Origin of the sequence: Sphingomonas yunnanensis, from assembly GCF_019898765.1 — a bacterium.
Lineage (GTDB): Bacteria > Pseudomonadota > Alphaproteobacteria > Sphingomonadales > Sphingomonadaceae > Sphingomonas > Sphingomonas yunnanensis.
On the sequence record NZ_JAIOKB010000005.1, the window covers coordinates 168,483 to 278,847 of the forward strand.

The 110,365-nt window shown below is 71.4% G+C and carries 108 protein-coding genes, 2 tRNA genes and 1 pseudogene (2 of these 111 only partly in view); 46 read left to right on the plus strand and 65 right to left on the minus strand.

The annotated features are described in order from the left end of the window. Window positions 1-861: the 5' portion of an efflux RND transporter periplasmic adaptor subunit gene (locus K7957_RS14745; protein ID WP_246617124.1), read on the minus strand. 426 nt of this gene lie to the left of the window's left edge; only the first 861 of its 1,287 coding nucleotides appear in the window; the start codon lies at window positions 859-861; the stop codon falls past the left edge of the window. A gap of 128 nt (window positions 862-989) precedes the next feature. Here K7957_RS14745 and K7957_RS14750 point away from each other — a divergent pair, with 128 nt between their 5' ends. From K7957_RS14750 to K7957_RS14765, 4 genes are all read left to right on the plus strand, one after another. Continuing rightward, window positions 990-2,240, plus strand: a complete 1,251-nt coding sequence (locus tag K7957_RS14750) for a sigma-54-dependent transcriptional regulator (RefSeq protein ID WP_223012749.1) — start codon at window positions 990-992, stop codon at window positions 2,238-2,240. After that, window positions 2,230-3,411 (plus strand): sensor histidine kinase, encoded by a 1,182-nt coding sequence (locus K7957_RS14755; protein ID WP_223012750.1) that lies wholly within the window; start codon window positions 2,230-2,232, stop codon window positions 3,409-3,411. Before K7957_RS14750 ends, K7957_RS14755 begins: the two co-directional genes overlap by 11 nt. A gap of 250 nt (window positions 3,412-3,661) precedes the next feature. Then, a complete protein-coding gene (locus K7957_RS14760) occupies window positions 3,662-4,051 on the plus strand; it encodes a globin family protein (RefSeq protein ID WP_223012751.1) in 390 nt (129 codons plus the stop codon). Window positions 4,052-4,058: 7 nt separating this feature from the next. Beyond that, on the plus strand, window positions 4,059-4,808 hold the full coding sequence (locus K7957_RS14765; RefSeq protein WP_223012752.1) for a methyl-accepting chemotaxis protein: 750 nt from the start codon (window positions 4,059-4,061) through the stop codon (window positions 4,806-4,808). Between the two features lie 150 nt (window positions 4,809-4,958). Here K7957_RS14765 and K7957_RS14770 read toward each other — a convergent pair. The 5 genes from K7957_RS14770 to infA all read right to left on the minus strand — a co-directional run bounded on the left by K7957_RS14770 (window position 4,959) and on the right by infA (window position 7,038). After that, window positions 4,959-5,034, minus strand: a tRNA-Phe gene (locus K7957_RS14770). A 31-nt stretch (window positions 5,035-5,065) separates the two neighbouring features. Continuing rightward, a complete protein-coding gene (locus tag K7957_RS14775; protein WP_223012753.1) occupies window positions 5,066-5,245 on the minus strand; it encodes a DNA gyrase inhibitor YacG in 180 nt (59 codons plus the stop codon). Next, window positions 5,245-6,168: a ribonuclease E/G gene (locus K7957_RS14780; RefSeq protein WP_223012754.1), complete on the minus strand. Its 924-nt coding sequence runs from the start codon at window positions 6,166-6,168 to the stop codon at window positions 5,245-5,247. The genes K7957_RS14775 and K7957_RS14780 overlap by 1 nt, the downstream gene beginning before the upstream one ends. Continuing rightward, on the minus strand, window positions 6,161-6,748 hold the full coding sequence (locus K7957_RS14785) for a Maf family protein (protein ID WP_223012755.1): 588 nt from the start codon (window positions 6,746-6,748) through the stop codon (window positions 6,161-6,163). The genes K7957_RS14780 and K7957_RS14785 overlap by 8 nt, the downstream gene beginning before the upstream one ends. Before the next feature lie 44 nt (window positions 6,749-6,792). Beyond that, window positions 6,793-7,038 (minus strand): translation initiation factor IF-1, encoded by a 246-nt coding sequence (gene infA, locus K7957_RS14790; RefSeq protein ID WP_022685627.1) that lies wholly within the window; start codon window positions 7,036-7,038, stop codon window positions 6,793-6,795. 165 nt (window positions 7,039-7,203) lie between these two features. Between infA and K7957_RS14795 the strand changes: the two genes are divergently transcribed. Continuing rightward, complete coding sequence (locus K7957_RS14795; protein ID WP_223012756.1) at window positions 7,204-7,716, plus strand: hypothetical protein; 513 nt, start codon at window positions 7,204-7,206, stop codon at window positions 7,714-7,716. Between the two features lie 47 nt (window positions 7,717-7,763). Here the strand turns inward: K7957_RS14795 and K7957_RS14800 are convergent, their stop codons facing one another. From K7957_RS14800 to thiL, 3 genes are all read right to left on the minus strand, one after another. Beyond that, the gene (locus tag K7957_RS14800; protein ID WP_223012757.1) at window positions 7,764-9,203 is read right to left on the minus strand and encodes a DNA methyltransferase; all 1,440 of its coding nucleotides are present in this window, start codon (window positions 9,201-9,203) and stop codon (window positions 7,764-7,766) included. A 276-nt stretch (window positions 9,204-9,479) separates the two neighbouring features. Further along, window positions 9,480-11,660 carry a sodium-translocating pyrophosphatase gene (locus K7957_RS14805; RefSeq protein WP_223012758.1) on the minus strand — a complete coding sequence of 727 codons (2,181 nt, stop codon included), beginning with the start codon at window positions 11,658-11,660 and terminating at the stop codon, window positions 9,480-9,482. Window positions 11,661-11,740: 80 nt separating this feature from the next. After that, window positions 11,741-12,619, minus strand: coding sequence for a thiamine-phosphate kinase (gene thiL / locus K7957_RS14810; RefSeq protein ID WP_223012759.1), 879 nt, complete (start codon window positions 12,617-12,619; stop codon window positions 11,741-11,743). Window positions 12,620-12,715: 96 nt separating this feature from the next. On the opposite strand from thiL, the gene K7957_RS14815 reads away from it, so the two are divergent. Further along, on the plus strand, window positions 12,716-13,090 hold the full coding sequence (locus K7957_RS14815) for a hypothetical protein (protein ID WP_223012760.1): 375 nt from the start codon (window positions 12,716-12,718) through the stop codon (window positions 13,088-13,090). A gap of 242 nt (window positions 13,091-13,332) precedes the next feature. Here the strand turns inward: K7957_RS14815 and K7957_RS14820 are convergent, their stop codons facing one another. Beyond that, complete coding sequence (locus K7957_RS14820) at window positions 13,333-13,509, minus strand: DUF4169 family protein (RefSeq protein WP_223012761.1); 177 nt, start codon at window positions 13,507-13,509, stop codon at window positions 13,333-13,335. 1 nt (window position 13,510) lies between these two features. Continuing rightward, complete coding sequence (gene nusB / locus K7957_RS14825) at window positions 13,511-13,966, minus strand: transcription antitermination factor NusB (RefSeq protein WP_223012762.1); 456 nt, start codon at window positions 13,964-13,966, stop codon at window positions 13,511-13,513. Between the two features lie 163 nt (window positions 13,967-14,129). Here nusB and K7957_RS14830 point away from each other — a divergent pair, with 163 nt between their 5' ends. The 3 genes from K7957_RS14830 to K7957_RS14840 all read left to right on the plus strand — a co-directional run bounded on the left by K7957_RS14830 (window position 14,130) and on the right by K7957_RS14840 (window position 20,553). Next, window positions 14,130-14,645 carry a YciE/YciF ferroxidase family protein gene (locus K7957_RS14830; protein ID WP_223012763.1) on the plus strand — a complete coding sequence of 172 codons (516 nt, stop codon included), beginning with the start codon at window positions 14,130-14,132 and terminating at the stop codon, window positions 14,643-14,645. A gap of 340 nt (window positions 14,646-14,985) precedes the next feature. Further along, the gene (gene hrpB, locus K7957_RS14835) at window positions 14,986-17,415 is read left to right on the plus strand and encodes an ATP-dependent helicase HrpB (protein ID WP_223012764.1); all 2,430 of its coding nucleotides are present in this window, start codon (window positions 14,986-14,988) and stop codon (window positions 17,413-17,415) included. Between the two features lie 252 nt (window positions 17,416-17,667). Next, window positions 17,668-20,553 carry a TonB-dependent receptor gene (locus K7957_RS14840; protein ID WP_223012765.1) on the plus strand — a complete coding sequence of 962 codons (2,886 nt, stop codon included), beginning with the start codon at window positions 17,668-17,670 and terminating at the stop codon, window positions 20,551-20,553. 224 nt (window positions 20,554-20,777) lie between these two features. On the opposite strand, the gene K7957_RS14845 is transcribed toward K7957_RS14840, so the two are convergent. From K7957_RS14845 to K7957_RS14860, 4 genes are all read right to left on the minus strand, one after another. Beyond that, a complete protein-coding gene (locus tag K7957_RS14845; RefSeq protein ID WP_223012766.1) occupies window positions 20,778-22,379 on the minus strand; it encodes a cisplatin damage response ATP-dependent DNA ligase in 1,602 nt (533 codons plus the stop codon). Between the two features lie 32 nt (window positions 22,380-22,411). Beyond that, window positions 22,412-22,597, minus strand: coding sequence for a DUF1328 family protein (locus K7957_RS14850; protein ID WP_223012767.1), 186 nt, complete (start codon window positions 22,595-22,597; stop codon window positions 22,412-22,414). 28 nt (window positions 22,598-22,625) lie between these two features. Continuing rightward, window positions 22,626-23,123: a Dps family protein gene (locus K7957_RS14855; RefSeq protein WP_223012768.1), complete on the minus strand. Its 498-nt coding sequence runs from the start codon at window positions 23,121-23,123 to the stop codon at window positions 22,626-22,628. Window positions 23,124-23,242: 119 nt separating this feature from the next. After that, window positions 23,243-23,551 carry a hypothetical protein gene (locus K7957_RS14860; RefSeq protein WP_223012769.1) on the minus strand — a complete coding sequence of 103 codons (309 nt, stop codon included), beginning with the start codon at window positions 23,549-23,551 and terminating at the stop codon, window positions 23,243-23,245. Window positions 23,552-23,726: 175 nt separating this feature from the next. On the opposite strand from K7957_RS14860, the gene rpmG reads away from it, so the two are divergent. After that, window positions 23,727-23,894: a 50S ribosomal protein L33 gene (gene rpmG, locus K7957_RS14865; RefSeq protein ID WP_022687989.1), complete on the plus strand. Its 168-nt coding sequence runs from the start codon at window positions 23,727-23,729 to the stop codon at window positions 23,892-23,894. 203 nt (window positions 23,895-24,097) lie between these two features. Here the strand turns inward: rpmG and K7957_RS14870 are convergent, their stop codons facing one another. Further along, window positions 24,098-24,235, minus strand: a complete 138-nt coding sequence (locus tag K7957_RS14870; RefSeq protein ID WP_223012770.1) for a hypothetical protein — start codon at window positions 24,233-24,235, stop codon at window positions 24,098-24,100. 11 nt (window positions 24,236-24,246) lie between these two features. Further along, window positions 24,247-24,615 (minus strand): PRC-barrel domain-containing protein, encoded by a 369-nt coding sequence (locus K7957_RS14875; RefSeq protein ID WP_223012771.1) that lies wholly within the window; start codon window positions 24,613-24,615, stop codon window positions 24,247-24,249. Between the two features lie 104 nt (window positions 24,616-24,719). Between K7957_RS14875 and K7957_RS14880 the strand changes: the two genes are divergently transcribed. The 3 genes from K7957_RS14880 (at window position 24,720) to K7957_RS14890 (ending at window position 27,104) form a co-directional block, all read left to right on the plus strand. Continuing rightward, window positions 24,720-25,262 (plus strand): hypothetical protein, encoded by a 543-nt coding sequence (locus K7957_RS14880; RefSeq protein WP_343228425.1) that lies wholly within the window; start codon window positions 24,720-24,722, stop codon window positions 25,260-25,262. Between the two features lie 464 nt (window positions 25,263-25,726). Further along, on the plus strand, window positions 25,727-26,431 hold the full coding sequence (locus tag K7957_RS14885; RefSeq protein WP_223012772.1) for a class I SAM-dependent methyltransferase: 705 nt from the start codon (window positions 25,727-25,729) through the stop codon (window positions 26,429-26,431). Window positions 26,432-26,555: 124 nt separating this feature from the next. Continuing rightward, window positions 26,556-27,104: a hypothetical protein gene (locus K7957_RS14890; RefSeq protein WP_223012773.1), complete on the plus strand. Its 549-nt coding sequence runs from the start codon at window positions 26,556-26,558 to the stop codon at window positions 27,102-27,104. A gap of 58 nt (window positions 27,105-27,162) precedes the next feature. On the opposite strand, the gene K7957_RS14895 is transcribed toward K7957_RS14890, so the two are convergent. Then, the gene (locus tag K7957_RS14895; protein ID WP_223012774.1) at window positions 27,163-28,680 is read right to left on the minus strand and encodes a fumarate hydratase; all 1,518 of its coding nucleotides are present in this window, start codon (window positions 28,678-28,680) and stop codon (window positions 27,163-27,165) included. A gap of 176 nt (window positions 28,681-28,856) precedes the next feature. On the opposite strand from K7957_RS14895, the gene K7957_RS14900 reads away from it, so the two are divergent. Further along, window positions 28,857-31,493, plus strand: a complete 2,637-nt coding sequence (locus K7957_RS14900) for an EAL domain-containing protein (protein ID WP_223012775.1) — start codon at window positions 28,857-28,859, stop codon at window positions 31,491-31,493. Window positions 31,494-31,625: 132 nt separating this feature from the next. On the opposite strand, the gene K7957_RS14905 is transcribed toward K7957_RS14900, so the two are convergent. The 3 genes from K7957_RS14905 to recQ all read right to left on the minus strand — a co-directional run bounded on the left by K7957_RS14905 (window position 31,626) and on the right by recQ (window position 34,525). Continuing rightward, window positions 31,626-32,012 (minus strand): hypothetical protein, encoded by a 387-nt coding sequence (locus K7957_RS14905; protein WP_223012776.1) that lies wholly within the window; start codon window positions 32,010-32,012, stop codon window positions 31,626-31,628. A gap of 9 nt (window positions 32,013-32,021) precedes the next feature. After that, window positions 32,022-32,450, minus strand: coding sequence for a protein tyrosine phosphatase family protein (locus tag K7957_RS14910; RefSeq protein ID WP_223012777.1), 429 nt, complete (start codon window positions 32,448-32,450; stop codon window positions 32,022-32,024). A gap of 302 nt (window positions 32,451-32,752) precedes the next feature. Further along, window positions 32,753-34,525 carry a DNA helicase RecQ gene (recQ, locus tag K7957_RS14915; RefSeq protein WP_223012778.1) on the minus strand — a complete coding sequence of 591 codons (1,773 nt, stop codon included), beginning with the start codon at window positions 34,523-34,525 and terminating at the stop codon, window positions 32,753-32,755. A 156-nt stretch (window positions 34,526-34,681) separates the two neighbouring features. Here recQ and K7957_RS14920 point away from each other — a divergent pair, with 156 nt between their 5' ends. After that, window positions 34,682-34,852: a hypothetical protein gene (locus K7957_RS14920; protein ID WP_223012779.1), complete on the plus strand. Its 171-nt coding sequence runs from the start codon at window positions 34,682-34,684 to the stop codon at window positions 34,850-34,852. Then, window positions 34,849-35,127 (plus strand): GNAT family N-acetyltransferase, encoded by a 279-nt coding sequence (locus K7957_RS14925; RefSeq protein ID WP_223012780.1) that lies wholly within the window; start codon window positions 34,849-34,851, stop codon window positions 35,125-35,127. The genes K7957_RS14920 and K7957_RS14925 overlap by 4 nt, the downstream gene beginning before the upstream one ends. A gap of 133 nt (window positions 35,128-35,260) precedes the next feature. Here K7957_RS14925 and K7957_RS14930 read toward each other — a convergent pair whose 3' ends face one another. The 11 genes from K7957_RS14930 to K7957_RS14980 all read right to left on the minus strand — a co-directional run bounded on the left by K7957_RS14930 (window position 35,261) and on the right by K7957_RS14980 (window position 45,581). Further along, a complete protein-coding gene (locus tag K7957_RS14930) occupies window positions 35,261-35,659 on the minus strand; it encodes a flagellar export chaperone FliS (protein ID WP_219750848.1) in 399 nt (132 codons plus the stop codon). 17 nt (window positions 35,660-35,676) lie between these two features. Beyond that, window positions 35,677-37,209 carry a flagellar filament capping protein FliD gene (gene fliD / locus K7957_RS14935; RefSeq protein WP_223012781.1) on the minus strand — a complete coding sequence of 511 codons (1,533 nt, stop codon included), beginning with the start codon at window positions 37,207-37,209 and terminating at the stop codon, window positions 35,677-35,679. 34 nt (window positions 37,210-37,243) lie between these two features. Next, entirely contained in the window at window positions 37,244-38,368 is a 1,125-nt protein-coding gene (locus K7957_RS14940; protein ID WP_223012782.1) for an EscU/YscU/HrcU family type III secretion system export apparatus switch protein, read from the minus strand. Then, complete coding sequence (gene fliR, locus K7957_RS14945) at window positions 38,368-39,150, minus strand: flagellar biosynthetic protein FliR (protein ID WP_223012783.1); 783 nt, start codon at window positions 39,148-39,150, stop codon at window positions 38,368-38,370. The genes K7957_RS14940 and fliR overlap by 1 nt, the downstream gene beginning before the upstream one ends. A gap of 211 nt (window positions 39,151-39,361) precedes the next feature. Next, window positions 39,362-39,643 carry a flagellar biosynthesis protein FliQ gene (gene fliQ, locus K7957_RS14950; RefSeq protein ID WP_223012784.1) on the minus strand — a complete coding sequence of 94 codons (282 nt, stop codon included), beginning with the start codon at window positions 39,641-39,643 and terminating at the stop codon, window positions 39,362-39,364. Window positions 39,644-39,724: 81 nt separating this feature from the next. Beyond that, window positions 39,725-40,636 carry a flagellar type III secretion system pore protein FliP gene (gene fliP / locus K7957_RS14955; protein ID WP_246617126.1) on the minus strand — a complete coding sequence of 304 codons (912 nt, stop codon included), beginning with the start codon at window positions 40,634-40,636 and terminating at the stop codon, window positions 39,725-39,727. A gap of 149 nt (window positions 40,637-40,785) precedes the next feature. Continuing rightward, a complete protein-coding gene (locus K7957_RS14960) occupies window positions 40,786-41,112 on the minus strand; it encodes a flagellar biosynthetic protein FliO (protein WP_223012785.1) in 327 nt (108 codons plus the stop codon). Between the two features lie 14 nt (window positions 41,113-41,126). Then, entirely contained in the window at window positions 41,127-41,417 is a 291-nt protein-coding gene (fliN, locus tag K7957_RS14965; RefSeq protein ID WP_132908390.1) for a flagellar motor switch protein FliN, read from the minus strand. Next, window positions 41,414-42,382, minus strand: coding sequence for a flagellar motor switch protein FliM (locus K7957_RS14970; RefSeq protein ID WP_223012786.1), 969 nt, complete (start codon window positions 42,380-42,382; stop codon window positions 41,414-41,416). The genes fliN and K7957_RS14970 overlap by 4 nt, the downstream gene beginning before the upstream one ends. A gap of 6 nt (window positions 42,383-42,388) precedes the next feature. After that, on the minus strand, window positions 42,389-43,057 hold the full coding sequence (locus tag K7957_RS14975; RefSeq protein WP_223012787.1) for a flagellar basal body-associated FliL family protein: 669 nt from the start codon (window positions 43,055-43,057) through the stop codon (window positions 42,389-42,391). Between the two features lie 16 nt (window positions 43,058-43,073). After that, window positions 43,074-45,581, minus strand: coding sequence for a flagellar hook-length control protein FliK (locus tag K7957_RS14980; protein WP_223012788.1), 2,508 nt, complete (start codon window positions 45,579-45,581; stop codon window positions 43,074-43,076). 131 nt (window positions 45,582-45,712) lie between these two features. Here K7957_RS14980 and K7957_RS14985 point away from each other — a divergent pair, with 131 nt between their 5' ends. The 3 genes from K7957_RS14985 (at window position 45,713) to K7957_RS14995 (ending at window position 47,821) form a co-directional block, all read left to right on the plus strand. Continuing rightward, window positions 45,713-45,958: a PDDEXK family nuclease gene (locus tag K7957_RS14985; RefSeq protein ID WP_246617127.1), complete on the plus strand. Its 246-nt coding sequence runs from the start codon at window positions 45,713-45,715 to the stop codon at window positions 45,956-45,958. 141 nt (window positions 45,959-46,099) lie between these two features. Then, the gene (locus tag K7957_RS14990) at window positions 46,100-46,570 is read left to right on the plus strand and encodes a DUF3429 domain-containing protein (RefSeq protein WP_223012789.1); all 471 of its coding nucleotides are present in this window, start codon (window positions 46,100-46,102) and stop codon (window positions 46,568-46,570) included. Window positions 46,571-46,780: 210 nt separating this feature from the next. Further along, window positions 46,781-47,821, plus strand: coding sequence for a mannose-1-phosphate guanylyltransferase/mannose-6-phosphate isomerase (locus K7957_RS14995; RefSeq protein ID WP_281422871.1), 1,041 nt, complete (start codon window positions 46,781-46,783; stop codon window positions 47,819-47,821). A gap of 209 nt (window positions 47,822-48,030) precedes the next feature. Here K7957_RS14995 and K7957_RS15000 read toward each other — a convergent pair whose 3' ends face one another. After that, window positions 48,031-49,380, minus strand: a complete 1,350-nt coding sequence (locus K7957_RS15000) for a NupC/NupG family nucleoside CNT transporter (RefSeq protein ID WP_223012791.1) — start codon at window positions 49,378-49,380, stop codon at window positions 48,031-48,033. Window positions 49,381-49,663: 283 nt separating this feature from the next. Here K7957_RS15000 and K7957_RS15005 point away from each other — a divergent pair, with 283 nt between their 5' ends. The 5 genes from K7957_RS15005 (at window position 49,664) to K7957_RS15025 (ending at window position 57,790) form a co-directional block, all read left to right on the plus strand. After that, a complete protein-coding gene (locus tag K7957_RS15005) occupies window positions 49,664-50,614 on the plus strand; it encodes an ArsR/SmtB family transcription factor (RefSeq protein ID WP_183921964.1) in 951 nt (316 codons plus the stop codon). Next, the gene (gene metF / locus K7957_RS15010; RefSeq protein ID WP_223012792.1) at window positions 50,611-51,552 is read left to right on the plus strand and encodes a methylenetetrahydrofolate reductase [NAD(P)H]; all 942 of its coding nucleotides are present in this window, start codon (window positions 50,611-50,613) and stop codon (window positions 51,550-51,552) included. The genes K7957_RS15005 and metF overlap by 4 nt, the downstream gene beginning before the upstream one ends. Window positions 51,553-51,705: 153 nt before the next feature. Next, the gene (locus K7957_RS15015; RefSeq protein WP_223012793.1) at window positions 51,706-52,752 is read left to right on the plus strand and encodes a homocysteine S-methyltransferase family protein; all 1,047 of its coding nucleotides are present in this window, start codon (window positions 51,706-51,708) and stop codon (window positions 52,750-52,752) included. A gap of 127 nt (window positions 52,753-52,879) precedes the next feature. Beyond that, the gene (metH, locus tag K7957_RS15020) at window positions 52,880-55,573 is read left to right on the plus strand and encodes a methionine synthase (RefSeq protein WP_223012794.1); all 2,694 of its coding nucleotides are present in this window, start codon (window positions 52,880-52,882) and stop codon (window positions 55,571-55,573) included. 129 nt (window positions 55,574-55,702) lie between these two features. After that, window positions 55,703-57,790, plus strand: a complete 2,088-nt coding sequence (locus K7957_RS15025; protein WP_223012795.1) for a catalase — start codon at window positions 55,703-55,705, stop codon at window positions 57,788-57,790. 348 nt (window positions 57,791-58,138) lie between these two features. Here the strand turns inward: K7957_RS15025 and K7957_RS15030 are convergent, their stop codons facing one another. Continuing rightward, complete coding sequence (locus K7957_RS15030) at window positions 58,139-58,303, minus strand: DUF2256 domain-containing protein (protein ID WP_223012796.1); 165 nt, start codon at window positions 58,301-58,303, stop codon at window positions 58,139-58,141. A gap of 111 nt (window positions 58,304-58,414) precedes the next feature. On the opposite strand from K7957_RS15030, the gene K7957_RS15035 reads away from it, so the two are divergent. Together K7957_RS15035 and K7957_RS15040 are read left to right on the plus strand one after the other, a co-directional pair. Next, window positions 58,415-59,467 (plus strand): glycosyl hydrolase, encoded by a 1,053-nt coding sequence (locus tag K7957_RS15035; RefSeq protein ID WP_223012797.1) that lies wholly within the window; start codon window positions 58,415-58,417, stop codon window positions 59,465-59,467. Window positions 59,468-59,626: 159 nt separating this feature from the next. Next, window positions 59,627-60,142, plus strand: coding sequence for a glycine zipper 2TM domain-containing protein (locus K7957_RS15040; protein ID WP_223012798.1), 516 nt, complete (start codon window positions 59,627-59,629; stop codon window positions 60,140-60,142). Window positions 60,143-60,377: 235 nt separating this feature from the next. Here K7957_RS15040 and K7957_RS15045 read toward each other — a convergent pair whose 3' ends face one another. Both K7957_RS15045 and K7957_RS15050 read right to left on the minus strand, forming a co-directional pair. Further along, on the minus strand, window positions 60,378-61,274 hold the full coding sequence (locus K7957_RS15045) for a Gfo/Idh/MocA family protein (protein ID WP_223012799.1): 897 nt from the start codon (window positions 61,272-61,274) through the stop codon (window positions 60,378-60,380). Between the two features lie 238 nt (window positions 61,275-61,512). Then, the gene (locus K7957_RS15050; RefSeq protein ID WP_223012800.1) at window positions 61,513-61,893 is read right to left on the minus strand and encodes a hypothetical protein; all 381 of its coding nucleotides are present in this window, start codon (window positions 61,891-61,893) and stop codon (window positions 61,513-61,515) included. 234 nt (window positions 61,894-62,127) lie between these two features. On the opposite strand from K7957_RS15050, the gene K7957_RS15055 reads away from it, so the two are divergent. The 4 genes from K7957_RS15055 (at window position 62,128) to K7957_RS15070 (ending at window position 66,479) form a co-directional block, all read left to right on the plus strand. Then, complete coding sequence (locus K7957_RS15055; protein WP_425517210.1) at window positions 62,128-63,111, plus strand: SdiA-regulated domain-containing protein; 984 nt, start codon at window positions 62,128-62,130, stop codon at window positions 63,109-63,111. 107 nt (window positions 63,112-63,218) lie between these two features. Then, window positions 63,219-65,000 (plus strand): YbhB/YbcL family Raf kinase inhibitor-like protein, encoded by a 1,782-nt coding sequence (locus K7957_RS15060; protein WP_223012802.1) that lies wholly within the window; start codon window positions 63,219-63,221, stop codon window positions 64,998-65,000. Beyond that, window positions 64,997-65,296 (plus strand): hypothetical protein, encoded by a 300-nt coding sequence (locus K7957_RS15065; RefSeq protein WP_223012803.1) that lies wholly within the window; start codon window positions 64,997-64,999, stop codon window positions 65,294-65,296. The genes K7957_RS15060 and K7957_RS15065 overlap by 4 nt, the downstream gene beginning before the upstream one ends. Window positions 65,297-65,465: 169 nt before the next feature. After that, on the plus strand, window positions 65,466-66,479 hold the full coding sequence (locus K7957_RS15070) for an alpha/beta fold hydrolase (protein ID WP_223012804.1): 1,014 nt from the start codon (window positions 65,466-65,468) through the stop codon (window positions 66,477-66,479). Window positions 66,480-66,491: 12 nt separating this feature from the next. Here K7957_RS15070 and K7957_RS15075 read toward each other — a convergent pair whose 3' ends face one another. Together K7957_RS15075 and K7957_RS15080 are read right to left on the minus strand one after the other, a co-directional pair. Beyond that, window positions 66,492-67,922: a M20/M25/M40 family metallo-hydrolase gene (locus K7957_RS15075; RefSeq protein ID WP_223012805.1), complete on the minus strand. Its 1,431-nt coding sequence runs from the start codon at window positions 67,920-67,922 to the stop codon at window positions 66,492-66,494. A gap of 32 nt (window positions 67,923-67,954) precedes the next feature. Further along, entirely contained in the window at window positions 67,955-70,273 is a 2,319-nt protein-coding gene (locus K7957_RS15080) for a TonB-dependent receptor (protein WP_223012806.1), read from the minus strand. 296 nt (window positions 70,274-70,569) lie between these two features. On the opposite strand from K7957_RS15080, the gene K7957_RS15085 reads away from it, so the two are divergent. Further along, window positions 70,570-70,875 (plus strand): DUF4174 domain-containing protein, encoded by a 306-nt coding sequence (locus K7957_RS15085; protein ID WP_343228426.1) that lies wholly within the window; start codon window positions 70,570-70,572, stop codon window positions 70,873-70,875. An 88-nt stretch (window positions 70,876-70,963) separates the two neighbouring features. On the opposite strand, the gene K7957_RS15090 is transcribed toward K7957_RS15085, so the two are convergent. The 7 genes from K7957_RS15090 to folK all read right to left on the minus strand — a co-directional run bounded on the left by K7957_RS15090 (window position 70,964) and on the right by folK (window position 77,160). After that, window positions 70,964-71,290 (minus strand): hypothetical protein, encoded by a 327-nt coding sequence (locus K7957_RS15090; protein WP_223012807.1) that lies wholly within the window; start codon window positions 71,288-71,290, stop codon window positions 70,964-70,966. Then, window positions 71,290-72,687 (minus strand): chromate efflux transporter, encoded by a 1,398-nt coding sequence (chrA, locus tag K7957_RS15095; RefSeq protein ID WP_223012808.1) that lies wholly within the window; start codon window positions 72,685-72,687, stop codon window positions 71,290-71,292. Before chrA ends, K7957_RS15090 begins: the two co-directional genes overlap by 1 nt. Continuing rightward, a complete protein-coding gene (locus K7957_RS15100; protein WP_223012809.1) occupies window positions 72,684-73,493 on the minus strand; it encodes a chromate resistance protein ChrB domain-containing protein in 810 nt (269 codons plus the stop codon). The genes chrA and K7957_RS15100 overlap by 4 nt, the downstream gene beginning before the upstream one ends. 154 nt (window positions 73,494-73,647) lie before the next feature. Further along, complete coding sequence (locus K7957_RS15105; protein ID WP_223012810.1) at window positions 73,648-74,895, minus strand: surface lipoprotein assembly modifier; 1,248 nt, start codon at window positions 74,893-74,895, stop codon at window positions 73,648-73,650. A gap of 124 nt (window positions 74,896-75,019) precedes the next feature. Further along, window positions 75,020-76,138: a transferrin-binding protein-like solute binding protein gene (locus K7957_RS15110; RefSeq protein WP_223012811.1), complete on the minus strand. Its 1,119-nt coding sequence runs from the start codon at window positions 76,136-76,138 to the stop codon at window positions 75,020-75,022. A 445-nt stretch (window positions 76,139-76,583) separates the two neighbouring features. Further along, a tRNA-Lys gene (locus tag K7957_RS15115) sits at window positions 76,584-76,659 on the minus strand. Beyond that, window positions 76,660-77,160 (minus strand): 2-amino-4-hydroxy-6-hydroxymethyldihydropteridine diphosphokinase, encoded by a 501-nt coding sequence (gene folK / locus K7957_RS15120; RefSeq protein ID WP_223012812.1) that lies wholly within the window; start codon window positions 77,158-77,160, stop codon window positions 76,660-76,662. Between the two features lie 23 nt (window positions 77,161-77,183). Between folK and K7957_RS15125 the strand changes: the two genes are divergently transcribed. Beyond that, window positions 77,184-77,834 (plus strand): uracil-DNA glycosylase, encoded by a 651-nt coding sequence (locus tag K7957_RS15125; RefSeq protein WP_223012957.1) that lies wholly within the window; start codon window positions 77,184-77,186, stop codon window positions 77,832-77,834. Window positions 77,835-78,000: 166 nt separating this feature from the next. Here K7957_RS15125 and K7957_RS15130 read toward each other — a convergent pair whose 3' ends face one another. Beyond that, window positions 78,001-78,624 carry a phosphatase PAP2 family protein gene (locus K7957_RS15130; protein ID WP_223012813.1) on the minus strand — a complete coding sequence of 208 codons (624 nt, stop codon included), beginning with the start codon at window positions 78,622-78,624 and terminating at the stop codon, window positions 78,001-78,003. Window positions 78,625-78,833: 209 nt separating this feature from the next. Then, entirely contained in the window at window positions 78,834-79,601 is a 768-nt protein-coding gene (locus K7957_RS15135) for a hypothetical protein (RefSeq protein WP_223012814.1), read from the minus strand. A 57-nt stretch (window positions 79,602-79,658) separates the two neighbouring features. Between K7957_RS15135 and trmB the strand changes: the two genes are divergently transcribed. Continuing rightward, window positions 79,659-80,339, plus strand: coding sequence for a tRNA (guanine(46)-N(7))-methyltransferase TrmB (gene trmB / locus K7957_RS15140; protein WP_223012815.1), 681 nt, complete (start codon window positions 79,659-79,661; stop codon window positions 80,337-80,339). Between the two features lie 38 nt (window positions 80,340-80,377). Here trmB and K7957_RS15145 read toward each other — a convergent pair whose 3' ends face one another. From K7957_RS15145 to K7957_RS15160, 4 genes are all read right to left on the minus strand, one after another. Then, window positions 80,378-80,647 (minus strand): hypothetical protein, encoded by a 270-nt coding sequence (locus K7957_RS15145; protein WP_223012816.1) that lies wholly within the window; start codon window positions 80,645-80,647, stop codon window positions 80,378-80,380. Next, window positions 80,626-81,114 carry a TrbG/VirB9 family P-type conjugative transfer protein gene (locus K7957_RS15150; RefSeq protein ID WP_223012817.1) on the minus strand — a complete coding sequence of 163 codons (489 nt, stop codon included), beginning with the start codon at window positions 81,112-81,114 and terminating at the stop codon, window positions 80,626-80,628. Before K7957_RS15150 ends, K7957_RS15145 begins: the two co-directional genes overlap by 22 nt. A 54-nt stretch (window positions 81,115-81,168) precedes the next feature. Next, the gene (locus tag K7957_RS15155) at window positions 81,169-81,636 is read right to left on the minus strand and encodes a PilZ domain-containing protein (RefSeq protein WP_223012818.1); all 468 of its coding nucleotides are present in this window, start codon (window positions 81,634-81,636) and stop codon (window positions 81,169-81,171) included. Window positions 81,637-81,750: 114 nt separating this feature from the next. Then, the gene (locus K7957_RS15160) at window positions 81,751-81,945 is read right to left on the minus strand and encodes a hypothetical protein (protein ID WP_223012819.1); all 195 of its coding nucleotides are present in this window, start codon (window positions 81,943-81,945) and stop codon (window positions 81,751-81,753) included. A 237-nt stretch (window positions 81,946-82,182) separates the two neighbouring features. Between K7957_RS15160 and pcaF the strand changes: the two are divergent. Beyond that, window positions 82,183-83,385, plus strand: a pseudogene (pcaF, locus tag K7957_RS15165) (3-oxoadipyl-CoA thiolase). A gap of 21 nt (window positions 83,386-83,406) precedes the next feature. Here pcaF and K7957_RS15170 read toward each other — a convergent pair. The 4 genes from K7957_RS15170 to K7957_RS15185 all read right to left on the minus strand — a co-directional run bounded on the left by K7957_RS15170 (window position 83,407) and on the right by K7957_RS15185 (window position 85,535). Then, window positions 83,407-83,688, minus strand: coding sequence for a DUF427 domain-containing protein (locus tag K7957_RS15170; protein WP_223012820.1), 282 nt, complete (start codon window positions 83,686-83,688; stop codon window positions 83,407-83,409). Between the two features lie 46 nt (window positions 83,689-83,734). After that, a complete protein-coding gene (locus K7957_RS15175; protein ID WP_223012821.1) occupies window positions 83,735-84,178 on the minus strand; it encodes a globin domain-containing protein in 444 nt (147 codons plus the stop codon). Window positions 84,179-84,407: 229 nt separating this feature from the next. Further along, the gene (locus tag K7957_RS15180; protein ID WP_223012959.1) at window positions 84,408-84,983 is read right to left on the minus strand and encodes a YkgJ family cysteine cluster protein; all 576 of its coding nucleotides are present in this window, start codon (window positions 84,981-84,983) and stop codon (window positions 84,408-84,410) included. Window positions 84,984-85,043: 60 nt separating this feature from the next. After that, window positions 85,044-85,535: a cupin domain-containing protein gene (locus K7957_RS15185; RefSeq protein WP_223012822.1), complete on the minus strand. Its 492-nt coding sequence runs from the start codon at window positions 85,533-85,535 to the stop codon at window positions 85,044-85,046. A gap of 99 nt (window positions 85,536-85,634) precedes the next feature. On the opposite strand from K7957_RS15185, the gene K7957_RS15190 reads away from it, so the two are divergent. Beyond that, window positions 85,635-86,864: an SAM-dependent methyltransferase gene (locus tag K7957_RS15190; protein WP_223012823.1), complete on the plus strand. Its 1,230-nt coding sequence runs from the start codon at window positions 85,635-85,637 to the stop codon at window positions 86,862-86,864. On the opposite strand, the gene K7957_RS15195 is transcribed toward K7957_RS15190, so the two are convergent. The 3 genes from K7957_RS15195 to K7957_RS15205 all read right to left on the minus strand — a co-directional run bounded on the left by K7957_RS15195 (window position 86,834) and on the right by K7957_RS15205 (window position 90,495). After that, on the minus strand, window positions 86,834-87,394 hold the full coding sequence (locus K7957_RS15195; protein ID WP_223012824.1) for a hypothetical protein: 561 nt from the start codon (window positions 87,392-87,394) through the stop codon (window positions 86,834-86,836). The two genes, K7957_RS15190 and K7957_RS15195, sit on opposite strands and share 31 nt — an antisense overlap. A 145-nt stretch (window positions 87,395-87,539) precedes the next feature. Next, window positions 87,540-88,568: a PEPxxWA-CTERM sorting domain-containing protein gene (locus K7957_RS15200; protein WP_223012825.1), complete on the minus strand. Its 1,029-nt coding sequence runs from the start codon at window positions 88,566-88,568 to the stop codon at window positions 87,540-87,542. 82 nt (window positions 88,569-88,650) lie between these two features. After that, window positions 88,651-90,495 (minus strand): toll/interleukin-1 receptor domain-containing protein, encoded by a 1,845-nt coding sequence (locus K7957_RS15205; RefSeq protein ID WP_223012826.1) that lies wholly within the window; start codon window positions 90,493-90,495, stop codon window positions 88,651-88,653. Between the two features lie 232 nt (window positions 90,496-90,727). Here K7957_RS15205 and K7957_RS15210 point away from each other — a divergent pair, with 232 nt between their 5' ends. The 4 genes from K7957_RS15210 to K7957_RS15225 all read left to right on the plus strand — a co-directional run bounded on the left by K7957_RS15210 (window position 90,728) and on the right by K7957_RS15225 (window position 95,339). Beyond that, window positions 90,728-92,512, plus strand: coding sequence for a DUF4231 domain-containing protein (locus K7957_RS15210; RefSeq protein WP_223012827.1), 1,785 nt, complete (start codon window positions 90,728-90,730; stop codon window positions 92,510-92,512). A 93-nt stretch (window positions 92,513-92,605) separates the two neighbouring features. Beyond that, on the plus strand, window positions 92,606-92,827 hold the full coding sequence (locus tag K7957_RS15215; RefSeq protein ID WP_223012828.1) for a hypothetical protein: 222 nt from the start codon (window positions 92,606-92,608) through the stop codon (window positions 92,825-92,827). A 380-nt stretch (window positions 92,828-93,207) separates the two neighbouring features. Next, window positions 93,208-94,581 carry a glycoside hydrolase family 27 protein gene (locus tag K7957_RS15220; protein WP_223012830.1) on the plus strand — a complete coding sequence of 458 codons (1,374 nt, stop codon included), beginning with the start codon at window positions 93,208-93,210 and terminating at the stop codon, window positions 94,579-94,581. Between the two features lie 86 nt (window positions 94,582-94,667). Continuing rightward, window positions 94,668-95,339, plus strand: a complete 672-nt coding sequence (locus K7957_RS15225) for a FadR/GntR family transcriptional regulator (RefSeq protein ID WP_223012961.1) — start codon at window positions 94,668-94,670, stop codon at window positions 95,337-95,339. 288 nt (window positions 95,340-95,627) lie between these two features. Here K7957_RS15225 and K7957_RS15230 read toward each other — a convergent pair whose 3' ends face one another. The 3 genes from K7957_RS15230 to K7957_RS15240 all read right to left on the minus strand — a co-directional run bounded on the left by K7957_RS15230 (window position 95,628) and on the right by K7957_RS15240 (window position 96,898). Continuing rightward, window positions 95,628-96,062, minus strand: a complete 435-nt coding sequence (locus tag K7957_RS15230) for a response regulator transcription factor (RefSeq protein WP_223012832.1) — start codon at window positions 96,060-96,062, stop codon at window positions 95,628-95,630. A gap of 90 nt (window positions 96,063-96,152) precedes the next feature. Then, the gene (locus tag K7957_RS15235) at window positions 96,153-96,455 is read right to left on the minus strand and encodes a polyhydroxyalkanoic acid system family protein (RefSeq protein WP_223012834.1); all 303 of its coding nucleotides are present in this window, start codon (window positions 96,453-96,455) and stop codon (window positions 96,153-96,155) included. Continuing rightward, window positions 96,452-96,898 carry a VOC family protein gene (locus K7957_RS15240; protein WP_223012836.1) on the minus strand — a complete coding sequence of 149 codons (447 nt, stop codon included), beginning with the start codon at window positions 96,896-96,898 and terminating at the stop codon, window positions 96,452-96,454. Before K7957_RS15240 ends, K7957_RS15235 begins: the two co-directional genes overlap by 4 nt. A gap of 349 nt (window positions 96,899-97,247) precedes the next feature. Between K7957_RS15240 and lnt the strand changes: the two genes are divergently transcribed. Together lnt and metK are read left to right on the plus strand one after the other, a co-directional pair. Further along, window positions 97,248-98,783, plus strand: coding sequence for an apolipoprotein N-acyltransferase (lnt, locus tag K7957_RS15245; RefSeq protein ID WP_223012838.1), 1,536 nt, complete (start codon window positions 97,248-97,250; stop codon window positions 98,781-98,783). 42 nt (window positions 98,784-98,825) lie between these two features. Beyond that, window positions 98,826-100,025: a methionine adenosyltransferase gene (gene metK / locus K7957_RS15250; RefSeq protein WP_223012840.1), complete on the plus strand. Its 1,200-nt coding sequence runs from the start codon at window positions 98,826-98,828 to the stop codon at window positions 100,023-100,025. A gap of 236 nt (window positions 100,026-100,261) precedes the next feature. Here the strand turns inward: metK and aguB are convergent, their stop codons facing one another. Both aguB and K7957_RS15260 read right to left on the minus strand, forming a co-directional pair. After that, window positions 100,262-101,125 (minus strand): N-carbamoylputrescine amidase, encoded by an 864-nt coding sequence (gene aguB / locus K7957_RS15255; protein ID WP_223012842.1) that lies wholly within the window; start codon window positions 101,123-101,125, stop codon window positions 100,262-100,264. 74 nt (window positions 101,126-101,199) lie between these two features. Continuing rightward, window positions 101,200-101,862 carry a hypothetical protein gene (locus K7957_RS15260; protein WP_223012844.1) on the minus strand — a complete coding sequence of 221 codons (663 nt, stop codon included), beginning with the start codon at window positions 101,860-101,862 and terminating at the stop codon, window positions 101,200-101,202. A 294-nt stretch (window positions 101,863-102,156) separates the two neighbouring features. Between K7957_RS15260 and K7957_RS15265 the strand changes: the two genes are divergently transcribed. The 3 genes from K7957_RS15265 (at window position 102,157) to K7957_RS15275 (ending at window position 108,144) form a co-directional block, all read left to right on the plus strand. Continuing rightward, window positions 102,157-102,963, plus strand: a complete 807-nt coding sequence (locus K7957_RS15265; protein WP_223012962.1) for a DUF815 domain-containing protein — start codon at window positions 102,157-102,159, stop codon at window positions 102,961-102,963. A 197-nt stretch (window positions 102,964-103,160) separates the two neighbouring features. Then, a complete protein-coding gene (locus K7957_RS15270) occupies window positions 103,161-106,286 on the plus strand; it encodes a TonB-dependent receptor domain-containing protein (RefSeq protein WP_343228427.1) in 3,126 nt (1,041 codons plus the stop codon). Window positions 106,287-106,521: 235 nt separating this feature from the next. After that, on the plus strand, window positions 106,522-108,144 hold the full coding sequence (locus K7957_RS15275) for an alkaline phosphatase D family protein (RefSeq protein ID WP_223012846.1): 1,623 nt from the start codon (window positions 106,522-106,524) through the stop codon (window positions 108,142-108,144). 56 nt (window positions 108,145-108,200) lie between these two features. On the opposite strand, the gene K7957_RS15280 is transcribed toward K7957_RS15275, so the two are convergent. After that, complete coding sequence (locus K7957_RS15280) at window positions 108,201-108,584, minus strand: winged helix-turn-helix transcriptional regulator (protein ID WP_223012848.1); 384 nt, start codon at window positions 108,582-108,584, stop codon at window positions 108,201-108,203. Window positions 108,585-108,685: 101 nt separating this feature from the next. Here K7957_RS15280 and K7957_RS15285 point away from each other — a divergent pair, with 101 nt between their 5' ends. Together K7957_RS15285 and K7957_RS15290 are read left to right on the plus strand one after the other, a co-directional pair. Then, the gene (locus tag K7957_RS15285) at window positions 108,686-109,798 is read left to right on the plus strand and encodes an NADH:flavin oxidoreductase (protein ID WP_223012850.1); all 1,113 of its coding nucleotides are present in this window, start codon (window positions 108,686-108,688) and stop codon (window positions 109,796-109,798) included. Between the two features lie 287 nt (window positions 109,799-110,085). Next, window positions 110,086-110,274, plus strand: coding sequence for a hypothetical protein (locus K7957_RS15290; RefSeq protein ID WP_223012852.1), 189 nt, complete (start codon window positions 110,086-110,088; stop codon window positions 110,272-110,274). A 7-nt stretch (window positions 110,275-110,281) separates the two neighbouring features. Here K7957_RS15290 and K7957_RS15295 read toward each other — a convergent pair whose 3' ends face one another. Continuing rightward, window positions 110,282-110,365, minus strand: partial view of a methyl-accepting chemotaxis protein gene (locus K7957_RS15295; RefSeq protein WP_223012854.1) — the end only. The gene runs 666 nt beyond the window's last position; 84 of the gene's 750 nt are visible here — the last part of the coding sequence; the start codon falls outside the window, past its right edge; its stop codon occupies window positions 110,282-110,284.

Consider the following 110,365-nt stretch of genomic DNA (forward strand, 5'->3'; position numbering starts at 1 on the left):
GTCGGCGACCAATTTCCACTGGCCCTCCGAGTCGATCTGGCCGACCGGATCGCCCGGCTTGATCATCTGCCCCGGCTGGATGGTGAAAGCGGTGAGCCGCCCGCTGACCGGCGCGCGCAGCGTCAAGGCGGCGAGGCTTTCGCGGACCATCCCCAGGCTGTCGCGCAGCTCGCGCCCGGTGGCGCTGATCCCGGCCGACTGGTCGGCGAGCGTGCCGTTCGCCTGCGCCTGCCCGGCGGCGAGCGCGGCGACGCGGCTCTTCTGATACGCCGCTTCCTCGCGCAGCGGGTCGATCGCGGCGGCGGTGACGAAGCCGCGGTCGAACAGCACCTGCTTCTGGCGCAGCGCGGTCTCCGCCTTGGAGAGGGCGTTGCGCGCGTCGGCGAGGTCGCGCGCCGCGTCCTGCCGCGTGCGCTGCACCGACAGTTCGGCGCCGCTGTTGGCGCTGAGCTGGCCGACGATGCTCGCGGAGCGACTGGCGACGTCCAGTTCGAGGCTGGGATTGGACAGCCGCGCCAGCGGCGCCCCGGCGGCGACCATCGTGCCGTCGGTCGCGATCAGCGCCGCGACCGAGCCGCCCTGCACCGCGCCGACGTAGACGGTGCGCAGCGGCGCGACCTCGGCCCGCAGCGGCACGAAGTCGCGGAACGCCTCGCGCGCGACGGTGCCGGTGCGGATCGCCTGCGCGTCGACCACCAGGCTGTTGCTCCCCGGCGTCAGCCACCACAGCGCCAGCGCGGCGAGCAGCGCCGCCGCGCCGATCGCGCCGCGGACGACCAGCCTGCGCCGCGCGCGGCCGGGCCGCTCGACCCGCCGGTCCATGCCCGCGCCGCTGATCGTGAGAGACGGTGTATCGATCATGCGGACACCGTAACCCGGACATGGGCCGCCGACCTAAGTTCCTGCCTTACCAAGCCTTTTCACAAAGGACTGGCCAGTGTCCGGTCAGGCCTTGCGCCGACTGTCCGTTTCCGGACAGGTCCTGACCCATGTCAACCGAATCACCGCGCATCCTGGTCGTCGACGACGACGCCGACATCGCCCGCGCCGCGCAGCTGCTGCTCGAGCGCCAGGGCATGATCGTGGCGCACGCGCCCGATCCCGCCGCGGCCTGGGTGCGCCTCGCGGAGCGCCCCGCCGACGTCATCCTGCTCGACCTTAATTTCGCGCGCGGCCACACCAGCGGCGAGGAGGGGTTCGCCCTGCTCGACCGGCTCGTCGCCGCGGACCGTCACGCGGTGGTGATCGTCGTCACCGGGCATAGCGGGATCCAGGTCGCGGTGCAGGCGATGCGCGGCGGCGCCGCCGACTTCATCATCAAGCCGTGGAACAACGCGCGGCTCACCGCCACCGTCGAGCGCGGGCTCGCGCTGCGCCGCGCCAAGCTCGACACCGCGCCGCTGCCGCCCGCTGGCGAGGCGCCGCTGCTGCTCGGCGACAGCGCCGCGATCGCCACCGTACGCGACCTGATCGCGCGGATCGCGCCGACCGACGCGGCGCTGCTGCTGCGCGGCCCGGCGGGGAGCGGCAAGTCGCTGGCCGCGACGCTGACGCACCGCGGCTCCGCGCGCGCCGACCGCCCGCTGGTGACGCTCGACGCCGCGACCGAGGCGGGCGCGATCGGCGCGACGCTGGCGGAGGCCGTGGGCGGGACCCTGCTGCTCGACCAGGTCGACCGGCTGCCCGCGCCCGTCCAGGCGGCGCTCGCGCGCGACCTGGACGCGGCACGCGACCTGCGCCTGATCGCCACCACGCGGCTCGATCGGACGGCGCTGCGCGCGGGCCTGCACGAGGATCTGCTCTACCGGATCAGCACGATCGAGTGCGACCTGCCGCCGCTCGCCGCGCGCGACGGGGACGCGGTGCTGCTCGCCCGCCATTTCGCCGCGCTGTTCGCCGGCCGCCACGCCAAGCCGCTGCGGCCGCTGACGATCGAGGCGGAGCGCAGCATCGCCGCCGACGCCTGGCCCGACCATGTCCGCGGCCTGCGCCAGGCGACCGAGCGCGCGGTGCTGCTCGCCACCGGCGAGCGGCTCGACGTCGCCGATCTCGCGCTCGCGCTGGTGCCCGATCCGGCGCAACCGCGCGCGCTCGCCGCCGACCTCAACCTCGCGCGCAGCGAGGGGACGCTCGTCGCCGCCGCGCTCCAGCGCCACGGCTTCAACGTCAGCCGCGCCGCCGCCGAGCTCGGCCTCACCCGCGCCGCGCTGTACCGGCGGATGGCACGCTATGGCCTCTGACCGGGTCACCGCCGCGGCACGGGTGCTGGTCGTCGCCGCGGCCGGTGCGGCGGCGGCATCGAGCATCGGCCGTGGGCTCTACGCCACCGCCTCGGTCGCCATGCTCGTCGCCGTCTGGACCGGCGTCACCGCGGTGATCGCCGCGCAGGCGAGCGCGCCGCCGCCGCCGCCGCCGCCGCCCGCGCCCGACGCGGCGGAGCGGCAGCGGCTGGTCGCCTATCTCGACCTGTCGCCCGCGCCCCTCGTCGCCTACCGCGCCGGCGCGCTCCACGCGGTCAACCGCGCCGCCCGCCGCCTCTTCGCCAGCGACGACATGATCGCCGCGCCGCCGCCGTCCTTGGTCGAGGCGATCACCCGCACCCCGCCGGGCCGCACCGCGACGGTGATGATCGACGACGCACCGTATGCGCTCGCCGTCGGCGCGCTGACCTTGGCCGGCGACGTCGCACAGGTGGGCGCGCTGATCGACATCGGTGCCGAGCTCAAGGCGGCCGAGGCGGCGGCGCTGCGCGAGCTCGTCCAGATCCTCAGCCACGAGATCGTCAACGCGCTGACCCCGATCGCCTCGCTGGCCGAGACCGCGGCCGAGATGCTCGACGACGTGCAGCCGGATCACGCGGCGGTGCGCGAGGCGGTGACCACGGTCGCGCGCCGCGCCGCCGGGCTGCAACGTTTCGGCGACGCCTATCGCAGCCTTGCCCGCCTGCCCGCGCCGGAGCGACGCCGGCTCGCTACCGCCGACTTCATCGCCGATGTCACGCGCCTGTTCGCGGCGCGCTGGCCGACGCTGCCGCTGCACGTCGAGGCGGCGCACGCGCCGGTGCAGCTGCTCGCCGACATCGACCAGCTGTCCGCGGCATTGTGGGCGATCCTGCAGAACGCGGTGGAGGCGGCTGACGACGCCGCGGCGCTGCGCGTCACCCTGAACGTGGAGACCCTGGCCGACACGATCACCTTCACCGTCGACAACACCGGCCCGCCGATCCCGTCGGCGCAGGCGGAAGCGATCTTTCACCCGTTCATGACCACCAAGCCGGCGGGCAGCGGCGTCGGTCTCGCGCTGGCGCGCCAGATCCTGCGCGGCCATGGCGGCGACGTGGTCCTCGCGTCTTCCACGCCGGGTCACACCCGCTTCGTCGCGACGCTGCCGCGTGTGGGCAGCGAGGGCTGAGCGACTGCCGCTCTCCGCGCTACCCCGGCGTGCCCGACGTCGACGTATCGCTCGGGGCGCCACCGATCTTCCTCCGGATCGGTCGCCGGGCACGCCCGGAAGCCACATCGCCAAGAACAAGACGCCGAGGGGATCGGCGTCGGCTGGCGCACGCCTGCTTATCCGCGCGGGATCGTGCGCTCTCTTAACGGTTCGAGAGGACCTGTAACCTACATTAGGATGGATGCTCTCAGCTCGCCAGATCGACCTCGTGCAAGACAGCTTCGCCAGCGTCGTCCCCATCACGGACGTCGCCGCAGCGGAGTTCTATCGTCGGCTGTTCGAGCTGGCACCTGACACGCGCGGCCTCTTCACGACAGACATGGCGGAGCAAGGGCGCAAATTGTTCCTCACGTTGGCGACGGTGGTGGACGCGCTCGATCGTCTCGACACGATCGTACCGGTGGCGCGTGAACTTGCCATCCGCCATGTCGCTTACGGCGCGCGTGAGCGGCACTATGCGGCGGTCGGAACAGCGCTGATGGAGACGCTGCGGCTCGGGCTTGGAAAGGCGTTCGACCGGGACACCGAACAGGCCTGGTTGGCAGCCTATACCATCCTGTCAGACACCATGTTGACGGCCGTGCGCGAGCGGGCGTGACTGACTGATGAGCGCCTGCCAGGCCCCAGAGACTGCACGGCTTCATGCTCAACTCGGGTCGATAGCGGAGCGCCTCACCGACATCGCGGGCGTCGTTGCGTCCGAAGCCGAGACGGCCACGGCAGTGGTCCGCGGCACGACCGAACAGGCGCACCGCGTCGCACATCTCGCCGCCATGCTCGTCGAGGCAGCGGCGATCGTCGAGGCGAACGCTCGACGGCATGCTGACACGATCGCCGATCTCGGTGCCAGCTTGGCGATCAACAAGCCGGTCATCGATTCGCTGATCGAGTCCGCCGACGGCGTCGCATCGATCAGCGCGAGCGTGTCGGCGATCGCGCGGGAAAGTCAGCTGCTGAGCCTCAATGCGCGGATCGAGGCGGCGCGGGCCGGCGAGGCCGGGAGATCATTCTCCGTGGTCGCGGCCGAGATGTCGGCGCTCACCGGCCGGACCAAGCAGGCGACCGACGACATCGGCAAGCGCGCTCTCGCCATCTCACAGGACGTCGGGGCGGCCGAGATGGTCGTGGCTGCGCATGAGGCATTGGTCATCAAGCAGGATGAGCTATTGAGCGCCTCGCTGGAACAGGCGCAGCGGCAGCGAGAGACGGCCGCCGCACTGGCTTCGATCACCGAAGGTACGGCAGAGGCCGCGGATCGCACCGCGGCCGCGATCGGGCGGGTGGGTGCAAACGCCGTCGCGGTGAAGCTCCTGGCACGCCAGCTCGCCAAGCTCGCCAAGCCGACACCCGCGTGAGGAACCACCGCCCTCGACCAATCTGGGGTGCGGGTACGCACCTGCCGGACGTCAGCGGCTCAGCGCGGTTGGTAGCGGTGAGCCCCGGAAGACCCCTGCGCTAGACCCTGCCATCGGTCCGGGTGGATATGGGAACGCTAAGCCTAGGAATGGTGCCCAAGGGCGGGATCGAACCACCGACACTACGATTTTCAGTCGTATGCTCTACCAACTGAGCTACTTGGGCGCACCGCTCGCTGAGCGGTGAGGCGCGGTCCCTAGGCGGTGTCGCGAGACTTGTCCAGCCCCCCCTGTATCTCGTCGTCGATCGGCTGGCCGGGGAGGCGGTAGCCGTCGCCCAGCCAGCGCAGCAGGTCGCGATCCTTGCAGCCGCGGCCGCAGAAGGGGGCATAGTCGCGGTGCGCCGGGGCGGCGCAGATGGGGCAGCGCTGGGTCATCACTCGAAGATAAGCAGCCGGCCGGTGCGGCGCAGCAGCGCGTCCTGCCACTCGGGGCTGGCCAGCACGCGCGCGCGCACCGGCTCGGGCAGGCGGTGGCGCGGCGAGGCGCTCGGCGGCTCGCGCTCGATCCGGCGCAGCGCGGCGCGCGACTCGGCGCCGACGGGATCCTCGCGCAGCCGCTCGGGCAGTGAGGCGCGCGGGCGCGGGCGCACCAGCTGCAGGAAGCCGAAGCCGTTGACCGCGGTGCGCTCGAACGGCGGCGGCAGCGCGGCGTCGAGCGCCGCGGCGACCGCCTGGCGCGCCGCCCTGCCGGTGACGCTGGGAAAGTCGATCCCGATCGAGCCGCCGATGCCGTGGCGCCGGATGGCATGCGCCACCGCGGTCGCGGCGCGCAGCGCGAGCATGTCGGGCGCGTCGTCGCCGTCGACGTCGAACAGCGTCATCGCCGGGGTCGGCGACATTCGCAAAGCGCCGCCGGCGAAGGCGATCTCGCCGGTGCGCGCCTCCTCCAGCACCTCGGACCAGCCCGCCGCCTCGAGCACGTCGGCCTCGTGCGCGCGCGGCTCGATCACCGGTAGCCCGGTCGCGGCGATCCGCTCGCGCAGCGTCGCGCCGGGCGCGGGGGCGGCGTCGGTGACGCGGCCGCGCGCGCGCTTGGCGCGGCCGGGCTCGGGGATCGCCTCGCGCGTCACCTCCACCGTCAGCCGCGCGCCGAGCGTCACGCCCGGCGGCGCGCGGTCGAGCAGCAGCTCGCGCGCGTCCTCCAGTACCGCGACCTGGCGCTCGCGCAGCCGCGCCGGCGCGACGGTCCCGACGCGCAGACCGTCGGGCAGCTCGATCCGCGCGGCGAGTATCCGCTCGCCCTCGACCAGTGCGGCGCGCGCCTCGCCGATCCCCTCCTCGTACAGCCACTCAGCCAAGCACGACTCCCGCGGTGGCGAGCAGCGCGCGCGTCTCGAACAAGGGCAGGCCGATCACCCCGGAGTGGCTGCCGGCGAGGAAGCGCACGAACGCCTCGGCGCGGCCCTGGATGGCGTAGCCGCCCGCCTTGCCGAGCCCCTCGCCGCACGCGACGTACGAATCGATCTCCGCCTCGCTCAGCGGCTTGAACGCGACCACCGTGTCCGCCAGACGGGTGCGCGCGCGGCCGTCGGGGGCGATCACGCACACCGCCGAGAGCGCGTGGTGGCGCCGCCCCGCGAGCAGCCGCAGCAGCGTGCGCTGCACGTCATGGTCGGTCGCCGGGGGCAGGATCCGGCGACCGAGCGCGATCGTGGTGTCGCCCGCGAGCACCGCCTCGCCCGCGCCGCGCGCCACGGCGCGCGCTTTCTCCTCGGCGAGGCGCAGCGCATAGGCGCGCGGTAGCTCGCGCGGGCGCGGGGCCTCGTCGATGTCGGGGTACTCGGTCCGCAAGGGGGCCACGCCGAGCCGCGCGAGCAGGTCGCGGCGGCGCGGCGAGGAGGAGGCGAGCACCAGCGGCGCGGCGCCGGGGGGCGTCACGCTCTCACCGTCGGCGTCATGGGCAGGCTCGTCCGGCGCGCGGCTCAGGACGGGCCGGGGCCGCCGCGGCCGGGCATGAAGCGGTAGGTGATGCGACCCTTGGTGAGGTCGTACGGGGTCAGCTCGACCAGCACCTCGTCGCCGACGAGGACTCGGATGCGGTTCTTGCGCATCTTGCCCGCGGTGTGGCCGAGGATCTCATGGTCGTTCTCGAGCCGGACGCGGAACATCGCGTTGGGCAGCAGCTCCACCACCTGCCCGCGCATCTCGAGGAGTTCTTCTTTCGCCAAACGGTGTCTCTTTCGCGCTGAATGCGCGCGCCCTTAGCCGAGACGGCGGAGAAAGGAAAGGCGAGCGCGTGGATCGCGCGGCGACCCGTGAGGCGCGGCGCGGCTCGTATATGGACAATGTCGGGGGTTTCGGCAAGCGGCGCGGCGCGGCGTCTATACTGGGGCATGGGAGCTACCACGTTCACGCTGCGCTACGGGGACCTGTTGGCGGCGACGCGCGCGGGCGCCGCGACGCGCGGAAGGTGGCGCCGCGGCGCGCTGATCGCGCTGCCCTGGGCGACGCTCGCGGTCGCGCTCGGCACGGGCGATCTCGCCGGGAGCGAGCCGCTCAGCGTGGAGGTGGCGCTGGTGCTCGCCGCGCTGGGCTGGAGCGCGGCGATGCTGCTGGTCGCGCCCATCGCGGCGCGCCAGCGGCTGGTGCGGCGCGTGCGGCGTCGCTTCGCGCGCGAGCCCGAGACGGCGCTGCTCACCACCTTGGCGTGGCGAGAGAGCGGGCTGGTGCTGGCCTCGCCGCGCGGCACGGTGCGGCTCGGCTGGGACGAAGTGTCGGCGGTAGAGCAGGGCGCGCTGCTGCTGTTCCGCCGTCACGACGGCGGGGTGCCGCCGTTCGTGCCGCTGGCGCTACTGACGCCGGCGCAGCGCGCCGAGCTGCTCGCGCTGGCGGATGGGGTGGAGTAGCGGCGGCAGGGAGGTGAGTTGTGCCAGCCGCCTACGATGCTCGCGCCTCACAGCAGCGAGCCCTGGCCGCCGCGATCGTCGCGCGCCGCCTGGCGGAAGGCGGCGTGCGGGTCGAGGTGCGGCAGATCGGGGCGCTTGCCCGCCATCAGCTCGGCCAGGGTCAGGATCTGCAGCCGCGCGTAGCTGCGCCCGGTGGCGCTGCTGGCGAACCGCCCCCCCGCGGCGGCCTCGCGGATCATCGGCTCGGTCGGCGCGGCGCGGGTGACGAACACGCCCGCGATCGCGCGGTCGCGCACCATCGCCGCGTGGAGCTCGCGCACCATCGCGACGCCGACCTGCTCGCCGCTCTTCACCGACACCAGCGCGCGCTCGATCGTGCGCCCGTCGGGCCGGCAGTAGAGCAGCCCGTCGACCCCGCCGTCGGCTCCCTTGCGTCGCCCGCCGTGCGGCATCGCGCCGATCAGGAAGACGACCCACCATTGGAACTGGTAGCGGTCGCGCCGCGCCAGGTCCTCGGCCGAGGCGAGATCGCGCGGTGTTCCCTCGACGGTGAAGCGCGCCTCGGGAAAGGCGGCGTGCAGGCGTTTCTCGATCAGCGCGATGGCGAGGTGAGTCACGTCGATCCCGACCCAGCGCCGCTCGAGCTTCTGCGCGGCGTGCACCGCGGTGCCGCAGCCGCAGAAGGGATCGAGCACGAGGTCGCCCGGCCGCGACGAGGCGGCGATGATCCGCTCCAGCAGCGCGACCGGTTTCTGTGTCGGATAGCCCAGTTTCTCGACCGAGAAGGACTTGATGTTGGGCGAGTAGAGCGCGGGATCGTCCCACACGTCGTCGATCGGCTTGCCGAGCGGGTTGGCGCCGCCGCCGCGGCGCTCGTAGCCCGCGGCGTGCGCGACATATTGCTTGTTGAAGGTCCAATCGGCGGCGGGGTCGCGGACGTAGTAGAAGATCGTGTCGTGGTTGCGCACCCAGTTGCCGGTGCGAGTCTTGAAGCCGCTCACCCAGCCCGAGCGCCACACGATCTCGCGGCGGAAGGCGCGCGGCGCGAACACGCCGTCGAGCAGCAGCTTGAGGTAATGGCCCGCGGTCGGGTCGCAGTGGAGATAGAGGCTGCCGCTGGGCTTGAGCACGCGGCGCAGCTCGATCAGCCGGATCGTCATCATGGCGAGATAGGCGAGCATGTCGTTCTCGCCGAGGAAGCGACGGAGCGAGTCGAGCAGCTGGAAAGCATCCGCATGGCCGCTGCGCGCGACCTGGTCGAAGGCGTCGGCGGCGGCGTCGTTCCAGTGCCAGCTGTCGTGGAAGGCCTCCACCTGCGCCGCGGTGCCCGCGCCGTCGGGCGCGCGGAAGAGGATGTTGTAGCTGGCGTTCGAGTTGAACGGCGGGTCGAGGTAGATCAGGTCGACGCTGGAATCCGCGACCTCGCGCCGCAGCACGTCGAGATTGTCGCCGTAGTAGAGGTGGTTCGTCGGTCGGTTCGTGCCCATGCGCGCGACCGGAGCGTGGTTGTCACGCTGGCGTCACGAGCTGGTTCGTCCGGAACGGAGGTGAGCGGCGCGGCGTGAGGGGCGGGCGATCCGAAGTGGATCATTCTGGCGTGAGAGGAGGAAGATCCTCCCCGGCACGGGGAGGGACCGCTCGCCCTAGGCGAGTGGTGGAGGGGGCTCTCCGCGCGGCGCAGCGTTGGTGGCAGCCCCCCTCCACCACCGGCTACGCCGGCGCTCCCCCTCCCCGCGAGCGGGGAGGATCGACGAGTCGCCGCCTCAACCACCCCCCGCCAGCGCGGCGAGCAGCAGCAGCGCGACGATGTTGGTGATCTTGATCATCGGGTTGACCGCCGGCCCGGCGGTGTCCTTGTACGGGTCCCCGACGGTGTCGCCCGTCACCGCGGCCTTGTGCGCCTCGGAGCCCTTGCCGCCGTGGTTGCCGTCCTCGATGTACTTCTTGGCATTGTCCCAGGCGCCACCGCCCGAGGTCATCGAGAGCGCGACGAACAGCCCCGAGACGATCACGCCGAGCAGCATCGCCCCCAGCGCCGCGAAGCCGCTCGCCTGCCCGTCCACCGCGGTCACGATATAGTAGAGCGCGATCGGCGACAGCACCGGCAGCAGCGAGGGGATGATCATCTCGCGGATCGCGGCGCGCGTCACGAGATCGACCGTGCGGCCGTAATTCGGCCGGCTGGTCCCTTCCATGATGCCGGGATTGTCGCGGAACTGCTGGCGCACCTCCTCGACCACCGCGCCCGCCGCGCGCCCCACCGCGGTCATGCCGAAGGCGCCGAAGAGATAGGGCAGCAATGCGCCGAGCAGCAGCCCGACGATCACGTACGGGTTGCTGAGCGAGAAGTTGACCGACAGGTCGGGAAAATAGGTCTGCAAATCGGTGGTATAGGCGCCGAACAGCACCAGCGCGGCGAGCCCGGCCGAGCCGATCGCATAGCCCTTGGTCACCGCCTTGGTGGTGTTGCCGACCGCGTCGAGCGCGTCGGTCCGCTCGCGCACCTCGTCCTCCAGCCCCGCCATCTCGGCGATGCCGCCGGCATTGTCGGTCACCGGGCCATAAGCGTCGAGCGCCACCACCATGCCCGCCTGCGACAGCATCGCGGTCGCGGCGAAGGCGATGCCGATGATCCCGGCGAGCTTGTAGGCGGCGACCACCGCGACCACGATCACCAAGGTCGGCAGCGCGGTCGCCTCGAGGCTGATCGCGAGGCCCTGGATCACGTTGGTGCCGTGGCCGGTCTCGCTCGCCTTGGCGATCGACTTGACCGGGCGGTAGTTGGTGCCGGTGTAGTACTCAGTGATCCACACGATCAGCCCGGTCACCGCCAGCCCGATCAGCATCGAGAAGAACAGGTCGTAGCCGGTGAAGGCGCTCGCCGCGGGCACGCCCGCGACGCCGCTCGCCGCCTGCGAGGTCGCGCCCGCGTCGGGCACCGCGCCGCTGCCGGCGTCGAGGAAGCCCGCGCCGCCGATCACGCGGTGCAGGTCGCCGAGCGTCCACTGCGTCACCGCCCAGATCGCGGGGATCGACAGCAGCGCCGAGGTCCAGAAGCCCTTGTACAGCGCGCCCATGATCGAGCCGCCGCCGAGCCGCACCATATAGGTGCCGATGATCGAGGTGATGATGCACACGCCGCCGACCGCGAGCGGCAGGCTCATCAGCCGCATCAGCTCGGCCGCGTCGGCCTGGATCAGCAGCGCGATCGACACCATGGTGACGCCGAGCGTGACGACATAGGTCTCGAACAGGTCGGCGGCCATGCCGGCGCAGTCGCCGACGTTGTCGCCGACATTGTCCGCGATCACCGCGGGGTTGCGCGGATCGTCCTCGGGGATGCCGGCCTCGACCTTGCCGACCAGGTCGGCGCCGACGTCGGCCGCCTTGGTGAAGATGCCGCCGCCCAGCCGCGCGAAGATCGAGATCAGCGAGGCGCCGAACGCCAGCGCGGTGAGCGCCTCGACGATCGCGCGGTCGTTGGGCAACAGCCCCGCCGGTCCGGTCAGATACCAGAAGAACAAGGCGATGGAGAGCAGCCCCAGCCCGGCGACGAGCATCCCCGTCACCGCGCCCGAGCGGAACGCCATGGTCAGCCCGCGCTGGAGCGTGTGGCGTGCCGCCTCGGCGGTGCGGACGTTGGCGCGCACCGAGATCGTCATGCCGACGAACCCGGCCAGGCCGGAAAGCAAGGCGCCGATGACGAAGCCGATCGTCGACAGCAGCCCGAGCGTGACCGCGAGCACGACCGCGACGATCGCGCCGACCACGGCGATGGTGGTGTACTGGCGCCCGAGATAGGCCTTGGCCCCCTCCTGGATCGCGCCCGCGATATCCTGCATCCGCTCATTGCCCGGCGACGCGGCGAGCACCTGGCGGCTGGTGACGAAGCCATAGAGTACGGCGATGACGCCGCAGACGATGGCAAGGTAGACGATCGTCATGCCTCACATCCCTCCTGTTGCGCGCCCGGTCTGTCGCCGGGAGGTGTCGCGCGGGAAGCGGAGGCTAACATGCGGGAACGTCAGCGCAACCCGTGCTCATACCCGAGCCTTGGAGGGGGCGGCAGCGGCTCGCCGGCGCGGGTCAGCCGCAGCCCTGCGCCGGGTTCGAAGCGGCCGACCCGGGTCGCCGGCACGGGCGCGACGAAGCCGGGCGCGGCGGCGAACAGCAGCTCGTAATCGTCGCCCGCGGTCGCGGCCGCGAGCGCGTCGGTGACGCCCGCCGCCAGCGGCACGTCGGCGAGCTCGACCGTCACCGCGACGCCGCTCGCCGCCGCCATCCGCGCCGCGTCGATCAGTAGCCCGTCGGAGACGTCCATCATCGCGGCGACCAGCGGCGCCAGCGCGCGCCCCTCGGCGAGCCGCGGCACCGGGCGGCGGTAGCGCGCCAGCAGCTCAGGCTCGCCGTGGCCCGTGCGCGCGATCGCCAGCCCCGCGCCGGCGTCGCCGATCGTGCCGGTGACCCACAGCGTATCGCCCGCGCGCGCGCCGGACCGCGGCGGCGCGGCGGCGTCGCGCCCGATCGCGGTGAGCGTCAGCACGCGGGGTGCGCCGGCGGGCAGCGTCACCGTGTCGCCGCCGAGCAGGGCGCCGCCGAGGTCGCGCAGCGCGGCGTCGAGCCCGTCGATGAAGGCGGCGTCCCAGTCGGCGTCGCGCAGCGGGTAGCTGAGCAGCACGCCCTCGACCAGCGCGCCCTTGCCGGCCAGATCGGAGTAGTTGGTCGCGAGCAGCTTCCACGCGACGTCGGCGGCGGGGTCGTCGGGGAGGAAGTGGACGCCCTCGACCAGCGTGTCCGTGGTGAGCGTATAGTCGCCCAATGTCGCGGTATCGTCGGCGAGGCCGCGCGCGCCGGGGTGGAGCGGCAGCCGGCGCAGGCGCGCGAGGAGATCGGCCTCGGTCATGCGCGCGGCATAGCCGCGGCCGGCAGGGTTGTCGTGCGTGGCGAACCGCTCGTTAACGCCCGGCCCCTAAGGTCGCTCGCTCGATAGGAGCTGACGATGTCGGGCGTACCGGCCGAACACGATGACCTGCGCCGGCGGATGGCGCGTTTCCTCCCCCTGATGGACTCGACCGGCCATGCCAGCGGCGTGCTGCTGCGCGAGCGGCTCGAGTTCTCGCGCATCTTCCAGACACACAGCCAGGAGGAGCAGCGCGCGGTCGCCGCGCGTGCCGTGGCCGAGCCGAGCTTCGCCCCCACCGCGGCGGCGTATCGCGAGCAGCTCGACGGGCTTCGCACCGACTACAGCGCGCATATCGCGCACTGGCCGCCTTCGGCGATCCGCGACGACGCCGGCGGCTATCGCGCCGCGGTGTTGACCTTGCAGCGCCGCTTCCACGACCTGCTCGCCTGGGAGGAGCGCCACCTGCTGTGATCGGCGCGCGCGCCCGCTATGATGGGAGTGGAAGGCGCGGGATGGCGCAGCGGCGGGCGGAACTGGAGGCGGCGATAGCGTGGGGGTGTCGCTCGCGCGCGCCCGTTTCTCGATCGTCATCCCGGCGAGCCGGGATTCATGTCGCCGCTTGAGCCGCGGCCGAGGCGCGCCCGGCGCCATGGATCGCGGCTCAAGGCCGGGAGACGGCGCGGTGAGACGATCCAGGCGCCTCTACGCTCCGCTCATTCCTCGCGCTTGGCCCCATCAAGCGCCGCCTCGCGCCGCTCGCGCTCCTGCCGCTCGGCCTGTTTCTCCGCCTTGGTGCGGCCGTGCGCGGCGCGATTGGCCGCCGCCTGCGCCGCGTCCTCCGCCCGCCGCTTCGCCTTTCGCGCGCGGCTCAGCGAGACCAGCTCGCCCATCTCAGGCGCGCACGTCCTTGGCGATATTGTCGAGCAGCCCGTTGACGAAGCCGGCCTCGCGCTTCTGGTAGAAAGCGTGCGCGACGTCGACATAGGAGCTGATCGCCGCGCCCACCGGCACGTCGTCGCGCGCGAGCAGCTCGTAGCAGCCGGCGCGCAGGATCGCCTTCATCGGCTTGTCGAGCCGCTCCAGCGTCCAGCCGGTGCTAAGCTTCGCCTCGATCAGCCGGTCGATCTCGCCCTGGCGCGCGTTCGTGCCGGTGACGAGGTCGTCGAAGAAGTCGATGTCGGCCTCGGCATATTGCGCCTCCTCGATCTCGGCGCCGAGCCGGTGGTGGTGGAACTCGTGGAGCAGCGCGGGCATGGCGGTGCCCTCCATCTCATGCTGGTACAGAGCCTGGACAGCGGCGAGGCGAGCGGCGGCGCGGGCCTTGGTGCGGGCAGCGGTGCGGGACATAAGCGGCGCCCTGTACGCTTGCGGCGCCGTTTCGTCACCCCCCGGCACTGGCAGCGTCCCGGTCCCTCGCGCCGCGGCCGTTGATCTCGATCAGCAACTTCGTCCGCAACGTCCGCCGCTCGGCCACGTTCGTGGCGCAGACCCCCAGCCAAGGAGCATCACCATGGGCCTGTTCACCAAGGACATCGCGACGCTGCACGACCTGTTCCTGCACACGCTGCAGGACATCTATTACGCCGAGAACCAGATCACCAAGGCGCTGCCCAAGATGATCGAGAAGGCGACCGCGCCCGAGCTCAAGCAGGGCTTCGAGACCCACCTGCGCGAGACCGAGGGCCAGATCGCACGGCTCGAGCAGGCGTTCGAGGTGCTGGGCGAGAAGGCCAAGGCGGTCACCTGCCCGGCGATCGACGGCATCATCAAGGAGACCAACGAGGTCGCCGGCGATATCGCCGACAAATCGGTGCTCGACGCCGCCCTGATCGCCTCGGCTCAGGCGGTCGAACATTATGAGATCACGCGTTACGGCACGCTGATCGCCTGGGCCAAGCAGATGGGTCACGACCAGGTCGTCACCCTGCTCCAGGCGACGCTCGACGAGGAGAAGTCGACCGACGAGAAGCTGACCACGCTGGCCGAGAGCAAGGCCAACGCGAAGGCGGACCTGGCGACCGCGTGAGGGGCGGGGAGCGGCTCGGCAAAGGGCGGCTCCCTTGACTTGGTAGGATAGGGCCTCTGGTCGGAGACACGTTGGGCACCCTTCCTCCTTGTTCCCCGGCGAAAGCCGGGGTCCAGTTGGGCGACGCTGCTGAGGCAGGTAAGGGGCGTCACGTTTACGTCTCCGCGTGAGCCGACGTTGGCATGTGACGACGGTCGCGCGTCGTATCGATGGCCTTCCCAACTGGGCCCCGGCCTGCGTCGGGGAGCGAGTGGTGGGTAGGCGGGGCGATTACGATCGACGCGCGACCAGCAACTCCACCCCCTTCATCCCGCCTGCGCGGCCCGCTAGGGCGAGTCCCGTGACCCCGACGCTGCCGATCCACGCCGTCCTCCCCGACCTGCTCGCCGCGCTGCGCGACGTCGGCGCGGCGGTGCTGGTCGCGCCGCCCGGCGCGGGCAAGACCACCGCGGTCGCCCCCGCGCTGCTCGCCGAGCCCTGGTGCGACGGCGAGATCATCGTCACCTCGCCGCGCCGCCTCGCCGCGCGCGCCGCGGCCGAGCGGATGGCGCAGCTCGCCGGCGAGCCGGTCGGCCGCACCTTCGGCTATGCCACGAGGCTCGACACCCAGCGCTCCGCCGCGACGCGGGTCACCGTCGTCACCGAGGGCATCCTCACCGCGCGGCTTCAGAGCGACCCCGAGCTGAACGGCGTCTCCGCGCTGCTGTTCGACGAGGTGCACGAGCGCAGCCTCGACGGCGACTTCGGTCTCGCGCTCGCGCTCGACGCGCGCGCCGCGCTGCGCCCCGGGCTGCGCATCATCGCCATGTCGGCGACGCTCGACGGTGCGCGCTTCGCCGCGCTGCTCGACGGCGCGCCGGTGGTGGAGAGCGAGGGGCGAAGCTACCCGCTGGACCTGCGCCACCTCGGCCGCGCCGCCGAGGCGCGGCTGGAGGATTCGATGGCGGCCGCGATCCGCCTGGCGCTGCGCGAGGAGGAGGGCGGGGTGCTCGCCTTCCTGCCCGGCGTCGCCGAGATCGAGCGCACCGCCGAGCGAGTCGGCGACGTGCCCGGGGTGCGGCTCCACCGCCTTCACGGTAGCCTCGATCCGGCCGCGCAGCGCGCCGCGATCCGCGCGGAGCCCGACGGTGCGCGCAAGCTGGTGCTCGCCACCAGCATCGCCGAGACCAGCCTGACGCTCGACGGCATCCGACTGGTGGTCGACAGCGGCGTGGCGCGGCGCCCGCGGTACGATCGTGCCGCGGGGATGACTCGTCTGGTCACCGAGCGCGCCAGTCAGGCCGCGGCGACGCAGCGCGCCGGCCGCGCCGCGCGCCAGGGACCGGGGGTGGCCTATCGATTGTGGGAGGCGGCGGCGACCGCGGGCATGTCGCGTTTCGACCCGCCCGAGATCCTCGAGGCGGACCTCTCCGCTCTGGTGCTCGCCTGCGCTTTGTGGGGCGTGAGCGACCCGCGCGAGCTGCGCTGGCTCGACGCGCCTCCGCAAGCCGCGGTGGCGGAGGCGCGCGCGCGACTCGCCGCGCTGGGCGCGCTCGACGCCGACTCGCGCCCGACCGCGCACGGCCGCGCCATCGCGGCGCTGCCGATGCCGCCGCGGCTCGCGCACATGCTGCTCGCCGCGCCCGACCCGCGCCGCGCCGCCGAGGTGGCGGTGCTGCTGCAGGAGCGCGGACTCGGCGGGCCGGACGCCGACCTCGAGCTGCGGTGGCGGCGCTGGCGCGGCGACCGCTCGCCCAAGGCGGAGAGCGCGCGCGGACTGGCGAAGCGCTGGGCCGGTCTGGTGAAGCGCGGGCAGAGCGAGGGCGCGCCCGCCTCGATCGGCGCCTGTGTCGCGCTCGGCTTCCCCGACCGCGTGGCGCGGCGGCGCGACGCGGGCGGCGAACGCTGGGTGTCCGCCGGCGGTCGCGGTTTCAAGCTCGACCCGACCTCGCCGCTCGCCGCCGCCGAGTGGCTCGCGGTGGCGGAGACGCAGGGCATGGCGGCGGGAGCGCGCATCCTCGCCGCCGCCCCGATCGCGGCGGAGGAGGTCGAGGCGCTGTTCGCCGACCGCATCGAGACGCGCCGCACCGCCGACTTCGACGCCGCGACCGGCGCGGTGCAGCCGCTGCGCGAGCGCCGGCTCGGCGCGATCCGGCTGTCGAGCGGGCCCGACAGCGCGGCCGACCCCGCGGTCATCGCGGCGGCGCTGGTCGAGGGCGCGCGCGCGCACGGTCTGGCGCCGCTGCCCTGGTCGCGCGCGGCCGAGGCGCTGCGCACGCGCGCGGCCTACGCGGGGGTGCCGCTCGACGACGCGACGCTGCTGGCGCGGCTCGACGACTGGCTGCCCGCGCTGGTCGAGGGCAAGCGCCGGCTCGACGCGATCGCGCCGGGGGCGCTGGTCGAGGCGCTGCGCGGGCTGCTCGGCTGGGACGCGCTGCGCGCGATCGACCGCGTCGCGCCGGCGGACTTCACCAGCCCGGCGGGCTCGACCCACGGGATCGACTATGGCGCCGAGGCGGGACCGACGGTGGAGCTGCGCGTCCAGGCTTTGTTCGGTCTCGACCATCACCCGGTGGTCGGGACGGAGCGCGTGCCGCTGGTGCTATCGCTGACCTCGCCCGCGGGCCGTCCGATCCAGACGACGCGCGACCTGCCGGGCTTCTGGCGCGGCAGCTGGCACGCGGTCGCCAAGGAGATGCGCGGCCGCTACCCGCGCCATCCCTGGCCCGACGAGCCCGCTGCCGCCGCGGCGACGCTGCGCACCAAGAACGCCGACGCGCGCCGGGGGTGAGGCGGCACGCGCGCTGGGTACCGCGCACACAGTACAAGCGAAGATACGCCATGGGATTGTGAACATTAACATCAGCAATCTCGTACAAGCCGGACATAATCACAAACGAGCAACAATCCAGCGATGTTAGCGCTCACGGCTAAACCGGTTACATTCTCGCCTTGATCTCTCCTGTTGTTTTTTCCATAGGCAAAAAAATCAGAACAATAGCCGTCGTTAAGCGGCAGTGCTTTCACGGGAGAGAGACGGGTCATGCAAACATCGATCAAGCTTTGCCTGCTGCTGGGCAGCATCCTGAGCGGCGCGCCCGCGCTGGCGCAGACCGGCTCGGCACCCGACGTGCCCGCGACGGTGCCGCAGGAGCAGACGCCGCCGGCTGCCGCGGTGGGCCAGGACAGTGCGATGGTCACCCCCGACGCCTCCGCTGCGGGTGACGAGATCGTCGTCACGGGCATCCGCGCCAGCCTCAGTTCCTCGGCGCAGACGAAGCGCGACGCCAACCAGATCGTCGATTCGATCAGCGCGGTCGATGTCGGCAAATTCCCCGACGCCAATATCGCGGAGTCGCTCCAGCGCATCACCGGCGTGGCGATTGACCGCTCGGGCGGCGAGGGCCAGTTCATCACCGTCCGCGGCCTCGGGCCCGAGTTCAACACCGTTCTCGTCAACGGCCGCGTCATGGCGACCGACAACGCGGGACGCGAATTCTCCTTCGACGTGCTCTCCTCGAACATGATCCAGCGCACCGACGTGTTCAAATCGCCGGTGCCCGAGCTGCAGGAAGGCGGCATCGGTGCGACGGTCAACATCGTCACCGCGCGTCCGTTGGAGGGCCGCAGCGGCTTCCGCGCCGCGGCGCAGATCGGCGGCATCTACGACCGCTCGCGCGAGCGGATCACCCCCGATCTCGCCGCCACCGTCTCCTATGCCAATCCCGACAAGACCTTCGGCGTGCTGCTGGCGGGCTCCTACACCAAGCGCAAGAGCCAGACCGACACGATCGCGATCGACGGCTGGATCAACGGCCGTCCCGACATCGTCGAGACGATCGGCGGCGTGCCGACGCTGATCACCGGATCGGATTCGCGCTACCCCGTCACGGGCAACGCCAACCTGCCGCAGAGCGTCTACTACCAGCGCGCGCAGGAGGAGCGCGAGCGGATCAACGTCTCGGGCGCGGTGCAGTTCAGGCCGGCGGACAATCTCGAGATCACCGTCGACGGCATCTACTCGCGCTTCAACATCTCGGGTGTGACGCGCCGGCTCGATAACTTCATGGCGGCGCCTTACTACCAGCCGACGTTCGACGACACCAACACCGCCACCGGCCTGACCATGCTGGGGCGTGACTTCATCGCCGCCAACCCACAGTTCCTCGCGGCCAACCCGACGCTGACCAACAACGGCGTCAACGCCAAGGTCGACCACGTCTACAACACGACCAACCGCAAGTCGGACAGCTATCAGTTCGGCGCCAATGTCAAGTGGAACCCGGCGGAGAACGTCGAGCTCCGCTTCGATGCATCCAAGACTGGTGCCAACCGTAACTCGCCCAACGCATATTACGTCTACGGCGCACTGCTGCCCTACAGCTACGACTTCTCGCTCGACGGCGGGAAAGGCATCCCGTCGATCTCCTACGACAACAGCATCATCAACAATCCCGACCTGATGCGGCTGCACTACATGGGGATCGACGCCAACCGCTCGCGCGACCGCGGCTCGGAATATCACTTCGACTCCAAATGGGAGATCGACGGCTCGATCCTGCGCAACGTCACGCTCGGCGGGTCGTACACCGAGCGGCGCAAGATCAACCGCCAGTTCAACAACAGCGACTCCAACTGCACCTACTGCGGCTATCAGGTGCCGATCGCCTCGGGCCTGCTCCAGCCCTATGAGTGGGGCGACCTGCTCGGCGGCGGCCAGAACATCCCGCCCTCGCTGTTCCAGGTCGATCCGCAGGCGTTCCTCGCCTATCTCAACGATCCCGCCACGCTCAACATCCCCTCGAACGGGCGCACGCCCGAGCAGCAGGCGGCCTATGCGGCGCAGGTGCAGGCACTGGAGGGCGGGCCGTTCGGCGTGCGCGAGCAGCTGCGCGGCACCGTCAACGTGCAGGAGCGGCTGACCGCGGGCTATATCAGCATGCAGTTCGGCAACGATCGCTGGACCGGCAACGCCGGCGTGCGCGTGATCCGCACCCAGGTGCTCTCCTCCGGCTTCGACACGCCCGTCACCGGCATCGCCAACACGCCGGGCGACGACACGCTGCAATATACCTACGGCCCCGCCACCGCGATCGCGGTGCGCAGCAGCTACGTCAACGCGCTGCCCTCGGCCAACGTCAAGTACAACCTGACCGACAAGCTGATCGCGCGCGCCGCCTTCTCGCAGACGATCACGCGGCCGACGCTGACCGACCTGGGCGTCAACAACGATTACGGCGGTCGTATCGCGGTGCCGCTGTCCTCGGGCGGCAACCCCAATCTGCTGCCGTTCCGCTCGACCAACTACGACCTGTCACTGGAATGGTACCTCTCGCGCGTCAGCTACATCAGCGTCGGCGGCTTCTATAAGGACCTGTCGGACTTCCTCGAGCTGCAGACGCTGCCGGTCGAGCGGTTCGGCCGGGTCTACCAGGACACGCGTACGCGCAACGGGCAGAGCGGCACGATCAAGGGCATCGAGGTCGGCGGGCAATATTCGTTCGACGCGCTCGGCGGCTTCGTGGGCGGCTTCGGCCTCACCGGCAACTACACCTATGTCGCCAGCAGCGCCGAGCGCGACCAGGTGCTGGCGGACTTCCAGTGCGGCTACAACGGCCTGTCGCCCCACTCGGCGAACGGCAGCGTGTTCTACGAGAAATACGGCATCTCGGCGCGCGTGTCGTACAACTGGCGCTCGGACTATCTGCGCAACTGCCGCGACAGCCAGTCGCGACCGCGCAACCGCTCCTCCTACGGCCAGCTCGACTTCAACGTGTCCTACGACCTCACGCCCAACTTCCAAGTCTACCTTCAGGGCGTGAACGTGACAAACGAGTTCATCGACGAATGGTCGGCGATCAAGGAGCGCTACCTGCTCCAGCAGGAGACCGGGGCGCGCTACAACGTCGGCCTGCGCGTCAAGCTGTGAAGTTGAGGGCGAGTGGTGAACGGCGTTGAGCTAGAGCAAGCAACAGCGTGAAGGCTTCGCCTCCCCTTCGAGGGCTCGGGGCCGGCCATGCTCCCAGCATGGCCTGAGCGGCGCGGGCGCTGTTCACCCTGAACTCGGCGGGGTGGGGCGCTTCCGCGAACGGCGCGCCCGGGGAAAGGCCCCACCCCCACCCCTCCCCTTAAGGGGAGGGGCTGTCCCCTCCCTCACGTCACCAGCTTGCGCAGCCCCGCGAGCGTGTCCGCCTCGGCGGCGGGCTTGTCGGTGCGGATCCGCGCGATCCGCGGGAAGCGCATCGCCAGCCCCGACTTGTGCCGCTTCGACTCGTGGATCGAGTCGAACGCCACTTCCAGCACCAACGACTTCTCCACCTCGCGGACGGGGCCGAAGCGGTTGAGCGTATGCTGGCGCACGAAGCGGTCGAGCTGCGCGATCTCCTGGTCGGTGATGCCCTGATAGGCCTTGCCCACCGGCAGCAGCTCGCCCTCGTCGGTCCAGCAGCCGAACGTATAGTCGCTGTACCAGCTCGAGCGGCGGCCATTGCCGCGCTGCGCGTACATCATCACGCAGTCGGCGGTGAGCGGGTCGCGCTTCCATTTGTACCACAGGCCGGCACGGCGCCCTGCCACGTAAGGCGAGTCGCGGCGCTTGAGCATCACCCCTTCGATCGCGGCGTCGCGCGCGCCGGCGCGGATCCCCTCCAGCGCGGTGAAGTCCTCCGCCGCGATCACGCTGCTGACGTCGAAGCGGGTCGGGTCGAGCCGTGCCGCGAACGCCCCCAACCGCGCGCGCCGCTCGGTCCAGGGCAGAGCGCGCACGTCCTCGGCGCCGTCGAACAGGATGTCGTAGAGCCGGACGAAGGCGGGCGCCTCTTCCAGCATCTTGGCCGACACCACCTTGCGCCCGAGCCGCTGCTGCAGCGCGTTGAAGCTGCCAGCGCCCTCTCCCTCGCTCTCGCCGAGCCGCGCGCCCTGCGCGTCGCCGCGCACCATCAGCTCGCCGTCGACCACGCCGTAGCTCGCGAAGGCCGCGGCGACGTCGGGAAAGGCGGCGGTGACGTCGTCGCCGGTACGGCTGTAGAGCCGCGTCGCGCCCGCGACATGGACGAGCTGGACGCGGATGCCGTCCCATTTCCACTCGGCGGCGTACTCGACGAGGTCGACGCGCAGGTCCTCGAGCGGGTGCGCCAGCATGAAAGGGCGGAACACCGGCACGTCCGCGGGGGTCGGCTGCTCGCCGGTCCCCTCGGCCCAGGCGAAGAGCGTGGGGTAGGGCGGGGCGAGCCCGTGCCACACTTCCTCCACCGCCTCGACGTCGAGGCCGAAGGCATCGGCCAGCGCCTGTTTCGCCAGCCGCGCCGACACGCCGACGCGCAGCGCGCCGGTGGCGAGCTTAAGCAACGCGAACCGCTCCTCAGCGTCGAGCCGGTCGAGCATGCCCGCGAGCGCGGCGGGCGCGTCCGAGCGCGACAGGTGCATCAACCGGTCGACCACCGCGCCGACAGTCAGCGGCGTCACGTCGGTGGGCGGCACGTCGGGCACGGGCCAGAGCAGCGCGACGGTCTCCGCAGTGTCGCCGACATAGTCGCGGCTCATCCGGAACAGCACCGGGTCGACGCGCGACTCGATCAGCGCGCGGATCAGCGCCGGCTTGACCGCGGGCAGGTCGAGGTCGCCCGTCAGCGCCGCCATCGCCCAGCCGCGATCGGGGTCGGGTGTGGCGCGCAGATAATCGCCGATCAGCTTGAGCTTGGCGTTGCGCCCGCGGGTATAGATCAGCGAGTCGAGGAGCGCGGCGAAGGCGTGCATGCGGCGCTAACGCTCCATCCCGGCGATGGGCCTCAGTCGAGTGTGTCCTTGACCTTCTTGCCCGCGGTGATGCCGAGCACGAGGAAGATCAGGAACAGCGCCAGCGCGATGAAGAACAGGATCTTGGCCAGCCCGACGAAGGCGCCGCCGATGCCGCCGAAGCCGAGCGCGCCGAGCAGCAGCCCGACGACGAGGAAGATCACAGCCAGTTTCAGCATCGGTCGGCTCCTTGTGCGGCAGGCTGGGTCAGCCCTTGCGGCTGGCCTCGAACAGGAACCATGCGCGCTCCTCGGCCTCGTCGGTCCAGTCGTCGACGATGCCGCTGGTGGCATTGTCCTTGGCCTCTTCGGCCGCCTCTTTCACGTCCCGGAAGCGCTGGACGAGCGTGAGGTTGTCGTCGCGCAGCTCGGCGAGCATCTGCTCGGGCGCGACGAAATCGGCGTCATTGTCGCGGATCGAGCTCCGACGCGCGATGTCACCGATCGAGCGCAAGGTGGTGTTGCCGGTCTTGCGCACGCGCTCGGCGATCGCGTCGGTGGCACCGAGGATCTGCGCCGCCTGATCGTCGAGCAGCAGGTGATAGTCGCGGAAGTGCGGCCCCGAGACGTGCCAGTGGAAGTTCTTGGTCTTGAGGTACAAAGCGTAGCTGTCGGCGAGCGCGGCGTTGAGCGCGTCGGCGACGCTGCGCGTGTCGTTGCGCTGCAGGTCGGTGGGGGTGTCGAGCGCGGGATTCGTATCGGCCACGAGCGGCTCCGTCGTTTCACTGGTCGAGGGCGAAACGATGTGGGGCGCGATTGGGTCCGGTCAAGGCGGGGGCAAGATCCTCCCCGTCCAGGGGAGGATTTATTTGACAGAACGCCGCCCTACGCCGCCAGCCGCACCGCGCAGGCGGCAGCGAAGGTGCGCGAGGTCGCCTCGTCCTGGACGCCGCTTGCCACAGCCTCGCCGAGCAGGCCGAGCCAGTCGTGCACCAGCACGCCGCGCTCGCCGCGGCCGATCGCGGTGCCGAGCGACTGCGCCACCGTCACCACCGGCAGCAGCTGGTGCTGCTCCGCGGCGAGGCGGATGCCATCGAGCTCGGGGGCGAGCCGCGTCGGGCCGGCACGCCAGTCGATCGCGGCGATGCGCCGCGCCAGATGCGCCTTGATCGCGAGGATATCCATGTCGTCCATGCGCGTGATCCTGCTCGGGTGAGTCCCGATCCGCGCACCCTGCGCCCGCGTCCCTTACCTTGTGCTTAATGCAGCCCTACGCTTGACTCCGCGCGCCACATGCGCCAAGCGCCCGCGTCTGACGCGGCGAGGCGAGCTTCGCCGCTTTCTTGTTTCATTCGCTTAGGAACCGGTCATGGCCAAGCCGACCACCGTCAAGATCAAGCTCGTCAGCTCGGCTGACACCGGCTTCTTCTACGTCACCAAGAAGAACCCGCGCACGAAGACCGAGAAGCTGAGCTTCAACAAGTACGACCCGGTCGTGCGCAAGCACGTCGCGTTCAAGGAAGCCAAGATCAAGTAAGCGTCACGGGCGGCGCGGCCGCCCGTCGCCGGCTGATCGCGGGAGCCGCGGGCATCGCGCCGGCGGCTCTTTTCGCGTGTGTGCGATCCGGGCGCTCTGCTCGTCGAGTGCCGTGCTCCTGCGCGAGCAGGAACCCAGAGCGGCGGGCACTCTCGATCGTCACCCTAGGGCTCCCGCGGGCGCGGGGGCTTCGCCAGCGTTGCTTAGCGCTCGTCCTCGCTCGGCTCGGCGTCGGTCGTCTGCGGCGGTCGCGGGTGCGTGCCGTGATCGGGCGCGTCCGGATCGGTCAGCAGCCCCTCGACGGTTTCCTCGACCGCATCGTCATGCTCGTGCTCGGCCATGGCTGCTCTCCTCACTCGGCGGCGAGGTTCTCGCCCCGCACCTGATAGTAACTGGCGACACGGTCGGCATAAGCCTGGTCGAATATCGGTGCGTTATTGGCCCAGCTCGGGCCGCCCTCCAGCAGGCGGCGGTCGATCGTCACCACGTAGCGGTCCCGCACCGAATCGAACTGCAGCAGCGCGAAGGGCAGCGGGTAGAAGCTCTTGCCCATGCCGAGAAAGCCGCCGAGGCTGAGCACCGCGTGGGTCGCGCGACCGGAGGCCTTGTGCACCATGAAGGCGTGGACGGCGCCGAGATGGTCGCCGTCGCGGCTGTCCACCTTCATCGTCTCTCCCAGGTTCGACTGGACGAGGATCTGGGTGGGCGCGTCGTCGGCCATCGGTGACTCCATCAACAAACAGTACCGGCCGAGAACCGTCCGCGCCGCGCCGCGGTTCCGCGCACGGTTGAGCGCGCCGCCGGCTTCCGGCATAGGCCCCGGTCGTGGCTCGATACTTTCCCTACGGCGCGCGCCTGACGCCGCTCATTGCCGCGCTGGTGCTGGCCGCCGGCTGCGTGCCACAGGTGACCCCGCCGCCGCCGCCCGCCCCCGCGCTGAGCCCCGCTCCCGCGCCGCCCGCGCCAGCACCCGCCCCGACTCCGCTCGCGGCGGACTGGCAGGACTGGCCGCGCACGCCGGGCACGTGGCGCTACGCGCGTGACGCCGCCGGCACGATGGCGAGCTTCGGCGTGGGCGGCGCGGCGGTCGCCACCGCGCGCTGTGACCGCGCCGCGCGCGCGATGACGCTGACCCGGATCGGCGGTGTCCGCGCGCCGCTCACGGTACGCACCAGCGCGACGACGCGGACACTACCTGCCGCGGCGGTGGTGAACGGCGCGGCGGCGACGCTCCCGGCAAGCGACCGGCTGCTCGACGCGATGGTGTTCAGCCGCGGCCGCTTCACGCTGGAGCAATCGGGCAGCGCGCCGCTGGTACTGCCGCCCTGGGCCGAGCTGGCGCGCGTGATCGAGGATTGCCGCGGGTGAGCGGCTGAGCCATCGCGCACCGGGCGGCGCGTATAGGGGTGATGCTGCTTCCAAACAGACCTGTGGGTCGCGTCGGCGATCCGGTGGCAGCCGAGACGAGCGTGCGAGGATCGTACATTCCGCCCCGCAACACAAGACTTGTATCCGAGTCGCGCGGGGCTCACATTGATCGTGCGGTTCGAGGGCCGCGCTCGTTATCAACCAGCGAAAGGAGGTGATCCGATGTCTCATGGTTCAGCAATGGGGTCGGTTCAGTTCGTTCGGGGGACGCGCTTCTGACGGTAGGGTCTGCCTCGGGGGGTATCCTCTCCCAGACAACGAGGTAGGTCATTCTGTCGGAGGCCTGCATGGTCTCCCGGGCTGGAGCTCTCCGGCCGCTGACCATGTTTAGGGGTTGTCGGGCGCCGCTTCGGCGGGGTCCGGCAACCTCTTCTCATATTTGGGGCAGGTGAGGAGAGGCGGGGGTGGGCAGACTGGCACAGGTGGCCCAGGCGGCGCGCCGGCTCGGCGCGATCGTCGCCGATGAGGGGCCGCTCGAGGCGGCGCGGCGGCTGCTGCGGCGGGCGCGCCCGGACCCCGGTCTCGGCCACTATCTCGCCGCCAAGGCGGCGCGCGACGCCGCCTATGATTCCACCCACGACAGCGACACCGGCGGCGTCCAGCGGCTCTACACGCTCGCGATCGACAGCCCCAACGCGCGCTACGGCATCGACCATGTCGCTTCCGATCCCGACGTGTTCGCGTCGGCGATGGCGCTGCTGGAGGGCGACCTCGCGCGCTTCCATTTCCTCGACCTCGGCTCGGGCAAGGGGCGCGCGCTGCTGCTCGCCTGCGACTATCCCTTCCGCGCCATCACCGGGGTGGAGTTCGCCGCCGAGCTGCACGCCACCGCGACGCGCAACCTCGCGCGCCGCGGCGACCCGCGCGCGACCGCGCTGCTGGGCGATGCCACCGCGGTCGCGCTCCCCGACGGCGACCTCCTCGTCTACCTCTTCAACCCCTTCGAGGAGGCGATCATCCGCGCGGTGGCGCGGCGGCTGGCGGCGCTGCCGCCCGGGCGCGACGTGCGGCTGCTGTACGTCACCCCGCGCCATCAGGCGGCGCTGGCGGCGGAAGGGTGGCGCGTCGCCGCGACCGCGGGCGACGCGGTGCTGTTCCGGCGCGACTGAGGCGCGACGGGAATAACGGGAGGCGACACGCCTACGATAACCACAGTTGCCCTTCCGTACTGGCTATGTCACTGTTCCGTTCAGTCCTGGGTCGTTTCTGTGCGATGGGATGGAGGAAGTCGCCATGATGCAGCGCATCTATCTGACGCTGGCCGCACTGGCCGCGGGGCGTGACGAAATACTTCGAGCTTATCCGAAGACGGTCGATCGAGTAGATCAATGCTGTGTGATCGTGTTTCTGGCGACGATGTTATATGGCTTCATCCTTCTGCCGCTTCAGTATGTACTCGTCATCATCCATTACGCGAGCCTCGGGTTACGTCAGACGGACGTGCTTTATCTAGATACTGGAGGGCGTCTTGCCTTATTGCTAGGAGGCGGCGCCGTGCTCATGGCGAGTGTACGAAGCGCTGGTGCGGCGCGCACCGCCATGAAGACCTTCGAGGGGCATCGGTGGGTTTTGCTGCTCTTGGCAACGCTGGCGCTCATCCTCCCGCTGATCATCGGCGGAATAGTGACGAAGAGCGTCGCGCTGCTGGGCATAACGCGTGGAGACCATCTCTGGATTGCCGTCTATCTCACGGCATGGAGCGCTGCGATTATACAGATCTGTGCGGCGATCGTCGCCCCGGCCGCTCCGGCGTGGGAGGGGGAGCCGTTCAAACGACGTTAGCACGAAAGCGGGAAGCAAGTGCGACGGTGTCGTTCCGCCGGGAGTACTGCCGCCCCGCTCACGCCGGCTGCAACAACCCCTCCCGCGCGATCTTCTCGCGCCACACCAGCGGCGCGAGCTGGTGGACGTTCTGCCCCTCGGCGTCGACCGCGACGGTGACCGGAAAGTCGCTCACCTCGAACTCGTAGATCGCTTCCATGCCGAGGTCCGCGAAGCCGACGACCTTGCTGCCCTTGATCGCGCGCGCGACCAGATAGGCCGCGCCGCCGACCGCCATCAGATAGGCGCTCTTGTGGTCGCGGATCGCCTCGGTCGCGGCCGGGCCGCGCTCGGCCTTGCCGACCATCGCGAGCAGGCCCTGCTCGAGCATCATGCGCGTGAACTTGTCCATCCGCGTCGCCGTGGTCGGCCCAGCCGGCCCGACCACTTCCTCGCCGACCGGGTCGACCGGCCCGACATAATAGATCACGCGGCCCTTGAACTCGACCGGCAGCTCCTCGCCGCGCGCGAGCATGTCGGCGATGCGCTTGTGCGCGGCGTCGCGCCCGGTGAGCATCTTGCCGTTGAGCAGCAGGCGGTCGCCGTGCTTCCACGTCTGCACCACCTCGGGAGTCAGCGTGTCGAGGTCGACCCGGATCGCGGCGCTGTCGGGCTGCCAATCGACCTGTGGCCAGTCGGCGAGCTTGGGCGGCTCGAGATAGACCGGCCCCGAGCCGTCGAGCGTGAAGTGGGCGTGGCGCGTCGCGGCGCAATTCGGGATCATCGCCACCGGCTTGGACGCGGCGTGGGTCGGCCAGTCGAGGATCTTGACGTCCAGGATGGTCGAGAGCCCGCCCAGCCCCTGCGCGCCGATGCCGAGCGCGTTGACCTTTTCGAACAGTTCGATGCGGAGCGCCTCCAGGTCGTTGCGCGGCCCGCGCGCCTTGAGCTGCGCCATGTCGATCTGCCCCATCAGCGATTCCTTGGCGAGCACCATCGCTTTCTCCGCCGTGCCGCCGATTCCGATGCCGAGCATCCCGGGCGGGCACCAGCCCGCGCCCATCTGCGGCAGCATCTCGAGCACCCAGTCGACGATCGAGTCGCTCGGATTCATCATCTTGAACTTGGACTTGTTCTCGCTGCCGCCGCCCTTGGCCGCGACGTCCACATGGACCTTGTCGCCCGGCACCATCTCGACGTGGAGCACCGAGGGCGTGTTGTCGCGCGTGTTGCGGCGCGTGAAGGCCGGGTCGGCGAGGATCGAGGCGCGCAGCTTGTTCTCGGGATGGAGATAGGCGCGGCGCACGCCCTCGTCGACGACCTCCTGGAGCGAGCGCTGGCTCTCCAGCCGGCAGTCCTGCCCCCATTTGACGAAGACGGTGACGATCCCGGTATCCTGGCAGATCGGGCGGTGTCCCTCGGCGCACATCCGGCTGTTGGTGAGGATCTGCGCCATCGCGTCCTTGGCGGCGGGGCTCTGCTCCGCGTCATAGGCTTCCCCCAGCGCGCGGATGTAATCCATCGGATGGTAGTAACTGATGAACTGGAGCGCGTCGGCCACGCTCTCGATCAGGTCGGCTTCACGGATCGTCGTCATGCGCGCGGCTGTACGACGGTGGTGATAGCGGGGCAACCGGCGGGGCCTGCGCGACACTCTGCTTCGTTCGCGGGAGAGCAGATGAGTGCCGAGCGACACGAGACCGTCGCGACGACGCCGCACTGGTCACGCGCGGCGCAAAGGAAAACGCAAGGATGTCCGGCTAGGACAGCGTCATGCGCCCGCCCGCCACCGATCGAGACGACTCGCCCAGCGGTGCGCGCGCGCTCGCCGAGGCGCTCGGGCTGGCGCCCGCGTCGGACGCGCTGGTGGAGGAGTCGCGCCGCGCCGCGCTCGCCGCCAGCGCCGCGCTATGGCCCGCCGCCGCGGCGGTGCTGCTGCTCGCGCCGCTCGCGCTGGTGCTGCTCGCGCTCGGATCGCCGGCCGCCAACGCGTTGGCGGCCTGCGCCACGCCGGCGGCGCTTCTCGGGTTCGGCTGTTGGGGCGTCGCCGCGCACCCGCGTGCCGCGGCGAGCCCGACTCATTGGCGGATCGCCACCGTCGCCGCGGGCGGCAGCGCGATCGCGCTGGCGCTCGCGCTCGGTGCGCATGCCGCCGCCGCCTTGCCGCCGACGCTGCTTCCCGCCGCGGCCGTCGCGGGGGGCGCCGCGACGCTGGCGCTCGCGCTCGCGCTCCAACCGCTGCGCGCCGCCGCGCTCGCCCTGACCGCGACACTCGCGCTCGCGGCGGTGGCGCTCACCGGCGCCGCGCCGCTCCCCGCGGCGCTCGCGCTCGGCGGCGCCGCGCTGGTGGCGCTCGCGATCCTGCGCGCCGCGTTCGCGCGCCAGCGCGCGCTGGGCGAGCGGCGGCAGCGCCGCGACGCCGAGCGGCGCGACAGCCGCCTCGTCGCCGAATATGAGTCGCACGGCGCGGGCTGGTTCTGGCAGAGCGACCGCCGCGGCCGGCTCACCTATCTGTCGGAAAAGGTCGCGCGCGAGCTGCGCGCGCTCGGCATGGAGCCGATCGGCGCGGCGCTCACCGACGTCTTCCGCGTCGACTCGGCCTGGGTCGAGACCGAGCGGACGCTGAGCTTCCACCTGTCGTCGCGCACCTCCTTCACCGATTACTCGGTCCGGCCCGCCACGGGGGGCAGCGGCGCGGAGCGCTGGTGGTCGATCTCGGGCCGCCCCGCGCGCGACGAGCTCGACCGCTTCCAGGGCTTCATCGGCGCCGGCTCGGACCTGACCGAGCAGCGCCGCGCCGAGGCCGAGATCAAGCGGCTCGCGCTGTTCGACGCGCTCACCGGCATCGCCAACCGCCAGCGCATGCGGCTCGCGCTCGAGCAGACGCTGGCGCAGGCGCAGGCGGGCGGCACCCACCCGACCGGCCTGTTCCTGCTCGACCTCGACCGCTTCAAGGCGGTCAACGACACGCTCGGCCACCAGGTCGGCGACGATCTGCTCAAGGAAGTGGCGCAGCGGCTGCAGCGCACCATCGGCGACGCCGGTTTGGTCGGCCGGCTCGGCGGCGACGAGTTCAAGGTGATCGTCCCCAACGAGGGTGACCGCGACCGGCTCGGCGCGCTGGCGCAGCGCGTGATCGCGGCGCTGTCGCTGCCCTATCACATCGACCGCTCGACCCTGTCGATCGGCTGCTCGGTCGGCGTCGCGATCGCTCCCGCGGACGGCGCGGCGCAGGAGGAGCTGGTGCGCAACGCCGACCTCGCGCTCTACGCCGCCAAGGCGGACGGGCGCGGGGTGCACCGCTTCTATCGCGAGGAGCTGCTCCACGGCGCGCAGAAGCGCAAGCGGCTGGAGGACGACCTGCGTCAGGCGCTCGCCGCCGGCCAGTTCTACCTCGCCTATCAGCCGGTGGTGTCGACCGCGGACGCGCGCATCATGGGCTATGAGGCGCTGGTGCGCTGGGACCATCCGCAGCGCGGGCCGGTGAGCCCGGCCGAGTTCATCCCGGTGGCGGAGGAGTGCGGGCTGATCGAGGCGATCGGTGCCTGGGTGCTCGACACCGCCTGCGCCGAGGCGGCGAGCTGGCCGGACCATGTCCGCGTCGCGGTCAACGTCTCGCCGATCCAGTTCGCCAACCCCAAGCTGCCCGCGCTGGTGGCGGGCGCGCTCGCCGCCGCGGGGCTGGCGCCGCACCGGCTCGAGCTGGAGATCACCGAGGGCGTTTTCCTCAACGAGGATGCCTCGTCGGAGCAGATGTTCCGCGCGCTCAAGGCGCTGGGCGTGCGGCTCGCGCTCGACGACTTCGGTACCGGCTATTCCAGCCTCGGCTATCTGCGCAAGGCGCCGTTCGACAAGATCAAGATCGACCAGAGCTTCGTGCGCGGCGCGATCCAGCCGGGCAACCGCAACGCCGCCATCATCCGCGCGATCGTCAGCCTGGCCGAGACGCTCGGCATGGAGACCACCGCCGAAGGAGTCGAGCAGCAGGACGAGATCGTGCTGATCCGCGGCCTGGGATGCAGCCATATCCAAGGCTTTGTCTACGGTCGCCCCGCCGACGCCGGCACGGTGCGCGCGCAGCTCGCCGCGGGAGAGGGCTATGCGGTGCCGATCGGGCACAAGACCAGCCGCGCGCCGCGCCACCGCGTCCTGCGCTCGGCGCGGCTCGAGCTGGCGGGCGAGCGCGCCGAGGTGCGCGTGCGCAACATCTCGCCGGCGGGGGCGATGATCGACGGCGTCGACCTGCCGGTGGCGGCGATCGGTTATCCGGTGGCGCTCGAGCTCGACGACGGGCTGGCGCTGGCGGCGACGGTGCGCTGGGTCGACGAGGAGGGCCGCGCTGGACTGGAATTCGCCGCGGCGTTCGACCTGGAGCGGTTCAACCAGCCGGTGCCGCGCCGCGCCGCATGAGCCTGGGGGGGCACGCCAAGCCGTAGCGACTCACAACGGCTGCAAGTGATCGCGCTCCTGCAACGATAATCTCAAGGTACTGCCCCTTGTGCTCCCGCGCACGCGGGGGTCTAGGCGTCCCTCGCGTCGCGGTCAGGCGGTCTCGAGCGACCCGACGATCGTGGCGGGCTCGCGCTGCGGCAGCGGCGGCATGCCGAGCCGGCGCACGTCGATCGCGGAGACCCCCGCCAGCAGTACGTCGCCGAAGCCGCGGTCACCGGTCTCGACCAGGATACCCGCGTGGGTCTGGCGCAGCATCGCCCACTCGACCGCGCGCGCCCGCACCCGTGCGCCGCGCACCAGCACCAGCGCGATCACTCCGGTCGTATCGATCACCAGCGCAGCGCGGCCATCCTCGGCGATCACCGCGTCGAACGCGGCGAAGCGCGGCAGCGCGACTCCGACCGCCTCGACCGCCTCCGCGACCGATCGCATCATCCGGTGCGCCCGGCCGAGGCCGAGCCATGCCGCCAGCCCCATCGCGCCGGCTCAGCCGCGCCGCGCCACCGCGTCGAGCAGGGGACGCAGGTTGGTGAGGTCGTAGCCCGCGGCGGCGGCCTTGGCGGTGAGCGAGTCGGCGTCGTCGCCGCGCGCCGCGCCGGCGAGTGCCCAGAGGTTGCACGAGCGCGTACCCGAGCGGCAATAGGCCAGCACGGGGCCGCCCGCCTCGGCCAGCGCCGCGGTCATCGCCTCGACCTGCGGCAGCGAGAAGCCGGCGTGGGTGATCGGGATGGCGGTGTAGCGCAGCCCCGCCGCCTCCGCCGCGGCGCGGATCGATTCGCCCTCGGGCTGGCCGGGTTCCTCGCCGTCGGGGCGGTTGTTGACCACGGCCCTGTAGCCGGCGGCGGCGATGGCGGGCAGGTCCTCGGGCCGGATCTGCGGCGCGACCGCGATCGTCTCGTCGATGATGCGCAACATAGGATGGTGCCCTTAGCGCGGACGGGTCGCCGCGTCACTGATCCCGTTCGTCCCGTCGCGGGAGAGCGCCTTAGCGCGAAGCGGGTGGGTCGGCGAGGGAGGAATAGCTTCCATGTCGATGAGCGCGAGATCCTCCCCGCTTGGCGGGAAGGGGGACCGCCGCGCGGCAGCGCGGTGGTGGAGGGGGCTTTCCACGCAGCGCAGCGCTTGAGGAAGCCCGCCGCCACCACGCCGCTTCTCGTCGCGGTCCCCCTCCCCGCGAGCGGGGAGGATCTTCTAGGATTCCCGCGCGACCCAGCCCCTCACCCCATCCCCTTCAACACGTCCAGGAACGCCTGCCCATAGGCGTCGAGCTTGCGCTGGCCCACCCCCGCGATCCGCCCCAGCGCGGCGAGCGAGGTCGGCCGCAGCGCCGCCATCTCGCGCAGCGCCGAATCGTGGAAGATCACGTAGGGCGGCACCCCCGCCTCCTTGGCCAGCTCGCGCCGGCACGCGCGCAGCGCCTCGAAAAGCGGATCGTCGACCGGATTGGGGGTCGCGCCCGCCCGCCCCCCGCGCCGGCGCTCGCGCTTGGGCGGCTCGACCAGCGGCAGCGTCGCCTCGCCCTTCAGCAGCGCGCGCGCCGCCGGACCGAACTCGAGCCCGCCGTGATGGTTGGTGCGCAGCGCGTCCTTGAGCAGCAGCGCGCGCCCGACCGGCTTGAGCAACGCCACCTCCTCGCCGTCGACGATGTTCCACACCGACAATTGCTCGTGTCCGTTCATCAGGCTGCGTTCGCTCGACTGGCCGGTGAGCACCTGCTCGATATAGGTCGCGCCGAACATCTGCCCGGTACGGAACACCGCCGACAGATACTTGCGCGCCGTCTCGGTCGCATCCAGCGCGGCGGGGGGCGACAGGCAGTTGTCGCAATTGCCGCACGTCTCGGGCGGGTGCTCGCCGAAGTGGCGCAGCAGGATGGCGCGGCGGCAGCCCGCGGTCTCCACCAAGGCGCCGAGCGCGGCGAGCCGCTGGCGCTCGCCCGGCTGGCGCTGCTGCTCGACCTCGCCGATGCGCTGCCGCGCGCGCGCGAAATCCTCCGCGCCCCAGAAAAGATGCGCCACCGCGGGATCGCCGTCGCGACCGGCGCGCCCGGTCTCCTGATAATAGGCCTCGATCGACTTGGGCAGGCCGGCATGCGCGACGAAGCGGACGTCGGGCTTGTCGATCCCCATGCCGAAGGCGACCGTGGCGCACATCACCATGTCCTCGGAGGCGACGAAATCGGCCTGGTTGCGCGCGCGCACCGCGGGATCGAGCCCGGCGTGATAGGCGCGCACCGGGCGGCCGGTGATCGCGGTGAGCTGCGCCGCCATCTTCTCGGTCGCGGCGCGGGTCTGGACATAGACGATGCCCGGCCCGGGCGTGTCGCGCACCACGTCGGCGATCTGGCGCGTGGTGTTGTCCTTGGGACGGATCGTGTAGCGGATGTTGGGCCGGTCGAACCCGGCGACGATCATCCCCTCGTGCGGGATGCCGAGCTGCTCGAGGATGTCGGCGCGGGTGTGCGCGTCGGCGGTGGCGGTCAGCGCCAGCCGCGGCACCTCGGGGAAGGCGTCGAGCAGCGGGCGCAGCAGGCGATAGTCGGGGCGGAAGTCGTGGCCCCACTCGCTCACGCAATGCGCCTCGTCGATCGCGAACAGCGCGGGCCGGCCGCGCTCGAGCAGGTCGCGGAAGTCGGCGGTGGAGGCGCGCTCGGGCGCGACGTACAGCAGGTCCAGCCCACCATCGAGGTAGCGCCCGCGCGTCTCGGCCTTGTTCTCGTCGACGCTGGTCAGCGTCGCGGCGCGCAGGCCCACCGCGGTGGCGGCGCGGAGCTGGTCGTGCATCAGCGCGATCAGCGGGCTGACGACCACGCACGTCCCCTCCAGCATCGCCGAGGGCAGCTGGTAGCAGAGCGACTTGCCCGCGCCGGTCGGCATCACCGCGAGCGTGCGCTCGCCCGCGAGCACGCGCGTGACGACCTGCTCCTGCACGCCGCGGAAGGCGGGGAAGCCGAATATGGTGTGGAGCTGGGGAAGCGGGTCGAGCGCCATGGGCGCGCCCGACCTAGGCGCGCGCGCGGCGCAGGGCAACCGGCGCGGCGACGCGGCCCGGTGGGAGGGTAACCGGCGCGGTGACGCGCCGGGGCGGGCGGGCGGGAACGCGCGACCGGGGCGGCGCGTAGTGCGCGCATGCTGTCAGGACGACCGATGACCCCGCGCCCCAACCTCGCCCTGTTCACCTTCGGTGCGGCGGCGCTGCTCGCGGCGTGCGAGCGCGAGCCCGCCGATGGCGCCGCGCCCGCGGTGGAGGCGCAGGCCACGCCCGCGGCGTCAGTGGGACGCGCGCCCGACGCGCCCGCGGCGGGGCCCGGTCAGTGAGCGTCGAGCGGGTCCGCGACAATCGCTCGGAGCAGGAGTTCGAGCTGACGGTCGCGGGCGAGCGCGCGGTCGCGGCCTATCAGCTGGAGGGCGACACGATCGTCTTCACGCACACGTTGGTGCCGCCCGCGATCGAGGGACGCGGGGTGGGCTCGCGGCTGATCCGCGCCGCGCTGGATTCAGCGCGCGACCAGGGCCTGCGCGTGGTGCCGCAATGCCCGTTCGTGCGCGCCTTCATCGAGCGCCATCCGGAATATCGCGACCTGGTGCGGTGAGGGTGACGATCGGCCAACTCACCCCTCCTCCTCAGGGGAGGGGCCGGGGGTGGGGCGCTTCCGCACACGCCGCATTCGTGGAGAGGCCCCAGCCCAACCTTTCCCCCGAAGGGGAGGGGCTAGATGCACCCCCTCACGCCGCGCGCGCCATCCGCCACGCCGCGGCGATCTCCTCCAGCTCCGACGCCACCGCGCGGAACGGCTCGCCGTCGGTGCCGATGCTGGCGTCCACCACCTGGCGGCGGCAGCCGGCGTAGAAGCGCGCGAGCGTGCGCGAGACGTCGCCGCCGCGATCGAAGTCGAGGTTCGCCTCCAGCGCGAACAGGATCGCGGTGGCGCGGGTCACGCGCTCGCTGCGCGTGGCGAACTGGCGGTTGTCCGCCGCCCAGGCGGCGACGCGCAGCGCCTGGGTGAGCTCCTCGTACAGCAACTGGACGAGCGCCGGCCCGTCGGCCGCGGCGGTGCGGCCGGCGAGGTCGATCTCGCGATAGGTACGCGCCGGATCGCGCAGCAGGGCGGAAGCATAGGCCATGGTCGTCTAACTCTCGCTCAACCCGTCGACTTGGTCCAATTGTCGATCTGCTGCTGCATGAACGACTGCGTGGCTTTGTAGGCGGAGACGCGCGCGTTCATGCTGGAGAACTGCTGCGTCAGCCGCGAGGTCATCTTCGTCGCCTGATCATCGACGTTGCTCTGCTGCTTGCCGAGATCCGACTGCGCCTGGCGGTAGCGCGTGCTCGAGGCGGCGAGGCCGTAGATCGTGCTGCCCGTGTTGAGGTCGAGCGACTTCATCGCGGCGTACAGCCCGGTGGCGCCGCTGCTGCTCTTGGCGAACATCGCCTCCACCGCCTCGGGCGTGTTCTTCATCGCGCTCGTCAGCGCATTGTCGTCGACCTCGAGCTCGCCGGTGCGCGTCGTGCGCACGCCGATCGCGGCGAGCGTCGACGGCGAGCCCGCCGCGGCGCCGGGCAGCAGCACGCGGCTGGTCAGCCCCTGCAACGTGCGCAGCAGCGTCTTGGCGGCGGGGTCGGCGCGAAGCTGGCCGTTGATCGCGTCGGTCTGCTCCTTCACCACGCCGAGCACCTGGTTGTAGGTGTCGACGAAGTCCTTCACCGCGCTCGACAGCGCGCTGTCGGGGCGGGTGGCGGTGAGGTTGGTGGTGCCGGTGCCGGTGAGGCTCAGCTTGACGCCCGCGATCAGGTCGCTGACCTCGTTGCTGCCGCGCTCGACCGAGACGCCGTCGACCACCAGCTTGGCGTTGCCCGCCTGGCTGGAGACAGTGGTCTTATCGGTGGTGCCGAAACCGGTGTCGAACTGCGCCAGCGCGCCGCCCGAGTCGCTCGCGGCCAGCGTGAAGGCCTGGGTCGCGCCGGTGGTGCCCTTGAGCGAGAGATAGGCGCCGCCGTCGGCGTCGTTGATCACCGTGGCGGTGACGCCCGCCTTCTTGGCGTTGATCGCCGCGGCGATGCCCGACAGCGAGTTGTTGCTCGAGTCGATCGATATCGCGAACGACTTGGCGCTGCCGTCGCTGTTCGTGCCCGCGGTGAAGCCGGTCATCGCGCCGCCGCTGGTGGTGGCGGTGCCGAGCGTCAGCGTCAGCGTGCCGGTGCCGAAGGTGGCGGTCGAGGGCGAGGCGATCTTGGCGCTGGTGGCGATCTGCGCGGTGGCGAGCGCGTTGACGGTGACGCTGCTGTTGAGCCCCGAGGCCGAGGCGCCCGAGATCGCGCTGGCGGTGGCGACGCCACTCATCGAGCTGTTGGGCTGGGTCGCGAGCGAGCCGCCCTCGACGAGGTTCTCCAGCGCCTTGGTGAAGTCCGCGATGGTGCTCTTGAGCGTCGCCACGCCCGAGATCTGCGCGGTGAGCGAGTCGCTCTTCGAGGTGAGCTGCGCGCGCTTCTGCGCGAACTGCGCGTCGACCAGCTGGGTGACGAGCGCGCCGGTATCGACCCCCGAACCCGAGCCGAGCGAGGTGAGGACCGAGTTGGCGGCGGATTGGTTGACCGACGAGGTCGACGACGTCTTGGTCGTCGACGTCGTGCCGGTCGTTGCCGTGCTGCTGGTGCTGCTGATCGTCGTCGCCATGATACCCCCTTAAACGACCGCTCGCCGCCGGAATTTACCCCTGTTTCTTGCCATGCTCGTCGAATCGCGCGGTGAGGGGTACGTCGACCGCCGGCATCCGCCCGCCGGCGCGCTCGTTGAGCCCGAAGACGAAGGCGAGCACGGTGGCGATCGCGACATAGAGGTCGTCGCGCACCTCCTGCCCCTCGCGGCTGGTGTAATAGACCGCGCGGGCGAGCGCGGGATATTCGAGGATCGGCAGCTGCATCTCGCCCGCCGCCTCGCGGATCGCCAGCGCGGTGGCGTTGCGGCCCTTGGCCATCACCACCGGCACCTGGTCGCGCCCGCGATCGTAGCGCAGCGCCACCGCGAAATGGGTCGGGTTGGTGAGCACGACATGCGCCTCGGTCAGCGCCTGGCGCATGCCGCCGGAGAGCATCGCGCGCTGCTTGGCGCGCATATGCCCCTTCATCTCGGGATTGCCCTCGCTCTCCTTGTGCTCGTCGCGCACCTCCTGCTTGGACATGCGCAGCTTGCGCAGCAGCTGCATGACCTGGGTGGGCACGTCGACCAGGGCAATCGCGACCAGCCCCATCGCCATCACCAGGAGCACGTTGGTCATCGTCGCGCCCAGCCCGGCGAGCGCGACGGGCAGGTTGGACGAGGCGAGGCCGAAGCTGAAATGCGCGGTCTTCCACAGCATCCAGGCGCCGATCGTGCCGAGCAGGATCACCTTGAGCAGCGATTTGCCGAGCTCGATCCAGCCCGACATGCCGAGGATCCGCTTCAGCCCCGAGGCCGGGTTGATGCGCGACGCCTTGGGCGCCATCAGCGAGCCGTTCCAGCCGAAGCTGCCGAGCCCCGCCTGGCTGACGATCGCGGCGGCCACGCTGATCGCGAACAAGGAGCCGAGCGGCGTCGCCAGCTTCCATCCCGCCTCGACCAGCGGGCGCCACGGCGCGAAATCCTCGATATCGGCGCGCCCGAAGGTGAAGCTCGACGCCATCACCGCGCGGCAGGCGTTGAGCAGGCCGGGGCCGAAGAACAAGAGCCACGACACGCCCGCCAGCACCACCAGCGCGGTGGCGAGGTCGCGGCTCTTGAGGATGTCGCCCTTCTCGCGCGCGTCCTTGCGACGCTTGTCGGTCGGGGCTTCTGTCTTGTCGCCACCCTCCGACATCAGCGCGCCCCCGCGAGCACGAGGCTCTGCGCCGCGGCGAGGCCCTCGCGTACGATCACCTGCATATAGTCACCCATCGCCGGCAGCGCGATCGCGAGGCTCAGCACGCCGACCGCGAGGCTCACCGGCAGGCCGACCGCGAACAGGTTGAGCGACGGCGCCGAGCGCGACACCATCCCCATGACGAGGTTGAGGCACAGCAGCAGGAAGCCGACCGGCAGCGCCAGCAGCAGCCCGGCGAGAAAGGCATAGCCGCCGAACAGCGCGATGTCGCGGAGCTGGCCGGCGGCCAGCCAGGAGGCGCCGGGCGGCAGCGCGCGGTAGCTGCGCACCACCAGGTCGACCAGCACCAGGTGCCCGTCGAGCGAGAGGAACAGCAAGGTCATCATGATCGACAGGAACTGGCCGATGGCAGGGCTCGATCGGCCAGAATTGGGGTCGATCATGTTGGCGAAGCCGATCCCCATCGACCCACCGATGATCTCGCCCGCCACCAGCGGCGCGGCGAAGGCGACCTGGAGCACGAAGCCGATCGCCAGCCCGACCAACGCCTCGGCCGCGACCGCGACGAAGGTGGCGAGCGCGAACACGCTCTGCGGGGTCTGCACGGGGGTGGTGCCGAGCACCAGCACCGCGATCGCGCCCGACAGCGCCACGCGCACGGTGAGCGGCACCGAGACGTTGCTGAACACCGGCGCGGCGATGAAGGCGGCGCCGACGCGGATCATCACGAAGATCATCGCCCACAGCTGGGGCTCGATGGCGAGGCCGAAGCCGAGCATCTATCGCGCGGTCCGTGGAGCCGGTGTTCCTGCGCACGCAGGAGCACGGCGCCCGAGGGAGCGACACCGTTCCATTTCACGCTTGTTCCCCGGCGAAGGCCGGGGTCCAGTTGGGTGGAGCGCTGTGGCTGGCACGAAACGTCTTTCGCCTGGGCCCCGGCCTTCGCCGGGGAACAGAAGAGAAGAAGGAGGTAGCAGCACGGTCACGCGCTCACCGCACCAGATCGGGGATGCGCGCGAAGATCTCGTTGGTGAAGTCGCTCAGCAGCCCGAGGATCATCGCGCCGAACACCATGATCGACACCGCGACCACGATCAGCTTGGGGACGAAGCTCAGCGTCTGCTCGTTGATCGAGGTGGCGGCCTGGACCATGCCGAGGATCAGTCCCGACAGCAGCGCCGGGATCAGGATCGGCGCCGCGGCGAGCGCCAGCACCCACATCGTCTGGTTGGCGACGGTCAGGAAATAATCGGCGTCGACGAGCGGGTGCATGCGGGCTTCTCGATGGCGTCGCCCCGGGACGGGGTCGGGACAGGCGCGCTATGGCGGAACTTGGTTAACGCACCTCTACCTTCAGGTCGCGAAACTGTTGGCGAGGCTACCCATCGTCAGTGCCCAGCCGTCGACCAGCACGAACAGCAGCAGCTTGAACGGCAGCGAGATGATCGTCGGGCTCAGCATCGCCATGCCCAGCGCCATCAGCACGGTCGCCACCACCAGGTCGATCACGATGAAGGGCAGGAAGACGAGGAAGCCGATCTGGAAGGCGGTCTTCAGCTCGGAGGTGACATAGGCCGGCAGCAGCACCGAATAGGGGATGTCGCGCGGGCTGGCATAGGGGCCGGACTTGGCCATCTCGGCGAACATCGTGACGTCCTTCACGCGCGTCTGCTTCTCCATGAATGCGTGGAGCGGCGCGCCCGCGGCCTGGATCAGCTGCGTGCCGCCGATGCGCCCCTGCGAATAGGGCTGGATCGCGGTCGTGTTGATCTGGTTGATCGCGGGCGCCATCACGAAGAAGCTGAGGAAAAGCGACAGGCCGATCAGCACCTGGTTGGGCGGGGTCTGTTGCAGCCCCATGGCCTGGCGCAGGATCGACAGCACGATGATGATGCGGGTGAAGCTCGTCATCATCAGCACGATCCCGGGCAGGATCGTGAGCAGCCCCATGATGATGAGCACTTGCAGCGACAGCGACAGCGAGCCGTTGCCGGGCGTGCTCGAGGCGTCGCCGCGCGAGAGCTGGCCGAGCGCGCGGTCGACCGCGTCGCCGACGCCCGGCGCGGGCGCCGCGGGCGCGCCGGGGGGCGGCGCGGCGGGTCCCGTCTGGGCGAGCGCGGGGAAGGCGACGCACAGCATCACCGCGATGGCGGCGAGCGCGAGCAGCACGCGCCAGGCGTGCTGGCGCTTGGCGGCGCGCGCGCGGATCAGCGCCGCGGTGCCGCCGGTGCGCGTGACGGTGTAATTCTGTTGCATCGTCGGCATCCGCATCCTCCTTCCCAGCGTCATCCTGAACTTGTTTCAGGATCCACGTCGCCCATCATGCCGAGGCGTCGTCTTCTGCGGTACGGTGGATCCTGAAACGAGTTCAGGATGACGGAAGGAGACGGTAGCGATCGCGAAATCACCCCCGCTCACCGCCGGAACTCGCGCGCCAGCGCGCGCGCCGCCTCGGCCGGGTCGACCGCCGCGGCGATACCCTCGCCCGTCGCCGGCGTCTTGTCGACCAACGTCACGCCGCCGCGGCCGACCGAGACGAGCAGACGGCTGCCCTCGAAGTCGATCACCGCGAGCCGCAGCCCCGGCGAGATCATCATCGTCTCGCGCACCGCGATCATCCGGGCCGCGGTCTTGCCCGGCAGCCGCGTCTCGAGCCGCCGCCACAGATACAGGCACCCGATCATCAAGCCGCAGACCAGCGGCAGCAGCACCACCAGCTTGAGGATATAGGTCCACATCATCAGCGCGTCGCCTCTCAGCCTCGCTTCTCGGGCGCGACCAGCTCGGTCATCTTCACCCCGAAGCGGTCACCCACCGTGACGACTTCGCCGCGGCCAATCAACGTGCCGTTAACCAGAACATCCAGCAACTCGCCCGCCTGTCGGTCGAGCTCGATCACGCTGGCCTCGCCGAGCGCGAGCAGCTCGCGCAGCGACAGCGTGGTCGAGCCGATCTCCACCGTCAGCTTGACGTCGACGTCCTGGAGCATGCGCAGGTTGGCGGCGACCGCCGCGTCGATCGTGAAGCCGCTCGTCATGTCGTTCATAGCAGGGGTCCTTCGAGCTTGGAGATGCGGATCGCGGCGCGACCGTTGGAGGTGCCGACCGTGCCCATGCCGAGCGCGACGCCGCCGATCACGATCGGCACGTCGGGGCCGAAGCTGATCGGGATGACGTCGCCTTCCTTGAGGTCCATCAGCTTGGCGAGCGAGATCGTCGGCTCGGCCAGCACCGAGCGCACCGGCAGCCGCACGCCCATCGCGGCGCGGGTCAGCTGGGTACGCCACTCGGCGTCGACCTCGGCGGGCTTGGCCACCACCTTGCCGGTGAGCGCGACCGTGTGCGGCTTGAGCGTGGCGACGGGGTAGAGCACGTCGACGAACAGCGGCTTGGCGCTGCCGCGCGCGAGGCCGAAGCGGGTGGAGATCACCACGTCGTCGCCCTCGATCCCCTGGATCAGGTTGGAGCCCAGCTCGCACCGCTCGGCGCCGAAGCGCGCGCGCGCCAGCGGCTCCCACGCGCTCTGCAACGTGCGCGCCATCGCGGCGGCGACTCGCTGCGCCAGCACGTCGGCGGCGGGGGTGAACTCGAGCGCCAGCATCGGCGATACGTCGCCGGTGCCGCCGAAGAACAGGTCGAGCAGCTCGGCGACGAACTGCGAGTCGAGCACCACCAGCAGCGGGCGGCCGTCCATCGTCAGCGGCAGATAGGCGGTCAGCTTGTCGCCGCGCGCGGCGCGATAGTCGGCGAGACGCAGCACCTCGAGCGGCTCCGCCCAGGTGCGCGTCTCGCTGCGCCAATAGCCCTCGAACACCTGGCGTACCCCGCGCGCGGCGCGCGCCGAGAGGTGTTGCAGCGTGTGGAGGTCGCCGAAGGGATGCAGCTTGCCCGCCGCCCCCGACCCCGCGCCGAGGTTGGTCACGCCGACGGGAGAGTCGGAGCGCCCACGCCCGCGCCGCTCGGTGGCGTCGGGCTCCAGGCCGAAGTCGGAGAGGTCGGGCTCATTAACCATGCCCAGTCACTGAACCACGAAGTTGGTAAAGTAGACGTTACTGATGCCGCCGAAACCCTCTTTCTCGCGGAGAGTCTGGTTGATCGCCGCGACCAGCCGCTTCTGGAGCTGCTGCTTGCCCGCGCTGGTGAAGACCTGATCCTCGGTCGTGTCGCCCAGCGTCATGAGGATCGCCGAGCGAATCGCGATGTCGTTGGTCTTCAGGTTGTTGATGACCTTCTCGTCGTAGGGCGTGGAGACGGCGACGCCGACCTGGACGAAATGCACCGAGTCCTGGAGGTTGGAGGTGAACTCCTTGTCCATCGCGAAATAGTTGGAGGCATAGGGCTCCCCGCCGGCACCCTCGGGGGTGGGAGCGCCATGGTCCTCGCTCTTGGCCTCGCCGCCCTCGGCGCTCTCGCCGCCGCCGTGACCGCCCTCGCCGCCCTCGCCGCCCTCGCCGCCCTCGCCGCCTTCACCGGCACGCTTCTGCTCGCTCTTGGGGACGAGATGGGGCTTGTTGGGGTCCTCCTTGAGCGCGGGGTGCGCGCCGCCGCCGCCGACCAGCCCGGAACTGGCGGCGTACAGGCCGGCGCCGACGCCGCCGCCCAGCAGGACGACGACGCCCACGACGCCGACGAGGATCGTCTTCATCTTGCCCTTCTTCTTGGGCGCGGCGGCTTCGGTGTCACTCATCGGTCATTCCCTCGGGTCAGGCGATACGATCATCGGTGGGGGCCGCGTCGGCGACGCGGCGGACGGAAGCGGGAGTACGCGGCGCGCGCTGTTGCTGCGCCTGCGGCTGCTGGCGGTCGGGCTGCTGGCCGGCGTTGCTGCCCTGCGACTGGCCGGCGGCGGTCTGCGCGGCCTGCGACCCGCCGGACGACGCCTGGCCCTGCTGCGGCGTGCTGGCCGAACCGTTGCCGCCCGAGCCGTTGCCCGCCGTGGCGCTACCACCGTGCTGGAGCTTGATGCCGCGCTGCTCGGCCATCTCCTGCAGGCGCGGCTGCGCCTCGGCGAGCAGGGCGCGGGTCTGCGGCTGCTCGGCGACGAGCTGGACCTGCACGGTATCGCCGTCGCGCCGCAGCGAGACGTCGATCGCGCCCAGCGCGTCGGGGACGAGCCGAATGCGCACGTCATTGGCGTTGGCCATGTCGCGCAGCATCTCGATGCGATGGATCATCGCCTCGGGCCAGCGCCCGTGCGTCATGTCGAGCGGCTGCTGGGTAGCGGGCTGCGGCGCGGCGACCGCCGCGGCCGTGATCGCGCCGGTCGCGGGCTGGGCGAGCTGCGCGGTCGGCAGCGGCTCCGCGGGCGCGGCGCGCTCGTCGGCGGTGACGGCGCGGTGGATCGCGTCGGCGAACGTACGCGCCGCGGTCGCGATCGCGGGCGCCGCGGCGGCGGGGAGGGCGACGGGCGTCGCCGCGACCGCCGTGGACGCGGCGTGCGGCGCCGGGTCGAGCGCGACGGCGGCGGCCGAGTCGACGGGGCCGGTCGCGGCGGGGTCAGCGGGTAGCGCGGTCGCCGCGATGGCGGCTGCGCTACCGTCCGCGGTCGGCAAGGTGGCGACGGGCGCTGTGGCCGGCGACGCGGGAGGGGCGAGTGTCAGCGGCGCGTCGACCCGCGCCGGCGCGGCCGCTGCGATGACGGGCGCGACGCTGGCGACACTCGCGACGGGCGTCGGGGTCGACGCGGCGGCAACCGGGGCGACAGCCGCGGGGGACCGTGGCGGCGTCGCCGACGCGACCACGGGGCGGGCGGCATCGGCGTCGAGCGTCGGCAGCGGCGCGCGCGCCCCCTGGCGCGGCGGTGCGGCGTCAGCGGGAATGGCGGCGGGAGCGGGGGCGGTCTCGTCTACGGCGCCGCGCCGCGGGGCGACCTGAACGCGGACCTGCTCGGTCCCCGAGGGGATCGGCGGCGGCACGGTGGCGAGCGGGGGCTTCGCCGGCGCGGCGACGGCGGCGGCGATCTGGCCCGCGCCGGTGGCGGGCAGGAGCGCCGGGCGAGCGGCACTATCGACGCGTGACGGTCCCGCCGGCGCCGCGGCCCGGCGCGCGGTCGTGCGCGGCGGCACGGAAAGGGCGTCGGTCGCGGCGGCCACGGTGGCGGTCGGGTTGCCCGACGGCGTCGCCGCTTCGGTGCCCTCCGTCGCGATGACGGTCGCGGGCATCGTCGCGGCGGGCGTCGAGGACGCCGACGCGGCGGCCCGTGCGGGTGACGAGGCGATCGCGGGGCCGGGCGTGAGCGTCGGCACGGCGGCGCGCTTCCCAGCGATGTCGGGCAGCGGCGTGGCGGCGGTCGGCGCATCGGCGCGGGCGGGCGGCACATCGCCGACCGAGGTCGCCACGGGCGATGCCGTCGCCGCTGACGCCGCCGGAGTCGGTGCTGCCGGGGCGAGGGTGATGTCGGCAGGGCGGGCGGAGGCCGGGAATCCCTTCGCCGGGATCGTGTCGCGCGGTGCGAGGGGAAGTGTCGGCGCGCTGTCATGTGTCACGGCAGTCTGGCCCGGTGCAGCGACCGAGCCAACGGTGGGCGGCACGGCCGCCTCGTTGTTTGCCGCCGCGTCGCGCCGGACGGGCGCTGCCAGGAAGGGCGGCGTCATCGTGGGGGTAGCGAGGATGGCAGGGGCGACCGGCGTCGTCGCCAGGGGCTCGCTGGGCGCGGCCGCCGGGCGCTCGCCCCCGGCCGACTCCGCCGTGGCCGTCTCGTCGAGAGTCGACGCGCGGTTCGACCGGAGCAGCGCGACGTCCGCCACAACGGCCTCGCTCGTCGACGCTGGCGGCTCGGGCGCGATCGCGCGGCGCACCGCGGCGGCGCGACCGAGGACCGCGCCCGCCGGCAGCGGCACGGCGTGGCGCGGCGTCGCCGCCGCGGCGACGACCGTCTCGGGTACGGAGGACGCTGGCGGCACATCCAGCCCGGTGGCGTCGGCGAGCCAGGCGAGCGCGGCCTCGCCTGTCGGACCCGCGGCGAGCGGCGCACCCTCGCCGAGCGCGACCGGCAAGTCGCTGCCGGGAACGGCAAGCGCCTGCCGCCCGCCAGCCGCTGCTGCCGGTGTGCCGTCGCTCGCGGGCGCGACGAGGTCGAGGAAGGTGCCGCCCGCCACGGCGAGCCTGGTGCGCCCGCCCGCGCCGGCGGCGAGCGACTCGCCGGCGGGGGCGCCGGGGGTCGCCAGCGCGCCGGGGGCGGCGGTCAGCAGCAGGCTCGCGATCGTGGTCAAGGCAGGCTCCGGGCGCTGGTGGACGGGTACGACCTAGCATCAGCAAGAGCCGTGCCGTTTGCCCGGAGACGGCGAGCGACCGGTCGGCGGAGTCGCTTGGTACGGCCGCGCGCAAGCCTTATGGTGGCGACATGGCCAGCCTGCTCGCGCTCCAGCACCCGCGCTTCCTCACCGCCGAGGAGTTCCTGCAGATCGACTTCGGCCCGGAGCTGCGCGCCGAGCGCGACGATGGCGTCATCCGCATGATGGCGGACGGCTCGCGCGAATACGCGCGGGCGCAGGGCAATATCTTCCTCGCGCTCGGAGATCGCCTGCGCCGAAGCGGCTGCCGAGCGTCGACACGATCCTGTTCGTCGGTCCCGGCGAGGAATGGGTGATCGTCAGCCAGCACGTCGAGGGCGGTTGGATCGACACCGCGCCCGCGCGCCGCGACGTGGCGCTGCCGTCGCTCGACCTCGTGCTGCCCGCCGACGAGATGTTCGCGCGCGACTGATCGCGCGCTCGCGCGTTCGGGGGCGATGGCGACCAGCGCACCGACCCGCTTCGATCGATCGATCCCCACCGACAGCATCGTCTTCGGCTACGGCCCGATGCTCCCGCTCGTCGCGGCCGGTATCGGCGCCTGGCTGCTGCCCACGCCGTGGGGCGTGCTCGCGGTGCGGCTGGCGATCATCTGGGGCGCGCTGATCCTATCGTTCATCGGCGGGGTGCGGCGCGGGTTCGGGTTCGCCCGCGCCGAGGCCTCGACCGCGATCGAGCTCGCCGCGGCGGTGGCCTATGTCACGATCGCCGGGCTCGCGCTGCTGGTGCCTTATGCTGCCACGGCGGTGGCGCTGCTCGCCGCGGGCTACGCGCTGGCGGCGCTGCTCGACCGGCGCGCGGCGCTGCGCGGCAACGCGCCGGCGCATTTCGCGCGGCTGCGGGTCCCGCAGCTGCTGCTGGGTTGCGCCGGTCTCGCCGCCTGCTGGGCCTGGCTCATGACTCGCTGAGATGAACCCTCGCTCGGCCTCCGCCAGGCCCAGCGGATGATGTCAACGCCCTCCCCGCTGTTCGACGAAGAAGTGTCGAAGCTGGAACAGTTACGCGGTTAACGCCGATTGCCGCTTCGCACAAAGGGCCGTACGGGACCCATGCGCCCGCCGGGGTGTTATCGCGGACGAAGCGGGCGCCGTGTGCGCTCCGGGGGAAAGGGAATAACGTTGACCGAGATCGTGCCGGTGATCCTCTCGGGTGGGTCGGGTACTCGTTTGTGGCCGATGTCGCGCCCCGAGAAGCCCAAGCAGCTGCTGGCGCTCACCGCGGACGAGACGATGCTCCAGCTCACCGCCGCGCGCGCGCACGGCGACGCCTTCGCGGCGCCCGTGGTGGTCGCCAATGCCGCGCACGCCGATGAGGTGGAGGCGCAGCTCGCCGGCATCGGCGCGGCGCCGAGCGCGCTGATCCTCGAGCCCGCCGGGCGCAACACCGCGCCCGCGATCGCGCTCGCCGCGCTGGTCGCGGAGGGTGACAGCCCGCTGCTCGTCATGCCCTCCGACCATGTGATCGCCGACCGCGAGGCCTTCCACGCCGCGATCCACGCCGCACTGCCGCTGGTCGAGCAGGGCTGGCTGGTCACCTTCGGTATCACCCCCGACGCGCCCGAGACGGGCTACGGCTATATCAAGGTGGGCGAGGAGATCGCCGCCGGCGTCCACCGCGTCGCGCGCTTCGTCGAGAAGCCCAAGCGGGACGTCGCCGAAGCGATGGTGGCGGCGGGCGACCATGCCTGGAACGGCGGCATCTTCCTGTTCTGCGCCAAAGCCTATCTCGCCGCGCTGGAGGCGCATCGGCCCGATATCCTGGCGGCGGTGAAGCGCTCGCTCGACGGCGCGCGGCGCGAGGGCACGCGCATCTACCCCGACGCCGAGGCCTTCGCCGCCTCGCCCTCGGACTCGATCGACTATGCGGTGATGGAGAAGGCCGAGCGCGTCGCGGTGGTGCCGGTGGCGATGGGCTGGAGTGACGTCGGCAGCTGGGACGCGCTCCACGCGATCAGCGCGGGCGACCAGGGCGGTAACGTCGTCGCCGGCGAGGTGATCCTGCTCGATACGCGCAACTGCCTGGTGCGCAGCGACGGGGCGAAAGTGGCGATGGTCGGGGTCGAGGACCTGATCGTGGTCGCCAGCGGCAACGACATCCTGATCCTGCCGCGCGGCCGCAGCCAGGACGTCAAGCTGCTGCTGGAGGCGATGAAGAAGTAAGGGCAGTCGTGGGGGGGAGATCGTCCCCGATCAGGAACGCTCGATATAGCGTGCCGCGACCCCTCCTCATCAGGGGAGAAGTCGGTGGGGGCGCTCCGCTGACGCGGCGCTTGTGGAAGCTCCGCACCCCCGACTCCCCCCCTCGCAGGGGAGGGGAGACTTCGTTTTCCCTCGTGCCGCTCTGACGCCGACGGGGACCCGCTCCCGGTTCAGCCGATCAACAATCCCGCCAGCGCGGCGCTCATCAGGTTCGCCAAGCTCCCCGCCGCGAGCGCGCGAAGGCCGAGCCGCGCGATCGTCGGGCGCTGGTTGGGGGCGAGGCTGCCCGTCACCGCCATCTGGATCGCGATCGAGGAAAAATTGGCGAAGCCGCACAGCGCGAAGGTGACGATCGCGATGGTGCGCGGACTAAGCTGCGCCGCCTGCTTGCCGAGATCGATATAGGCGACGAACTCGTTGAGCACGATCTTCTCGCCGAACAGCCCGCCCGCGATCCCGGCCTCGCGCCACGGCACGTTGAGCAGGAACATGACCGGCTGGAAGACATAGCCGAGCAGCCCCTGGAAGCTCAGCTCGGGGTGGCCGAACCAGCCGCCGACCCCGCCGAGCAGCCCGTTGGCGAGCGCCACCAGCGCGACGAAGGCGAGCACCATCGCGCCGACCGCCACCGCCAACTTGACCCCGGTCTGCGCGCCCTGCGCCGCCGCCATGATCAGGTTGGCGGGCTTCTCCTCGTCGTGAGTCGCGTCGGGGAGCGGCTCGCCCGCGACTGGGCGCGCCGCCTCGCTCGGCAACGCGGCCGGCCCGATCCCCGCGGCGGTGCGGCGATGGTCGGCCAAAGCGACGTCGCGCGGCGCGCCCGGCACGTCGCCCAGCGCGAGCTCGCCCTCGGGCGTGGCGCGCCGGTCGGGCATGATGATCTTGGCCATCAGGATCCCGCCCGGCGCCGCCATGAAGCTGGCGGCGAGCAGATAGTCGATGCTGATCCCCATCGAGGCATAGGCCGCCAGGATCGTCCCCGCCACGCCTGCCATGCCGCTGGTCATCACGGTGAAGACCTGGGGCGGGGTGAGCCCGGCGAGATAGGGGCGGATCACCAGCGGCGACTCGCTCTGACCGACGAAGATGTTGGCGGCGGCGCACAGGCTCTCCACCTTGCTGGTCCCGATCAGTCGCTCGATCGCGCCGCCGAGCCAGCGCACCACCAGCTGCATCACGCCGAGGTAATAGAGGATCGACACCAGGCTGGCGAAGAAGATGATCACTGGCAGCGCGGCGATGGCGAAGCTCTGCCCGCCCACCGCCGGGCTGGCGAGGTTGCCGAACAGGAACTCGGTGCCGCGCTGCGAGTAACCGAGCAGCGCGGCGACGCCGGCCGAGGCGCCGGCGAGCGCGGCGCGGCCGGGCGTCCAGTAGAGCACGATCACGGCGATCAGCGCCTGGAGCGCGAAGGCGCTGCCGACGACGCGCGGGCGGATCGCGCGGCGATCGGCGGAGAGCAGCACCGCGAGCAGCAGGATCACCGCGATACCCGCGAGACCGATCAGGATTCTCTGCATTCGTCTTCTTTGATGTGAGCCGCGTGGAGGGCGCGCGGCGAGGGCGCGCACGCGGGGGCCGATCATACAGCGGTGGCCGCGCGCCGCCAGCCATGTTCGCGCGAGTTGGAGGAGGGTGTGCCGGATAAGCAACGGCTTGGGCGGGCCGTCCATCCCGGCGCGATCGCCCCCGGCTGGCCTCCACCGCGACGTCGCGCGCCGGCAACACGGCCGACACCGCCGGCAACTGGGGCGCGAGGATCGTTTGACCTCATATAAAGATATCTTTATATCTGCTCGCCGGATGAAACACGCCCTCGCCATCTTCAGCGCGCTCGCGGACCCGTCGCGGCTGCGCATCGTCGCGCTGCTCGGCGCGATGGAGCTCTCGGTGGGCGAGCTGGCGCAGGTGCTGGGGCAGAGCCAGCCGCGCGTGTCGCGCCACGTCAAGATCCTGTGCGACGCCGGGCTGGCGGAGCGGCGCAAGGAGGGCAGCTGGGTGTTCGTCGCGCTCGGCGACCGCGAGCGGCTCGCGCCCGTGCTCGCCGCGCTCGACTCGCTCGGCGTCACCGAGGAGGCCGCGGCGGATCTCGCGCGGCTGGCGGCGGTGCGCGCCGATCGCGCCGCCGCGGCGGCGGGCTGGTTCGAGGCGAACGCCGCCGAGTGGGACGCGATCCGCTCGCTCCACGTCGCCGAGGAGCAGGTCGAGGCGGCGATGCGCGAGGTGCTCGCCGACGCGCCGCTCGGCCGGCTGATCGACATCGGCACCGGCACCGGGCGGATGATCGAGCTGTTCGCGCCCGGCGCCACCCACGCGCTGGGGATCGACAAGAGCAGCGAGATGCTGCGGCTGGCGCGCGCCAAACTGGGCGAGCAGGGGCTCGCCAACGCCGAGCTGCGCCAGGCCGATCTCTACGCGCTGCCGCTGGGAGACGGGGCCGCGGACGTCGCGATCCTCCACCACGTGCTGCACTTCGCTCAGCAGCCCGGCGCCGCGATCGCCGAGGCGGCGCGCGTGCTGGCGACCGGCGGCCGGCTGCTGATCGCGGACTTCGCGCCGCACGACCGCGAGGAGCTGCGCGCGCGCGACGCGCACACGCGGCTGGGCTTCGCCGACGCGCAGATCGAGCGCTGGTTCGCCGCGGCCGGGCTGCTGCCGGCGCGGACCGAGACGCTCGAGGGCGGCGAACTGACGGTGAAATTGTGGCTCGGCCGGAAGGCCGGCGAGCCGTGGCGAGAGGTGAAGGCGGCATGACATTCTCGGTCAACCAGCTCGAGGAGGCGCGCCGAGCATTGGACGCGCCGCTCTACGCCGACGTCGGCGGCGACGTGGACGTGAGCTTCGAGTTCTCGCCGCCCAAGGGCGAGAAGTCGGAGGAGACGCTGTGGCAGTCGATCGAGACGCTCTGTCCGCTCGGGCCGCGCTTTCTCTCGGTCACGTACGGCGCGGGCGGGTCGACGCGCGACCGCACCCACGCCACGGTGGCGCGGATCGCGCGCGAGACCGCGGTGCCCGCCGCGGCGCATCTCACCTGCGTCGAGGCGACGCGCGAGGAGATCGACGCGGTGGCGCAGGAATATTGGGCCGCGGGGGTGCGCCACATCGTCGCGCTGCGCGGCGACCCGCCCGCGGGCGCGGCGGACTATGCGCCGCATCCCGGCGGCTATGAGAATGCCGCCGCGCTGGTGGCGGGGCTGCGCCGGCTGCACCCGTTCGAGATCTCCGTGGCGGCCTATCCCGAATGCCACCCCAGCTCGGCCGATCTCGCGGGCGATCTCGACAATCTCAGGCGCAAGCTCGACGCCGGGGCGAACCGCGCGATCACGCAGTTCTTCTTCGAGGCGGAGACCTTCTTCCGCTACCGCGACGCGGCGGCGGCGGCGGGGATCCAGGCCGAGATCGTGCCCGGCATCATGCCGATCGGCAGCTTCGCCGGCGTGCAGCGGATGGCGGCGATGTGCCGTACGGACGTGCCGGGCTGGCTGGTGCGGCTGTTCGAGGGGCTGGACGACCTGCCCGGCGCGCGCCAGCTGGTGGCGGCGACGGTGGCGGCCGAGCTGTGCCGCAAGCTCTACGCCGGCGGGGTCAAGCAGCTCCACTTCTACACGATGAACAGGGCCGAGCTGAGCTACGCGATCTGCCACCTGCTGGGGGTGCGGGCGCGAGCGCGAGAGACCGTCGCGGCGGCGTAGGTCAAATCCTCCCCGCTTAGCGGGGAGGGGGACCAGCCGCAGGCTGGTGGAGGGGGCTCTCCACCAGCGACACCGTTCGCGGAGAGCCCCCTCCACCCCTCGCCTTCGGCGAGCGGTCCCCTCCCCGCGACGCGGGGAGGATTGGAAGAGACCATGACCCCACGTGACACCTTCCTCGCCGAGGCGGCGAAGCGGATCCTGATCACCGACGGCGCCTTCGGCACCGAGATCCAGAACTGGAAGCTCTCCGAGGCCGACTATGCCGGCGCGCTGACGCTCGGCCACGACCAGAAGGGCAACAACGACATCCTCGCGCTGACCAAGCCCGAGGTGCCCGAGTCGATCCACCGCGCCTATTTCGAGGCCGGGGCGGACATCGCCGAGACCAACACCTTCTCCGCCAATCGCATCAGCCAGGCCGATTACGGCGCCGAGGGTCTGGTGCGCGAGATCAACGTCGAGAGCGCGCGACTGGCGCGCCGCCTCGCCGACGAGTTCCAGGCGAAGGATGGCCGCCCGCGCTTCGTCGCCGGCGCGATCGGGCCGACCAACAAGACGCTGTCGCTCAGCCCCGACGTCAACGATCCCGGCTATCGCGAGATCGACTTCGATTACCTGAAGGACGTGTACCGCGAGCAGATCGACGCGCTGGTCGAGGGCGGCGTCGACTTCGTGCTGATCGAGACGGTGTTCGACACGCTCAACGCCAAGGCCGGGGTGATGGCGGCGATCGAGGCGGGCGAGGCGCTCGGGCGCGACCTGCCGATCATGCTGTCGATGACGCTGACCGATCTGAGCGGACGCAACCTCTCGGGGCACACGGTCGAGGCCTTCTGGCACGCGATCCGCCACGCGCGCCCGCTGACGATCGGGCTCAACTGCTCGTTCGGCGCGGAGCAGCTGCGCCCGCACGTGCGCACGCTGAGCGGCATCTGCGACACGCTGATCATGGTCTACCCCAACGCCGGGCTGCCCAACGAGCTCGGCGCCTATGACGAGGCACCCGCGACCACCGCGGGGCTGGTGGCGGAATGGGCCGAGGCTGGGCAGGTCAACGTGCTGGGCGGCTGCTGCGGCTCGACCCCGGCGCATATCGCCGCGATCGCCGAGCGCGTCCGCGGCGTCGCGCCGCGCGCGATCCCCGCGCCGCCCGTGCAGACGCGGCTCGCCGGGCTGGAGCCGTTCACCATGGCGGCGTGACGCACGGCGCTCCCTCCCCTTCAGGGGAGGGCCGGGGTGGGGCGTCGGCGTCTCACCGAGACCGGCGCGCCCGAGGAACCGCCCCACCCCAACCCCTCCCTGAAGGAGAGGGGCTAGAGAGAACATCATGACCGCTTCCGCCACCCGCTTCGTCAATATCGGCGAGCGCACCAACGTCACCGGCTCGGCGGCGTTCAAGAAGATGATCATGGCGGGCGACTACACCCGCGCGGTCGAGGTCGCGCGCCAGCAGGTCGAGAACGGCGCGCAGGTGGTCGACGTCAACATGGACGAGGGGCTGCTCGACGCGCACCACGCCATGACCACCTTCCTCAAGCTGATCGCCGCCGAGCCCGATATCGCGCGCGTGCCGATCATGATCGACAGCTCGAAGTGGAGCGTGATCGAGGCCGGGCTCAAGTGCGTCTCGGGCAAGCCGATCGTCAACTCGATCAGCATGAAGGAGGGCGAGGACCAGTTCCTCCACCACGCCCGGCTCTGCCGCAACTACGGCGCCGCGGTGGTGGTGATGGCGTTCGACGAGGTCGGCCAGGCCGACACGCAGGCGCGCAAGGTCGAGATCTGCGCGCGCGCCTATGACCTGCTCACCGGCATCGGCTTCCCGCCCGAGGACATCATCTTCGATCCCAACGTGTTCGCGGTGGCGACCGGGATCGAGGAGCATAACAACTACGCGGTCGACTTCATCGAGGCGTGCCGCGAGATCAAGGCGCGCTGCCCGCACGTCCATATCTCGGGCGGGCTCTCCAACCTGAGCTTCTCGTTCCGCGGCAACGAGCCGGTGCGGCGCGCGATGCACTCGGTGTTCCTGTACCACGCCATCCCCGCGGGCATGGACATGGCGATCGTCAACGCCGGCCAGCTCGACGTCTATGACGCGATCGACCCCGAGCTGCGCACCGCCTGCGAGGACGTCATCCTCAACCGCGACCCCGAGGCGGGCGACCGGCTGGTCGCGCTGGCGGAGCGCTTCCGCGGCACCGACGCGGTCGCAGAGAAGGCCGCGCAGGAGTGGCGCGGCTGGGACGTGGTCAAGCGGCTCGAGCACGCCTTGGTGAAGGGGATCGACGCGCACGTCGTCGACGACACCGAGGAAGCGCGCGCCGCGATCGAGACGCGCGGCGGCCGCCCGATCGAGGTGATCGAGGGCCCGCTGATGCAGGGCATGAACGTGGTCGGCGACCTGTTCGGCTCGGGCAAGATGTTCCTGCCTCAGGTGGTGAAGAGCGCGCGCGTGATGAAGAAGGCGGTGGCGCACCTGCTGCCCTATATCGAGGCGGAGAAGGCCGCGGGCGGTGCCGAGCAGCGCGGCAAGGGGCGGATGGTGATCGCCACGGTCAAGGGCGACGTCCACGACATCGGCAAGAACATCGTCGGCGTCGTGCTCCAGTGCAACGGCTTCGAGGTGATCGACCTCGGCGTGATGGTGCCCTGGTCGAAGATCCTCGACGCCGCGCGCGAGCATGACGCCGACATCGTCGGCCTCTCCGGGCTGATCACCCCCTCGCTCGACGAGATGGTGACGGTGGCGGAGGAGATGCAGCGCGCCGGCATGACGATGCCGCTGATGATCGGCGGCGCGACCACCTCCAAGGTGCACACCGCGCTGCGGATCGCGCCGGCCTATAAGGGGCCGGTGATCCACACGCTCGACGCCAGCCGCGCGGTCGGCGTGGCCACCGCGCTGGTCTCCGACACGCAGGCGGAAGGCTTCGTCGCGGGCGTCGCCGCCGAGTATCAGGCGGTGCGCGACGCGCGCGAGGGCAAGAGCGCCAACGCGCTGCTGCCGCTGGAAGAGGCGCGCAGGCGCGGGTTCGCCGCCGACATGGCGCTCAAGGCACCGCCGGCCAAGCAGCCCGGCGTCCATGTCTACGACGCCTGGGACCTCGCCGACCTGGTCGACTATATCGACTGGACGCCGTTCTTCCGCGCCTGGGAGCTGGCGGGCAACTTCCCCGCGATCCTCGACGACGTGGTGGTGGGGGAGAGCGCTCGCTCGCTCTATGCCGACGCGCGCGCGATGCTGGAGCGGATCGTCGCGGAGAAGTGGCTCACCGCGCGCGGCGTCGCCGGGCTGTGGCCGTGCCACCGCCACGACGACGACGTGTGGGTGAACGATCGCCACAGCGTCGACACGCGCTCGCCCGACGGCGCGAGCGTGCCCGCGGGGATGCACACCCCCGATCTCGACCGGCGCAACGAGCATTCTGTGCGGCTGCCGTTCCTGCGCCAGCAGATCGCCAAGCGCGAGGGGCGGGCGAACATGTGCCTCGCCGACTTCGTCGACCCCAAGGGCGACTGGATCGGCGGCTTCGCGGTCGGCATCCACGGCATCGACGCGCATCTCGCGCGCTACAAGCAGGACCACGACGATTACAACGACATCCTGCTCAAGGCGCTGGCGGACCGGCTGGCGGAGGCGTTCGCCGAGCGACTCCACGCGCATGTCCGCACCGATCTGTGGGGCTATGCGCCCGACGAGCAGCTCACCGGCGAGGCGCTGATCCGCGAGCAATATCGCGGCATCCGCCCGGCGCCGGGTTATCCGGCCTGCCCCGAGCACAGCCTCAAGCGCACCCTGTTCGACCTGCTCGAGGCGGAGAAGAACGTCGCGCTCGAGCTGACCGAGAGCTACGCCATGCTGCCGACCGCGGCGGTGAGCGGCTTCTACTTCGGCCATGCGCAGGCGGAATATTTCGGCGTGGCGCGGATCGGCGAGGACCAGGTGGCGGATTACGCGCAGCGGCTCGGCGTCGACGTGAAGCAGGCGACGCGGCTGCTGCGGCCCAATCTGGATTGAGCCACGCTCGTCTCACCGCAGTTAATTGATCTCGCTCCCTCTCGGCGGGAACGTTCGGGCGCGCCCGCCGCTACGCTATGGCACCCTGGCGCGCGCGCGTCGCCGGGGCACTGAAGCGAGGCCTTTCCAATGACCGACACGACCCTGCGCACCCCCGGCAACGGCGGCGAGACCCACCAGACGACCGACGCCGACCATCCCGTGCTCACCACCAACCACGGCATGCCGATCAGCGACAATCAGAACCAGCTCAAGGCCGGCGCGCGCGGGCCGGTGCTGCTGGAGGACGAGGTCTACCGCGAGAAGATCAACCACTTCGACCATGAGCGCATCCCGGAGCGGATCGTCCACGCGCGCGGCAGCGCGGCGCACGGCTATTTCGAATGCACCGAAAGCCTCGCCGACATCACCGTCGCCGACCTGTTCCAGAAGAAGGGCCAGCGCACGGAGGTGTTCACGCGTTTCTCGACCGTCGCGGGCGGCGCCGGGTCGGTCGATACGCCGCGCGACGTGCGCGGCTTCGCGGTGAAGTTCTACACCAGCGACGGCAATTGGGATCTGGTCGGCAACAATATACCCGTCTTCTTCATCCAGGACGCGATCAAGTTTCCCGACCTCATCCACGCCGCCAAGATGGAGGCCGACCGCGGCTACCCCCAGGCCGCAACCGCGCACGACACCTTCTGGGACTTCATCAGCCTGATGCCCGAATCGACGCACATGATCATGTGGGCGATGTCGGACCGCACGCTGCCGCGCACCTTCGCGAACATGGAGGGGTTCGGCGTCCACACCTTCCGGTTCATCAACAAGGAGGGAAAGTCGACCTTCGTCAAGTTCCACTGGAAGCCGCGCGCCGGCCTGGCCTCGACGATCTGGGATGAGACGGTGAAGATCGCCGGTGCCGATCCCGACTTCCAGCGCCGCGACCTGTTCGAGCGGATCGAGCGCGGCGACTATCCGGAATGGGATCTGGGCGTGCAGCTGTTCGACGAGGAATTTGCCAACAGTCTGCCGTATGACGTGCTCGACGCGACGAAGATCATCCCGGAGGAAGTGCTGCCGGTAAAGATCGTCGGGAAGATGGTGCTCGATCGCTATCCCGACAATTTCTTCGCCGAGACCGAGCAGGCGGCGTTCGTGCCGAGCCATGTCGTGCCCGGTATCGGCTTCTCCAACGATCCGCTGCTGCAGGGACGGCTGTTCAGCTACACTGATACGCAGCTGTCGCGTCTCGGCTCGGTCAATTTCCACCAGCTACCGATCAACGCCGCGAAGGGTCGCGCCGAGGCGGCGGGCTGCCCGTTCATGAACCAGCAGCGCGACGGTCACATGCAAATGGCCGTGCCCAAGGGGCGCGCGAACTACGAGCCGAACAGTCTTGCCAAGGCGGGCGAGCAAGCCGGCGCGCGCGAGGATCCGGACAAGGGCTACAAGACCTTCCCGTCCGAGGAGCAGGGCCAGAAGCTGCGCATCCGTCCGGAGAGCTTCGCGGACCATTACAGTCAGGCGCGGCTGTTCTTCCGCTCGCTCGATCCCGCCGAGCAGGCGCACGTCGCCTCGGCGCTGGTCTTCGAGCTGTCGAAGGTGTCGTTGCCGCACATCCGAGTCGCGGTGATGGCGAACCTGCGCAACGTCGACGAGGATCTGGCGACGCGCGTGGCCGACGGCCTCGCGATGGACCTCCCCGAGGCATCGCCGACCGCCGCACCGGTGCTCGACATGGAGCCTTCGCCGGCGCTGCGGATCGTGCGCGGCCCGCGCGAGAAGCACACGTTGGAGGGGCGCACCGTCGGCATCTTCTTCGCCGACGGCACCGACCGCGAGGAGTATGACTCGCTGATCGCCGCCGTCAAAGGCGCGGGCGGCCACCCGCTGACGATCGCGCCCAAGGTGGGCAAGGTGCCGCTCTCCGACGGCTCGACCGTGACCGCGGACGCGCAGCTGTTCGGCCAGCCCTCGGTGACGGTCGACGCCTGCGCGGTGATCCTCTCCGCCGAGGCCTGCGCCAAGCTGGTCAAGGAGGGCGCCGCGGTACAGTGGGTGATGGACGCCTTCGGCCACCTCAAGGCGATCGGGCACAATGCGGACTCGAAGCCACTGCTCGACAAGGCGGGCGTCGAGCCCGACGCCGGCGTGACCGACCTCGAGCTGTTCGTCGACGCCGCCAAGCAGCGTTACTGGGACCGCGAGCCCAAGGTGCGCACGCTGGCGTGAAGGAGGGGCGCCTCGGACGTGCTCCGCGGTCGCGATGCTCCGGGACGTTTCGAGGCAGTACCTGGCGCAGGCCGGGACCCAGGAAGGGGGCGGGTGGTGTGTCTCACCCCGGCCGTCCCCGCTGGACCACGGCGGCCGCGGGGCGCATCAGCGACTGACATTCTCATCCACTTCATTCGAACGGTCGGCGTGCTCCGGTGAACGCCGGAGGCCAGGGTCACCAGCCTACCGCCTGCGGCGCTGGGCTCCCGCATGCGCGGGAGCACGGGGCGGCTTGGATAAACCAGTCCCTCGTGAGTCCCACGTTCGCTCTCGCATTTGCACCGCGGCCTCGGCCCGGGTGACGGGTCAGCGGGGCGGCGCCACCTCACCCTCGCGCGCTCCCACCCCGCGGCAGCGGTCGGAGCAGTAGCGGACCTGCTCCCAGTCACGCGCCCATTTCTTGCGCCACGCGAACGGGCGGTGGCAGCTCGCGCAGATCTTCTCGGGCAGATGCGGTTTGTGATGCGCCATGCGGCACCAACAAGCGAACACGCGCGGCGCTCCGCGGCGGCGCTAACCGGATAACAACCTCGCTCCTCTACCAGCCGGCGCACCGCTTCCCGAGAGTGATCGCGCGCCGCCATGACCCAGATCCGTCCCCTCGCGCCGCTCGCCGCGGCGCTCCTGCTCGCCGGCTGCGGCGGTGGCAGCGGCCAGACGAGCGCCGTGAGCGCGGTGGCGGTCGCGCCCTCCGCGGCGCCGGTCGTCACCACCGCGCCGACTCCGATGCCGACGCCGACGCCCGCTCCCACGCCGACGCCGACGCCGACGCCGGTAGCGACCCCGACCGCCGCCGCCCCCGACTTCCAGTCGGTCGTCTATGTCGGCAACGACGTGCCCGATCTCGCCGCTTATGAGTCGTGGCTCGGCCGGCCCACCGACGGCGTCCAGCTGTTCAGCGGCCGCAACGGCTGGGCCGACTGGTCCGACTCGATCGGCTGGCTCGCCGACCGCTGGAAGGGTGTCGCGCGCACGCATTACTGGTCGATCCCGCTGTTCGCCGAGGGCGGCACGCTCGCCGCCGCCGCGGCGGGCGATTATGACTCACGCTGGCGCGGCGCAGCAGCGGCGCTGCTCGCGAACAGCCCCGGCGACTCGACCATCGCGGTGCGCACCGGCTGGGAGTTCAACGGCGACTGGCAGCCCTGGGCGGCCAAGGGCAAGGAGGCCGAGTATCGCGCCGCCTACCGCCGCTTCGTCGCCAGCTTCCGCGCGGTGTCGGACCGCTTCCGCTTCGAGTGGACCCCCAATGTCGGAGACTTCGGCACCAACCCGGAGGACAGCTACCCCGGCGACGAGTTCGTCGACCTGATCGGCATGGACTTCTACTATAACCACGAGTGGGACCCGGCCGACCCGGTCGCCGCCTTCAACTACAAGGTATCGGAGCGATATGGCCTCGCCTGGCACCAGGACTTCGCCGCGCGCCACGGCAAGCCGACGGCCTACGCCGAGTGGGGCGTCAGCCGCGACTCGGACGCGCCCTATGTCACGCTCGCGCTCGCCTGGTTCGCCGCGCACCAGGTGGTCTACGCCTCGTACTGGAACTCGAACGCCGCCTATTCGGGTAAGCTGAGCGACGGACAATATCCGGCCGTGGCCAGCGCCTATCGCGTGCTCGCGGCGGGTAAGTGATACTTGCCAGTCACTTGGCCAGGGATGCCGATGAGCCTCGCGCTGCCTGGCTGAACCGCGGCTAACGCGCGCATTCAGCCCGCGCTCAAGCGCCGGCTTCTATCACGATCCTCGTCACGGCCACCGGGCCGCGGCGGGTGAGGGACAGGAGCTGGAGTGATGCTGGGGAAATTCTCGGTCGCCATGGGATCGGTCGCGCTGGCGGTGGCGGCGCTGACCCCGGTCGCGGCGCAGGCGCAGCGCTACCACGAGCGTGAGGTCTATGAGCGCGACTACGATCCGCGCGACTATGACCAGCGCGGCTATGACCAGCGCGGCTACGACGACGACGGCTATCGCGACCACGCGCGTGCCTATCGCCAGGCCTATCGCGACGGGTGGAACCGCGAGCCGGCCTATGGCTATGACGAGCGCGACCGCGGCTATGAGCGCTACGAGCGCCGCGTCTACGACGATCGCGGGCGCTACGACGATCGCCGCTACCGCTATGGCTCGGGTCGCTGCCAGAGCGGCACGACGGGCTCGATCGTCGGCGCGATCGCGGGCGGGCTGCTGGGCCGCACGATCGACCGCGGCGGCGACCGCACGCTCGGCACCGTGCTCGGCGCCGGCGCGGGCGCGCTCGCGGGCAACGCGGTGGAGCGCGCCGACAACGGCGACTACTGCCGGCGGTGAGAGGCGGGGGCGGCGGCGGGACGCTCGCCGCTGTCCTACTCCCATCGCTGCTAGCCGCCCGACTGAGCCTTCCCTCATCCCGGACTCGGTCCGGGATGTACGGTGCCGCGAACCCCTTAGGCGTTGGTCAGGCGGAAGAGTGGATCCCGGAGCAAGTCCGCCATGACGCAAGCTGAAGAGTGGCGCGCGACCCATTCCGCTCGATAGCGCTACGTCTCCGGGAGTACGGTCCAGCTCACCCCGCCGACTCGGCGTGGCGCACGATCTCCTCGCACATCGCATGAGTCCGCAGGATCGCGTCGGCGTCGACCGGGCGGCGCTCGCGCGCGGCGGCGACGAAGTCGTCGCACATCGCCTCGAACCCGCGCTGGCGTCCTACCGCGGTCCAGTCACCGCGCCGGTGTCGCTGCTGCGTTCCCGCCGTGTCGATCCGCCCGGCGAGGTCGAGCACGGTGTGGCGCTCGCCCGCGCCGATCACGTCCAGCCGCTCCTCGTCGAGCCCGCTGTCGCGGTGCATCAGGCCGATCGCGCCGAAGCCGTCGCCCGCGAGCGTCAGCGTGACGGCGTGGAGCAGCCCGTCCGCCACCTGGGTCTCGATCGCATGCCGCCGCACCTCGCTGGGCGCCAGGAAGTGGAGCGTGTCGACCACGTGGATGAAGTCGTCGAACACCACCCGGCGCGCACGGTCTGGGTGGCGATGGCGGTGCTTCTCGAGCGTGATCAGCGTGCCGCGCCCGCGCAGCGCGGCATAGTCGGGCGCGAAGCGGCGGTTGAAGCCGAGCGCCAGCGGCGTGTCGCGCCGCTGCGCCCGCTCCACCAACGCTTCCGCCGCGGCGAGCGTGTCGGCGAGCGGCTTGTCGACGAAGGTGGCGACGCCGCGCTCGAGCAATGCGGCGACCAGCTCGGGGTGTGCCGGCGTGGCGGCGTGGACGAAGGCGGCGTCGAAGCGGGTCGCGGCGAGCGCCGCGTCGAGGCTCGCGTGTTGGTGCGGCAGGCGGTGCTCGCGCGCGACCTGCGCGCGCACCGCAGGGTCGCGCGTGGCGACGTGCAGCTCGATGTCGCCGCGCGCCGCCAGCAACGGCAGATACGCCTTGCGGGCGATGTCGCCCAATCCCACCATCAGCACGCGCATCATTGTCTCCGCCGGTAGCGACCGTGCCCTACAGTCTGATCCACCTTAACTGAACCGTCAGCGTGCTTCGGCGGAGGCCGGAGCCCAGAGCCGCCAACGTCCCGGTCCGTCGCTCGGGGCTCCCGCATGCGCGGGAGCACGGGTCGGCTTGGATGGATCAGCGTTGGGGTGTCACAAGCGAAGGCGGCGACCGGCGGGTGCGGGCGGGCGAGGGCCGCGCCCTCGCCCGCCGTGAGCCTCACTTCTTGGTGCGCGCGCGCTTCGGTGCCGCGGCGGCCTCCGCGTCCTCCTCCTCGTCGGGCTGCTCCTCGCCCGCCTCGCTCAGCGCCTCGCCCAGGGCCTTGAGCTTGTCCTGCTGCTTGTCCGCCTTGTCCGCGATCTTGGTGGTCGCGGCGCCGAGGCGGTGAAGCAGGTCGTGGACGCGGTCGGCGTCGGGCTCGCCCTTCTCCAGCTGCTTGCGGAGCGCAGCGAGGTCGCGGAGGATGCCCTTGGCGCCGGGCGTGTCCACCTCGGCCAGCGCGGCCTCCCAGTCTTCCACCATCGTCGCGCCCTTGGCAGGCTTGGTGCCCTCGAGGCCGCGGTTGATCGCGTTCATCGTCCCGGCGAATTTGACGGCCATGTCGAAATCCTTCTCATCGCCGGCTCAGTCCGGCGCCCGTCAACGACGTGGGTGAGGAAAAGAACCCAGGTATAACAACTAAATCAATCGAAGTTGTCGGGTACGGTCGCGATCGCACCTCTTGGTTAACGAATTCGTCATCACGCCGTCACCGCGCGCGCCGAGACCTGACGGGTCGGCGCCGCAGGGACGGGACGCGAGCGACGGAAGCGGGGAAGAGCCATGAAGACGACGATGCTGCTGCGCGCGGGACTGATCGCGACCGTGCTCGGGGCCACGCCGGCGGCGGCGACGGGTCTGCTCGACCATTATACCGTCAGCTATGCCAAGCCGATCGACACCCAGGAGGCCAGCGCCGTCGCCTATGACTGGGACACGCGGCGCCTGATGGTCACCAACGATGAAGAGGACAAGGCCGGTCGCAGCGTGTGGGGCGAATATGACCTCGCCGGCAACAAGACCGCCACGATCATCCTCAACGGCTGCCTCTCGCTCGGCTCGGCGCAGTGCGATCCCGAGGGGCTCACCTATGTCGGCGGCGGGCGCTACGCGGTCGCGGAGGAGCGCTACCAGGACATGGCGCTGATCGGCGACGTGGGCGCGAGCGGCGACACCCGCACCTACACCGCTTATCCCGACGCGCCCACGGTGAGCGTCGGCCCGGACGCGGGCAACAGCGGGCTGGAGGGGATCGCCTATGATCGCGCCACCGGCACCTATTACGGGGTCAAGGAAACCTCGCCGCAGACGGTATGGCAGATCACCGACGTCGACTTCGCGGGCCGCACGGGCACCGTCGGCTCGCTGTTCGATCCCGCGCCGCTCGGGCTCAACCGGCTGTCCGACATCGCGGTGCTGTCGAACGGCGCGCTCGCCGGCACGGCCTTCGGGGACCATCTGCTGCTGCTCAGCGGCCGCTCGTTCCAGCTGCTCGAGGTGACGAAGGCGGGTGCGCTGGTCAGCTCCTACGATCTGTCGGGGTTCAAGTCGCTCGTCGATCCGGCCGACGAGGGGGGCAAGTTCGAGGGCGTGACGCTCGACGACGGCGGCAACATCTACCTGGTCAGCGACGACGGCGACGGGCCCAACCAGTCCTATCTGGTCAAGCTCGGCTATACCGCCGCGGTGCCCGAGCCCGCGACCTGGGCGATGATGATCGCCGGCTTCGCGCTGGTCGGCGGCGCGCTGCGGCGCCGTCGTTCCGTCGCGCTGGCCTGAGCCACTGCCACTCGATGGAGCGCTGCCCGGGTCCGATCGGCCGACATGTCGGCGGAGCCGCGGGCGGCGTGGCGCATTATGGCCATCATCGCCACCGGGAGACGAAGATGAAGGCCGCGCTGCTCGCTTACGCTCTGCTCTTCCCGCTGAGCGCGGCGGCGCAGAGCAGCCCCGAGGACAATGACAAACGCCCGGTCGCGGCGCATTTCTACGAGCTCACCCCGCGCACGCCCGGCGCCGACTTCGCCGCCTCGCTGCGCGTCCCGCGCGGCTATCGCGTCGCGGTGTGGGCGAGCGAGCTCGGCAACGCCCGGATGCTCGCGGTCGCGCCCGACGGCTCGGTCTATGTCAGCCGCCGCTCCGAGGCCGACATCATCCGCCTGGTCGACGCCGACGGCGACGGCCGCGCCGACGGTCCGCCGACCGTGATCGTCAACCGGCCGGGACTGCACGGGCTGACGATCCACGCCGGGCAGCTCTATTTCATGACCGCGCGCGAGGTGTTCCGCGCGGCGCTGCGCCCCGACGGCGGCATCGGCGCGGTGGAGACGCTGATCGACGACCTGCCCGACGCCGGGCAGCATCCCAACCGCACACTCGCGGTCGGCCCCGACGAGATGCTGTACATCAGCGTCGGCTCCACCTGTAACGCCTGCGACGAGACCAGCCAGGAGAGCGCGACGCTGCTGCGCGCCAGCCTCGACGGCAAGCGCCGCTCGGTCTGGGCCTCGGGCCTGCGCAACACGATCGGCTTCGGCTGGCACCCGCGCACCGGGGCGCTGTGGGGCTGGGACCAGGGCATCGACTGGCTCGGCAACGACCTTCAGCGCGAGGAGATCAACCTGATCGAGCGCGGCCACCGCTACGGCTGGCCCTATGTGTTCGAGGACGGCCAGCGCAACCCGCAGGACGAGCCCCCCGGCGGCCTCACCGCGGCGCGCTGGGCCGACGCCTCCACCGCGCCGACGCTGATGCACGTCGCGCACTCGGCGGGGATGCAATGGGCCTTCCACCCGGGCGGCGGGTTCGGCTCGGACGCCGCCGGGGACGCCTTCGTCGCGCTGCGCGGCAGCTGGAACCGCAAGCCCGCCTCTGGCTACGAGCTCGCGCGCGTGCGCTTCGACGCCGCCGGGCGCCCGACGCGGGTGGAGAGCTTCGTCAGCGGCTTCATGGGCCGCGACGGCACCAGCCAATATGGCCGGCCGTGCGGGGTGGCGGTGCTGCGCGACGGCTCGCTGCTGTTCTCCGACGACGCCAACGGCATCCTCTACCGCGTCAGCTACGACGGCGCCGCCGGCCCAGCCGCGCCGCTTGCGCCACCGGCGGGGCCGATGCGCGAGCAGGCGGCGCGCGGCACCAACGTGCCGCTCGCGCTGGCGCGGCCCGAGACCGCGGCGCGCGGCCCGGCGATCGCGGTCGGCGCCGACGCCTTCGCCGACCAGGGCATGATCCCGCGCGAGCACAGCGAATATGGCCTCGGCATCTCGCCCGCGCTGCACTGGACCGCGGTACCCGGCGCGGCGAGCTACGCGATCCTGGTCGAGGACCCGGACGGCTCGGCCAAGCCGGTGGTGCACTGGCTCGCGTGGAACGTCCCGGCGGGCACGCACGCGCTGCCCGCGGGATTGCAGGAGCGCGACCGCCTCGACGGCGAGGCGCTCAGAGGCATGATGCAGGGCGCGACGACGCGCGGCACGATCGGCTGGTACGGCCCGCGGCCGCCGCGCGGCGACACGCCGCACGCCTATCACTTCCAGGTGCTCGCACTCGACCGACCGATCGAGCTGCCGCTCGGCGCGACGCGCGATCAGCTGCTCGCCGCCGCGGCCGGTCACGTGCTCGCGCGCGGCGAGACGGTGGGGCGGTACGGCGAGGCGGCGGCGCGATGACCGACGCCGCCGCCCGCGCGCTCCTCGGCGACGATCGGTCACCCGCCGCGGGCGGGCTGCTCCGCGCGCTGTGGCACGGCGCGCGCGGCGAGTGGGAGGCGGCGCACGCGATCGCGCAGGACGATCCGAGCGCCGCGGGTGCCTGGGTCCACGCCTGGCTCCATCGCGTCGAGGGTGACGACGCCAACGCGGCCTATTGGTACCGCCGCGCCGGGCGCCCGATCGCCGCCGGGCCGACCGAGGACGAGGCGCGCGCGATCGCCGCGGCGCTGCTGGGTGAGACGGGCGCGGGCTAAGGGAGGACGGCTTATCGCGCGCGTGACCGTGCTCCCGCGCATGCAGGGGCGCGGGATCGCGAACGATCACGCTTCTGGCGCTGGCCTCCTGCGTGCGCAGGAGCACGGCGATCTCCTCCGCGGGGGCGCCAACCGCGGATAGATCGCACCGCCCGACGGTTCACCCGGCATGCCCCGCCTCCGCCTCGCCGCCGCGCTCTGCCTCGCTCCCGCTCTCGCCTTCCTTCCAGCGGGCGCCGCGGCGCGCGACGTCTCGCTCGGCGCCGATCTCGAGCGCTACGCCTACCCCGCCCCGGTGCACTGGTTCGCCGCAGACTCGCAGGGCGCGCGCGTGCGCATGGCCTATCTCGACGTGCCGCCGGCCGCGGCACCCAACGGCCGCACTGTGGTGCTGCTCCACGGCAAGAACTTCTGCGCCGCGACCTGGTACGACACCGCGCGGCGGCTCGCCGCGGCGGGCTATCGCGTGATCGCGCCCGACCAGATCGGCTTCTGCAAGTCCTCCAAGCCGGCGGGCTATCAGTACAGCTTCCACGCCATGGCGGCGCTGACCCGCTCGCTGCTGGAGCAGGCGGGCGCGGGGAGGGTGGTGCTCGTCGGCCATTCCACCGGCGGCGTGCTCGCCGCGCGCTTCGCTCTGCTCTATCCCGATCGGGTGGAGCGGCTGGTGCTGGTCAACCCGCTCGGCCTCAACGACACGCTCGCGGAAGGCGTGCCGTACACAGACCTGGGCGCGCTGCGCGCCGAGGAGGCGAAGACCAGCGCGGCGACGATCAAGGCCTATCAGCTCCGCAACTATTATCACGGCAGCTGGCGGCCCGCCTATGACCGATGGGTGGCGATGCTGGCGGGGCAATATGCCGGCGCGGACGGCGACCGGGTGCGCGACGCGCAGGCGCGCCTGTCCGATATGATCCAGACCCAGCCCGTCGCGGCGGAGCTGCCGCGGCTGGCGGTCCCGACCGTGCTGCTGATCGGGCAGCGCGACCTCACCGCCTTCCGCGCCGGCTCGGCCCCGCCCGAGGCGCGCGCCGCGGTCCGCACCGTGCCGCAGGCGGCGGAGCAGGCGGTGGCGCGGATCCCCGGCGCGCGGCTGGTGCGGCTGGGCGCGCTCGGCCACGCGCCCCAGGTCGAGGATCCCGACGCCTTCCTCGCGGCGCTGCGCGCGGCGATCGAGCGGTGAGCATCGCGCGGCTCAGTGCTGCGCGACGTAGCCGACGAGATCGTAGATATAGTCGCGCCCGCGGTACAGCGCGTCGGCGGGGATACGCTCGTTGAGCCCGTGCGTGCCCGCGGTAGCGGGATCGTTCCACAGCCCCGGGATGCCGTAGGTCGGCACGCCGATCTTGCTGAGATAGGTCGCGTCGGTGGCGCCGGCGGACTGGGTGAGGATCACCGGCACGCCGGGGAAGTGTTTCGCCCCGATCGCCGCGATCGGCCGGAGGATCGCGGGATCGAGCGGCGCGCTCTCGGCCACCGGGCGCTCCTGGATCTTGCTGCGGAGTATCTTCACCTGCGGGTCGGCGACGACCCGCTCGATCGCCGCGCGCGTCTCGTCGGCGGTCTCGCCCGGCACGATGCGGCAGTTGACCGAGGCGGCAGCGCGCTGCGGCAGCGCGTTGGCGGCATGCCCGGCCTCCAGCATCGTGGCGACGCAGGTGGTGCGCAGCAGCGGGTCGAGCGCGAGATCGCGCGACACCGCCTCGGCCGCGGCGGCATCGCCGGGCGTGGCAGCGAGCCGCACCATGGCCGCGCCGGTCGCGTCCTCGCGCAGCGCGCCGGCCTTGGCGAGATAGGCCTGCGACACCGGGTTGAGCCTGACCGGGAAGCGCAGGGTGCTGAGCCGGGTCAGCGCGGCGGCGAGGCGATAGATCGCGTTGTCGGGCCGCGGCTGCGAGCTATGGCCGCCGCGATCGGTGACCTCGAGGATGAAATTGCGCGGCGACTTCTGCGCGACCTGGACGCCGAGCGTCTCCGGCCCGCCGCCGGGCGCGGTGCGGCCGCCGCCGCCCTCGTTGAAGGCGAAGCCGGCGCGGACCAGCTCGGGGCGATGGTCGACCAGCCAGCCGGCGCCATTGAGCACGCGCTCGTTCGAGCCCTCCTCGCCGCACGTCAGCGCGAGCTTGACGGTGCGCCTGGGCGCGGTGCCGCGCTGCTTGAGGCGGATCATCGTGTCGGCGAAGATCGCCGCCTGCGCCTTGTCGTCGCTGGCGCCGCGCGCGTAGAAGAAGCCGTCCTCCTCGATCAGCTGGAACGGGTCGCGCTGCCAGTCCTCGCGCTTGGCCTCGACCACGTCGATATGCGCGAGCAGCAGCAGCGCGGGGCGCTTGGCGTCCGCGCCGGCGAGCGTGGCGACCAGGCCGCCGTCGCGCGGGCGACCCTCGGGGACGTAGACCGTGAGATCGGAGTCGGCATAGCCCGCCGCGCTCAGCCGCGCCGCGACCTGGCGCGCCGCCTGGGTGCAGTCGCCGACCGATGAGGTGGTGTTGGTCTCGACCAGTTCGCGGTACAGCTCGCGGAATGCGGCGCGGTCGGGGCGCGCCGCGGCGACGGGCGCCTGGGCCGCGGCGGCGAGCGGTTGAAGCAGAGCGGCGGCCGCGGTGGCGGCGGTGACGAGGCGGTGCATGATTGTTCCTCTCGGACGGCGGGAAGGGCGGTTCAGAAGCTCTGGCGCAGGTTGACGCCGATCGTGCGCGGGCGCGTGCTGACATAATAATCGGGCGTGCCCGTCGCCGAGGCGACGCGATTGAGGCCGTTCTCGTTGAACAGGTTGCTGGCGAAGACATAGGCGCCGAAGCCCTGCCCCTCGATCCCGACGCGGGCGTTGACGATGCTATAGTCGCCGATGCGGCGATAGAAAGCGTTGCTCTCGCGCAGCTCGGTCGTCATCCGACCGGTATAGGTATAATCCAGCCGGAACAGCCCGTTGAAGCGGTCGTCGATGGGCGGGGCATAGTCGATCCCGGCGGCGGCGGTGGCGCGCGGGACATAGGTCAGCACGTCGCCCGAGCGCCCCGGCGCGGTGATGAAGCCGGTGGAGTCGACCTGGTCGGAGGTCAGCTTCGCGTCATTGTAGTTGACGCTGCCGCTCAGCGTGAGGTGGCGCAGCGGGCGCGCGCTCGCCTCAAGCTCGACGCCTTCGACGCGCACGCCGGCGAGGTTGTAGATGAAGTTGAAGTTGCCGCCGCCCTGCTGGAGCGTCGAGACACTGGTCTGCACCTCGTCCCAGTCGGTGCGATAGACCGCCAGGTTGAGCGTCAGCCGCCGGTCGAACCAGGAGGTCTTCGCGCCCAGCTCGTAGTTCCACAGCGAGTCGGGCCGGTAGACGAGATATGGCGCGGGCAGGTTGGGGATGTTGTTGGCGCCGCCCGGGCGAAAGCCCTGCGCCGCATTGGCGTAGAGCAGCAGGTCGCGCGTCAGCTTCAGCTCGGCGTTGAACTTCTTCACCCAGCCCTTGGCGTTGGCGGTCGTCTCCTCGTAGGCGCGCGGTTCCTGGCCGTTGGTGAAATTATAGCCGAGATACGCGCCGCCCACCGTCTTGGTATAGTCGAAGTGGCGCAGCCCGACGGTGAGCGTCAGCGGCGCGAACAGGCGATAGCCGAGCTCGCCGAAGAAGGCGGTCTGCTCGACGCTGGTGAGGATGTTGCGGCCGCCGAGATCGTCGACCGGGTCGCGCTGGCCGCCGGTGATCGGGTCGCCCGCGAAGGGCAACGTGTCGACGCGATCGAAGCGGTCCTCGTGGAACAGGCCCACGGTATAGGTCAGCGGGCCGGTGCCGTTGGAGCCGAGCCGTGCCTCCTGGATGAAGTTGCGCACGTAGCGCGGCTGATAGGCGCCGAACGGCGCCTTGGAGCGGGCATAGGCCTGGTAGGCGCTGCGCTGCGCCGCGGTGCAGCTCGTGACCGGCACACCGAGCGCGACGCGGGTGTAGAGCGGACACCAGCGCGCGCCCGAGACCACGCTGGCGAAGGCGGCGTTGTTGTCGTTGGTGCTCTCGACGTCCCAGCGATACCAGGAGGCGCTCGCGGTGAGCGTTGCGAAGCCGAGGTCGAAGCGGCCGACGCCGTTGTACAGCTGCAGCTTGTCGTGCCACGGCTGGAAGATCTGGAAGTCGGCGCGGTAGCGACCCAGCGCCGAGCTGTACTGCGAGGTGCCGGCGATATCCTGCGTCTGCAGCAGCGCGGTCGCGGTCATCGTCACCGCGCTGCTGGGCGTATAGGCCAGGATCGCGCGCCCGCCCTCCAGCGTGGCGCGGTTGGTGTCGCGGCGGTCGAGCAGCGTATAGTCGACGAAGCCCGGCTGCCGCTCGCGATAGCCGACGACGCGCAGCGCCAGCCGGTCGGCGACGAGCGGAACGTTGAGCGCTCCTTTGGCGAAATAGCCGATGCCGCCGTCGCGCGTGCTGCTCGCCTGCACCTCGACCGTACCGGCGTAAGCGGTCGGGTCGGGCTGGTTGAAGAGGACGCGCAGCGTGCCGCCCATCGAGCCCGAGCCGTAGAGCGTCCCCTGCGGCCCGCGCAGCACCTCGACCCGCTCGACGTCGAAGAGGTTGAGGTTGGGCGTGTTGCCCGCCGGGTCCGAGTTGGTGCCGGAGGGGCCGGTGAGCGGCGTCTCGCCGTAATAGAGGCCGACGGTGCTCTCGCCCGCGGCCTGCACGCCCCGGATCGAGACGCGGGTGCGTCCCGAGTCGCTCTCGGTGAGCTGCAGCCCTGGGACCTGGCGGATCACGTCGGCGATCGTGGTGGCACCCAGCCGCGAGAGCTGGTTCTCGCCCAGCGCCGATATCGCGATCGGGGTGGCCTGCACGGTCGACTGGCGGCGCAGGGCGGTGACGACGACGTCGCCGGACTCGTCGGTGCCGGCGGGCGTCTCCGCGGCCCCGCCGGCCGCGGCGGGCGCAGGTGCGACCTGCGCGAACGATGGCGAGGATGCAGTGACGGTGGCGAGGAGAAACGCGGCTGGCCCGATCGGTCGCATGATGCCCCTTAGTTTTTCTTGCGAGGCGCGCCGCTCGGCGACGCGCTGGCACGATCATCAACGCATTATCCGATCGGAGCAATAGGATATCGCCGTGCGGTTGATTCGTGCCGGACCGGTCGCGTCGGCGCCACTCGCGTCGGCACGGCGACCGGTCAGCGCGGCGCGGCGCTCGCTCGACGCGACGTCGCGGCGATCGGTGCGTTTCGCCGGCATGAACACGGCGCCCGCGCTGATCGCGATGTCCCTGGCGGCAGCCGCCCCAGGCAGCCTCGCGGCGCTCAGATGGGAGAAGCGTGTCCTTCTCGTCGCCGCACCGGCCGAGCCGGATGCCGCGCTTCGGCGACAGCGCGCGATCATGGCGCTGGGCGGCGGCGGCGCGCGACCTGCACGTGGTCGAGATCGTCGGTGACAATGTGACGGGCGCCAGCGATGCGCCGACGCGCCTGCGAGAGCGGTACACCTTGCCACGGCGCGGCTTCACGGTCGTCCTCATCGGCAAGGACGGCGGGGTCAAGCCGCGGCAATCACGCCCGGTCGCGGCCACGGTCCTGGAGGAGACGATCGACGCGATACCGATGCGGCGCGCGGGGCAGCGTTAGTCGGCCTCGTCGCTGTCCGGCGTCGTGCGGGGTAGCTCGCGTCGGTCGGTGAGGGCTGGCGCGGGCGCGACGGTGCGGATCTCACCTCTCAGAACATCGCGGTCGCGTTCAGCGACATATATATGTCGTCTATCGCCCGGCCGGCGCGTTCGGCGCCGCGCGGAGGAAGTGCCCCTTGTCGAACAGGACGGCATCGAGCTCGAGGCGCAGCGCCTTCGACCGGACCGTCCTCATACTGCGCCGCGACCGTCGTGCTGAAGTTGAGCAGCGTGTCGCTCTGATCGAAGCCGGCGCGTGGCTGGCCGCCGATGGTCTCGACGCGGACGCGCGTCGTGCCGCTCACGCTGACCTGCGCCACCACCGGCGCGCCCGTCAGCACCGCCGCGACGGCGGCGGCGGTCGCCACGGCGCGCATCAGCCGATCAGTCCGAGCAGGTGTAGCGCGAGGCCGACCATCGAGCTCGCCACCAGCGTCGTGATGACCCCCGCGCGCGCCCAGAACACCGCGACCACCGCGGCCGCCGCGAGCAGCGTCGCCCAGGGATCGAGGCTGGCGAGCACCGGCGCGTCGAAGCGGATCGGCCCCAGCGTCACGGCCGCGGTGACTCGGAAGAGCATGTGCAGCGCGAACCAGACCGCGAGGTTGAGGACCACGCCAACGACGGCGGCGGTGATCGCCGACAGCGCGCCCGCCACCGCGGCGTTGCCTCTCAGCCGCTCGATGAAGGGCGCGCCGAGGAAGATCCAGAGGAAGCACGGCACGAACGTCACCCAGGTGGCGAGCAGGCCGCCCAGCGTCCCGGCGACCAGCGGCGACAGCGCGCCGGGATCGCGATAGGCGCCGAGGAAGCCGACGAACTGCAGGACCATGATGAGCGGCCCGGGCGTGGTCTCCGCCATGCCGAGCCCGTCGAGCATCTCCCTGGGTTGCAGCCAGCCGTCATTCTCGACCGCCTGCTGGGCGACATAGGCGAGCACCGCATAGGCGCCGCCGAACGTCACCATCGCCATCGTCGAGAAGAAGGTCGCGATCCGGCTGAACACGTCGTCGGGGCCGAGCGCGACCAGCAGCGTCGCGACCGGAACGAGCCACAGGGCGAGCCAGAGGAGCGCGGTGCGGACCGTCTCGGCCCAGGTCGGGCGGGCGTGCGCGGGCAGGTCCTCGCCGAGCAACGTGTCGGCATCGGCGACCGCCGCCCCCTTGCTCGCGCCGTGACCGCCGCCGTGGAAGGCAGTGCTGCCCCGACGCGCCGACCACCAGCCGATCAGCCCGGCACCGAGGACGATCAGCGGGAAGGGAGCGCCGAGGAAGAAGATCAGCACGAAGGCGAGCGCGGCGAGCAGCCGGGCCGGCGTCGACCGCAGCGCGCGCCCGCCGATCCGAACCACCGCCTGCAGCACGACCGCCAGCACCGCCGCCTTGAGCCCGAAGAACAGCGCCGAGACGATGCCGACGCGTCCGTACAGGACGTAGACCCAGCTGAGCGCCATGATCGCGACCGCGCCGGGGATGACGAACAGGACGCCCGCGACGACGCCGCCCTTGGTCCGGTGCAGCAGCCAGCCGATGTAAGTGGCGAGCTGCTGCGCCTCCGGCCCGGGCAGCAGCATGCAATAGTTGAGCGCGTGGAGGAATCGCTGCTCGCCGATCCAGCGCTTCTCGTCGACGAGGATGCGGTGCATCACCGCGATCTGCCCGGCCGGGCCGCCGAACGACAGCAGGGCGATCCGCAGCCAGACCCAGAAGGCCTCGCCCAGCGTCACCGGCGCTGGCCGCGCGGGCACGACGGCGTCGAGCGTGGCGGCGGTCATGCCGGCGTCCGCGCGCGCGCGGGCTGATGCGACGACCAATTGTGCCGCTCGGCATATGCGTCGCGCGCCCAGCGATACAGCGCGTCGTAGACGACCATGCCCGCCTCGAGCTGCTCGTGATCGTCGCCGTGGCTGCGCGAGAGGCCGAGTGAGATGGCGAGCAGCCCGGCCGCCTCGGGCGCGACGTCGAGCCGATCGGTGTCCGCGCCGCGCACGATCGCCGCGATCCGGGCGAGCGGACCGTGATCCGTCAGCCCGAACGCCTCGACCATGATGTCGAAGGTGCACTTCTCGTCGCGGTGGCTCCAGACCACGCCCGCCTCGGCGACGTCGAAGGGCTCGGCCCGCTCGCGCGCGGCGACCGCCAGCACCTCGGCGGGCGCGACGAAGAGGAAGCGCGCCAGCGGATCGACGAAGCGGCGGATCAGCCAGGGGCAGGCGATCCGATCGACCTTGGGTCGCGAGCGAGTCACCCACCATGTCCTGCCGTCGCCGCGTCGGGGCGGCAGATGGGCGAGCGCGACGGTGGGCAGCTCGGCCGCTTCCCACGCGGCGAAACCGCCCTCGAGCACCTCGGCCGCGACGCCGTCGCTGCGCAGCACCGCGACCGCGGCGAGCGCCGCCGTCCCGCCGTCCTGGTCGACGACGACGACGGCGCCGCCGATCGCCGCGCCGTGTCGGTCCGCCGGTATCGTCCCGGGTAGAACGCGGGCGGGCGAGTCGCGCAGGTCGACGATCCGCGGGCAGTTGGCGGTACCGACCAGACGGGACAGCTTGTCGGCAGAGATGGCGTTCGGCGCAGGCATGAGGCGTCCTTCACGAAGAAGCGGACGCGATTCTCCGGCTGACGCCTCGTGGGGAGATCGCCGTCCCCATGGCCGCAATGAGCCATCGGCGGGCCGCTTTGTCAATCGCGGCGGCCCGCTTCGTCAGCGTCTTCGCTGGCGGTTCCGGATAAGCTTAGAAGTATCTCGCGAGCGTGACCTCCCATCGGCTTCGCGTGATCGAGTATAAGCCGAGCGAGGAGTCGATCCGATTGTGTGTCCAATTCACTTGAGGGGAGAAGCCGTGCAGCCGCAGCATCCGGTTCCCGACGGTCGCGCGAAAGACAGCACGATTGTCGAGGCGAGGCTTCGGATCGAAGAGAGGCAGCGCCGCATCATAGATCGCGCGCGACACCCCCACGCTGGCCCCGACGTTGAACCCGCGCGGCAGCTCACCCCCGATCCCGACGTTGCCGCCGAACTCCCGGTTGGAGAACGCGTCCTCGTGCAGCCACTCGCGCCTGACGAAAGGGCCGATCGAAGCGACGATGGTGCGGGTAAGCGCGTGCTCGAACGTGGCGTAGACACCGCCTTGCCACCCATCATAGCCGCTGTCGTAAAAGGCCCGATTACGGCGGAGGTCGATCTGGAGACCGAGCCGATCCGCTCGTCCGAGTGTCATCTGGCTCCCGATTCGAGCCCCATATTGTTGAATGATCGAGCGACCACCGAACCAGCGACGCGCGTACGTGCCCTCGAGGGAAACGCTTCTAGTGGCGGTCACGCGATATTCGGCGCCCGCGGCCGACTGTACGGAGAAATCGTCGAACCGTTTGCCGGAGTAATCGGTGCCGTTCGCATCGATCTCGACGAGCGCAGATATCTTGTCGCTGATGGGCAGCCTGAGACCGGTGGAGAGCTGCGCCGTTGCTCCCAGCCCGGAAGTAGCCTTGGCATCCTTGCTCAAGTCGGCGCTATACGCGTCATCGCCGAGCAGGATAGTAACAGATCTAGCCGAGGTGGCATTGTTGATATTGGTATCGGGGGCGAGCCCGAGATTGATGTCGAGGCGCCACGCCCTGCCGCTGCGGATGGTATCACGCGCGATCCGGATCGTCCGCGCGACCTGCTGCGGCAGATCCGCGTCTTGTTGGGCGATACGCAGCTGTCGATCTGCGCTCGCCGTCTTCTTCAGGGCCATGAAAGCCTGCGCCAGCTCCAGCCGGACCCGCGTCTGCCGCGGATCGTTCGCGAGGATCGCCATGAACTGATCCGCGGCGGTGGCATAATCTCCTGTCCGCGACGCGATCAGGCCATGCAGGAACGCCGACTGGAATCTCAGCTCCGGCGCTTGCCTGAGGACGTCGACGAGCGGCTTGGCTTCGGCATAGCGCCCCTCGGTGACAAGCCGCTCGGCCGCGCCGAGCAACTGCGTCGGCGTCAACCTGACCTCGCACACTCCCGCGGAGCATGACTGATCCGGCCCGGCCGCGGCAGGTGACGCGGCGAGGCACGTCGCAGCCGCCGCCAGCCCTATCAGCCTCATCGCTGCTTCTCCGGTGAGTCGATTACTTCTTCGTGCCCGTGAAGCCGCCGAGGATGTCGACGCGCTGATTGGGGATGCCACCGACGATGCGGAAGTTGCCGCCGACGTTCTTGGCGTCCGGCCCGTAGAAAGCTCCATCGATGGAGCTCGCCCCGGCGGTCGATGTGCCGGCGCTGACACTCGTGAAGTCGACCGGCGTCACTTTCCCGTCGGTGGTGAAGCTCGCGGCGGCGAACTTGCCGGAGAAGGCGTTGGAGAACGTGCCCCAGCTCGCTGTTCCGGTCGCATTGAAGGTCGAACCAGCGGGGACGCTGAGCGCAGTATTAGCAACCGGTCCGTTTTGGATGAACGTCTGTCCGACGGTGCCTGACAGGGTCAGCGCTACCTTCCTCGAGGCGAAGTCGACATCCACCGCGCTGCTGCCGGCAAGCCACTGCTGTGCCCGCTCCGAGAAATCATCCCGCTGTGCCATTATCGTCGCGAGGAACTGGCCGTCGAACCGCGCCGTGCCTTTGGTCGGCGTCTGAAACAGCGGCGTGCGTGTGCCGAATACGAGGACGCCTTGCTCCGACGTAGATGACCCATCTGCCCGTTTCTCATTCCGTTCGAAGCCGGCGAGGGAGACAAATGATCCCACGCTGTTCGGCCGCTGATAGAAGAAGGTCAACGGTGTCTCTCCGTCGAGCACGGAGAGGTAATTGAAGCCCGCCAACAGCGGGACCTGCGGCTCGACACGACCCGAGTCAGCCGTCGTGCGGTGACCTGGGTCTTGGAACGTTATGTTCCGGGTGATGTCGGCTTTCGCGTCGGCGAGCGTCATGACGAAGATGCCGTCGCGGGGATCATAGCTGATCGATCCGGCGGGGGAATCCGCTGTGCTGGCGTTGCCCTGATAGAGTTCTGATTTGGTGGCGGAAACGGAAAGCGAGTGCATCGCACTGACCGCGTCGAACTTGGTCGCTGCTGTCACGTCGAACATGTTCGCCTGGGTTGCCGTGCTGCCCGCCGGAGGCGGCAGGGCGATGCCAGTCGTCCCCGAGGCGCCGCCGGTCGCGGCAGACGAGCCAGCCGAGGAGAGACCGTCTCCCGCTCCACCGCAGGCGGCCAGCGGCAACGCGAGGGCAACGATCAACGAGCGCATTCGAATCTCCCTTGACTGTCGGGAGAGGCACTATCGTTGCATACTTAACAAAGCGTTTGCCGCGTCTGTTTGTCACAGCAGCAAATCGATCCAAGTCAGCTGCTTGTTGGCCGCGGCCGCGGTAAGATCGATGGACTGAGCCGCGGGCGAGCGCGCGTCGCCACCCGACCAGATCGATCGGCGCGCCCTCTCGCCCGTACCGCGCTGCGTTTTTGTCGCGCGTGCGGACGCTGATGATAGACCAACGTCTCTCGGCCTATCGTGGCCCCGAGATGTGTCACGGTGCGGACTGAGGAAAACTGTTTCCACTGAGCGGCATGCCCGGGAACATGGCCGCACTGAGGCGCTCTAGCTTCGTCACAATGCCATGAGGGCTGACCATCGTCAGCCCGCCCCGGAGCGCGCCACGGCGAGGGCAGCCGCTCAATGGTCTCGGAGCGCCGCGTGGTGGGTCCGCCGGGGCTCGAACCCGGGACCTCTCGATTAAAAGTCGCTTGCTCTACCGACTGAGCTACGGACCCTCACGCGGTGCGCGCCGGCCTAGGCACCGCGCGCGGCTTGGTCAACCGGGCATGGAGCTGGCGCAGCGTCCGCCCGCTCGCCGGGTCGCGCCAGCGCGGGGCCAGCGCGGCGGCGGGCGCCAGCACGAAGGCGCGCGCGCGATAGGCCGGGTGCGGGATCGTCAACCGCGGCGAGCGCCACCGCCCGCGCGACCACAGGATCACGTCGAGGTCGATCACACGCGCGCCCCAGCGCCGCCCGCGGCGCCGCCCGAAGGCGCGCTCGATCGCCTTGAGCCGCGCTAGCAGCGCCTCGGGTGTCTCGTCGCTCGCGATCAACGCCGCGCTGTTGGAGAAAACTCGGGTCGACGGGCCGAGCGGCGCGCTCGCGCGGATCGGCGCGGCACTGCCGCCGAGCAGCGCCAGCGCCGCCGCCACCTCCGCGCGCGGCGCGCCGTGGCGGCCGCGGCGGTTGCTACCGACACCGATAAGATAGCGCTGCGCGTCGCTTGTCCGCTCCATGCCGCTGCGCCTATCGCACCGCGATGGACTTGGCACCCTCTCCGCTCGCCGCGATCGAGCCGCCGCGCGACTGCCCGCGCTGCCCGCGTCTCGTCGCCCTGCGCGAGCGGCTGCGGGTGGAGCAGCCCGACTGGTGGAACGCGCCCGTGCCCGCGCTGGGTGACGCGGCGGCGTGGCTGGTGATCGTCGGGCTCGCGCCCGGCCGCGCCGGCGCCAACCGCACCGGGCGGGCCTTCACCGGCGACGCCGCGGGGGCGCTGCTGTTCGCGACGCTGACGCGCCTCGGCCTCGCGAGCGCCGACCCGGGCGGGGCAGCGCCGACGCTAGAAGGGGCGCTGATCTTCAACGCGGTGCGCTGCCTGCCGCCCGAGAACAAGCCGACGCCCGAGGAGGCGCGCGCGTGCCGCCCCTTCCTCGCCGCGGCAGCGGCGGCGCTGCCCGCGGCGCGCGTGTACGTCGCGCTGGGGCAGCTGGCACACCAATCGACGATCAAGGCGCTCGGCGGGCGCCTGCCCAAGGCGCGCTTCGCGCACGGCGCCGAGCACCGGCTGCCCGACGGGCGCGTGGTGCTCGATAGCTACCATTGCTCGCGCTACAATCAGCAGACCGGGCGACTGACCCCGACGATGCTCGAGGCGGTGTTCGCGCGCGCGCTCTCGCTACGCGGGGGCTGAGGCGAGAGGGTTCACGCGAAGACGCGAAGACGCAAGGGTGACGCTGCCGGCCGCGCGGCGCGCTCGCCGCTGCTGCACGTGGCTGTCACGGCGCCGCGACGCCGGCGGCACCTTCGCGTCTCCGCGTGAGGATCGACGGCGTCATCGTCGCAGGCAAGCGAGCGGGTCAGCTCGGATGTGCCCCCGCCTCCGCCTCGGCGCGCGTCTCGGCCCGCCGCGCGAGCGCGCCGCCCGCCGCCGACATCGCCCAGCTCGCCAGCCGCTCGGAGAGCCAGCCGATCGCCGCGCCCGCGACCACGTCGCTGGCGTAATGCGCGCCGCGGGTCACTTGCAGCGCGCCCGCCGCGCCCGCGGCGAGCCGCGCCGGGACGGTCGCGCCGGGCAGCTCGTGACGCACCGCCTCCGCGATCGCCACCGCGCCGGCGGTGTGGCCGGAGGGGAAGGCGTTGCGCGTCGTGTCGTCGGTGCCGTGCCCCTTCTCCACCGTCGGCTGGTCGCCCGCGGCGTTGGGGCGGACGCGGTCGACGCTCGCCTTCATCACCGTCTTGAGCCCGGTGGCGAGCAGGTGGCTGGTCACCATCCGCGCGCCGCTGCGCGCCATCGCCGGCCGGCGCAGCACCGCCCCGAGCGCGAGCGTGCCGAGGCCGAGCGCGAGCAGCGGCGGCTCGTCGGTCGCCTTGGCGAGCGGGGTGAGCGCGCGCACCGCGGGGCTGCCGGCGAGCGCGCGGACCGGGGCGAGCACGTCATGCTCGCGCTCGGCCGCCTTCTTGACCGCCTTCTTCTTGCCCATCCCGCCGTCCCTGCTGCTGTCCGTGGACCGTGCTAACGGTCGCGGAACGGTAGGGGTTGCGCTCGGCCTCCTTCCTCACCGCTCCGTCATCCTGAGCTTGTCTCAGGATCCACCGCGCCGCGCGCTCCCAGACTCCGGCACCAGCGGGCCGGTGGATGCGGAAACGAGTTCAGCATGACGCCGGCAGCATGGGGCAGGACATGCCCCGCTCACCCCGCCGCGGTATAGGCCGCGAACGGCTCCTCCAGCAGCAGCCGCCCGTCGCGCCACACCTGAACCGCGCCGGCGCCCTGCGCCGGCTCGAGCGAGGCGATCACGCGGTAGACGAAGCCGTCGCGCTCGAACTGGTAGGTGCGCCGCTCCCGCGAACTGTCGATCACGCGGCCGCCGTCGATCGTCACCGAGGCGCGCGTGTCATGCCCGCCCCCGGGGACGTCCACCGCGCCGAGCGCCGCGTCGTGGTTGTAGCTGCGGTAGCGATAGCCGCCGCGCCCGTCGCCGGTGACCTGGATCGAGCGCTTGGCGGTGACCCCGAGCACGCGCGTCTGCGCGGCGAAGCGGCACTGGCTGATGGTCGGGCCGTAGCGCAGCGACACGACCGTGGGCGTGGTCGCGCCGGCCTCGACCATCTGCGGGTTGACCGTCTCGACCGCGCCGACCTCGCGGCCCGCCGCGTTGGTCAGCGTGTACCAGACGTGCCCCATGCCCGCGTCGCCCTGGCCGACGCGCACCGTCGCGCGATGCGTCGCCAGCCCTGGCTTGGCGTAGCTGGTGAGCGTCACCTGGCCGTCGCGGTCGGGCGGAGACATCGCGATCGCCCAGTCGCGGTCGGTCGAGTCGCACAGGAAGGCGGCGGGCTTCCACGCGCCGTCGACGCGCTGCATCGACACCGCGCCGAGCGCGCGCAGCTGCGCCCCGCCGGCCGCTGGCAGCGCCAGCACTGTCGCCGTCACCGCGCCGATCACCCAGGCCCGCATCATCGTCCTCCGTTTCCCGCGTTTCGTTTTGGCGCGCGAGGCGATAGGCGGCGCTGCATGAACGATCCCACAACGATCCGACGCCTCTACGGCCGTCGCCAGGGCCATGCGCTGCGCGCCGGCCAGGCCGCGCTGGTGGAGGAGCTGCTGCCCCGGCTGGCGCTGCCCGAGAGCGGCGCGCTCGACTCGCGCCTGCTGTTCGGCGACGACCGGCCGCTCCAGCTCGAGATCGGCTTCGGCGCGGGCGAGCATCTCGCCGCGCAGGCGGAGGCGGCGCCGGGCACCGGCTTCATCGGCTGCGAGCCCTTCCTCAACGGCGTGGTCGGCGCGCTCGGCCACGTGCGCGACCGCGCGCTGGCCAACGTGCGGATCCACATGGGCGACGCGCTCGAGGCGGTGGAGCGGCTGCCCGACGAGTCGCTCGACCGGGTGTATCTGCTCCACCCCGATCCCTGGCCCAAGGCGCGCCACGCCAAAAGGCGGATGATGAACCACGGCCCGCTCGACCTGATCGCGCGCAAGCTCAAGGCGGGTGCCGAGTTCCGGCTCGGCACCGACGACCCGACCTATTGCCGCTGGGCGATGATGATCATGGACCAGCGCCGCGACTTCACCTGGACCGCGTCGACCCCGGCCGACTTCCTCGAGCGCCCGGCCGACTGGCCCGAGACGCGCTACGAGCGCAAGGCGCGGCGCCAGGGGCATGAGGTGTGGTATTTCAGGTACGTGCGGGACTGAGCCGCGCCCGCGGTCGGGTCAGCTAGCGGTGGTGACCATTATCGCCGTGTCGCGTCGGGCCGGACGGAGCAGGGGGCGGGCGGCAGTCGCTCGGCGCGCGCGCGCTGCCGGTCGAGCCGGAAGACGAGTTTGCCGACCACCTCGTCCAGCACGAAGAATCTACCGCGCATGTTGCCGTTGAGCAGGGTCTCGGTGCCGTGCGCGCGGCGGTAGACCGCGGGGCATTCGACGCGGGTGCGCGTGCCGGCGTCGCTGATCGCCGCGGGGTAGAGCGCGCGGTCGCCGCTCAGGCGATGGTCCGCGAGCATCGGCCCCGCTGCCCCGACCTTGCCGCCCGGCGGCCTGCCGGCGCCCGGCCCGGCGGATAGCGGAAGCGGATCGCGAAGGGCAGGTCGCCGCCGGGCTCCGCCACGCCGACCAGCTCGAACCTGTAGCGCCGCACGTCCGACGCCACCGTCATGTTGGTCGGCGGGTTAAGCTGAAGCGGCTTGACGAACAGCAGGTTGCCCGCCTTGTTCGCGGTCACCTGCCAGGCCGCGCCGTCGCCCAGCGCGATGTTGCCGATCGGCTCGTCGGAGGCGAGCTCGATCGTCACCTGATAGCCGGGCGCGGCGCGGACGCGGACGGCTTGGTCATCGCGATAGGCGATCGACGGGCCCCGCGAGTCGCCGCTCTGTGCCGTCGCGGCGGCGGCGAACGCCAGAGCGACCGCGCCGAGCAGTGCCCGGCGAGGAGCGACGCCTGCTTCCCGCTTGATCCACGACCCTGGTCTCACCGCCTCGCCCCGACCGCGCGCCGCTCTCTCCCTGATAGACGCGGCGTGCTCGCCTCAGATCGCGGCGATGAAGGTGATGATCGCGATCCAGCTCAGCGCGCAGAAGCCGGTGATCAGCAGGAAGCGCGTGCGGATCGGCAGCTTCTCGACATATGGCACATCGGCGTCGGCGTCGAAGACGTGGAACGGGCGGTCGTCGGACAGCGCCACCACCGGCGTGTCCTCGCCGACGCGCGCGAGCAGGCTGGGGGGCACGTGGCTGATGAAGGCACAGCCGTAGCCGGTGCGGGTGCGCCTTACTACCAGCGCCTCGACCCGGCCCAGCCCCGCGATGCCGAGCGAGATCAGCTCGCCGATGCCCACTTCCTCGGGCGTGACGATATGGCAACCCGAGAGCGAGATCTGGTCGACGAGCACGTCGAGCGGCACCTGCGACGCGCCGCGCAGCGTCGACGGCGCGTCCGTGTCATACCGCTCACCGGCACGACGCGTGCGATAGACTCGGGCGGCGACCTCTACCATCTCTCTCCCATGCGCTATGGGATAGGGCTGAACTCCTTACCTTAACATTCCGTAATATGCGTCAATATCGCGGGCGGTTCAGGGCGGCGTCGCCGGCCGCCCCGAACGTCTCGCTCAGACTGGCTTGGCGCCCGGCGAGCCGCATTTGGCGAACTGCCCCTTGGCGTTCTTGCACCGGGCCGCCTTGGCCGGGGCACTGGCGCATTTGACGAATTTGCCGGTCTTGGCATCCTTGCACGGCGCGGCGAGCGCGGGCGTGGTGCCCGCGAGCAGTGCGGCAGCCATGACGACGATTGAGAGCGAACGCATCGAACCATCCTCCCGCCCGATCATCGGGCGCCACGGATGCTACGCTTAGTTAATGGCCACTCAACCTGAATCATCGCCTTGCCTCAGCATCATAATGTGGTTCTCGCTGGAGCTGGCCGCCGGCGCCCGCCAGCGGGCAGCGCCGCGTTGCCGATGGCCGCGGCGGGCGCCAAGCTCGGCGGGTGAGTCGGCCGGCGATCCGGGCGGCGCGGTGACATGCTGGAACAGGACGATCCGATGCCCGAGGCCTTCCTCTGCGACGCGGTGCGCACCCCGATCGGCAGGCTCAACGGCGCGCTCGCGGGCGTCCGGGCGGACGATCTCGCCGCGGTGCCGCTGCGCGCGCTGGTCGAGCGCAACGCCTCGGTCGACTGGGCGGACGTGGACGACGTGCTGCTCGGCTGCGCCAACCAGGCCGGCGAGGACAATCGCAACGTCGCGCGCATGGCATTGCTGCTCGCCGGCCTGCCGGAGACCGTGCCGGGGGTGACGGTCAACCGCCTGTGCGGCTCGGGGCTCAACGCGCTCGGCATGGCGGCACAGGCGATCCGCTGCGGCGACGCCGCGCTCACGATCGCGGGCGGGGTCGTGAGCATGACACGCGCGCCGTACGTCATGGGTTAGGCCGCGGCCGCCCTCGACCGCGCGCAGCAGCTCGAGGACACGACGCTCGGCTGGCGCCTCGTCAACCCGGCGATGCGCGCGGCGTACGGCGTCGACACGATGCCGCAGATCGCCGAGCATGTCGCCGAGCGATGGGGCGTGTCGCGCGCCGAGCAGGACGCCGTCGCGCTCGCCGGCCAGGAGAAGGCCGCGGCGGCGATCGTGGGCGGGCGGCTCGCGATTGAGATCGTGCCCGTCACCGTGGCGCGGCGCGGCGCCGAGCCGATCGTCGTCGCGCCCGACGAGCACCCGCGCGCGACCAGCCTCGCGGCGCTGGCGCGGCTCACCCCGGTGGTCCGCCCCGACGGCACGGTGACCGCGGGCAACGCCTCGGGGCTCAACGACGGCGCCGCGGCGATGCTGGTCGCGAGCGAGGCCGCCGCGGCGCGCCACGGGCTGACGCCGCGCGCGCACGTGCTGGGCATGGCGCTGTCGGGCATCGCGCCGCGGATCATGGGGGCGGGCCCGATCGAGGCGGCGCGCAAGCTGTGCCGGCTGACCGGCGTGGGGCTCGACCGGCTCGACGTGATCGAGCTCAACGAGGCCTTCGCCGCGCAGGCGATCGCGACGCTGCGCGACCTCGGCATCGCGCCCGACGACCCGCGCGTCAACCGCAACGGCGGCGCCATCGCGCTGGGCCACCCGCTCGGCATGTCGGGCGCGCGGCTGGCGCTGACCGCGGCGGAGGAGCTGCACCGCATCGCCGGCCGCTACGCGATGGCGTTCATGTGCATCGGCGTCGGCCAGGGCATCGCGCTGATGCTCGAGCGGGTCTGACGCCGAGGCGTGGCCGAAGGATCAGCCGATCGTCACGCCCTTCCAGAAGGCGATACGCCCGCGGATCTGCTCGGCCTCTGGCTTGGGCGCCGGATAATACCAGGCGGCGTCGGTGTTCTCCGCGCCGTCGACGCTCAGGCTGTGATAGTGCGCGATGCCCTTCCACGGGCAGATCGAGGTCGTCCCGCTGGGGCGCAGCAGCGCGGCGTCGACCGCCTCTGCCGGGAAATAATGGTTGCCTTCCACCACCACCGTGTCGTCGCTGCGCGCGATCAGCGCGCCGTTCCACCGTGCCTCTACCATCCACCGTCTCCTGTCGCGCGCTAGGTCGGCACGCCGCACGGTGGCGTCAAGGGACGCGCGCCGCGGTCGCGGCGGGCGGCGCGAGCATCGCCTCCACCACGCCGGCGTAGAGCGTCTCCCAGGCGCAGCGGGGCGCGGCATCGAAGCCACCACCCGCCATCTCGGCGAAGGTGTCGATCAGTACCTCGCCGACATAGGCATAATGGTGCGTCAGCACGCCGTAGCCGACGTGGCGCTGGCCGAGCGCCGCCAGCGTCGCGCGCGCGGCCTCGGGCTGATCGATCTGCGCGACGAGCGCGTCGAGGGTGAGCCGGAACACGCTGATCTGTCCGGTGAGATCGTCGGGGAACAGCGCGCGCGTGAAGGGGTGGCGTTCCAGCAGCCGGTGATAGAAGCGCGCCGCATAATCCTGCTCCAGCCGCGTGATCGTGGCGTAGCTGGCGCGTACCAGCACCACCTGCGCGGGCGAGAGCGCGACGGGCGCGCTCATCGGTCTCCGCGCCGACCCGCCCGCGGCGAGTCCACGGCACGCAAGCGGCCGCCACACCGCCGCGCATCGCTCGCTTCGCCGCGGCAGCGGGCGCGCGGCGGGTCGCGCACGGTCGGACAGGTCGGCTCTACCATGTCGCCACGCTACACCGCCCGGTCGACTCAATCAGTAACGTGGGTGAGGAGAAAATTTGCAACTTCGCCAAGGAGATGGGGGCGGATACGGTCCGCTATGGCGCGTCGGTCACCGGCGCCCCGGCGAAGGCGGCGTAGCGCGCGCGCCAGGCTGCCACCTCGGCGGCGAGCGGCGCGGGCGGGGGCGTGCCGGCGAGCACGTGGCCCGCGACCTGATCGTCCGGGTGCATCAGCATCTTGCGCGCGCCGTCGCTGAACCAGACCGGGACGAGGCGGTCGCACAAGGCGTCGAGCACCGCGGCGGCGGTACCGTCCTCGATCGCGCTGCTGCCCTCGAGCCGGCGCACCGTGATCGCGACGCCCTCGAGGCAGTTGCGCGGCGCGCGCTCATAGCCGAGCGAGACCAGCAGCCCCGAACGATCGGGGCGCGCCGCCGCCGGGATCGCGGCGACGCGCCGCCAGCCGCAATACCAGTCGCGGCAGATGCCCGGCCGCTCCGCATGGATGGTGCAGCCGCGCGCGCCGAGATGCGCGCAGGGCGTGTCCGCCGGCTTGCTGAAGTCGGGCGAGGCGACCTTGAGCACGGTGCAGCAGACCGTGCAGTCGCCGCACTCCCGCCCGGCGACGAGCGGGCCGAGCAGCGCGGTCTCCAGGTCGGTGTCGGCGTGCATCGCCGCCCCGTGCCGGTCCATGCGACGCGGCGCAAGGGGGCGGACGACGTGGCGGGGCGGCTAGCGGTCCGCGGGCAGCTTGGTGCCGAGCAGCACCAGGTGATCGCCCGTGATCCCGAACCAGTGCGGCACGCCCGCCGGGATCAGCAGCACGTCGCCGGGCGCGAGCGTGCGCGCGGTGCCGCCCGCGATGCGGTCGCCCTCGATCATGCCATTGGGGCGCGTCACCGGCGCGACCAGCGTGCCGCCCGAGACCAATGTGCCTGCGCCCTCCAGCACCGTCGCATATTCCGCCTCGGCCGGATGCACCGCGGGGCGGCCGGGCTTCTTCCACACCTCGATCGCGGCGACCCGCGCGCCGTCGCGCACCAGCGGGCGCCACAGGAAGTCCTGGTCGGGGCGCATCTCGGCGAGCATCGCCGCCACCTGCGCGCGCACCGCCGCGGTGCTCGCCACCGCGGTCGTATCCGGCGCGCTGCTATCCGGTGCGGCGGCGCCGACGAGCAGCGCGGCCGCCGCGGCGATCGCGATCGTCCCGTTGATCTGCCGCATGGCTGAGCTCTCCTCTGTCCTGGCACCTTGTCGCACCCGCGTGCGCGTCGCGCCAGGGGCCGTGTTGGCAGGGCGGTGCATCTCGGCTAGACTTGCGTCATGCGGCTGCTCGCCTTCCTGCTGCATCGGCTGATCCGGCGCGGCGTGCTGGTGGTGGTCGACGCCGCCGGGCGGGCGCACCGCTTCGGCGACGCGGCGCCGGCCGCGCCCGACGCGACGATCCGCTTCCGCGACCATGCCACCCCGCGCCGCGCCGCGCTGGACCCGGCACTGGTGCTGGGAGAGGCCTATGTCGACGGGCGCCTGCTGATCGACGGCGACGACATCCGCGGCTTCCTCGACCTGATCGGGCGCAACACCCACTGGGACGACGCCGCCGCCGACCTGCGCTGGTGGCGGCCGTGGCGGCACAATGCCCTGCTCACCGGGATCAACTGGCGGCGCCGGGCGCGCCGCAACGTCGCGCACCATTATGACCTGTCCACCGAGCTGTACGCGCTCTTCCTCGATCCCGACCTTCACTATAGCTGCGCCTATTTCGACGCGCCCGACGCCACGCTGGAGCAGGCGCAGGCGGCCAAGCTGCGCCATATCACCGACAAGCTCGCACTGCGTGCGGGCGACCGCGTGCTCGACATCGGCTGCGGCTGGGGCGGGCTGGCGCTCCACCTGCATCGTGTCGCCGCGGTGGAGGTGCTGGGGATCACCTTGTCCGAGCAGCAGCTCGCGGTGGCGCGCCGTCGCGCGCTCGAGGCCGGAGTGGCGGACCATGTCCGCTTCGAGCTGCTCGACTATCGCGACGTGCGCGGGCGGTTCGACCGGATCGTGTCGGTGGGCATGTTCGAGCATGTCGGCCCGCCGCATTACCGCGCCTTCTTCCGCCATTGCCGCGCGCTGCTCGCCGAGGACGGCGTGATGCTGCTCCACACGATCGGCCGCGCCGACGGCCCCGCCGCGACCGACCGCTGGCTGGCGCGCTACATCTTCCCCGGCGGCTACGTCCCCGCGCTCAGCCAGATCACCCCGGCGATCGAGGACGCGCGGCTGTGGGTGACCGACGTCGAGACGCTGCGGCTGCATTACGCGCTGACGATCGACCAGTGGCTCGCGCGGGTCGAGGCGGCGCACGACGCGATCGAGGCGCTCTACGACGCGCGCTTCTATCGCATGTGGCGCTTCTACCTGGCGGGGGCGCTGGTCGCCTTCCGCCACGACGCGCATCTCAACTATCAGATCCAGCTCACCCGCCGGCGCGAGGCGCTGCCGCTCACGCGCGACTATATGATGCCGCGCGCGGCTCAGCCCGTGATCGGCGCGTCGGGCCTGTAGCCGACGGTCGCGATCACGCTGCCGTCGGGGTTGCGGCCTTCGCGGTAGAAGGCGCTGACCTTCTGCCGCTGGGCCCAGGTGAGACTATCCCAGTCGTCGCGGTCGTTGCTGGGATGGCGGCCGGGGACGCGCTGGCGCTGCGCCGGTTCGGCACCGCGCGCCGGCCGCGTGCGCTCGGCCTGGCGCGCGCGCAGCGTCTCGTCGAGCTCGCCCGCCTCGACCGCCTGCTCGAGCGCGTCGAGGAAGGCGGCGAAGACGCCCTCGGGCAGGTGGTTGGTGGCGGCGCCGTTGAGCGGCAGCACGTCGCCGCCGATCTTGACGGTGAGCGCGACCACGCCGTTCTGCAGCTGCCACCAGCGGCTGCCGACGCGCGCGGCCTCGCTCGCGCGCGCGGCGAACTGCTCGCGCGTGCGGCGGATGCCGTCGAGTAGCGGCCGGCGCGCCTTGGCAGGATCCTCCGCTCTGGCAGCGAAGGCCTCGGCCAGGCCGGTGTTGTCGATGAAGCCGGCGAGTGAGTCCAAGATTGCCAAATGCGCCTCCGTGCCCCGAAGCGCCAGCTAGGCCGCGAACCTTACCGGGAGGTCAACGGACTGGGCGTCGTGCCCGCCTGTGCGACGAGCCGTGCGCGGCGCTGAGAGCCAGCGTGCATCGCATCACGGATCCGCGCGAGATCCGCTAGGCGGCGAGGCGACGCCGCCGGTCGCTTCGCAGGGCGCCGCCCACCAGCGCCATGCCGAGGATCAGCGTCATCCAGGTCCCCGGCTCGGGCACCGCGCCGAGCTTGAGCGGATCATAGGGGCGGTCATAGGTCACCGGCCCCTGCGCCGGCGGCAGCTTGGGGAGGGGGCTGCCCGAGAGGTTGAAGGCATAAGGCACCTCCACCGCGTCATACTCGCGGTTGATCAGCGGCACCGGGTCGCCGACGGCGAGGCTGCGTGCGAAGCTGGCGACGCTGCCATTGTTGCGCGGGTCGCCGAAGACGACCTGCAGGCCGTTGCAGCTATCGATGTTGCTGCACTCGCCGAAGGCAGTGACGAAGTAGGAGGCGTTATATTCCACCTGTGTGGTCGCGCCCGCGGCGAGCGTGCCGAGCTCGAGGTTGAGCGGCGTGGTGCTCCAGTCGAGCACGCGGCCATAGCCGTAATCGGTGAAGGTCTGTCCGAGGAAGGGATCGCTGTTGAACTTGTCGTCGCCGACCCTCAGTTCCTCGTCACTGGCGTTGCCATATGCCGAGTACAGCACGTTGTCCTGCTGACCGCGGGTGCGCTGGATCACGCTGAACTCGAAGCCGCCGCGCCCCGGCGCGCCATCGACGACGGCGAGATGCCCCGGGGTGATCAGCGAGTCGAAGCGCAGGTCGACCGCGTCCGGCCCGGTGTTCGTGACGCTGAAGGTGATCACCGTGCTCGACGCGATCGAGCAGCCGCCCACGCAATAATCGTTGTGCAGGAAGAAGAAGCTGCCCGAGCCCGCCTCGCCGACGAGGTCCACGCCGAGATCCGACTGCGTGGGCGCGCGCTGGCCGGTGAAGATCTGCTCGCGCGTGCCGCCGGAGTTCCGCCCAGGCAGCGACCCGTCCAGCCCGAAGACGTAACCCAGGCCGTTGTTCACCGTCACCGTCTCGACCAGCGCCGCGCGCGCCGGCGCCGCCGCCGCCACCAGCCCCACCGCCGCGGCGACCGCGAGCGCTCTTCCCCTGTTCATCGCGACATCCCCCCGCGTTTGATGGTTAATGCGTAGCGAGCCGGCGCGCCGCCGATAGGTAAAAACTTGCCGTTTCGCGCATTTATTTGCCCGGGACACAGCCGGCGCGCGCGGTCGCCAGGGCAGTGTCGGCCGGGTCGATGCGACGTTGCAGCGCGAGCGCGTCGTCGCAGGCCGCCGCCGCCGCGGCGACGCGCCCGCCCCCCGCGAGCACGCGCGCGCGTAACAGCCGCAGCTCGACCTGGTCGGGATCGGTCGCGGCATAGGCCGAGTCGTAGATCGAGCGGGTCGCGTCGACGCGGCGGAGCGCGGCGTTGGTGCGGCCGGCGCCCGACTCCGCCTCGGCGGCGTAGAAGTTCGCGTCCCCGACCGCCGGCGCGGCGGGGCCATAAAGCCGGCGATAGATCGCGGCGGCGCGGTCGAGGTCGCCGACGGCCCCGTCGTAGTCGCGGTTCGCGGTACGAATGCGTCCCATCAGGATCCGCGCCGCGGCCACCGTCGGATGGTCCTGCTCGAGCACATGGTCGTAGATCCGCAGCACCTGCGCCATACGGCGCTGCGCCGCGGCGACGTGGCCGTTCTCGAAATCGGCGAAGGCACGGTTCTGCAACGCGCGCGCGGTGAGCACGTGATCGACGCCGAACTTGGCGGCATAGGTCGCGACCGCGCGCGAGAAAAGCGGGTCGGCCTCGGCGTAGCGGTGAAGCCGCACCAGCGTGATCGCCTCGTTCATCCACACGCCGCCGAGTGCCTCGCGCTGGTCGCCGTCGAGCGCCTCGCGTCGCCGCGCTGCCTCGGCGAGGTCGCGGACCGCGGCGGCATAGTCGCCGCTCAGCACGTTCGCCTGCCCGCGCGCCTCGACGAGCGACGCGGTGAGCGCGGCGGCGTAGCGCGCGCGGGGCGGCACCGCGGCGGCGGCGGCGGCGATCGCGCGGCGTGCGGCGGCGGCGTCGCCGCGGTCGAAGGCGACGCGCACCAGCCGCAGCTCGGTGAGCGCGCGCTGCTCTCCGCTCGCCGGCAGTCGCGCCAGCGCCGCGCGCAGGTCGCGCTCCGCCTCGCGCGGCAGGCCGAGGTTGGCGTAGATCTCGCCGGTCGCGCGCAGCAGCCGCGCGCCCACCGCGGGCTCGTCGGCCAGCTCCGCGCGAGCGCCGCGGCTGGCGCGGGTCAGCACGGTCAGCGCGGTGATCGTGCGCGGGTTCTCGGTCGCCGGGTTGGCGATGTTGAAGGTGCCGATGAGGAACTCGAGGCTGCGGTCGGCGAGGCGGCGCTGGCGCTCGGCGACGCGGCGCTGGCCCTCGGCATAGACTGCCAGCCCGACGGTGACGAGCGCGACCGCGACCGAGGCTGCGGTGATCCACATCAGCCGGCGCTGCCGTCGCGCCACGTCGCGGCGCACCAGCGAGTCGAGCCGCACGTCGGCCAGCGCGGCGATCAGCTTCAGCGCGGCGAGCCGGCGGCCGTCCTTGCCCGGGCGCACGTCCGACGCGATCGGCTCGGCGGGGACGTCGCTGAGCGCGCCGTCGGCGCCGATCCGCCAGCGCAGCGCGGGCGGGAAACACTCGGTGGCCGGATCGCCGGGCTCGCCCGCGACGATCAGCGCGAGCACGCGGCCCTCGCCGTGCAGCCGCTTGAAGCTGAGCACTTCCTCGTTGACCCAGCGCGACCGCGCCCCGCGCGGGCTGCACACCACGATGAGGCAGCGCGCGGCGGCGAGCGCGGCGCGCAGCTCCTGGCCGAGGTCACCGCTGGCGGGCAGCTCGTCGCGGTCGCGGAACACAGGTGGCAAGCGGCGCGGCACTGGGCCGAACGCCGAGTCGGTGCCGACCAGCGCGCGCGGCAGGCGATAGGTCTCGATCTTCTGGTGTAGCCAGCGCACCGTCGCGGTGTCGGCGTGGCTGTAGCTGATGAACGCGGCGTACTGACGCATCGGCCCCCCGCCGCAGCTCGATCGGATGAGAGGATGTCCGGTGCCGCCGCGCCCCGCTGCCCGGTTCTGTTCCTCGCGCGCAGCGTGGCAGAGCGCGCCGGGGCTGGCAATGCGATGGTTAACCGGGATCAGCGCAAGGCGCTTGCCCCAGCGCCCCATAGCCTCGTAGCAGGAGGGGGCGACACGTGCGGTCGGGGGGCCGATATCAGATGCCGGTGAGCGAGGTTCAGTCGTGAGTCACCCGCCGCGCCCGGCGTTCGGGCTGGCGGTCGGGATCACCGGGCATCGGCCGCCGCTGCTCGACACCGCCGCGGCCGCGCGCGCCGCGCCGCGCTTGCGCGAGGCGCTGGCGGCGCTGGCCGAGGCCGCGACGCGGGTCCATGCCGCCGAGGCGCGCTATTTCGCCGAGACGCCCCCGTCGCTCCGCTTCGTCACCCCGCTCGCCGAGGGCGCCGACCAGCTCGCCGCGGAGCTCGCGCTCGCCGCCGGCTACCGTATCGAGGCGGTGCTGCCGCTGCCGCGCGACGACTATCGCCGCGACTTCACCGCCGCCGCCGGCGGCGCCGCCTTCGACGCGCTGCTGGGCCGCGCCGGCTGCGCGCTCGAACTGCCCGCGCTCCCCGCCGGGCGTCCGGCGAGCTACGCGCTCGCGGGGCGCGCGGTGCTGGCGCACAGCGACGTGTTGGTGGCGCTGTGGGACGGTGAACCCGGGCGCGGCATCGGCGGCACCGCCGACATCGTCGCGCGCGCGCTGCGCCAGGGGCTCCCGGTGATCCACGTGCCGCTCGACGACGCCGCGACGCTGATCCGCTGGGCCGGCTACGACCCGCTCGCCAACCCCGAATCGTTCGAGCAGGTGCCCGCCCGCGCGTTCGACGCCGCCGCGGCGGAGGCGCTGGTGGCGCAGCTACTCGCGCCGCCCACCGCCCCCGTCGAGCGCGCCTGCCTCGACCGCTTCCTCGGCGAGACCGAGCTCCGCGTGCGCGCGCGCGTGGAATATCCCGCGCTGCTGGCGGTGCTGGGCATCAAGCGGCTGCGCCGCGCCGCGTTCCGCAGCGGGCCTTATGATGCCGACACGCGGCGCGAGTGGGAGCGCTTCCGCACCTTCTGCCACGAGGGTGCGCACGGCGTGCGCCCGCGGCTCGACGCGATCGAGACGGCCTATGGCTGGAGCGACCGGCTCGCGCAGCATTTCGCGCAGAGCTATCGCAGCGGGCACGTGCTCAACTTCCTGCTCGGCGCCGCGGCGGTGCTGCTGGCGCTCTCGGGGCTGCTGTTCAAGGAGCTTAAATTCTGGCTGGCGCTCTGCGAGCTCGGCGCGGTGGCGGGGTTCGTGCTCAACACGCGCGTCGGTGTCGCGCGCGAGTGGCACCGGCGCTGGCTCGACTATCGCCAGCTCGCCGAGCGGCTGCGGCCGATGCGCAGCCTCAAGCTGCTCGGCGTCGGCCGCCCCGCGGTGCGCCCCGGCGCCGCGCGCGAGCCGCGCTGGCTCGACTGGTACGCCGCCGCGGTGTGGCGCGCGAGCGGCTGCGCCAGCGGCTGCCTCAGCGACCGGCGCGCGGTGGCGCGCTTCATCGCCGAGGAGGAGCTGTGCCCCCAGCTCGCCTATCACCGCGCCGCGGCGCACCAGCTCCACCTGCTGGACCACCGGCTGCACCGGATCGGCATGTGGCTGTTCCTCGCCTCGCTGCTGAGCTGCCTGGTGTTCCTGGTCGGCTATGTCGCGGCGCACGAGTGGGTGCGGGCCAACGCGGGCGTGTTCGTCGCGCTCTCGGCCGGGCTGCCGGCGCTGGGCGCGGCGATCTTCGGCATCCGCGTCCAGGGCGATTTCGGCGCCAGCGCGGCGCGTTCCAGCGCCACCGCGGCCGATCTGGCGCGCTACGTCGACGCGCTCGAGGCCAACGGCGACGACCTGCCGCGCGTGGTGGACCTGGTCGAGGGCGCCGCGGCGACGATGCTCGCCGACCTCAGCGACTGGCGGCAGGCCTATGAGCGCCGCCAGCTCGAGCTGCCCTGACGGGCGAAGGCTACCGTGAGATGACCGAAGTTTAACGCAACACCGCGGCCGGCTGAGCGTAGGATAGGGCATCACACGATAACGGAGGTTCTCATGCGGATGCTCTCTCTCCTGGCCGTTCCGCTGGCGCTGGCGACGGCCTCCCCGGCGCTCGCCAAGGGCTGCGTGCGCGGCGCGGCGGCCGGCGGCGTCGCTGGGCACTTCGCCGGTAAGGGGCACGCCGTGCTCGGCGCGGCGGCGGGCTGCGCGGTGGCGCACCACCACTATGCCAAGCAGGCACGCGCCCAGAAGACGGTGACGAAGACGCGAGGGTGAGATCGACCAGACCCTCCCGGTGTCGGGAGGGTCCGGCCCTTCGCAGCGACGTGCACGCCCGGACGGTCGCACTTGTCAGAGTAGACGGCGCAGAGCGACGTTGGAGACCGTCGATCGCGCTTCAGTCTCGTTCCCCCCCGAGCCTCATGGACGCCGACGATCGAGGATCGCCGCGGCTCGGTCTGCCACCGCCGGTGGCGGCCCGCCGGAACCGCTGCGGCGCGTCATGGTCGACGACAGGATAGGTCGTCGCGGCTGATCCATCGCTCGCGGCGCCAACAGCCTCGACAATTGTTTGAGTATTGATACGCTCGACCCCTGAGATCGCGGGCAGCGGCCGGTCACCGGCCGGCCGTCGCGCGAGCGGGAGGGGAGGGGTGATGGACGAGGTGCGACTCAGTCGGCGCGCGATGCTGGCCGCCGGGCTCGGCGGCGCCGCCGCGGCGGCGGGGCCGGGCCAGGCGGCGCAGCGGGAAGCGGCCGCGCCGAGCGAAGCGGGGGCAGCGCTCGCGCCGCGGCCGCCGATGGGGTGGAACAGCTGGAACAGCTTCGCCACCACGATCACCGAGGCACAGGCGCGCGAGACCGCGGCGATCATGCGCGAGAGACTGCTGCCGTTCGGCTACGACGTCTTCACCGTCGACATCCAATGGTACGAGCCCAACGCCACTAGCTACGAGTATAACAGCGTGGCCACGCCGACGCTCGACTCGCACGGCCGCGTCATCCCCGCGCCCAACCGCTTCCCCTCGAGCGCGGACGGCTCCGGCTTCACCAAGCTCGCCGCCGCGGTCCATGCCATGGGGATGCGCTTCGGCATCCATGTGATGCGCGGCATCCCGCGCGAGGCGGTGAAGCGCAACCTGCCCGTGCTCGGCACGTCGCTGCGCGCCGCCGACGTCGCCGACCCGTCGAGCATCTGCCCGTGGAACCCCGACATGTACGGCGTCGACATGACCAGGCCCGGCGCCCAGGCCTATTACGACAGCATCTTCGCGCTCTACGCCGCCTGGGGCGTCGACTTCGTCAAGATGGACGACATGAGCCGCCCCTATGACTCGCACGCGCCCGAGATCGAGGCGGCGCATCGCGCGATCCAGCGCTGCGGCCGCCCGATCACGCTCAGCCTCTCGCCCGGGGAGACCCCGGTGGCGCGCGCCGCGCACGTCCGCGACCACGCGCAGATGTGGCGGATCAGCGACGATTTCTGGGACGAATGGGCGATGCTGGAGGCGCAGTTCACCCGGCTCGAGAATTGGAACCAGTGGCGCCGCCCCGGCGCCTGGCCCGACGCCGACATGCTGCCGCTCGGCCGGCTCGCCTTGGGCCAGCGCGACACCAAGTTCACCCCCGACGAGCAGCGCACGCTGATGACCTTGTGGTCGATCGCGCGCTCGCCGCTGATCATGGGCGGCGATCTCCGCCACCTCGACGCGCCGACGCTGGCGCTGCTCACCAACCGCGAGGTGCTCGCGGTGAACCAGGCCAGCAGCGACAACCGGCCGCATTTCGTCGCCGACGGCACGCGGATCTGGTCGGCGCGCCCGGAGGGCAGTCGCGACCATTATGTCGCTCTGTTCAACACCACCGACAAGGCGAAGGAGGTCGCGCTCCCCCTGCGCGCGCTGGACGTCGCCGGCGCGGTGCGCGTGCGCGACCTGTGGTCGGGCCGCGACGACGGCCGCGCGACCGGGCGGCTCGCGCGCACGCTCGCGCCGCATGGCGCGGGCCTGTATCGGCTGGTCGCGGCGTGACGAAGGAGAGAGCAGTGAACGAGCTACCCGGTCAGGAGGCCGCGCTGCAGTCGACCGGGCGGCGCTGGCGCGGCGCGATCGGCAACATGCTGGGCCGCGCGATCCTCTCGGGCGAATATGCCCCGGGCGACGTGCTGCCGGGCGAGATCGTCTTCGCCGAGACCAACGGCGTCTCGCGCGGCGCCTATCGCGAGGCGGTGCAGGGGCTGATCGCCAAGGGGCTGGTGGAGAGCCGCCCCAAGACCGGCACGCGCGTGCTGCCGCGGCGGCGCTGGAACATGCTCGATCCCGACGTGCTCGCCTGGGCCTTCGCCGACAAGCCCGACATGGCGCTGCTCCGCAGCCTGTTCGAGCTGCGCTCCGTGGTGGAGCCCGCCGCCGCCGCCTTCGCCGCCGAGCGACGCGACCGCGAGGACATCAAGGCGCTCAAGGACGCGCTGGCGCGGATGCGGCGCCACACGCTGTCGACCGAGGCGGGGCTCACCGCCGACCGCGATTTCCACGGAGCGATCCTGACCGCCTCGCGCAACGACGCGCTGGTGACTCTGTCGGCCGGGATCACCGCGGCGGTGGCCTGGACCACCCAGCTCAAGCAGCGCGACCGCGCGCTGCCGCGCGACCCGATCCCCGAACATGCCGCGGTCTACGACGCGATCGCCGACGGCGACACCGCGCAGGCGGCGGCGGCGATGCGCCGGCTGGTCGACCTCGCGCTCGCCGACACGCGCGCCGCGCTCACCGACGCGCTCGAGGGGTGAGTCTCACTCTGGCACGATTACGTCTGAATTGTGTCTGACTCGGTGAGCTCGCTCCATTATGACGGTGATCGTCGCCCCAACAGCGATACTGGGCCGTGCGGAACTCCCTTGGTTCACCACGACGCACGGCCCTTTACTGCCGCGCTCGGTTGCTTACCGAGAGCGCGGGACATGGCCCTGGTCTCATAGCGTCATCCTGGAACGAGTTCAGGATGGCGCCGGCGATCAAGCGACGGAGCCACGCCATTATCGGCGCTTCGCTCACTCTCTTACCCCGCCGCGCTCATCTCAGCGTCCCGGCGCGCGCCGCCCGAAGCCGCTCGGCGCGACGCGGCGCAGCGGCGCCGCCGCGGGCGGGAACTTCTCCAGCAGCCGCTGCACGCGATAGACCACTTCCTCGGGGTCGCACGGCTTCTTGAGATAGTCGTTGCAGCCAGCGAAATAAGCGAGCTGCACGTCCTGGTCGTTGCGCCGGCCGGTCAGCATCAGCACCGGCAGGTCGAACAAGTGCGGCGACTTGCGCAGCTCTTGCAGCAGCAGCACGCCGCTCAGCTCGGGCATGCTGCAGTCGAGCACGACCAGGTCAGGCCTGCGCGCCTTGATCGCGCGCAGCGCCTCGCGGCTGTCGGTCAGCGCGCCCGCGGTGTGGCCGGCGGCGCGCAGCGCGTCGCACACCAGCTCGCCCCAGATGTCGTCGTCGTCCACGACAATGATATGCGCCATCGTTCCCTGACCCCCGCGATGTCCCGCGGAGTGCCAGCAAATGACGAATGGCCGATTAACGATGCGGCGCCGCGCCGCCGCTTTTCGTCCTTACGCGAGTAATTTCGGCCCTTCCTTCTGCAGCTTTTCTCGAAGCGGCTCGGCGAACATGGCGAGCAGCCCGGGCAGATCGAAGACCGCGTGGACGTTGCTGTCGGCGACGTCGAGCCGCACGCCGACGCGCTGACCCATGCCCTCGACGGTGAAGTGCAGCGTGTCACCGTCCCAGCGATGCTCGGTGACATGGCCACCGGGGACATAGCCCGCGAGCTTGCCGAACCCACCCTCGATCCGCTGCTTGGCGCCGGCACGACCGAGCTGGTGCGGCAGGTCGACCTCGACCGGGCGGCTCATGCCACCGCCTCCGGCACGCGCGCGGCCGTGGCGAAGAGCTGCGAGTCGTCGGCGAAAGCCTTGAACTCCAGCGCGTTGCCGCTGGGATCGCGGAAGAACATGGTGGCCTGCTCACCCGCCTGCCCCTGGAAGCGGACGTGCGGCGCGATGCCGAAGCGCACCCCCGCCGCCTCGACCCGGGCAGCGAGCGTCTGCCAGTCGGCCATGGTGAGGACGATGCCGAAATGCGGCACGGGCACGTCGTGGCCGTCGACCGGGTTGGTCACCGCGACGGGCTTCGCCGCGGGGTCGAGGTGCGCGACGATCTGGTGGCCGCCGAAGTCGAAGTCGATCCAGGAGTCGCTCGAGCGTCCCTCGGCGCAGCCCAGCACGCCGCCGTAGAAGGCGCGCGCCTCGGCGAGGTCGTGGACGGGGAAAGCGAGATGGAAGGGGCGCAGGGTCATGAGAGGGATGTAATATATCGGGGGGGCGATGGGGAGGGGGCGCGCTCGTCGCGGCGGCGGTGCAAGCGCCGCGGCGTAGCGCTGCCCCCGTTGCTCGGCTGCACCCCGCCGGTCATTCGCCACTCCGTCGTCCCGGACTTGGTTCAGGGTCTACTCTTACGCGAGAGCCACGCGCGTTGAGGATGCGGCACGGTGGATCCCGGACCAGTCCGGGATGACGGCCGGTGAGGGGGGCGGGCGGGCGCGCACGATGGATCTGCCACGAGCCCGCGAGTCGGGAAGCGATCCCGCGGCGTGCCGACGCGCCACCCCCTCCCGCGCGCGCCGCGGAGGTGCTAGCGGCGCGCGCATGACTCGCCGCCCCGCCCTCGTCGCGCTGCTGCTCGGCGTCGCCGCCGCCTGCGGCTTCGCCCCGCTCGAGCTGTGGTGGCTCGCGCTCGCTGCCTTCGCTGGCTGGATCGCGGTGGTCCATGCCGCGCCGACGCTGCGCCAGGCGCTGTGGCGCGGCTATGCCTTCGGCGTCGGGCATTTCACGATCAACGACAATTGGTTCCAGCACGCCTTCACGTTTCAGGACAAGATGCCGCACGCGCTCGGCTATCTCGCCCCGTTCGCGCTCGCTTTGTACCTCGCGGTGTTCCCCGCCGCCGCGGCGGGGCTGGCGTGGCGGGTACGCCGCGGCACGGCGCCCGACGCCGGCTGGGCATTGCTGTTCGGTGTCGCCTGGCTGGCGACCGAGTGGGCGCGCTCCTGGCTGTTCACCGGTTATGCCTGGGACCCGCTCGCGGTGATATGGGTGCCGGTCCAGCCGGTGGCCGCGCTCGCGAGCCTCGTCGGCACCTACGCGCTCTCCGGCCTCACCGTCGTGCTCGCGGGGCTGCTGCTGCTGGTGCCGCGCCGCGCGCTGCCGCTCGTCGCTGTGGCGCTCGCCGCCGCGGTGCTGCTCGGCGCGCAGGCGCTGAGCTATCGCGGCGCAGCCCCCGTCGGCGCGCCCGGCGCCCCCCGCGTCGTCGTGGTGCAGCCCAACGTGCCGCAGGACCAGCGCGGGGAGAGCGACCAGGCGATGATGCTGGCGCGGCTCACCCGGCTCTCCGGTCGACCCGGCGCGGCGCCGCGGCTGGTGCTGTGGCCCGAGGGCGTGATCCGCGACTTCATCGAGGACGATTACCCGCTCTGGGTCTACGGCGACACCAGCCCCTATGCCACCCGCGCGCGCATGACCGCGGTGCTCGGCCCGCGCGACATGCTGATGACGGGCGGCACCGCGCTCCAGTTCGACTCGCGCGGCGACGTCACCGGCGCGACCAACTCGGTGTTCGTGCTCGACCCCGCGCGGCGCATCCGCGCGCGTTATGACAAGGCGCATCTGGTGCCCTACGGTGAGTATCTGCCGATGCCCTGGCTGCTCAAGCCGCTCGGCCTGGCGCGGCTGGTGCCGGGTGACCTCGACTTCGCGCCGGGGCCGGGGCCGCGCACGCTGGCGGTGCCCGGCTTCGGCGCGATCGGAGTGCAGCTCTGCTACGAGATCATCTTCTCGGGCGAGGTGGTCGACCGCGCGCACCGCCCGCGGCTGATCTTCAATCCCTCCAACGACGCCTGGTTCGGCAGCTGGGGCCCGCCGCAGCATCTCGCCCAGGCGCGGCTGCGCGCGATCGAGGAGGGGCTGCCGGTGGTGCGCGCGACTCCGAACGGCATCTCCGCGGTGATCGCCGCCGACGGCACGCTGCTGGGCACGGTGGCGCACCATGCCGGCGGCGCGGTCGACGTGGCGTTGCCGCCGGCACGGGCAGCTACCTTGTTCTCCCGGCTGGGCAACTGGGCGGCGCTGCTGGTCGGGCTCGCGCTGGTGGCGGGCGCGGTTGCGTTGCGCGCGCGCCGGCGATAAGCATATAAAGCTATCTTTATATCGTTATCTCCCGGAGCCTCCATGCGTCAGTCGTTCATCTTCACGTCGGAGTCGGTGTCGGAGGGGCACCCCGACAAGGTCGCGGACCAGATCTCGGACGCGATCGTCGACCTGTTCCTCGCCAAGGACCCCGAGGCGCGCGTCGCGTGCGAGACGATGACCACCACCAACAAGGTGGTGCTCGCGGGCGAGATCCGCGGCCGCGGCATCTACGAGAACGATCGGTGGGCGCCGGGCGTGCTCGACGAGATCGAGGCGGCGGTGCGTGCCACGGTCAAGCGGATCGGCTATGAGCAGTCGGGCTTCCACTGGCAGACGTTCGACTTCTCGAACAACCTGCACGGGCAGTCGGCGCATATCGCGATGGGCGTCGACGAGAGCGGCAACAAGGACGAGGGCGCCGGCGACCAGGGCATCATGTTCGGCTACGCCACCGACGAGACGCCCGGCCTGATGCCCGCCACGCTCTACTACAGCCACAAGATCCTCGAGAAGATGGCGGCGGACCGCCACGCCGGTACCGCGCCGTTCCTCGAGCCCGACGCCAAGAGCCAGGTGACGCTGCAATATGAGAACGGGGTGCCGGTGCGCGCCACCGCTCTGGTCGTCTCGACCCAGCATTCGGCCGAGCTGTCCAACGAGGCGGGCCAGGCCAAGCTGCGCGACTACGTGAAGGGCGTGTTCGCCGAGGTGCTCCCCGAGGGCTGGCTGCCCGAGGAGAAGGCGATCTACGTCAACCCGACGGGTCTGTTCGAGATCGGCGGGCCGGACGGCGACGCCGGGCTCACCGGGCGCAAGATCATCGTCGACACCTATGGCGGCGCGGCGCCGCACGGCGGCGGCGCGTTCAGCGGCAAGGACCCGACCAAGGTCGACCGCTCGGCGGCCTATGTCGCGCGCTACCTCGCCAAGAACGTGGTCGCGGCCGGCCTGGCCAAGCGCTGCACGATCCAGCTGAGCTACGCGATCGGCGTGGCCGAGCCGCTCAGCGTCTACGTCGACCTGCACGGCACCGGCACGGTGGACGAGAGCAAGCTCGAGGCGGCGCTGCCCAAGCTGGTGCGCCTCACCCCCAAGGGCATCCGCGAGCATCTCAGACTCAACGCGCCGATCTACAGCAAGACCGCCGCCTACGGCCATTTCGGCCGCGACCCCGAGGGTGACCTGTTCACCTGGGAGAAGACCGACCTGGTCGAGCAGCTCAAGCAGGCGGTGGGCTGAGAGAGGGCGGCTTCCTTCAAAAAGCGAGGATAGCGGACGCGGCACCCTTCTTAGATCCTCCCCTGGAAGGGGAGGTGGCGGGCCGTAGGCCTGACGGGGGGGTGACGCGGCCGGCGAGTGTCGCTGGACTCATCACCCTCGACACCCCTCCGTCGCGCCGCGCGCGCCACCTCCCCTAACAGGGGAGGATCAGAGACGCCCCGCCGGCCGTCTTACCTGCTGATCAGCCAGCCCCGTCAGATATCCTCCACCAGCCGCCCGTACAGCTCGGGGCGGCGGTCGCGGAAGAAGCCGAAGGCGGCGCGGTGGCGGCGGACGCGGTCGAGGTCGAGCGTCGCGGTGATCACCCCCTCCTCCGCGCGGTCGAGCTCGGCCAGGATGTCGCCGCGCTCGTCGGTGATGAAGCTGGTGCCGTAGAAGGTCTGGCCGTGTTCGACGCCGACGCGGTTGGCGGCGATCACGGGCACCACGTTCGACACCGCATGCCCCACCATCGCGCGGCGCCACAGCCGCGCGGTGTCGAGCGAGGTGTCGTGCGGCTCGCTGCCGATCGCGGTCGGGTAGAACAGCACCTCGGCGCCCATCAGCATCATCGCGCGCGCGGTCTCGGGATACCATTGATCCCAGCAGACGCCGACACCGAGCCGGGTGCGATGCCCCGCGCTGACCGGCCCGTCCCACACCTTGAAGCCGGTGTTGCCGGGGCGGAAGTAGAATTTCTCCTCGTAGCCGGGCCCGTCGGGGATGTGGCTCTTGCGATACACGCCCTGGATCTCGCCGTCGGGGCCGATCATCGCCAGCGAGTTGTAATGGTGCGGCCCGTCCAGCTCGAAGAAGCTGGTGGGGATATAGACCCGCAGCGCCTCGGCGAGCGCCTGCATCGCCAGCACCGCCTTGTGCTCGCGCACCGGCGCGGCGTTGGCGAACAGCGACTCGTCCTCGACGCGGCAGAAATACTCGCCCTCGAACAGCTCGGGCGGCAGGACCACCTGCGCGCCGCGCGCGTGCGCCTCGCGCACCGCCTCGGAGACCTTGGCGATATTGGCGTCGATGTCGGCGGAGAAGGCCAGCTGCAGCGCGGCGACGGTGATCTCGGTCATGCGCGCGCACATAAGGCGCGCGCGCCCGGGAGGCTAGGGTGAAGCCGCGCGACGTTTCTCGTCCTGCCGGCACGTCACGGCAGGAGGCTGCCCGTCCGGAACAGCCGGTCCTCGAGCAGCGGGACGATCTCCTCCTCCTCGGTGGCGCGCGCCGGATCGAGCGCGAGCAGCGCGGCGAGCGCGTGCCAGCCGTAGCGCGGTGTCACGGTGGCGCCACCGGGGGCGCCGAGCCGACGGATCACGCCGAGTCCCTGCTCGATCTCGCCGTCCCCGCCGACCTCGACCGCGCTCTCTCCGTTCACCAGCACGGGTGCGCGCAGGTCCCCGCCGACCACCAGCACCGACTCCTCGCGCGCGGTGTAGATCCAGTCGCCGACGATCAGGTCGCCGGTGACGACCACGCGACTGCCCCAGTCGTTGAGCAGGCTGCCGCAGCGAAGGCTGCCGAAGATCACCAGCGCGGCATGGCCGTCGTTGCCGTCCACCTCCTGGGTCGAGACCTGGCCGGTGACGCTGAGATCGCCCTCGATCAGCGTCAGCAGCGTCTGCGGGGTATAATCGCCCGCGATCGCGACGTCGCCGCGGTGGCGCCCGGCGCTGACATCGTCGGGCTCGAGCACGGGCGAGACCAGTTCGATCTGCGAGAGCAGGTCGGCGAGCGCGGCATCGGGCAGCATCTCGACCAGCGTCGCGATCTTGTTCTGCCACGTCTCCATCGGCATCCGCTGCCACGCCATCGCACGTCTCCTCGCTCGTCCAAGGGGTTATAGGAAGAGGATGGGGCCCGGCCGGCGACGCGGGCCGGCGCCTGACCCGGATCGAACGGGGGTACGGAAGGAAGGATCTCCCTGCTCGAAGCTGACCCGTGCTCCGGCGAACGCCGGAGCCCAGGTGCGCAGAGATGACGCTCGTGGCGCTGGGCTCCTGCTTGCGCAGGAGCACGCCGGCGAGCCGAGCGGCGGATCATGCCCTGGCGCGGACCCTCGGCGCACCCCTTGAGCCGCACGCGGCGCGCGGCTAGCCCCGCGGCGATGGACCCGCTCGACCGCATCGCCGCCGCGCTGGAGCGGCTCGCGCCCCCGCCGCCGCCCGCCGCCGACCCGCTGGCGCACCCGGCCTATGTCTGGCGGGGCGGCGTGCTGGTCGCCGCGCGCGCCTTCGCGCCGCTCGACCTCGCGCTGCTCCAGCGCGTCGACCAGCAGCGCGACGCGCTGGTGGCCAACCTCGAGCGGCTCGCCGCGGGCCATGCCGCGCAGGACGTGCTGCTGTGGGGCGCGCGCGGCACCGGCAAGTCGGCGCTGGTCAAGGCGAGCGTCGGCGCGGTGCAGGCGCGCGGCGGCGCGCTCGCGCTGGTCGAGGTGGCGGCGGAGCAGCTCGCCACGCTGCCCGCGCTATTCGACGTGCTGGCGCGGCAGCCGCGCGCTTATGCTTTGTTCGTGGACGATCTCGGCGTCGACGACGCGGGCGAGGCGCGCGCGCTGCGCTCGCTGCTCGAGGGCGGCGCCGAGGCGCGCCCCGCCAACGCGCGGCTGATCGTCACCGCCAACCGCCGCCACCTGGTGGTGCGCGAGCACGCCGCCGCCGAGCGCGCGATCAACCCGCGCGACGCCGACGACGACCAGCTCGCGCTCGCCGACCGCTTCGGGCTGAGCCTCGGCTTCCACGCCGTCGACCAGGACCATTATCTCGCGATCGTCCGCGCTTACGCTGAGCGGCATGGGCTGGCCTTCGATCCCGCCGAGGCGGTGCGCTGGGCGACGCAGCGCGGCAGCCGCTCCGGCCGGGTGGCGTGGCAATATGTCGTCGAGCTCGCGGGGCGAAGCGGCATCTCGTTGTGATCACCAGATGAATTAGGACAGTATCGGTGACGGACCGCGCCTGCTTCGCGCCAGGTTGAGCCACTGCCGGAGTTTACAATTCGGTGACGAGAGCGTCTTTTTAACTATCGCCGCAGCGGAGCGCCCGACTCCGCGCGGCATGGGAAGCATGACACTCGCGCTGCCTCCTGGCGCGTGGGTGCACCAGGGAGTCCACCGTGTCCGATCATCGTCTGTTCTCGCGCGCGTCGCTGCGCAACGGCGTCGCTTGCTCCGCGCTCGCGCTCGCCAGCCTGACCGTCCTCGCCGCCGCACCGGCCTATGCCCAGGCCGCCTCGCCGACCACGCCCACGCTGCCCCAGGCCGAGCAGCCGCCCGCCCCGGTCGAGCAGAGCCCGGTCGAGCCCGCCGCCGGCCCCGAGGCGCCCGCCGGCGGTGACATCGTCGTCACCGGATCGATCCTGCGCACCACCGATCGCGCCAGCCCCTCGCCCGTCACCACGGTGAGCGCCGAGGCACTCGACCAGCGCGGCGTCACCACGGTGCAGGAGGGCATCCAGCAGCTCACCTCGAACAACGGCCCGGCGCTGACCAACTCCTTCACCGCCAACGGAGCCTTCGCCGGCGGCGCGTCGGCGGTGTCGCTGCGCGGCCTGTCGACCAACTCGACGCTGGTGCTGTTCGACGGGGTGCGCGCGGCCTATTACCCGCTCTCCGACGACGGCACGCGCAACTTCGTCGACCTCAACACCATCCCGGACGACATCGTCGACCGCATCGAGGTGCTGCGCGACGGCGCCTCGTCGAGCTACGGCGCCGACGCGATCGCGGGCGTGGTCAACATCATCACCAAGCGCCAGTATAAGGGCATCGGCGGCCGCGCCGAGGCGGGCATCAGCGAGCGCGGCGACGCCTCGAACCAGCGGCTCAGCCTGATCGCCGGCACCGGCGACCTCGACGACAACGGCTATAACGCGTATGTCAGCGGCTTCTATTTCCGCCAGAGCGCGCTGTACAACCGCGACCGGCCGTACCCGTACAACACCGACGACCGCCGCCGCATCTGCAACGACGGCGAATGCGGCCCCAACCAGGTGGTCAACGGGCTCGACGGCGACGGCGGCTACACCTTCTCCGAGGGCGTCTTCAACACCGGCGGTACGCTCTACGTCCGCCCGTTCGACGCCACCAACACGACAGCGCAGGGGCGCTATCAGCAGCTCAACCCGGCGCTCGGCTGCCGCACTGGGCCGAGCTACGCGCTCAACGCCGCCGACCTGGCGCGCACCGACGCGGACGGCAACCTCGTCAACGCCGCCGCGCCGACCTCGGTATGCCAGGACGATCTGGTCAACAATTACGGCGTGATCTCGCCCCAGATCGAGCGCTTCGGCGGGTCGGCGCGCTTCACCGCGCGCGTCGGCGACAATGCCGAGGCCTATGCCATGTTCAACTTCCAGCAGAGCCGGGTAGGCTATAGCGGCAATCTCGGGACGATCCGCGGCAACGCCAATGCCGGCATCGACTATCCGCGCTTCACCACCAGCGGCACCGGCGGCGCCTTCGCGCCGGGCTCGTTCGCGCTGACGCTGCCGGTCTATGTCTGCGCCAACGGCGTGGGCGCGGCCAACGGCGTCGACACCGGCTGCAACGCCGCCAACGGCACGCTCAACCCCAACAACCCGTTCGCGGCGAGCAACCAGGTGGCGCGGATCGTCGGGCGCGTGCCGAGCATCCGCACCTATGACGAGACGCGCAGCCGCGTGTACCGCGCCGCGCTCGGCATCAAGGGGCAGGTCGCCGACAGCTGGGACTATGCCGTCGACGCCACCGCGATGCACACCGACCTGCGCCGGCTGCAGCAGGGCTATGTCCGCATCGACAACCTGCTCACCGCGATCGCGCAGGGCAGCTACAATCTCGTCGACCCGTTCGCCAACACCCAGGCGCAGCAGAACTTCCTCTCGCCCGACAATGTCACCGACGCGCAGTCCGATCTCGCGCAGGTGCAGGCGACGCTCGGCCGCTCGCTCGCGACGCTGCCCGGCGGCCCGCTCCAGCTCGGCCTCGGCATCGCCTATCGCTATGAGTCGATCAACTCGCCGAGCGCCAACGCCGACTATAACGGCCCGACCGACCGCTATTTCGTGCTCAACGCCTTCGGCATCGACGGCAGCCGCTCGGTCTACTCGGCGTTCGGCGAGCTGAACGCGCCGATCGTCGACCAATTCCTCGTCAACGTCTCCGGCCGCTACGATAGATATTCGAGCGGGCAGAGCGCCTTCTCACCCAAGGTCGGGGCCAAGTTCACGCCGTTCCGCCAGCTGGCGATCCGCGGCACCTACTCGCGCGGCTTCCGCATCCCGAGCTTCGGCGAGGCCAACTCGCTGCCAACCAGCGGCTTCGTCAACGCCTCGAAGAGCACCTACTCGGACGCGTTCCTGGCGCAATACGGCTGCTCGCAGGCGACCTTCACCTCCTGCCCGGCCTATATCAGCAACTCGTCCTACGGGCAGACGACGCGCGCCACGCCCGACCTCAAGCCCGAGAAGTCGCGCAGCTTCACCGCGGGCGTGATCTTCGAGCCGATCCGCCAGCTGACGCTGACGGTCGACTATTTCAACATCAAGAAGACCGACGCGATCGCCGCCGCCGACAACCAGGCCGCGATCGACGCCTATAACGCCGGGCAGGCCGCGCCCGCCGGCTTCGGCCTCGTGCCCGATGTCGCCGACCCGAACTTCCCCACCGCGCGCCCGCGGCTCGCCTTCGTCGAGGCGAGCTACGTCAACGAGAACACGATCCGCTCGCAGGGCATCGACTTCGGCGCGACCGGCACGCTGGACGTCGCCGACGACGTCAGCTTCACCTCGGCGGCGCAGGCGAGCCTGATCCTCGAGCTGTCCACCGAGTTCGCCGACGGGTCGAAGCAGACCTACCAGGGCACGATCGGCAACTACAACCTGACCGCCGGCTCGGGTACCCCGCGCTGGCGCGGGACGTGGCAGAACACGCTCAACTACAAGGCCTATACGCTGAGCGCGACGGCGCAATATTTCGACGGCTACAACCTCTCGGCGGAGGATCAGGGCGGCACGCGCGGCGACTGCTCGCTCAACCCGGGCTATGTGCCGTGCGACGTCAAGAGCTACATCACCGTCGACCTCACCGGCAGCGTCAAGATCAACGATCGCGCGACCTTCTACGTCAACGTGATCAACCTGTTCGACGACCTGCCGCCGATCGACCCGGTGACCTACGGCGCCAACCTCTACAACCCGGTGCAGGGCGGCACGGGCATCTTCGGGCGCATGTTCCGCGCCGGCTTCAAGGTCGGCCTGTGATCTAGCGGGGCGCTTCTTACTGCCGTCATCCTGAACTTGTTTCAGGATCTACGGTGCCGCAGTCTTACTGCCTGCGGTGCTCGCGGCGCGGTGGATCCTGAGACAAGTTCAGGATGACGACAAAAAGGGGGCCGGTCGATCCGCTGAAGCGGCGTGCTTCCTCCCCCCCTGTCACACCGGCGTCATCGACCGGGCCGAGAGCGCGCGGGAACTCGCTTCCCGGGGAACCGCCACGATGACGCTCACGCTCTCCCGCCGCTCGCTGCTCGCCACCGGCACGCTCGGCCTCGGCGCGCTCGCGCTGCCCGGCTTCGCCGCCGCGCAGAGCGTGCTCGCCGCGCGCGGCTTCACCCATTCGGTGGCGAGCGGCGAGCCCGCGGGCGACTCGATGCTGCTGTGGACCCGCTACGTCCCCGCCGGCGGCGACTCGGCGCGGCTGGTCGCCGAGATCAGCGACACCGCCGACTTCGCGCGCGTGATCGCGTCGGGCGCCTTCGTCACGGGCGCGTGGCGCGACTGGACCGCCAAGGTGACGCTCGACGGCCTGACGCCGGGCACCGACTATCACTATCGCTTCGTCGCCGCCGACGGCACGCGCTCGCCGGTCGGCCGCACGCGCACCTTGCCCGGCAACGGCGCGCGCGACTTCACGGCGGCGATCTTCTCCTGCTCGAACCTCGGCTTCGGCTGGTTCAACGCTTATGGCCACGCCGCCGCGCGCGACGACCTCGATCTGGTGATCCACCTCGGCGACTATTTCTACGAATATTCGCCGGGCAATTACCCGCCCAAGGCGGCGCAGGTGCCCGGTCGCGTGCCGCAGCCGCTCGCCGAGACGATCCACCTCGCCGACTATCGCCTGCGCTACGCCAGCTACCGCGCCGACCCCGACCTACAGGCGCTGCACGCGCGTGTCCCCTGGGTGGTGCAGTGGGACGATCACGAGAGCGCCAACGACAGCTGGGAGGGCGGCGCCGAGAACCACGACCCCGCCACGGAGGGCGATTGGAACCAGCGCCGCGCCGCCTCGGTCCAGGCCTATCGCGAGTGGATGCCCGTCAGCGAGGAACCGTGGAAGGCCTATGACATCGGCACGCTCGCGACGCTGTGGCGTACCGAGACGCGGCTCTTCGCGCGCTCGCGCCAGAACGAGATCGCGACGCTGCTGCGCGCGCCCGACCCCGCCGCCGCGCTCAAGGCGTTCCGCGACGGCGCGTGGCAGGACCCGGCGGTGACGATGATGGGCTCGCAGCAGGAGGTGTGGCTGGCGCACGACCTGCGCCGCTCGGTCAAGCAGGGGCAGCGCTGGCAGGTGGTCGGCTTCGGCACGATCATGGGCAGGCAGCAGCTGCCGGTCGCGGCCGAGGCGCTGCTCGGCGGCGGCACCGGCCATGTCGACGACTATGTCCGCGGCGCGATCGCGGCGACCCGCGCGGGGGTGGCCTCCAATCTCGACTCCTGGGGCGGCTATCCCGCGGCGCGCGCGCGCTTCCTGCGCTCGGCGCAGGCGGCCGAGGCCGAGCTGGTGGTGCTCAGCGGCGACAGCCATAACGCCTGGGCGTTCGACCTGGCGCAGGACGGCCCCGCGGGGGTCGAGTTCGCGGGCCAGGCGGTGACCTCGCCCGGGTTCGAGAGCGCCTTCGCCACCGATCCGGCACGGGTCGCGCGGATGATGGTGGAGGGCAATCCCGAGCTGAGATGGTGCGACACGTCGCGGCGCGGCTATATGGCGCTGACGATCACCCCCGAGCAGGTGCGCAACGACTGGCTGTTCGTCGACACGATCCGCCAGCGTACCCCGCGCGCCAGCGTCGGCCACAGCGCCACGGTGCGGCGCGGGCGGCGGGTGATGGCATAGGCGTCACTGCCCCTCCCCTTCAGGGGAGGGGATAGCCGGCGCCCACTCCCGTGACGTCAGCCCACGCGCGCGTCGAACGCGGCGCGTGCCGCGTCGACCTCGGGCATCGCCTCGCGCGTCCAGCGGTACAGCGCGCGGAAAGGCGGCTGGAGCGAGCGGCCGAGCGGCGTGATCGCATATTCCACCGCCACCGGCGAGGTCGCCAGCACGCGCCGCTCGACCAGACCGTTGCGCTCCAGCCGGCGCAGGCATTGTGTCAGCGCCTTCTGCGTCACCCCTTCCAGCCCGCGTCGGATCGCGTTGAAGCGCAGCGGCCCGTCGTCGAGCACGGTCAGCACCATCATCGACCATTTGTCGGCGATCTGGTCGAACAGGTCGCGGCTCGGGCAGTCGCTGGAGAAGCGCCGCCGGCACTCGGCCTTGTCCGCGGGCAGATGCATGGCAGTTTCCTCGACGATACCTAGTGACGCGACGGCGCCTCATTGACACCTGGTATCTTAGATATACCTAAGGAGCCTCTATCGCAACGGAGCTTGCCCGCATGGCCTCGGCCGACATCCTCTTCCGCCCGTTCCGCCTCAAGTCGCTCGAGCTGGCGAACCGCATCGTCATGGCGCCGATGACACGCACCTTCGCGCCCGAGGGCGTGCCCGGCGGCGCCAACGCGGCCTATTATCGGCGTCGCGCCGAGGGCGGCGTGGGCCTGATCCTGTCCGAGGGCACGGTGATCGACCGCCCCGCCGCGCGCAACGAGCCCGCCATCCCCTTCTTCCACGGCGAGGCGGCGCTGGCGGGCTGGCAGCAGGTGATCGACTCGGTCCACGCCGCCGGTGGCAAGATGGGCCCGCAGCTGTGGCACACCGGCTCGACCAGTGGGCAGAGCGGCTGGGAGCCCGAGGTGGCGGTGGAGAGCCCGTCGGGGCTGCTCGCACCGGACAAGCCCCGCGGGGAGGCGATGAGCGAGGAGGATATCGCCGACACCGTCGCCGCCTTCGCGCGCGCCGCGGCCGACGCTAAGCGGCTCGGCTTCGACACGGTCGAGATCCACGGCGCGCACGGCTATCTGATCGACCAGTTCTTCTGGTCGGGCACCAACAGGCGCGACGATCGCTACGGCGGCGCCACGATCCGCGAGCGCGCGCGGCTCGCGGGCGAGGTGGTGGCGGCGATCCGCGCCGCGGTGGGCGAGGATTATCCGATCATCCTGCGCGTCAGCCAGTGGAAGCAGCAGGACTTCGGCGCGCGGCTGGCGCACACGCCCGACGAGATGGCGGACTGGCTCCAGCCCTTGGTCGACGCCGGGGTAGACGTGCTGCACTGCTCGCAGCGGCGCTTCTGGGAGCCCGAGTTCCCCGAGCTGGACGGCGAGCAGGGGCTGAACTTCGCCGGCTGGGCGAAGAAGCTCACCGGCGCGACGACGATCAGCGTCGGCTCGGTCGGCCTGTCAGGCGAGTTCATCGCGGCGTTCGGCGGCGAGGCGTCGCGGCCCGAGGGGCTGGAGCGGCTGATCGAGCGGATGGAGCGCGACGAGTTCGACCTGATCGCGGTCGGCCGCGCGCTGATCAGTGACCCGCAGTGGGTCGCCAAGGTGCGCACGGGCGACAGCGACGGACTCAAGGACTTCGACGCGAGCGCGCTGCGCGAACTGGTGTGAGGTGAGGGCGCGGGGGGTGGCAGGGCACGTCCTCCTCGCGCCACTTTCGTCATCCCCGCGCAGGCGGGGATCCAGACGCGCGGACCTTTGTGAGGGAGCCGGGGCGTCGGCGTGTAGGGATCCCCGCCTGCGCGGGGATGACGTATTCCGTAAACGCCACCGCGCGGGTCAGAGCCACCGCGTGGCTCGGGGCCACCGCCGCGTTCCGCTCGATCGCGGCTCCTGCGCCGCGGGCGGTGCGCAGCGTCGCGCGATGCGTTAGGCTCGCGTGAGTCGGAGACACGCGCATGTTCATGGACTTCCGCGATCAGCCCCTGCCACCGCGCTGGGAGCCACGCCCGCCCCGCCCGCGGCTGTCGGCGCGACAGGAGCGCTGGCTCGGGCGGCTGGTGCTCGTCAACATGCTGCTGCTGCTGCTCGCGCCGATCGGCGGCGCGACGCTGATCGACGCGTTGCTCACCTTGTTCCGGAACTGACCCGGGCTCAGCCGCGCGCGCTGCGCGGCCGCAGCGTCACCGCACGAGTGTTCGGCTCGGCGGGGTCGAGCCGGAAGCGGCCGACCTGACC

Excerpts from the sequence above, each read along its gene's own strand:
- K7957_RS14750 (WP_223012749.1), top strand. The coding sequence starts at position 990 with ATGTCAACCGAATCACCGCGCATCCTGGTCGTCGACGACGACGCCGAC.
- K7957_RS14755 (WP_223012750.1), top strand. The coding sequence starts at position 2,230 with ATGGCCTCTGACCGGGTCACCGCCGCGGCACGGGTGCTGGTCGTCGCC.
- K7957_RS14765 (WP_223012752.1), top strand. The coding sequence starts at position 4,059 with ATGAGCGCCTGCCAGGCCCCAGAGACTGCACGGCTTCATGCTCAACTC.
- K7957_RS14775 (WP_223012753.1), bottom strand. The coding sequence starts at position 5,245 with ATGACCCAGCGCTGCCCCATCTGCGCCGCCCCGGCGCACCGCGACTAT.
- K7957_RS14795 (WP_223012756.1), top strand. The coding sequence starts at position 7,204 with ATGGGAGCTACCACGTTCACGCTGCGCTACGGGGACCTGTTGGCGGCG.
- K7957_RS14800 (WP_223012757.1), bottom strand. The coding sequence starts at position 9,203 with ATGGGCACGAACCGACCGACGAACCACCTCTACTACGGCGACAATCTC.
- K7957_RS14805 (WP_223012758.1), bottom strand. The coding sequence starts at position 11,660 with ATGACGATCGTCTACCTTGCCATCGTCTGCGGCGTCATCGCCGTACTC.
- thiL (WP_223012759.1), bottom strand. The coding sequence starts at position 12,619 with ATGACCGAGGCCGATCTCCTCGCGCGCCTGCGCCGGCTGCCGCTCCAC.
- K7957_RS14815 (WP_223012760.1), top strand. The coding sequence starts at position 12,716 with ATGTCGGGCGTACCGGCCGAACACGATGACCTGCGCCGGCGGATGGCG.
- K7957_RS14820 (WP_223012761.1), bottom strand. The coding sequence starts at position 13,509 with ATGGGCGAGCTGGTCTCGCTGAGCCGCGCGCGAAAGGCGAAGCGGCGG.
- nusB (WP_223012762.1), bottom strand. The coding sequence starts at position 13,966 with ATGTCCCGCACCGCTGCCCGCACCAAGGCCCGCGCCGCCGCTCGCCTC.
- K7957_RS14830 (WP_223012763.1), top strand. The coding sequence starts at position 14,130 with ATGGGCCTGTTCACCAAGGACATCGCGACGCTGCACGACCTGTTCCTG.
- K7957_RS14840 (WP_223012765.1), top strand. The coding sequence starts at position 17,668 with ATGCAAACATCGATCAAGCTTTGCCTGCTGCTGGGCAGCATCCTGAGC.
- K7957_RS14845 (WP_223012766.1), bottom strand. The coding sequence starts at position 22,379 with ATGCACGCCTTCGCCGCGCTCCTCGACTCGCTGATCTATACCCGCGGG.
- K7957_RS14850 (WP_223012767.1), bottom strand. The coding sequence starts at position 22,597 with ATGCTGAAACTGGCTGTGATCTTCCTCGTCGTCGGGCTGCTGCTCGGC.
- K7957_RS14860 (WP_223012769.1), bottom strand. The coding sequence starts at position 23,551 with ATGGACGACATGGATATCCTCGCGATCAAGGCGCATCTGGCGCGGCGC.
- rpmG (WP_022687989.1), top strand. The coding sequence starts at position 23,727 with ATGGCCAAGCCGACCACCGTCAAGATCAAGCTCGTCAGCTCGGCTGAC.
- K7957_RS14870 (WP_223012770.1), bottom strand. The coding sequence starts at position 24,235 with ATGGCCGAGCACGAGCATGACGATGCGGTCGAGGAAACCGTCGAGGGG.
- K7957_RS14875 (WP_223012771.1), bottom strand. The coding sequence starts at position 24,615 with ATGGCCGACGACGCGCCCACCCAGATCCTCGTCCAGTCGAACCTGGGA.
- K7957_RS14890 (WP_223012773.1), top strand. The coding sequence starts at position 26,556 with ATGATGCAGCGCATCTATCTGACGCTGGCCGCACTGGCCGCGGGGCGT.
- K7957_RS14895 (WP_223012774.1), bottom strand. The coding sequence starts at position 28,680 with ATGACGACGATCCGTGAAGCCGACCTGATCGAGAGCGTGGCCGACGCG.
- K7957_RS14900 (WP_223012775.1), top strand. The coding sequence starts at position 28,857 with ATGCGCCCGCCCGCCACCGATCGAGACGACTCGCCCAGCGGTGCGCGC.
- K7957_RS14905 (WP_223012776.1), bottom strand. The coding sequence starts at position 32,012 with ATGGGGCTGGCGGCATGGCTCGGCCTCGGCCGGGCGCACCGGATGATG.
- K7957_RS14910 (WP_223012777.1), bottom strand. The coding sequence starts at position 32,450 with ATGTTGCGCATCATCGACGAGACGATCGCGGTCGCGCCGCAGATCCGG.
- recQ (WP_223012778.1), bottom strand. The coding sequence starts at position 34,525 with ATGGCGCTCGACCCGCTTCCCCAGCTCCACACCATATTCGGCTTCCCC.
- K7957_RS14920 (WP_223012779.1), top strand. The coding sequence starts at position 34,682 with ATGACCCCGCGCCCCAACCTCGCCCTGTTCACCTTCGGTGCGGCGGCG.
- K7957_RS14930 (WP_219750848.1), bottom strand. The coding sequence starts at position 35,659 with ATGGCCTATGCTTCCGCCCTGCTGCGCGATCCGGCGCGTACCTATCGC.
- fliD (WP_223012781.1), bottom strand. The coding sequence starts at position 37,209 with ATGGCGACGACGATCAGCAGCACCAGCAGCACGGCAACGACCGGCACG.
- K7957_RS14940 (WP_223012782.1), bottom strand. The coding sequence starts at position 38,368 with ATGTCGGAGGGTGGCGACAAGACAGAAGCCCCGACCGACAAGCGTCGC.
- fliR (WP_223012783.1), bottom strand. The coding sequence starts at position 39,150 with ATGCTCGGCTTCGGCCTCGCCATCGAGCCCCAGCTGTGGGCGATGATC.
- fliQ (WP_223012784.1), bottom strand. The coding sequence starts at position 39,643 with ATGCACCCGCTCGTCGACGCCGATTATTTCCTGACCGTCGCCAACCAG.
- fliP (WP_246617126.1), bottom strand. The coding sequence starts at position 40,636 with ATGCCGACGATGCAACAGAATTACACCGTCACGCGCACCGGCGGCACC.
- K7957_RS14960 (WP_223012785.1), bottom strand. The coding sequence starts at position 41,112 with ATGATGTGGACCTATATCCTCAAGCTGGTGGTGCTGCTGCCGCTGGTC.
- fliN (WP_132908390.1), bottom strand. The coding sequence starts at position 41,417 with ATGAACGACATGACGAGCGGCTTCACGATCGACGCGGCGGTCGCCGCC.
- K7957_RS14970 (WP_223012786.1), bottom strand. The coding sequence starts at position 42,382 with ATGGTTAATGAGCCCGACCTCTCCGACTTCGGCCTGGAGCCCGACGCC.
- K7957_RS14975 (WP_223012787.1), bottom strand. The coding sequence starts at position 43,057 with ATGAGTGACACCGAAGCCGCCGCGCCCAAGAAGAAGGGCAAGATGAAG.
- K7957_RS14985 (WP_246617127.1), top strand. The coding sequence starts at position 45,713 with ATGGCCAGCCTGCTCGCGCTCCAGCACCCGCGCTTCCTCACCGCCGAG.
- K7957_RS14990 (WP_223012789.1), top strand. The coding sequence starts at position 46,100 with ATGGCGACCAGCGCACCGACCCGCTTCGATCGATCGATCCCCACCGAC.
- K7957_RS15000 (WP_223012791.1), bottom strand. The coding sequence starts at position 49,380 with ATGCAGAGAATCCTGATCGGTCTCGCGGGTATCGCGGTGATCCTGCTG.
- K7957_RS15005 (WP_183921964.1), top strand. The coding sequence starts at position 49,664 with ATGAAACACGCCCTCGCCATCTTCAGCGCGCTCGCGGACCCGTCGCGG.
- metF (WP_223012792.1), top strand. The coding sequence starts at position 50,611 with ATGACATTCTCGGTCAACCAGCTCGAGGAGGCGCGCCGAGCATTGGAC.
- K7957_RS15015 (WP_223012793.1), top strand. The coding sequence starts at position 51,706 with ATGACCCCACGTGACACCTTCCTCGCCGAGGCGGCGAAGCGGATCCTG.
- metH (WP_223012794.1), top strand. The coding sequence starts at position 52,880 with ATGACCGCTTCCGCCACCCGCTTCGTCAATATCGGCGAGCGCACCAAC.
- K7957_RS15025 (WP_223012795.1), top strand. The coding sequence starts at position 55,703 with ATGACCGACACGACCCTGCGCACCCCCGGCAACGGCGGCGAGACCCAC.
- K7957_RS15030 (WP_223012796.1), bottom strand. The coding sequence starts at position 58,303 with ATGGCGCATCACAAACCGCATCTGCCCGAGAAGATCTGCGCGAGCTGC.
- K7957_RS15035 (WP_223012797.1), top strand. The coding sequence starts at position 58,415 with ATGACCCAGATCCGTCCCCTCGCGCCGCTCGCCGCGGCGCTCCTGCTC.
- K7957_RS15040 (WP_223012798.1), top strand. The coding sequence starts at position 59,627 with ATGCTGGGGAAATTCTCGGTCGCCATGGGATCGGTCGCGCTGGCGGTG.
- K7957_RS15045 (WP_223012799.1), bottom strand. The coding sequence starts at position 61,274 with ATGCGCGTGCTGATGGTGGGATTGGGCGACATCGCCCGCAAGGCGTAT.
- K7957_RS15050 (WP_223012800.1), bottom strand. The coding sequence starts at position 61,893 with ATGGCCGTCAAATTCGCCGGGACGATGAACGCGATCAACCGCGGCCTC.
- K7957_RS15055 (WP_425517210.1), top strand. The coding sequence starts at position 62,128 with ATGCTGCTGCGCGCGGGACTGATCGCGACCGTGCTCGGGGCCACGCCG.
- K7957_RS15060 (WP_223012802.1), top strand. The coding sequence starts at position 63,219 with ATGAAGGCCGCGCTGCTCGCTTACGCTCTGCTCTTCCCGCTGAGCGCG.
- K7957_RS15065 (WP_223012803.1), top strand. The coding sequence starts at position 64,997 with ATGACCGACGCCGCCGCCCGCGCGCTCCTCGGCGACGATCGGTCACCC.
- K7957_RS15070 (WP_223012804.1), top strand. The coding sequence starts at position 65,466 with ATGCCCCGCCTCCGCCTCGCCGCCGCGCTCTGCCTCGCTCCCGCTCTC.
- K7957_RS15075 (WP_223012805.1), bottom strand. The coding sequence starts at position 67,922 with ATGCACCGCCTCGTCACCGCCGCCACCGCGGCCGCCGCTCTGCTTCAA.
- K7957_RS15080 (WP_223012806.1), bottom strand. The coding sequence starts at position 70,273 with ATGCGACCGATCGGGCCAGCCGCGTTTCTCCTCGCCACCGTCACTGCA.
- K7957_RS15090 (WP_223012807.1), bottom strand. The coding sequence starts at position 71,290 with ATGCGCGCCGTGGCGACCGCCGCCGCCGTCGCGGCGGTGCTGACGGGC.
- chrA (WP_223012808.1), bottom strand. The coding sequence starts at position 72,687 with ATGACCGCCGCCACGCTCGACGCCGTCGTGCCCGCGCGGCCAGCGCCG.
- K7957_RS15100 (WP_223012809.1), bottom strand. The coding sequence starts at position 73,493 with ATGCCTGCGCCGAACGCCATCTCTGCCGACAAGCTGTCCCGTCTGGTC.
- K7957_RS15110 (WP_223012811.1), bottom strand. The coding sequence starts at position 76,138 with ATGCGCTCGTTGATCGTTGCCCTCGCGTTGCCGCTGGCCGCCTGCGGT.
- folK (WP_223012812.1), bottom strand. The coding sequence starts at position 77,160 with ATGGAGCGGACAAGCGACGCGCAGCGCTATCTTATCGGTGTCGGTAGC.
- K7957_RS15125 (WP_223012957.1), top strand. The coding sequence starts at position 77,184 with ATGGACTTGGCACCCTCTCCGCTCGCCGCGATCGAGCCGCCGCGCGAC.
- K7957_RS15130 (WP_223012813.1), bottom strand. The coding sequence starts at position 78,624 with ATGGGCAAGAAGAAGGCGGTCAAGAAGGCGGCCGAGCGCGAGCATGAC.
- K7957_RS15135 (WP_223012814.1), bottom strand. The coding sequence starts at position 79,601 with ATGCGGGCCTGGGTGATCGGCGCGGTGACGGCGACAGTGCTGGCGCTG.
- trmB (WP_223012815.1), top strand. The coding sequence starts at position 79,659 with ATGAACGATCCCACAACGATCCGACGCCTCTACGGCCGTCGCCAGGGC.
- K7957_RS15145 (WP_223012816.1), bottom strand. The coding sequence starts at position 80,647 with ATGCTCGCGGACCATCGCCTGAGCGGCGACCGCGCGCTCTACCCCGCG.
- K7957_RS15155 (WP_223012818.1), bottom strand. The coding sequence starts at position 81,636 with ATGGTAGAGGTCGCCGCCCGAGTCTATCGCACGCGTCGTGCCGGTGAG.
- K7957_RS15160 (WP_223012819.1), bottom strand. The coding sequence starts at position 81,945 with ATGCGTTCGCTCTCAATCGTCGTCATGGCTGCCGCACTGCTCGCGGGC.
- K7957_RS15170 (WP_223012820.1), bottom strand. The coding sequence starts at position 83,688 with ATGGTAGAGGCACGGTGGAACGGCGCGCTGATCGCGCGCAGCGACGAC.
- K7957_RS15175 (WP_223012821.1), bottom strand. The coding sequence starts at position 84,178 with ATGAGCGCGCCCGTCGCGCTCTCGCCCGCGCAGGTGGTGCTGGTACGC.
- K7957_RS15180 (WP_223012959.1), bottom strand. The coding sequence starts at position 84,983 with ATGCACGCCGACACCGACCTGGAGACCGCGCTGCTCGGCCCGCTCGTC.
- K7957_RS15185 (WP_223012822.1), bottom strand. The coding sequence starts at position 85,535 with ATGCGGCAGATCAACGGGACGATCGCGATCGCCGCGGCGGCCGCGCTG.
- K7957_RS15190 (WP_223012823.1), top strand. The coding sequence starts at position 85,635 with ATGCGGCTGCTCGCCTTCCTGCTGCATCGGCTGATCCGGCGCGGCGTG.
- K7957_RS15200 (WP_223012825.1), bottom strand. The coding sequence starts at position 88,568 with ATGAACAGGGGAAGAGCGCTCGCGGTCGCCGCGGCGGTGGGGCTGGTG.
- K7957_RS15205 (WP_223012826.1), bottom strand. The coding sequence starts at position 90,495 with ATGCGTCAGTACGCCGCGTTCATCAGCTACAGCCACGCCGACACCGCG.
- K7957_RS15215 (WP_223012828.1), top strand. The coding sequence starts at position 92,606 with ATGCGGATGCTCTCTCTCCTGGCCGTTCCGCTGGCGCTGGCGACGGCC.
- K7957_RS15220 (WP_223012830.1), top strand. The coding sequence starts at position 93,208 with ATGGACGAGGTGCGACTCAGTCGGCGCGCGATGCTGGCCGCCGGGCTC.
- K7957_RS15225 (WP_223012961.1), top strand. The coding sequence starts at position 94,668 with ATGCTGGGCCGCGCGATCCTCTCGGGCGAATATGCCCCGGGCGACGTG.
- K7957_RS15230 (WP_223012832.1), bottom strand. The coding sequence starts at position 96,062 with ATGGCGCATATCATTGTCGTGGACGACGACGACATCTGGGGCGAGCTG.
- K7957_RS15235 (WP_223012834.1), bottom strand. The coding sequence starts at position 96,455 with ATGAGCCGCCCGGTCGAGGTCGACCTGCCGCACCAGCTCGGTCGTGCC.
- K7957_RS15240 (WP_223012836.1), bottom strand. The coding sequence starts at position 96,898 with ATGACCCTGCGCCCCTTCCATCTCGCTTTCCCCGTCCACGACCTCGCC.
- lnt (WP_223012838.1), top strand. The coding sequence starts at position 97,248 with ATGACTCGCCGCCCCGCCCTCGTCGCGCTGCTGCTCGGCGTCGCCGCC.
- metK (WP_223012840.1), top strand. The coding sequence starts at position 98,826 with ATGCGTCAGTCGTTCATCTTCACGTCGGAGTCGGTGTCGGAGGGGCAC.
- aguB (WP_223012842.1), bottom strand. The coding sequence starts at position 101,125 with ATGACCGAGATCACCGTCGCCGCGCTGCAGCTGGCCTTCTCCGCCGAC.
- K7957_RS15260 (WP_223012844.1), bottom strand. The coding sequence starts at position 101,862 with ATGGCGTGGCAGCGGATGCCGATGGAGACGTGGCAGAACAAGATCGCG.
- K7957_RS15265 (WP_223012962.1), top strand. The coding sequence starts at position 102,157 with ATGGACCCGCTCGACCGCATCGCCGCCGCGCTGGAGCGGCTCGCGCCC.
- K7957_RS15275 (WP_223012846.1), top strand. The coding sequence starts at position 106,522 with ATGACGCTCACGCTCTCCCGCCGCTCGCTGCTCGCCACCGGCACGCTC.
- K7957_RS15280 (WP_223012848.1), bottom strand. The coding sequence starts at position 108,584 with ATGCATCTGCCCGCGGACAAGGCCGAGTGCCGGCGGCGCTTCTCCAGC.
- K7957_RS15285 (WP_223012850.1), top strand. The coding sequence starts at position 108,686 with ATGGCCTCGGCCGACATCCTCTTCCGCCCGTTCCGCCTCAAGTCGCTC.
- K7957_RS15290 (WP_223012852.1), top strand. The coding sequence starts at position 110,086 with ATGTTCATGGACTTCCGCGATCAGCCCCTGCCACCGCGCTGGGAGCCA.